Source organism: Streptomyces sp. NPDC045968 (assembly GCF_056430475.1).
Window position 1 is genome coordinate 110,748 of sequence record NZ_JBWKLF010000008.1, and the last position, 113,338, is coordinate 224,085.

Here is a 113,338-nt window from a genome sequence, read left to right on the forward strand (position 1 = left end):
GCCCCACGACGATCAGGTGATCGCCGCCCGTGTGGACGGCCTGGACGCGGCAGTCGACCCAGGCGGGCACGGCGTCCAGGAGCGGGGATCCGGTGGCGGGCGCCGCCCCGTACGCGACCCCGGCGAACTTGTCGGCCCCGCTCACCGCGAACCCCCGGCACAGGGCGCCCTGGTCCGCGCCCAGGATGTTGACGCAGAAGGCCCCGGCGCGGGCGATCCGCGGCCAGGTCGTCGACGTACGGGCCACCATGAACGCCACCAGTGGCGGGTCGAGGGAGAGCGACGCGAACGACTGGCAGGCGAAGCCCGCGGGGCCGTCCGGATCGTCGGGGCGGTGCGCGGTGACGACCGTGACCCCGCTGGCGAAGTGCCCCAGCACCCGCCGGAACTCAGCCGCCTCGACGGGCGGCCGCTCGTCGGCACCGACGGCTCTGAGGTCGGGGCGGGGCAGCGGTTCGACGGGCGCCGCCGGCCCTGCGACCGTGGCGGCGCCGACGGAGCGGAGGTAGCGGACGGCGGTTGCGGCCATGCCTGCGTGTCCCATCACCGTTCCATTGAAACTGACGGACCGTCAGTTGTGAAGGGGTATCGGGTTCGTGCCTCCGGTCGCCACGACGGCCGGCCCCTGACCTAACGCCCCAGGTACGTCGGCGGGCGGCGTTCCACGAAGCCGCGTACGCCCTCCTGCGCGTCGTGCGTGGTCATGTTGATCTCCTGGGCCATCGCCTCCGCGGCGAACGCCGTGGCCCGGTCGCTGTCCAGGGACGCGTTCACCAGCTGCTTCGTGCCGGCCAGGGCGCGGGTCGGTCCTTCGGCCAGGCGTTGTGCCCACTCCCGGGCCGTCGCCGTCAGTTCGGCGTCCGGGAGGACCCGGTTGACCAGGCCGAGGCGTTCCGCGTCCCGGGCCGGCAGCGCGTCGCCGAAGAAGAGGAGCTCCTTGGCCCGGTGGGGGCCGATCAGGCGGGGGAGCAGATAGGCGCCGCCGCCGTCCGGGACCAGGCCGCGGCGTACGAAGACCTCGATGAACCGCGCCGATTCGGCGGCCAGCACCAGATCGCAGGCGAACGCGAGATGGGCGCCGAGGCCGGCCGCCGTGCCGTTCACGGCGGCGATCACCGGCTTCTCGCAGTCCAGGACCGCCGAGATCAGCCGCTGCGCGCCGAGCCGGATCGTACGGGCGACATCGCCCGCGACCCGCTCCCCGCCGGTGGCCGGGCCGGAGCGCAGGTCCGCGCCCGCGCAGAAGCCGTGGCCGGTCGCGGTGAGGACGACGGCCCGCACCGCCGGGTCCGCGGAGGCTTCGGCGAGCAGGGAGATGACGCGTTCGCGCTGGTCCCAGGTGACGGCGTTCATCGCTTCGGGCCGGTTGAGCGTGATCCACGAGACCCCGTTGTCAGTGCGGTGGAGTACCCATGACTCCAGGGGGCCGGACAGCTGGTCCGCGTCGGGGGAGGGGGACGGCATGGAGGAGCTCCTTCGTGGGGTGACCGGCTGCTCAGCGGCAGAGGGCGAGTGCGTCCAGGGCCACCGCGCCCTGGCCGCGCCCGAGGACCACCAGGGGGTTGATGTCCAGTTCCACGAGGACGTCGCCCAGTTCCAGGGCCATCCGCTGGACCCGCAGGACCACTTCGACGAGCGCGTCGGTATCGAGGGGCGGCCCGCCGCGTACGCCGTCCAGGAGGGCCCGGCCGCGCAGCTCGCCGAGCATGGCCCGCGCCTGGTCCTCACCGAAGGGCGGCACGCGGACCGCCGTGTCGTGCAGGACTTCCACGAGCACGCCGCCGAGCCCGACCGTGACCGTCGGCCCGAACAGGGCGTCCTGGGTGACGCCGACCATCATCTCCACGCCCCGCTCGACCATCTGGCACACCAGGACCCCGTCCAGGTCGACCGACTCGAAGCGGGCGATGTCGGTGAGCTCGCGATAGGCGTCGCGGACCTGGCTGGCGGAGGTGAGCCCGACCTTGACCAGGCCGAGTTCGGTCTTGTGCGCGAGCCGGGTGCCGGACGCCTTCATCACGACCGGGTAGCCGACCAGCGCGGCCGCCCGGACCGCCGCCGCCGCACTGGTCACCAACTGCTCACGCGGTACGCGAATGCCGTACGCCCGAAGGAGCTGCTTCGCCGCGTGCTCGCTCAGCCGGTGACCGGGGCGCAACAGGGCCTGCGCCTTGCGGAACGAGGGCGACGGCGTGCGCGGCGCGTCGTCGAAGGGCGAGCGGTAGGACGCGGTGAAGCGGTGGTGGTCCAGGTACGCCTTCACGGCGCCGATGCAGTTGCGGAAGGTGCGGAAGGTGGCGACCCGGGACGAGCCGAGCAGGGTCGTGCGGTACGCCTCCTCCGTACCGACGGGCGAGCCCCACACCACACAGATCAGCTTGTCCGTGGTCTCCGCCGCGTCCACCAGGTCCTGGGCGAGCCGGTCGCTCATCGGGGGGAACGGGCCCGTGATCGGACAGATCAGTACGCCGACGTCCGGATCGGCGAGGATCGCGTCGATGATCTTCCGGCCGCGCCAGTCGCCGACCGGGTGGCCGCCGTTGTCGACCGGGTTCGCCACGTTCAGGTAGTCCGGTATCCAGGTGTGCAGCTCGCGCTGCTTCGCCTCGGACAGGGTGGGCAGCGAGAGCCCGGCGTCGGTCGCCAGGTCCGAGAAGTGCGCTCCCGTGCCGCCCGAGATCGAATACACGACGACACCCTCGGCGCGCGGCGGGCGCGCGCGGGCCAGCAGGGCCGCGGTGTCCTGGAGCTCGTCGAGCCCGTCCACCCGGATCACACCGAACTGCCGCATCGCCGCGTCCACCACCTGGTCGGTGCCGGTCAGCTTTCCGGTGTGTGAAGCGGCCGTCCTGGCCCCCCTCTCCGTACGCCCCACCTTGACCGCCACGACCGGCACACCGGCCCGCGCCGCCCGGTCGGCGGCGAGCAGGAAGGAGCGGCCGTCCTTGAGCCCCTCCACGTAGCAGGCGATGGCCCCGACCTCGGGGCGCCCGGCGAAGTACGAGATGAAGTCGGCGGTCTCCAGATCGGCCTCGTTGCCGGTGGGCGCCCAGTGGGAGAGCCGGATGCCCAGCTCCTGGAGCGTGTGGACGGGGCGGCCCTGGTGCCCGGACTGGGTGATCAGCGCGATGGCCGGGCCTTCCAGGTCCTCCCGGAACGACTCGAAGGCGTTGAGGTTGGTGTTCGGCCCCAGCAGGCGCAGCCCCGACCGCTCGACCGCGGCCGACAGCCGTGTCTGGGCGGCTGCCCCCTCCTCACCGGTCTCGGCGAAGCCGGAGGCGAAGGCGACGGCGAACCTCACCTTGGACGCGGCCAGTTCCTCGATCAGGGGCAGCGGGTCGGCGACCAGCAGTACGGCCAGATCGACCTGTTCCGGCAGCTCGGCGACGGAAGGGGAGCAGGGCAGCCCGAAGACGGACTCCCGCGTGGGATGCACCGGGTGCAGGCGCGCCCCGACCCGCTCGGCCCAGGCGACGAGCTGCCGGGTGATCCCGGTGTTCGGCCGCCCCTCGGTGTCGGACGCGCCGACGACGGCGACGGACTCGGGCCGGAAGAACCGGTCCAGATCGGGTACGGACGCGTGCAGCGGCCGTCCGCTGACGTCGAGAGCGCCCTCCGCCGTGGCTGTCGCCCTGCTGTGGACGGCGGCGTGCGGCTCCTCGCCGCAGGCGTCCACCCTGGCGCGGAAGTGTGTGGTGAGGGTGCCGTGAGTCGATCCAAGCATCGTTCCGCCCACTCCTGCTCGATGTGTCCGATCCTGCGCGGTGTGTCCGACCGGGACCCCCGGAGTCGTCCGAGCCCCCGCATTTCATAGCTGACGTTCTGTCAGGTTACTGAACTGACGGCCCGTCAGGAATGGGTGTGCAGGCAAAGCCTGCGAGAGAGGGGAGCCGCGTGGGCCCTCAATCGCCGGACGGGCTTGGTGCTGCACGGCGCGGACACGCCTCCAGGGCATCGCGCCCGGAGATCACACATGATCCGGTCCGCCTACAACCTCGCACCGTCCTGGCTGGTCCAACGGGGTGCCGGCTTCCGGCGCCGCCCGTCAGAGCACTACCCATGGGGGATCTCATGAGACCTGTCCCGACCCGACGCTCCGCCTACCTCGGCACCTGTGCCGCCGCGGCCGCCGCCCTCCTGGTGGGCGTCCTCGCCACCCCGGCCGCCGCCGGGAGCGACACGCTGTGGATCAACGCTCCGAGCGAGCTGAGCCTGCCCCTCGGAACGGCCGGCGGAGCACCGGCGGAGCGACAGCTCGACATCGGCCTCACGCACGACAACGAGAACTACGCCGTCACCGACGGCCGTCTCACGGTCGACATCGCGGGCATCGCCGGGATCGCCGAGGTGACCTGGCCCGAGAACTGCGCCCCGAGCGGCACCACCGCCGTGTGCGGCGTACCCGACGTCCCCGTCGGCTGGGGCGACTACACCCCGCAGGTGCACCTGACGGTCCGCGCGGCGGACGGCGCCGCCGCCGGAGCGCAGGGCCGGATCATCTACTCCGCCGTCGCCACCGGCCCGTCGGGCCAGATGCGGGCCCCGCTCGACTCGTTCGACACGACCCTGACGGTCGCGTCCGGCCCCGACCTCGCCCTCGGCGGACTCGCCCCGGTCATGGACACCCTCCCGGGCACCGTCCACGACGTCCCGCTGTCCGTGACGAACAACGGCAACGAACGCTCCGACGGCTTCTCCCTCCGGATGTCCGCCTCGTACGGTCTCGGCTTCGCCGCGCGGCACCCCGAGTGCGCCTACCGGGAAACGGAGGGCGAGAGCGCGCCCATGACCCACGTGGACTGCACGTTCGGCCAGGTCATCGAGCCGGGTGCGTCGTTCGCGCTCCCCGAAGGACTGAAGCTCGCGCTCGCCGCGCACGCGATGGACGAGCGGCTGGACATCAGCATCGAGCCCGGCGCCGGCGCCACGGACCTCTCGGGCGAGGACAACTACGGCATCGTCGCCTTCGAGGCGGCCAGTACGGCGGACTTCGCCGTACGTGGCGCACGCGTCGCGGGCGCCGCAGGTGACACCGTCGCCGCCACGCTCACCTTCCGTAACAAGGGACCGGCCTGGGTCGGCAACCTGGGCTCCGGCGACTCGGCCGCGGTCGTCGACTTCACCGTCCCGCGCGGCGTGACCGTCACCGGCGCACCCGAGGGCTGCGAGGCCAGGACCCTGTCGGGCGCGTACCACCCGCAGCACCTGGGTGCCCCGCGCTACTCCTGCGCGATGCCGTACTGGGTGTCGGAGAACGCCAAGCGCGCCTTCCCCTTCCAGCTGCGCGTCGACGAGGTGGTCCCGGACGCCAAGGGCCGCGTCTACCTGCGCCCGGAGAGCCCGGGCCTGCCCGCGTTCGCGTTCGACCCGAACACCCGCAACAACACGGCGAAGGTCGTGGTGAACCCGACGCCCAAGGCGTAGCACCCGCACGCGGCGGACGCCCGGACATCCCTCGCGGACGGTGGGACATGGGCACGGGCCGGTGCCCCGGTGCACGCTCGGATCATGACAAACGAATCCGTAGTGGTGATCGGCGGCACCGGCAAGACCGGGCGCCGCGTCGTGGCCCTGCTCCGCGCACAGGGGGTGGAGACGCGGGTGGCCTCGCGGTCCGGGGAGACCCCGTTCGACTGGGCGGACCGGTCCACATGGCGGCCCGCCCTCGCCGGGGCCACCGCCGCCTATGTCGTCCCGCTCGACACCTCGCCCTCCCCGACGCCCGCCCTGGTGGAAGAGGCCGTGGCGAGCGGGGTGCGGCGGCTGGTGCTGCTCTCCGCCCGAGGGGTGGACGTGCCCGGTTACTTCGGGGAGTCCTACGACGGCGACGGGCCGCACATGGAAGGCGAGCGCGCCGTACGCGCCTCCGGCGTGGACTGGACGGTCCTGCGGCCCGGCTGGTTCGCCCAGAACTTCAGCGAGGGCGTCTTCCTGGACGACGTGACCGCCGGTGAACTCTCGCTGCCCACCGCGGACGGCGCCGCCGCGTTCGTCGACGCCGACGACATCGCGGCGGTGGCCGTCGCCGCACTGACCGGGGAAGGCCATACGGGCCAGGTGTACGAACTGTCCGGCCCCCGGGCACTCACCGTCGACGAGGCACTCGCCGAGATCGCGAAGGCGACCGGCCGCCGGGCGGCCTATGTCCCCACCAGCGCGGACGCGTTCCGCTCGCGCCTGGTCGCCCAGGGGGTGCCCGAGGACGAGGCCGAACTCTGGACCCTCGCGCTGGAACCGTTGCGGACCGGCCGGGAGGCGGCAGTGACGGACGGCGTCCGGCGCGCACTCGGCCGCGCGCCCCGCGACTTCTCCGACTTCGTACGGGACGCGGCGGCGGGGGGCGCCTGGCAGGGCTGAAGGTACGTCGGCGGGGCCTCCCGACAGGGCGCCGGGGCGTGTACCCGCTGCTCATCCCGCCGGGGGCGCCCCCACGGCTCAGCCCGCCGGGGCCTCGCGCTCCCGGCGGGCCTCGGGCACGGCCCGGCGGTAGGCGCTGGGGCTCTCGCCCCGCAGCCGTTTGAACGCCGCGCTGAAGCCGAACGCGTCCGCGTAGCCCACGCGCCGCGCCACGGACGCCACCGTCAGTTCGGGGCGCGTCAGCAGATCGGCGGCGAGGGTCATCCGCCACTCCGTCAGATACGCCACCGGCCCCTCTCCGACCAGTTCCGTGAACCGCTTGGCCAGGGTCGTACGCGACACCCCCGCCCGGGCGGCCAGCTCCGCCGTCGTCCACGGGTGCGCCGGGTCCTCGTGCATCGCGCGCAGGGCGGGCCCCGCCACCTCGTCGCCGAGCGCCCGGTACCACTTGGGCGGGTCGGCCTCCGGCCGGTCGAACCAGTCGCGCAGGGTGCACACCAGCAACCAGTCGAGCAGCCGGTCGAGCACGATCTGCCGGCCCGGCCTGGCCCCGGTGATCTGCGCCTCCAGGTAGTCCCGCATCGGCGCGCAGTCGTCGCTGTCCGGTACGACGAGCGCCGGTGGCAGGACACGCAGCAGCCGTTGCGGAGCTTCGGCCTGTACGTCGTAGGCGGCCGCCAGCAGCACGGTGGGGCCGGTGATCTCATCGGCGGGGTCCTGCCCGCCGCCCGTACCGGACAACCAGCGCACGTCCCGTACCGGGGCCCGCGACCCCACCGCGTCCCCCGCCGGCTCCGGGTCGTCGGTGAAGACGAACGGCGCCGGCCCCCGTACGATCGCGGCCTCACCGAGCCGCACCCGCAGCGGCGCACCACCCTCCGGGACGATCCACCCGGCCCCGCGCAGCGGCACGCACAGGGTCAGATACGCGCCGTCGGTGAACCGCAGCGACCACGGCGGCCACAGCACCGAACGGCCGAACACCGCACCCCTGCCCCGGACGCCACCCAACAGCTCATCGAACACATCCATGGCGCAACGATAGGCAGACGTCCGGGCGTTACGGACGATCTCCTATGCACCGCGGACGGACGGCCATGGTTCCGGGCCCCGTCGCGCGATGGACTTCCACCATGACGACGAAGACACCGCGGAACACACGGCCCACCTCATCCGGCATCCTCGTCCTGGGCGCCACGGGCAAGACCGGCCGCCGGGTCGTCCGGCACCTGCGCGACACCGGCACGGCCCGGGTCCGGGCGGCCTCGCGCTCCGGGGAGGTGACCTTCGACTGGACGGTCCCGGCGACCTGGGAGCCCGCGCTGAACGGCGCCACGGCCGTCTACCTGGTGACGCCCGACGACCCGGCCCCCGTGGGAAAGTTCGTCGCGGCGGCCGTGGACGCGGGCGTACGCCGTTTCGTGGCACTGTCCGGCCACGGCATCGAGGCGACCGGAGACGATTTCGGGCAGGGCATGCTGGCGGGGGAGTCGGCCGTACGGGAATCCGGCGCCGAGTGGACGATTCTCAGGCCGAGCAACTTCTTCCAGAACTTCGACGAGGACCTGTGGCAGGCACCGTTGCGGGCGGGCCGCCTGGCCCTGCCGATCGGCGCGATGCCCGAGCCGTTCGTCGACGCCGGGGACGTGGCCGAGGTCGCGGCAGCCGTCCTCACCCACGACGGCCACGCGGGCCGGACCTACGAACTGACGGGCCCCCGCGCGCTGACCTTCGCCGAGGCCACGGAGACGATCGCCCGGGCGGCGGGCCGCCCGATCCGTTACGAGGAACTGACCCCGGACGCGTACCGCACCGAACTCCTCGGCCAGGGCTGGCCCGAGACCGCGGCCAACGCCCTGGGCGCCCTGTTCGCCCTGCACCGGGCGGGCGGTTCGGCGGCCCTGGGCGACGGGGTCCAACAGGTCCTGGGACGGGAACCGGCCGACCTGGCCCCGTGGGCCCGGCGTATCGCGGCGACGGGGGTCTGGTCGTAACCGGCCGGAGGTCAGGCGCTGTTCGCCAGCCGCTTGGCGATCTTGCGGGCGTCCAGGGCCATTTCGCGGAACATGCCGCTGATCGGGTTGGTGAACCCGGTGAAGTACAGCTCCGGCGCCTTCTGCGGCGCACGTCCCCCGTGGGCCACCGGCCGGCCCCGCGCGTCCAGGACGCCGAGGTGGCCGACCAGGCCCTCCAGGGCCCGCCGGTACCCGGTCGCGGCGATCACCGCGTCCGGGGTGATCCGGGTGCCGTCGGCGAGGACCACCGCGTCACCGTCGAAGGACTCCACTGTCGCCACAGGTACCACGCGGCCGGTCCTCACCGCGTCGATCAGGCCCACGTCCTGGACGGGGATCGCCCCGTCCTTGACGCGGGAGTACAGGCCCGTGGCGGGGCGTGGCAGCCCCTGGGCGGAGAGGTCCGGGACGGCGAGCTTCGCCATGACCCTGCCCGCCCGGTCCACGAGCCGCACCGGCAGCCGGCGTACGAGGATGCCGGTCGCCTGTGCGGGCCAGCCCGCCGTGGAGCGGCGCACGATGTGCGGAACGGTGCGTACCGCGATGCGCACCCGGGAAGCGCCGCCCTCCACCAGGTCCACGGCGATCTCCGCCCCCGTGTTGCCGATGCCGACGACGAGGACGTCCTTGCCGGCGTACGGGGCCGGGGCGCGGTACTCCGATGCGTGCAGCAGCTCGCCGGTGAACGTCTCGCGCCCGGGCCAGTCCGGTACGCGCGGCGTGTGGTTGTAGCCGGTGGCGACGACGACGGCCCGCCCGGTCAGTACCCGGCCGCCGGTGGCGGTCAGCTGCCAGCCGGTGCCGTCGGCGGCCCGGTCGATACGGGAGACCTCGACCCCGGTCACCACTTCGAGCTCATGGTGCTCGGCGTACTTCTCCAGATAGCGCACCACGTCCGCACGGGACACCCAGCGCCCGAACCGACGGGGCATCGCCAGTCCCGGCAGTGCGGACCAGCGCCGGGTGGTGTGCAGACGGAGCCGGTCGTAGTGGCGGCGCCAGGAGGCCCCGACGCTCCCGGACTTCTCCAGCACGACGGCCCGTACGCCGTGCTCGCGCAAGGCGGCCGCGACGGCGAGACCACCCGGCCCACCGCCGACGACATAGACGGGCCGCGGGTCGGTCAGTGCACGTTCGGACATGGTTATGGAGCGTAATCGCGCGCTCACTTGATGGGTCTCGGTCAAGGTGGGAATCGGTTGCGAATTGATCACGGCGCACACGTCTTGCGCGGGGAGGCCCGGATCAGGTGAACTGACGTATCGTCAGATTCCCTGGCCGTGACCGGAAGGAGCACCGATGCGGACGATCGTGCTCGGTGGGGCCGAGTGGCTCGCCGTCCTGCGCATAGGGCTCGGCCTGTGGTGGCTGGAGAGCTGGCGCCACAAGGACAGGAAGGGCTGGTTCGAGCGCGGCACGGGCATCGCCTGGGCGGCGGACGTCGCGCGGAAGCATCGCTGGCCGGTGGTCCGCACCGGCTTCAGGCGCGTGGTCGCTCCCCGCCCCCGACTGATGGCGTACGTCGTCGTCTACGCCGAACTCGCCCTGGGGCTGGGCCTGGTCCTCGGTCTCCTCACCCCGGTCGCGCTCGTCGCCGGGCTGCTCCTCAACCTCCTCTACCTGGTGCTGATGATCCACGACTGGGCCGAGCAGGGGCAGAACGCGATGATGGCGCTGATCTCGCTCGTCGCGCTGTTCGCCATGTCCTGGCAGGCGTGGTCGCTGGACAAGGCGATCGGACTCTTCCTGTGACTGCTGCGACTCCCAGGACTCCCAGGACTCCCGGGACTTCTGCGACGCCTGTCCCTCCTTCGCCTCCCGCGGTGGCCGCCGCGCGCTACGACCTCCCCGAGCCGGACGCCTTCACCCGTCCCTACTGGGACGCCGCGGCGGAGGGACACCTGCTGCTGCGCCGCTGCGGCGCGTGCGCCCGGGCCCACCACTACCCCCGGGAGTTCTGTCCCCGCTGCTGGAGCGAGGACGTCACCTGGGAACGCGCGAGCGGCCACGCCACGCTCTACACCTGGTCCGTCGTCCACCGGAACGACCTCCCGCCGTTCGGCTCCCGGGTTCCGTACACCGCGGCCGTCGTCGACCTCGCCGAGGGCCCGCGCATGATGACCGAACTCGTGGACTGCGACCCGTCGATCCTGACGATCGGCATGCCGCTCACGGTCACGTTCCGCCACGAGGAGGGCAGGGAATCGGTCCCGGTCTTCACCGCCGCCCGTCCTGACCGCCGCGGCTCAGGGCCAGAGGAGTTCCCGCACCCATGACCCGCCGTCCCGGCGGTAGCGCAGGCGTACGTGCTGCCGTCGGGCGTCGCCCTGGAAGAACTCGGCCTCCCGGGGCTCGACCACGTACCGGGTCCAGCTCCGTACCTCCGCGTCCGGGGCCGACCGGGCGTGCGCCCAGGCCGACTCCGAGGCCCGGACCAGCTCGTCCCTCGACTCCAGGACCTCGCTCTGGTGGCCCACCAGCGCCGACGCCAGCGCGCCCGTCGAGCGGGCGTGCAGATCGGCCAGGCTCCGGGCCGGGCTCGCGGCGGTGACGGGGCCGCGTACGCGTACCTGGCGCCCCCGCGCCGGCCAGTAGAAGCCGAGCGCGGCGTGCGGACGGGCGGCGAGCTGGTGGCCCTTCGTGCTCGTGGCGTGCGAGGCGAAGTGCCAGCCGTGCTCGTCCGCGTCGTGCAGCATCAGCGTCCGGACGTCGGGGCGGCCCTCCTCGTCGACGGTGGCGAGGGACATCGTGTGCGGCTCGGGCTGCCCGGCGGCCACCGCCTCGGCGAACCAGGTGTGGAAGAGGGTGACCGGATCACCCGGCGCGGTGGCCGGGTCGAAGGCCGGGAGGCCGATGTCCCACACGCGCTGGGCGTGGAGCAGGTCCAGGAAGGTGCTGTGTGCGTCGGGCATGCGGCCATTGTGCAGCGGGATCCGGCGGGAACGGCGTGCGGAGGGCGGCCCCGCAGGCCACTCACCCCCTTCCCAGCACCACCGTCCCCGAGGAGCAGAACCAGCCGCCCGTCCCCGAGGCCACCGCCAGTTCCGGCAGCCGGCCGCCCGCGCGGCGTACCTGGCGCTCACCCGCCTCGCCCCGCAGCTGCCGTACCGCCTCCACCAGCAGGAACAGGCCCCGCATCCCCGGATGGCAGGCCGAGAGCCCACCGCCGTCCGTGTTCACCGGGAGCTCTCCCGTCAGACCCGTCCGGCCCTTCTCCATGAACGCCCCGCCCTCGCCCTTCGCGCAGAAACCCAGATCCTCCAGCGTCACCAGCGTCATATAGGTGAACGCGTCGTAGATCTCGGCGAGGTCGATGTCGGCGGGACGCACCCCGGCCCGTTCGAAGGCCAGCCGGCCCGAGACCGCCGCGGGGGAGACCGTGAAGTCCTCCCACTCGGACATCGTGGAGTGCGAGGCGTACTCACCCGTACCGAGAATCCACACGGGGTCCTTCGCCGTGTCCGGTACGTACTCCTCGGCGGCCAGCAGGACAGCACATCCGCCGTCGCTGCGAATACAGCAGTGCAGTCTGGTGAACGGGTCCGCGACCATCGGCCCCGCCAGGACCTCGTCCACCGTGATCGGGTCCCGGAACATCGCGTCCGGATTGGCCGCCGCGTTCGCCCGCGCCTGGACCGCCACTTCGGCGAGCTGCTCCGGCGTCGTCCCGTACTCGTGCATGTGGCGGCGAGCCGCCATCGCGTACTTGGCGATCAGCGAGTGTCCGTACGGCACCTCGAACTGGAGCGGGCCGCGCGCCCCGAACGAGAGACTGGAGGTCCGGCGCCCCGCCCTGATGTCGGCGCGGGCCGTCGATCCGTACACCAGCAGGACGACATCGGCGTGACCGGCGGCGATGGCGTCCGCCGCGTGGGCCGCCATGACCTCCCAGGTCGCACCGCCGACCGCCGTGGAGTCCACCCAGGTGGGGGTGAGGCCGAGATACTCGGCGACCTCGACGGGTGCGAGCATCCCGAGCCCCGCGGAGGCGAAGCCGTCGATGACGGACCGGTCCAGGCCCGAGTCGGCGAGCGCCCGGCGGGCGGCCTGGGCGTGCAGGGCGTACGGGGTGGCCTCGTCGACGCGTCCGCAGTCCGCCAGCGCTATACCGACTGCGGCGACCCGGCGCGGGGTGATGGAGAGGGAGGAGGGCATGAATCTGACGGTACATCAGAAAGCGCGGGAGGGGAGGGGGTCGGTGAGTGCCGGGGGTGCGTCGCGGCTCTGGGCTTCTCGGGCCACCGCGCCTAGCATGACGGGCCGTCAGGTCGGGGCGCAGATCCCTGACCGAGGGGAAGGAGCCCGAGGATGGACGCCGCCTTCACCGCGGAACAGGACGAGATCCGCCGCACGCTGCGCGAGCTGCTGGCCAAACGCTGCGGCCCCGACGAGGTCAGGGCCGCCGTACGGACCGCCGAGGGGTACGACACGGACCTGTGGCGGCAGCTCGCCCGCGACCTCGGGCTGCCGGGGCTCGCGATCCCCGAGGCGTACGGCGGTGTCGGCTGCGGGACCGCCGAGCTCGCCCTCGCCTGCGAGGAGACCGGCCGGGCCCTGCTGCCCTCGCCGCTGCTCGCCACCGCCGCCCTCGCCGCCCCCCTGATCACCGCGCTCGGCACCGAGGCCCAGCGCACCGCCCTGCTGCCGGGCCTCGCCTCGGGGGAACTGACCGCCACCCTCGCCGTCCCCGGCACCGGCCTCTCCACGGCCCTCGGCCTCACCGGCGACGAGAGCCGCGACGAGGCCGGCGAGGAGGACGGCCACGGTGGCGGTAACGGAGGCGTCGGCGGCGACTGGGCGGGCGGCGGCCGGGCCGGCGGCGTACAGGCGAGGCGGGCCGGTGGCGGGGAGGGCTGGCGGCTGTACGGCGAGGCCGCGCAGGTCCTCGACGGCCACAGCGCCGGACTGCTCGTGGTCGCCGCGCACACGGGCGGTTTCCCGCGCAGCCGTACGCTCCTCTTCCTCGTGCGTACGGAGACGGCGACCGGGCTCGTCCGCACCCGGCAGACCTCGATGGACGAGACACGGCCGCTCGGGCGTATCGAACTGCGCGACACCGAGGCCGGACTCCTCGGTGCGGACAACCCCGTCGAGACGTCCGCGGCGCTGGCGGCGGCCGGGCGCACGGCCGCCGCGGTGCTCGCGGCGGAAGCGGCCGGGGCGGCGGCGAGCGCGCTGGACCGCACGGTCGAGTACGTGAAGGCGCGGGAACAGTTCGGCCGCGCGATCGGCTCCTTCCAGGCGGTGAAGCACCGCCTGGCGGACACGTACGTACGGGTGCAGGCGGCCCGCTCGGCGGCGTACTACGCGGCCTGGGACCCGGCGGCCGCCGGTCTGGCGCTCGCGCAGGCGCTGGAGGCGCTGCGGATCACCGCCGCCGAGGCGATACAGCTGCACGGCGGCATCGGGTTCACGTGGGAACACGAGGCGCACCTCTACTTCAAGCGGGCCACGGCCGACGCCCTGCTCTTCGGCCCCGTCCACCGGCTGCGCGACCGCGCGGCGCAGCAGGCCGGGCTGTTCCTGGCCGGGGGCGCCGGGGCGGAGGTGGCCGTCTGATGGCGCCCGGTGTCCGGCTGGTCCAGAAGATCTCCTCGACCCGCGCCTTCGCGAGGATCGCCCCGCACGTCATCCCCGTCATGGACCGTACGGTGCACCGCCTCACCCGGGGCAGGGTGATGCTCAGCGCGCGGATGCTGCCGGGTCTCGTCCTCACCGTGCGGGGTGCGAGGAGCGGGCGGCTCAGGACCGTGCCCCTGGCCTGCATGCCGCAGAAAGGGCCGCCGGAGAGCTGGATTCTGGTCGGCAGCAACTTCGGCCGGGCGGGGCATCCGGCCTGGACCGCCAATCTGCTCGGCTGCCCGGACGGGGCCGTCGTCAGCTGGAAGGGCCGGGACGTTCCGGTGCGCGCGCGACTGCTCCAGGGGGCGGAGCGGGCCGAGGTGTGGGAGGCGGCGCTGCGGTTCTGGCCGCCTTACGCGGCGTACCAGGCGAGGATCGAGCGGGAGATCCGGCTGTTCCGGCTGGAGCGCCGGGACTGAGCGCGGCCCGGCGATTCCGGGCCCGTCCGGCGGTCCAGGCGCCTTGGCCGGTTCAGGCCCTCCGGTGGTTCAGGGGCCGCAGGCGCCGACGGCGGACCACAGGTACAGCTGTGGTCCGCCGTCGGTGAGACAGGACGACGTGGGTGCCCGGGTTGCGGCTGAGCGCCCAGCGTGTGAGGGGTATCCGGCGCCGCGCCTACTTGACCGGCTTCTTGCCGGTGATGCCCAGATGCACCAACAGGGCCAGGTTGGGCCTGAGTTCGGCCTGCTTGACGCCCCAGGTGGTGAAGCCCTTCTGGTGCGAGGCCACGGCGGCCAGCATCGCGACCAGGGAACCCGCCATCGCCGCAGGACTGACGTCCTTGTCGACCTTGCCCTTGGCCTGGAGCTCCTTCACCGACTCCGTAAGGGAGTTGGTGACCGAGTTCAGGATCTTCATGCGGATCTTGTAGAACCGCTTGTCACCTTCGGCCGCGCCGAGGTCGACCACCCGGAGGATGGCGTCGTGACGGCGCCAGAAGTCGAGGAATCCCTCGACCAGTTCCTCGGAGGTCTGCCAGCCGGCCTTGCCGACCCAGGAGCGGCCGGCGACCAGTTGGGTCAGCCCGGCACCCTCCTTGGCCATTTCCTCGGCGATTTCGAGGACGGCGCCCTCGACGTCGGGGAAGTACTGATAGAAGGTCGCGGGTGAAGTCCCCGCCTTCCGGGCGACGTCGATGACTTTGACGTCCCGGTACGGCGAGGAGCTGAGCATCTCGCTGAGGCAGTCGAGCAGCTTCTGCCGCGTCGCCTGACCGCGTCGACCGGCCACGCGGCCGTCGACGGTGCGTACTTGTCCTGTCATGCCGTCAGCTTACCGAGGGGTGATCGGAGCGCGATTCGGCCGACTGCAAATGGGGAACGCCGCAGGACCGGCGGGGTGTGTGGTGGGTTTTCGGCCATGACGACGGCTCGGGTCGCCGCGCTGTCCCGCGCCCGGCGACCAGTGTTATCAACAGCCTGTGGACAACTTCGGTGGACAACTTTGTCCACGCCGGGCACAGGGTCTTCACGAGGGGGGCGAACGTTCTATATGGGTGCGCCAGGGCGCGCCGCGCCGCACCCGCCGTTACGTTGACTGTGACGGGCGTCACTGCTGAGCGCCACCGCTACGGAAGGACCCGGGCCCATGGCCGCATTCCCGCACTCCGTGCCGTGCTGGGTGGATGTGCAGCTCTCCGACCTCGAAGCGGGCAAGCGCTTCTACGGCGGGCTCTTCGGCTGGACCTTCCGCGCGGGCGACGGCCTGCCCTTCGCCGACGCCTTCAGCGACGGCAGGCTCGTCGCCGCGCTCGCCGCCAAACAGGACGGCCGGATGCCCACCGCGTGGGGCGTCTACTTCTCCACCGACGACATCACCGCCACGGTGGCGGGGATCAGGGAAGCGGGCGGCCAGGTGATCACGGACCCGGTGCGGGCGGGCCGGGCCGGGGTGCTGGCCCAGGCCGCCGACCCGGGTGGCGCGGTATTCGGGCTGTGGCAGGCGGGCGACCGGGCGGGCTTCGAGAAGCAGAACGAGCCGGGTGCCTTCTGCTGGACCGAGGTCTACACCCGGCGGCCGGAAGCGGTGGACGCCTTCTACGAGCGGGTCTTCGGCTTCCGGGGGACGGATCTGGACGAGCCCGCCGACGGCGTGACCGGCACGGCCGAGTCCGGCATCGACTTCCGGATGTGGTCGCCCGCGGGCACCGAACCGGGGCCCGACACGGCGGTCGGCGGCCGCAGCGTGATCACGGACGCCTTCCCGGCCGAGCTGCCCAGTTACTTCCTCACCTACTTCGCGGTCGCCGACTGCGACCGGGCCGCCGAGACCGTCGTCCACCTGGGCGGCCGGGTCACCGCACCGCCGTTCGACATCCCCTACGGGCGGATGGCGGTCGTCCAGGACGACCAGGGCGCCGCCTTCGCCGTGCTCCAGCCGACCGAGCTCCTGCCCTGACACGCCACCCGGTCGCGTCCGCGTCCCGCATCCCCGGTGTCCCGGTACGGGACGAAGTGACATGAGACACGCCCCGATCCGCCCCCGGGTTCGCAACCGGGGCCTCCGACAGGAAGAATCAGGGTGCGCACCGCCAGGTGGTGCCCAGGGGTGAGACGCTGCACATGGCGGGATTTCGCGGGCTTCTGTCACTGAGGTCCGTACGGGGAGGTGGCAGGCAAGTGGTGGAGCAGCTGACGCAACACGACCCGAGGCGGATCGGCCCGTTCGAGGTGCTGGGACGACTCGGGGCCGGCGGCATGGGGCTGGTCTATCTCGCGCGCTCGGCGTCGGGCCGGCGGGTGGCGATCAAGACGGTACGCACGGAGCTCGCCGAGGATCAGCTGTTCCGGGTCCGGTTCACGCGTGAGGTGGAGGCCGCCCGCGCGGTCAGCGGTTTCTACACGGCCGCCGTGGTGGACGCCGACCCCCGTGCGGCGGTGCCCTGGCTGGCCACCGCCTACGTACCGGCCCCCTCGCTCGAAGAGATAGTGAATGAGTGCGGGCCGATGCCGACCCAGGCGGTGCGGTGGCTGGCGGCCGGGATCGCCGAGGCGCTCCAGTCCATCCACGGTGCGGGCCTCGTCCACCGCGATCTGAAGCCGTCCAACGTGCTGGTCGTCGAGGACGGTCCGCGCGTGATCGACTTCGGGATCGCGTCCGGTGTCTCCAACACCCGGCTGACCATGACGAACGTGGCGGTCGGTACCCCCGCCTACATGTCTCCCGAGCAGGCGCGGGACTCGCGGAGCGTGACCGGGGCCAGCGATGTGTTCTCGCTCGGCTCGACGCTGGTGTTCGCGGCGACCGGGCATGCGCCGTTCCACGGTGCCAACCCCGTCGAGACGGTGTTCATGCTGCTCCGGGAGGGCCCCGACACGGAGGGCCTGCCCGACGACCTGCGGCCGCTCATCGAGTCCTGTATGCAGATGGACGCCACCCGGCGGCCCAGTCCCGCCGATCTTCAGTCCCAGCTCGCCCCGCACCTCTTCGCCTCCGGCAGTGACGACAGCGGTACGGCGTCGGCGTGGCTGCCGCACCGGGCCACCGCGATGATCGAGCAGCGGCGCGGCGGTGGCCGCACGGTCGCTCCGGCGGCGCCGGTCCCCGCGCATGCTCCGGCGCACGCCGCCGCGCCGGTGGCCGTGCCCCCGCCGCCGCCGAATCCGCCGCAGCCGCGGCAGGGCGCGGACTGGCGCAGCGGCGCGGATCTCCGTTCCCCGTCGCCCGGTCCTTCGCCCGACGGCGGGCCCGTACGGCTGGCCGGGGCGAAGGTGCCGATCGGACCCGGGCCGCGGCCCGGCGAGATCCGCGGGGCCGCGGCCGCGCACGCCGATCCGGCCACCGGCTGGGTGCGCCCGCCCGCAGGGGTGAACGGGGTCACCCCGCCGACCGCGCCGGTGCCCGCCCCCGCGCCGGCACCGGAGGCGCCGCCGGCCGCGCCGGACCGCTGGCGGCCCTGGCGTTTCCGCATGTCGAACGATGTCTGGGGCACGCCTGTCGTCGCGGGGAACCTGCTGTACGTGACGTCCTTCGAGGTCCACGCACTGGATGTGGGCAACGGAAGGCGCCAGTTCAAGACCCGGGACGTGGCCTGGGCGATGGCGGTCGACGGCGGCCGGATACACGGTTCGGACGGCCCCTCCCTGTACGCGCTCGACGCGGCGACCGGCGCTGAGCGGTGGCGTTTGCAGACGGACGCCTGGGTCTACGCGCTCAAGGCCGACCGCGGCACCGTGGTGACCGCGACGCGGGGCGGAGGCGTACAGGCGTGGGAGGCGTCCAGCGGCGAGAAGCTGTGGGAGACGTCGGGCGTCCAGACGGACTTCGAGACGCCGGAGGCCGGCCCCGCGATACACGACGGAACGGTCTATCTGTGGCAGGACGCCCGGCTGCGGGCCGTCGACGCCCGTACCGGTGGCGAGCGGTGGTCGTACCCGATCGGTGACGCGGCGTCCTGCGGCGGTGTGCCGGTACGGGTGGCGCCGGCGGCCGACGGCTGCGTCTACGTGTCCGCGGGGACCCGGGTGCTGGCCGTGGACTCGGTCTCCGGCCATGTGCGGTGGCACTTCGAGTCACCGGCCGTCTTCCTCTCCCCGCCCACGTTCGTGCCGGGGCCCGCGGTGACCGGGGGCGGGGTGTACCTCGCCGACTACCTCGGCACGGTGTACGCACTCGACGCCACGACCGGCAAGGACCGCTGGCGGATCGCCACGGAGGCCCGCCAGTCCATCGAGCCGGTGCTGGTGGCGGCGGGGAACGTCCATGTCGGCAGCGGCAGCGCGCTGTACACGCTCGACGCGGTGACGGGCACGCCGAAGTGGCGGTTCGCCGCGGGCGGCGAGGTGGTGGGCGCGCCGGTGGTGGCGGACGGACGGGTGCACTTCGGCTCCGCGGACCATGTGCTCTACACGCTGGACGCGGCGGGCGGCCAGCTCCGCTGGAAGCTCGCGACGGGCGGCGAGATCACGGGGTCGCCGGTGGCCCAGGCGGGTGTGGTGTACGCGTGCAGCAAGGACCGCTGCGTGTACGCGCTGGACGCGCTGAAGGGCACGGGCACGGGGAACCGGGCCCGCGCGTAGCGGGCGGGATTCCGGCCCGCCCGGCGTTCGAAGTCGCAGGCCCGCCCGGCGTTCGAGGCCGCGGCCTTGTCGGCGGGCGGGCGTCAGTCCCGTGGGGGACGGCGCCGGTCGTGGGGCTCGTCGGGACCGCGCCGGCCATGGGGCTCGTCCTGCGCCGGGTACGAGCGGGTCTCCTCGTTCTCGTGACGGCTCGGACCCACGTACGGGTCCGTCTCCCGCTCCGGCCAGGGAGACGTCTGCGCGGCGGGCCCCGGCTCCTGCGTGGGCGGCCACGTATCCGGATGCTCCGACCCCGGCGCCGCATACGGCTCCGGCCGCGTCCGGGCCGGCCGCCCCGACATCAACAGCGCTCCCAGCAGCAGCAACAGCCCGCCCACCCCCGCGATCGCCACCCCCTGCTGGAGCCCGGAACCCTCTCCGCCCACCGCCAGGCCGCCCGCCTGCTGGCCCTGGCGGATCATCCACAGCACGGTGAAGCCCAGTACCACCACGCCCGCGAGCGCCACCACGATCCGCGACCGGAGCAGCACCCCGGCCACGGCCATCACCGCGGCGACGAGGAACGGCAACAGGATCGAGAGCAGCACGGCGGACCCCGCGGCTGTGATGCCCTCGAACAGGTCCTGGACGCGGTAGTCGCGCCCGAGCCTCCCCTCGTACCAGTCACGGAAAGGGCTCACGACGGCGGCCGCCGCCCCCACGAGCGCGATGACGGAGCCAAGGACGTTGCGGATCATCAGCGGCCTCCCGCGGAGCGCGCGGCGCGCGCCGGCCGGCGTACGCACCTCTCCGGAAGTCCGACGCTACGCCGGGCCCAACACGCCCGCGACCGGAGCCGATCACCCTCCCAGGGGATCCGGCGGGCCTCCCCGGGGGCGGGCGGCGCGGACGATGACAAGACCGTGACAGGGTCATGACCGGGCTGACGGTCGTGGCCGGAATGCTGTGCGTTACGGTGTCGCGCGGTCCGCTCGACGGCCGAAGGACGTGTCACCAACGCAAGGGGGGCTGCATCGATGATGCGGCGACGTATGAGGTTCGCGGCGGTACTGGTCGTGGTGGTGCTCGCGCTCACCGGATTCTCGACCTCCAGCAGCGGAGGCAAGGGCGGTGGCAAGAGCCGCAGCGGCAAGAGCAGCGGCTCGGGCGGGGGCGGCTGCTCCAGCTCCAAGAAGAGCAACAGCGACTACGACTACGACGACGACGACTACGACGACTCGTCGAGCAGCTCCTCCGGCGGCACCGACTACGGCACGCCGACGCCGGTCTCCACGGCGACGGACGCCCCCGAGGTTCGCGTCATCCGCTGCGCCCAGGCCCGCAAGGGCAAGCGCAGGGCCGTCACCTCGTCCGTCGTCCAGATCAGGTCCACGGCGTCCGGCACGGCGAAGACGTACGACATCGAGGTGACCTTCCTGGACGCCCTCGGGAACACCGTCGACACCGGCGAGACCACCACCGAGCTGGCGTACGGCGACGTCAAGAGCCTCACCGTCCGCATGGACAGCCCCCGCAAGGTGTCCAAGGTGAAGAAGTGCCAGGTCACGGCGGAACCCCGCTACTGACCGGGGCCGCCAGCCCCCTCACCGCAGCCGGTACGTCCCGTCCGCGCCCCCGCCTCCGCCCCGCTTCACGAACAGTTCGGCCTGCCGCTCCGGCGCCAGATTCCCGAGCGCGATCAGCTGCGGGGCGTGGGCCAGTGCCTGCGTCCGCGCCGCCTCCTTCGCCGACCACACCGCCCGTACCGTGCCCTGGACCGCGGCCGACGGGTACGCGGCGATGACGGCCGCCGCCCGGAGCGCCGCGGCCACCGCGCCGCCGACCGGTGTGACCTCGCTGACCAGCCCCGTCTCGTACGCCCGCCGGGCCGTGACCCGTTCGGCGGTGCCCATCAGCGACATCCGGGCGACCTCACCGAACGGCATCCGCTGTGCCATCGAGATCGCCTCGTACGCGCTGACCATGCCGTACGTCGTGTGCGGGTCGAAGAAGGTCGCCTCCTCGGAGGCGATGACGAACTCCGCCTCACCCAGCAGATAGAACGCCCCGCCGCACGCCATCCCCTCCACCGCCACGATCACGGGCTTCCACAGATCGTTCGCCTTGGGCCCGATCGTGAGCAGGGGATCGTCGATGGAGTACGGGGAAGGGGGCTGCGGAACCTCCGCCCCCCGGTCGATCCCGGTACAGAAGGCACGCCCGCCCGCCCCGGTGAGGACGACGGCGCGCACGCTCTCGTCGTACCGGAACTCCCGCCACACCGCCGCGAGTCCGGCCGCCGTCGCCAGGTCGATCGCGTTGAGCTTCTCCGGCCGGTCGAGGGTGACGAGCGCGACCCCGGTCCCCTGATCCGTCTCCGTACGCAGCACCGCCGCTCACCGCTCCAGCAGCCAGCGGACCACGGTCACGCCGCGGGCGTCGGGAGCATCGGGACCGGCCGGGCAGAAGACCGCCTTCACCGCTGCCCCGATCCGCAGTCTCTCCGGATCGACGGAGTTCAGCGCCGCATCCGGGCCGCTCACCACATTCCCGACCAGCCGGATCTCCGGGGCCTCGGCCAGCTCCACGACGACGGCGTTGTACGGGGCCTGTTCGGCGTACGCGGGCAGCAGGGGCGGATGCGGCACGACGTACGACCAGATCCGCCCGCGCCCGCTCATCAGCCGCCACTCGCTGTCGAAGGACTGGCAGCGCGGGCAGCAGGGCCGGGGCGGGAATCGGAGCGCGCCGCAGCCGGGGGCGGCGCAGGACTGGACCCGGAGCTCGCCGCGGGCCGTGTACTCCCAGAAGGGCGCCCCGTCCTCGTCGGCGACGGGCACGAGCAGGGAACTCATCTCAGCTCCTCAGCAGGACGGCGGAGGTGGGGACGCCCTCCCCGGCGGTGACCAGGCAGGTCGCGGCGTCGGGGACCTGGGCGGTGGACGTGCCGCGCAGTTGCTTCACGCCTTCGGTGATGAGGTTGAAGCCGTGCACGTACGCCTCGCTGAGCCCGCCGCCGCCCGTGTTGATCGGCAGCCGGCCGCCGGTCTCCAGCGCGCCGCCCTCCGTGAACGCGGCTCCCTCGCCGCGCCCGCAGAATCCGTAGCCCTCCAGGGAGAGCGGGATGAGCGGGGTGAACGCGTCGTAGATCTGGGCGACGTCGACATCGGCGGGCCCGAAGTCGGCCTGCTTCCACAGCTGCCGGGCCGCCGTCCACGCCGGTCCCGTGAGCGGGTCCTCGTTCCAGTAGTTGACCATCCCGTGGTGCTGGGCGGGGAGGCCCTGGGCGACGGAGTGGATGTGGACGGGCTTCTGCCGGCAGTCGCGGGCGCGTTCGGCGGAGACGATGACGCAGGCGAGCGCCCCGTCCGTCTCCAGGCAGTTGTCGAAGAGGCAGAGCGGCTCACTGATCCAGCGGGAGGTCATGTACATCTCGCGGGTGAGGGGCCGTTCGTACATCACCGCGGCGGGGTTCTGGTTGGCGCGGTTGCGGCAGGCGAGGGCGACGTTGAAGAGGTGGTCGCGGGTGGCCCCGTACTCGTGCATGTAGCGCCGCGCCAGCATCCCGATCTCGTCCGCCGGCCGCAGCAGCCCGTACGGCCGGGTCCACTGGGCGGGAGTCGGCAGCTGGACGGCCGTGTTCTTCCAGGGCCGGGGCCCCGAGCCGCGCTTCCGTGACCGCCAGGCGACTCCCACGCTCGCCTGGCCCGTGGCGACGGCCGCCGCGAGGTGTGCGATCGTCGCGCACGAACCTCCGCCGCCGAAGCCGACCTTGCTGAAGAAGGTGACATCGCCCGCCCCGATGGCCTTGGCGATCTCGACCTCGTCGGTCTCCTCCATCGTGTACGAGGCGAAGGCGTCGACCTCCGAGGCCGCGATCCCGGCGTCGTCGAGGGCGGCGACGATGGCCCGGCAGGCCAGCGTCTTCTCGCTCTCGGGGAGTTGTTTCGCGAAGGCCGTCTGTCCTATGCCGGCTATCGCTGTCACGTCTTTGAGCGTCGCCACCGCCACCTCCGGGACCGTCATGACTGCTGACAGCGGCAGAGGCTACAGCTAATCTGACGGATAGTCAGCTACCTGCGTACAGGAGGGCCCGAGATGCGCGGCGACGAGGAATGGTCCACCATCCCGGAGCTCGTACGGGCGGCGGCCGAACGGTACGGGGAGCGCGAGGCGGTCGTCGAGGGCCGCACCCGCGTCTCGTACACGGAACTCGGCGAACGCGTCGAACGGGCCGCGGCGGCGTGCATGGCCTCCGGCGTGCGGCCGGGCGACCGGGTCGCGATCTGGGCGCCGAACACGCTGGACTGGATCGTCTCCGCACTCGGAGCGGTCACGGCGGGCGCGGTCCTCGTCCCCCTCAACACCCGCTTCAAGGGCACGGAGGCGGCGCACATCCTGCGACGGAGCCGGGCGAAGCTGCTGTTCGTCACCGGCACCTTCCTGGGTACGTCGTACGTGGCGTCCCTGCGCCGGTCCGAGGTCCGGCTGCCGGCCCTGGAACGGGTGGTGGTGCTGGCGGACAGCGCCCCGGACGACTATCTGACCTGGAAGGACTTCCTGGCCGCGGGGGAGGGGGTGTCCCCGGCCGCGGTACGGGAACGGGCGAACGCGATCACTCCCTCCGCCCCCTCCGACATCATCTACACCTCGGGCACGACGGGCCGCCCCAAGGGCGCGGTCATCACCCACGGCCAGACGCTGCGGTGCTACGCGATCTGGAGCGACCTGGCCGGCCTCCGCGAGGGCGACCGCTACCTCATCGTGAACCCGTTCTTCCACACCTTCGGCTACAAGGCGGGGATCATCGCCTGCCTCACGCGCGGCGCCACGATGGTCCCGCAGCCCGTCTTCAACGTGGACACGGTCCTCGCGAACATCGCCGCCGAACGCATCTCGGTCCTGCCGGGCCCGCCCACGCTCCACCAGTCCCTGCTGGACCACCCGTCCCGCACCGCCCACGACCTCTCGGCCCTCCGCCTGGTCGTCACCGGCGCCGCGGTGGTCCCCCTCCAGCTGGTCGAACGCCTGCGCTCGGAACTGGGCATCGCGACCGTCCTCACGGCGTACGGTCTCTCCGAGGCGAGCGGCATCGTCACGATGTGCCGCACCGGCGACCCGGCGGACGTCATCGCCTCCACCTCGGGCCGGGCGATCCCCGGCACGGAGGTACGCGTCCTGGCGCCCCCGGGCGCCCCCGGCGAGATCCTGGTCCGCGGTTTCCACGTCATGGCGGGCTACTTCGAGGACCCGGACGCGACGGCCGCGACGATCACCCCGGACGGCTGGCTCCGCACGGGCGACATCGGCGTCCTGGACGCCTCGGGCAACCTCCGCGTCACGGACCGCATCAAGGACATGTACATCGTCGGCGGCTTCAACGCGTATCCGGCGGAGATCGAACAGCTCCTGGGCCTGCACCCGGACATAGCCGACGTGGCGGTGATCGGAGTCCCGGACCCCAGGCTCGGCGAGGTCGGCAGGGCGTACGCGGTCCGCCGCCCGGGCAGCACCCTCACCGCGGACGACCTGATCGCCTGGTCGAGACGCGAGATGGCGAACTACAAGGTCCCGAGGACGGTGGAATTCGTGACCGAACTCCCGAGGAACGCGAGCGGCAAGGTGCTGAAGGGGGAGCTGCGGGGGAGGGGATAGACGGCGCCGCGCGCCAGGGCACCGGGACGCCGACGGGCACCCGCGGCGCGGGCCCGCACGCGGAAATGCAGCGGCCGCGACGGCTCCCCCTCCGCGCCGCCGCGGCCGCTCCCCGTGCGGGTCAGGTCTTTACGGGAGCGGCTTGAACGGCTCCGAGGTGGCGTGCTGGTCCAGAGTGGTCAGCTCATCGCCCGTGGCGTGCTGGTCCTGTGTGGTGATCGGAGTCTCCGGCTCACCCGTGGCGTGCTGGTCTGCCGGCTTGAGGATCGGGTCCTTCTTCACTGCGTCGGCCATGGTGGTGAACTCCGTCTCTGGTGCGGTAAGCGATGGGTTGGTGAGGCCCGTCCGGCTGTTCCCCCGTGGACTGCCGGACGGGCCTCTCGGGGCCGCTCACCTTAGTGGTGTGGCCGCCTGTCCCCCCGTCTGCCCCCCGACGCGACGGATTGACTAAGAGGAGAGTGGCGCGTGGCGATAAACGAACGATGAACGCGCCGTTCGTCAGGCGGCCGAGGCGGGAGCCAGGAGCGACCGCACGTCGTGCGCTTCCGGAGAACCGAGCTCCTCGTAGATGCCGAGCGCTTCGCGCCAGCACACCTGGGCGCGTCCGGTCTGTCCTATGCCGTCAAGTGCCCGGCCGAGCACGGTCAGTACGTTGCCGCGCCGCCACTCACCTCCGATGCCCCGGAGAACCGTGAGCGCCGACTCCGAGTACTGGGCGGCCTGCGCGGAGCGGCCGGAAGCGATGTCGACCTCCGCCAGGCGGAACAGCGTCATGCCCTCCCACAGCCGCTGGCGGCTGTCACGGAAGACTTCGAGAGCATCGTTGAGCTGGTCTGCCGCGGCTGAGAGCTGCATGCTCTGCGTGAGGGCGAGGCCCAGCGCGTATCGGCCGTTCGCGCCGCGCAGCGCATGGCCGAGCGAGTCGTAGATCTCGATCCCCGAGCGCGCCAGAGTGATCGCGCTCTTCGTCCGCCCGGTGGCGAGATGGATGCGCGACAGATTGCAGAGTGCGCTTGCCTCGCCCGGACGGTTCCCGTCGCTCCGGAACGCCTCGATGGCCTGCGTCAGGAAGTCTTCGCCGTCGTCGTGACGGTTCTGGTAGAGGGCGATGATGCCCCGGGCATTGGACGCCCAGCAGGCCGGCAGCGGATCGTCGACGATGCCGGCCAGCCGCAGGGCCTCCTGGGCCTCGCGATCGGCGTGGTCGAACCGACCCGCCAGCTGGTGCACGTTGGCCAGGGACATGACGGCCCGCCCCTCCGCCCTGGGGTCACCGCACCCCCGTGACGCCTCCCGGACCGTGAGCGCCGCCGCTTCGTACTGCTTGGAGTTGGCGCCCGACTCCCCCAGGTCGAGAGCGGCGTACAGGAGATCGACGGCGCGGCGCAGAGTGGCAGGCCGTGACGCCGCCTGGCCCACGCACGCGAGCAGATTGGTCGCCTCCGTGTAGAGCCAGTCCAGGGCCGCGTGCCGGTTCGCGAACGAGAGCCCCGGGTACGCCGTCGCCTCCAGGTGGTCCACGAGCCGGTCTCCTGGCCGCTCCAGCGCGTACACGCCCGCCGCCGTCGCCAGATAGAAGTCCAGCAGCCGCGACAACGCCAACTCCCGCTCCACCGGCGGCTGCTCGTCGCGTTCCGCGCATGCGCGCGCGTAGAGGCGGACCAGGTCGTGGTAGCGGTAGCGGCCCGGGGCCGCCGATTCCAGGAGGGACGTGTCGACCAGGGCCTCCAGGAGGTCCTCCGTCGTGTGGGGCTCCAGGTTCAGCAGGGCCGCGGCCGCCGCCAGGGAGATGTCCGGGCCGTCCGCGAGGCCCAGCAGGCGGAACGCGCGGGCCTGGGCCGGTTCCAGCTGGCCGTAGCCGAGTTCGAAGGTGGCCTTCACCGCGAGGTCGCCCGCCTGGAGCTCGTCCAGGCGGCGGCGCTCGTCGGCGAGTTTGGCTGCGAGCACCGAGACCGTCCAGGTGCGGCGTGCGGCCAGGCGGGAGGCGGCGATGCGGATGGCCAGAGGGAGGAACCCGCAGGCGGCGACCACGTCCAGGGCCGCGTCGCGCTCCGAGTTGACGCGTTCGTCGCCGACGATGCGGGTGAACAGCTGGAGGGCCTCCTCGGGGGACATGACGTCCAGGTCCACGAGGTGCGCGCCCGCCAGGTCGACCATGCGCACCCGGCTGGTGACCAGCGCCGCGCAGCCCGCCGTGCCGGGAAGCAGGGGACGGATCTGGGCCGCGTCGTGGGCGTTGTCCAGGAGGACCAGGATGCGGCGGCCGTCCAGGGTGGAGCGGTACAGCGCGGCCCGCTCGTCCAGGGAGTCCGGAATCGAGGAGTCCGGAGTGCCCAGGGCGCGCAGGAACGCGCCGAGAACCGTCTCCGGCTCGGCGGCCCGCCCACCGGCGCCCTGGAGGTCCACGTACAGCTGGCCGTCCGGGAAGTGCGGGCGCGCCTCATGGGCGACGTGCACGGCGAGCGTCGTCTTGCCGACGCCCCCGATGCCGGCCAGCGCGGAGACGGCCATGACGGAGGCCTCGGCGGTGGCGAGCCGGTCGCCCAGTTCCCGTACGAAGGAGGCGCGCCCCGTGAAGTCCGGCACCGTCGCCGGGAGCTGCGCCGGGCGGACCGCGGAGGGCGCCGGGGCCGGCTCGTCGGGCGGGCGGGCCAGCTCCTCGTCGGCCGTGAGGATGCGCTGCTGGAGCTGGGCCAGCTCGGGGCGCGGGTCGACGCCCAGCTCCTCGGCGAGCAGCCTGCGCGTGTCGGCGTACACCGCGAGCGCCTCGGCCTGCCGGCCGCTGCGGTACAGGGCGACCATCAGCAGTTCGCGCAGCCGCTCCCGCAGCGGATGCGCGGCGGTGAGCGCGGTCAGTTCGGAGACGGCCTCCGCGTGGCAGCCGACCTCCAGGTCCAGGTCGAGCCGCGTCTCGGTGAGCTGGAGGCGCCACTCCTCCAGACGGGTGCGCTGGTTCTCCGCGTACGGCCCGGGCACGGAAGCGAGCGCCTCGCCGTCCCACAGGCCCAGCAGCTTGTTGATCAGCGCACGGGCCCGGTGCCGGTCCCCGGCCACCCGGGCCTTCTCCGCCTCGGCGGCCAGATCCTGGGCGAGGGTGACGTCGAGGGCGTCGCGGCCGATCCGGATCGCGTACCCGCCGGACTCGCTGACCAGGGTGTCCTGGCCGAGGATCTTGCGGAGCCTGGAGGCGTAGGTCCGGATCGTGGCGAGCGCCTGGGACGGCGGGTCCTCGCCCCAGAACGCGTCGATGAGCTCCGCCGCCGTCGCCGTCCGGCCGTCGCGCAGGAGCAGCGCCGTCAGGAGGGCCCGTTGCTGGGGTGAACCGGAGGGCAGCGCCTCCCCGCCGCGCCAGGCGCGTACGGGTCCGAGCACGGCGAAACGCAGCGCGCCGCCGGAATCCCCGCTCTGCGGCGCACGCTGCTCCGGAACGCGCACGCGTGGCCCGTGGTCACGGTCCATTGATGCCCCCTGTCCTGCTCGCCCCGCCGGTCCTGCCCGTCACGCCTGTTCGGTATGCCCGCCTGTGTGGTGATGTACGGCGTGCACCCGGATCGCTCCTTACCACTGGTATCGCGGTCAACAGTCTGCCTTGCTTTGGGCCGAGTCGTCAGCAGTGGGTGACGCTCTGCACAACCCCTCGACAACGATTCGGAACCGGCGGCCCGCACAGATAGCTGACGGTTCGTCAGATCGGCGCTACCGTGGAACGCATGGAGACCTTCCCGAAGATCATCTCGGTGGACGACCACACGGTGGAGCCCCCTCATGTCTGGCGGGACCGGCTCCCGTCCAAGTACGCGGACTCCGGTCCGCGGATCGTCCGGGCACCGCTCAGGGAAATGACCTTCCTGGGCGGAAAGTTCGCGCCCGTCATGGGGGAGAAGGGCGACGACGGGCCGATCGGCGACTGGTGGGTGTACGAGGATCTGCGCCGCCCGCTCACCCGGCTGGACACCGCCGTCGGCTACGACCGCGACGAGATCAAGCTTGAGGTCATCACGTACGAACAGATGCGCCCCGGCTCGTTCTCGGTGCCCGAGCGGCTGGCCGACATGGACGTCAACCACGTCCAGTCCGCGCTCTGTTTCCCGACGTTTCCGCGCTTCTGCGGTCAGACCTTCACCGAGGCGAAGGACCGCGAACTGGGGCTGCTGGGCGTGCGCGCGTACAACGACTGGATGGTGGAGGAGTGGTGCGGCCCCGACGCGCGGGGCCGGCTCATCCCGCTGACCCTGGTGCCGCTCTGGGACGCCCAGCTCGCGGCGGAGGAGGTCCGGCGCAACGCCGCGCGGGGCGTGCGCGCGGTGGCGTTCTCCGAGATACCTCCCCACCTCGGGCTGCCGTCCATCCACACGGACGCGTGGGACCCGTTCCTCCGGGCCTGTGACGAGACGGGGACGGTGATCGCCATGCACATCGGCTCCTCGTCGAGGATGCCGTCCACCTCGGCGGACGCGCCGCCCGCGGTCGGGTCCACCATCACCTTCGCCAACTGCTGCTTCTCGATGGCCGACTGGCTGATGAGCGGCAAGTTCGAGCGCTTCCCCCACCTGCGGATCATGTACGCGGAGGGGCAGATCGGCTGGATTCCGTACATCCTGGAACGCGCCGACGTGGTCTGGGAGGAGAACCGGGCCTGGGGCGGAGTCGCCGACAAGGTGCACCGGCCGCCCTCCGAGCTGTTCGCGGAGCATGTCTTCGGCTGCTTCTTCGACGATCCCTTCGGGCTGAAGAACCTCGACGCGATCGGTGTCGGCAATGTGCTGTACGAGACGGACTACCCGCACTCCGACTCCACCTGGCCCCGCTCGCGCGAGGTGGGGGAGGCGCAGATGGGGCACCTGGACGCGGACGTCGTGGACCGGATCGTGCGCCGCAACGCGATCGACCTGCTCGGGCTCACCGACGACGGGCTGTGGGCGGGGGCGTGAACGCGGCGCCTCGCGGGGCGTGGACGCGGCCCGTGGGCGGGGGCGCGCACGCGACGACGGGGGCCACCGCGGGCGGTGACCCCCTTCGGGCGGGCGTCAGGCCTTCGTCACCGGCTCCTGGAGCTCCGTCACCCACGCGTCCCGGTCCGCGGGGCACTCCAGGTTGATCTCCCGGGTGTAGCCCAGCGGCCGGTACCCGTTGGCGTCCAGCCAGCGGGCCAGCGTCTGCTCGGTGGCGAGGACCCCGTCCATCGAACCGCGGTGAACGATGGTCGCCGCTTCGAACGCGGGCAGGTCGACCACCGTGACGCCGGTGTCACCGACCGGGCCGGCCGGTGCGGAGACCGTCACCCCCGCGTGCACGGTGATCGCGCCCTCGCCGGCCGGGGCGTCCTCGTACCGTGCGACACCCGGGCCCGTGGGGCTGATCCCGGCCGCCTCCAGCAGCGGGAACAGCCGGTCGTACAGCGGACCGATCACGGGGGTGATGGCCTGCGGCCGGTAGCTCGCCGCGGTCCCGGTCAGCTCCGCCACCCGTACGGCGGGCACGTGCTTGATGACGACATCGTCTGTGGACATGTGTCCCTCGCTCTCGATCGACCGGAGCCTCGCCTCGACCTGTGCCAGCCGGGCCGCGGCCTCGGACACCGCCGCCTCCAGCTCGGCGCGCCGCAGCCGCAGCATCCCGCGCAGTTCCTCCGGGCCGACCTGCTCGTCGAGGATGGCCCCCACCTGCTGGAGCGTGAAGCCGAGGTCCTTGAGCGCGATGACACGGTTGAGGCGGGCGAGCTGGGCGGCGCCGTAGAAGCGGTAGCCGGTGGCGGGGTCGGTGCGGTCGGGGCGCAGGAGCCCGATGGCGTCGTAATGGCGCAGCATCCGGGCCGACACCCGCCCGTACCTGGCGAAGTCTCCGATGGTGAACATGATGTCTCCGAGTGCACGGCCTCACACGGTGTCAAGGTCAAGGCCAAGGTCAACGTCAGGGACGAGCAGGTGGCCCCGTTCAGGAAAAAAGGCAGGAGCCCCGTTCCCCGCCGAGGCGGAGGAGCGGGGCTCCTTGGGTACTGCTATGCCGGCCGCGATCGACCGACCCGGGCAACTAGGCCGGGGTGACGTTCTCAGCCTGCGGACCCTTGGGTCCCTGAGTGACGTCGAAGTTCACGACCTGGTTCTCCTCGAGGGAGCGGAACCCGGACGCGTTGATCGCGGAGTAGTGAACGAAGACATCCGGGCCGCCGCCGTCCTGGGCGATGAAGCCGAAGCCCTTTTCAGCGTTGAACCACTTGACGGTTCCGGTAGCCATAAGCCCTCCTTGGGCCAAAGGGTTGCCCTGCTCCAGAACCTGCAAACAAGTCTGAAAACTACAAAAGCCTGCGGGTTACATGCTCCGCAGGCTCTGTACTGCAAGGGAAACCAAACTGCAACTTGCGGCGAGCCTAGCACGCACTCTGCGGGGAGCGGTAGGGGCAAAGATCACTTCACCTGGAAGTTTGATTAGAAGCCCGGACGGGGCGACGGAGAGGGGCTCCGGGAGAGAGCGGCGGGCGACCCGGGGAGGGGCGGGCGAGTGGCCCGGCGAAGGGTGGCGGGCGCGCCCGGGGGAGCGCCCGGGACGACCCGCTGATGCCGGTCGGCGGGTACGGGTCTAGCCTCGCGATGTGGACAATTCAACCGTCTCTCCCGTCGAAGGCGACGACCGTCGCAGCCGGCCGCGCGTCGGCCACATCCAGTTCCTGAACTGCCTCCCCCTGTACTGGGGACTGGCACGGACCGGGACCCTGCTCGACCTGGAGCTCTCGAAGGACACCCCGGAGAGACTCAGCGAGCAACTGATCAGGGGCGACCTCGACATCGGCCCCGTCACGCTGGTCGAGTTCCTCCGCAACGCCGACGACCTGGTCGCCTTCCCCGACATCGCGGTCGGCTGCGACGGCCCCGTCATGTCGTGCGTGATCGTGTCCCAGCTGCCGCTGGAGCAGCTCGACAGGGCCCGGGTGGCGCTCGGTTCGACCTCGCGGACCTCCGTACGGCTGGCGCAGCTGCTGCTCTCCGAGCGGTACGGCGTCGAGCCCGACTACTACACCTGCCCGCCCGACCTCGGTCTGATGATGCAGGAGGCGGACGCCGCCGTCCTCATCGGCGACGCGGCGCTCCGCGCCAACCTGCACGACGCGCCCCGCCTCGGCCTCCAGGTCCACGACCTCGGGCAGATGTGGAAGGAGTGGACCGGGCTGCCGTTCGTCTTCGCCGTCTGGGCGGCCCGCAAGGACTACCTGGCCGCGCACCCCGAGTACGTGACCAAGGTCCACGAGGCGTTCCTGGCCTCGCGGGACGTCTCCCTGGAGGAGGTCGCCAAGGTCGCGGAACAGGCGGCGCGCTGGGAGGCGTTCGACGCGGAGCTCCTGGAGCGGTACTTCACGACGCTGGACTTCCGCTTCGGCCCGGACCAGTTGAAGGGTGTGCGGGAGTTCGCCCGGCGCACCGGCGCGACGACCGGCTTCCCCGCCGACGTGAAGGTCGAACTGCTCGGCGGCTGACCGCGCGGCCCCGAACGGCGGTGCGGGGTAAGGGTCCGGGAATGGGGGAATCCCGGGCCCTCGGGATGTTTATCGCCTTACCGTCGGGGGCGGGCCGGGGCATTCCCTTCCGGTGAATGGAGCGAAAGGGATAGGCGTCCGTCCGGTGTACCGGGGCGTCGAATAGGCGACGGCATCCGGCGGGAGTCCCGCTCACGTCCCGGTATCGACCGGATCAACGACACATTCACGCCTTTCGCCGTGGCGAAAACCGCCGTTCGTTCCCTATAGGGGTGAAATCGGCAGAACGTTTCCCTGTGACCGGGTGACCCATGCGCCTAGGCTTCGGGTCGCAGGTCGGGACGGTCCACAGGGGGAGTCCATATGCAGCCGCTGGAAGCCGGCGAACCACACACCATCGGCGCCTACCGGCTCCTCGGCAGGCTCGGTGCGGGCGGAATGGGCCGGGTCTATCTGGGACGCAGCGCGGGCGGACGTACCGTCGCCGTCAAGGTCGTGCATCCGCACTTCGCGCTCGACGAGCAGTTCCGCGCCCGCTTCCGCCGCGAGGTCGAGGCGGCCCGACGGGTCGGCGCGCAGTGGACGGCCCCGGTCCTGGACGCCGACCCGGACGCCGCCGTGCCGTGGGTGGCCACCGGCTACGTGGCGGGGCCCCCGCTGTCCCAGGCGGTCACCACGCACGGGCCGCTGCCCGAGTACGCCGTGCGGACCCTGGGCGCAGGGCTCGCCGAAGCGCTGGCCGCCGTCCACGCCGAGGGCCTCATCCACCGGGACGTGAAGCCGTCCAACGTGCTGCTCGCCCTCGACGGCCCCCGGCTGATCGACTTCGGTATCGCCCGCGCCACCGGTGCCACCGTCTCGCTCACCTCCACCGGGGTCTCGGTCGGCTCGCCGGGCTACATGGCGCCGGAGCAGATCCGCGGTCTGGACATCTCCGGTGCGGCCGACGTCTTCTCGCTCGGCGCGGTCCTCGCGTACGCCGCGACCGGCAACGCCCCCTTTCCCGGGGACTCCTCCGCCGTGCTCCTCTACAAGGTGGTCCACGAGGAACCGGAGCTGGGCGACCTGGAGGGCGAACTGCGGGACGTGGTGGCCGGGTGTCTGGCGAAGGACCCCGCGGGCCGGCCCGATCCGTCGGACCTGGCCCGGCGGCTCGCGCCCGGTGGCGCGGCGGCGATGGTGTCGTCGGGCTGGCTGCCGAACCCGCTGGTGCGTGAGGTCAGCCGGGCGGCCGTGGCACTGCTGGACCTGGAACCGCAGGACGACCCGGAGCCGTCGGGGCCCGTGCCGTTCAGCAACGCGTCGCTGGGGAATCCGGTGCTGGGTGCGTTCGGCCCGCCGATCGCGGCCGCGCCGCCCCGGCCGACCGTCCCGCCGTCGGCCGGCGTACCGGGCGGCGGCCCTGGCGGCAGCGGCGTACCCGCGCCCCGCGCCTCCGACCCCCGGTTCTCCGTCACCGTCAACGCCGACTCGCGGCCCGGCGCCCGCCGTGGCCGGCGGGTGAGCTGCACCGTCGCACTGGCCGTGGCGGGCGCGCTCGCCGCCGTGACCGTGGGCAGCGGGGTGCTGTCCGACCTGCTGCCGGACAGCAACAGCACGAAGCGGAACGAGGGCGCGGCACCGTCCTCGCCCAGCCGCTCCGCCGCACCCTCGGCGGGCGCGACGCCCGGTCAGGTGGGCGCGCTCCCGAAGGCGTTCGCCGGCACCTGGAAGGGCCCCCTGACCGAACGGAGCGGCGCCCCGCACGGCACGCTGACCGCGGTGCTCACGCAGGGGCGCAAGGGCGCGGACGTGGCACGGATGAAGGTGTCGCTCACCGTTCTCGGCACCACCGTCACCTGCCACAGCATCGGAGCGCTCTCCTCCGCCACCGACCGGGTGGTGAAGATCCGCGAGCGTCCCGACCCGGACACCCCGAGCAGCACGGGCCTGTGCACCGGCGACGCCGCCGACCTCACCTTCACCCTGACACCGGAAGGCACCCTCGCCTACCGGTCGTACGAGGAGGGCGCCGGGACACCGCGCGGCACGCTCACCCGGTCCGGCGACTGACGCCGACAGGGGCTGGCGTAGGCTGGATCGGTCCGTGGATTCGTTGTAAAACCGCCGAAAGGTGACAGCCCGGTGACCGAGAAGGCCGACCTTCAGACCGTCCTCGACCGCGCCGCCGAGGGTGGGCGGATCTCCCCGGAGGAGGCGCTCGACCTCTACCGGTCGGCACCGCTGCACGCGCTGGGAGCTGCGGCCGACGCCGTACGCCGCCGCCGTTACGCGGGTACGGAGCACATCGCCACGTACATCATCGAGCGCAACATCAACTACACCAACGTGTGTGTCACCGCGTGCAAGTTCTGCGCGTTCTACGCGGCGCCCAAGGACACGGACAAGGGCTGGACCCGCGACCTCGACGACATCCTGCGCCGCTGCGCGGAGACCGTCGAACTGGGCGGTACCCAGATCATGTTCCAGGGCGGCCACCACCCGGACTACGGCGTCGAGTACTACGAGGCGCACTTCTCCGCGATCAAGAAGGCGTACCCGCAGCTGGTCATCCACTCCCTCGGCGCCTCCGAGATCGAGCACATGGCCCGGATCTCCAAGGTGTCGGCCGAGGAGGCCATCCAGCGCATCCACACCGCCGGTCTCGACTCCTTCGCGGGCGCGGGCGCCGAACTGCTGCCCGCCCGCCCGCGCACCGCGATCGCCCCGCTCAAGGAGTCCGGCGAGCGCTGGCTGGAGATCATGGAGATCGCGCACGGCCTCGGTGTCGAGTCGACCTCCACCATGCTGATGGGCACCGGCGAGACCAACGCCGAGCGCATCGAGCACCTGCGCATGATCCGCGACGTACAGGACCGCACGGGCGGCTTCCGCGCGTTCATCCCGTACACGTACCAGCCGGAGAACAACAAGCTGAAGGGACAGACGCAGGCCACGCTCTTCGAGTACCTGCGGATGATCGCCGTCGCCCGGCTCTTCCTCGACAACGTCGCCCACATCCAGGGCTCCTGGCTGACCACCGGCAAGGAGGTCGGCCAGCTCTCCCTGCACTACGGCGCGGACGACCTCGGCTCGATCATGCTGGAGGAGAACGTCGTCTCCTCCGCCGGTGCGAAGCACCGATCCAACCGCATGGAGATCATCGACCTGATCCGCAAGGCGGACCGGGTCCCGGCCCAGCGCGCCACGACGTACGAGCACCTCATCGTGCACGACGACCCGGCGAACGACCCGGTCGACGAGCGGGTCGCCTCGCACATCTCGTCCACCGCCATCGCGGGCGGCACGGCCCACCCGGAGCTGAAGCTCCTCAGCGCCAAGTAGCAGCGGTCCCGTGCTGACGATCCACGCCGCCGACGCGGTCCTCGGCGCCCCGGAAGGGGCGGACGCCGTGGCCGTGGACGGCGGTGTGGTCGTCGCCGTCGGCCCGTACGCGGAGCTGACCGCCGCCCGCCCGCAGGCCCGGGTGCGGCGCTGGTCAGGACTGCTCACCCCGGGCCTCGTGAACGTGACGGCCACCGCCCTGCTGGAGACGGCCTACCACCCGGACCCCCGCGAGGCGGACGCCCTCGGCACCGAACCGCTGACCGGGGACGCGGTCACCGCGCTCGGCATGGACGACGCCCGCTGGGGCGCCAGCGCCCGCCGCGGACTGCAACGGATGCTGCGCCACGGCACGACCGCCGTCGCCGGAACCTTCACCCGCCCCGCCGTGCGCACCGTGGTCGCCCGCTCGGGCCTGCGCCTCCACGCCCCGCGCCCGGCGGACGGAACGGGCCGCCTCTCGCTCGACCCGCTGGCGGGCGTACGGGAGGTGGCGGACGCGTTCGCCGGGGCGCCGGCCGTCGGCGCCCCCGCCGACCTGGCGGTCTTCGCGGTCCGGGACGCGGAGCAGCTCGCCGGGGCGGGGGCGGGCAGTTGCGTCGCCACGGTCCTCGGCGGGCGCCTGGTGTTCCGCGCCTCCTGACGTACAAGCCCAAAAGGTTGAAGCCGTCCGGCCGCTGCGGGGCGGGACGGGCCGGGCTGCTTGAATGGACGGGTGACCCGAGCCTCCCTGGAAAAGCAGCCGCACGAAGTCGCCTCGATGTTCGACGACGTGGCGGCCAAGTACGACCTCACCAACGATGTGCTCTCGCTCGGCCAGGCCCGGCTGTGGCGCAAGGAGGTCGCGAAGGCGGTGCACGCGCGGCCGGCCGAGAAGATCCTCGACCTCGCCGCAGGCACGGCGACGTCCTCGCTGCCGTTCGCCGCGACCGGTGCGTACGTCGTGCCGTGCGACTTCTCGATCGGCATGCTCCGGGAGGGCAAGAAGCGCAACTCCTGGCTGCCCTTCACCGCGGGCGACGCGACGAAACTGCCCTTCCGCGACGAGACCTTCGACGCGGTGACGATCTCCTTCGGGCTGCGCAACGTCCAGGCGACCGAGCAGGCGCTGCGGGAGCTGTACCGGGTGACCAAGCCGGGCGGACGCGTGGTGATCTGCGAGTTCTCCCAGCCGACATGGGCGCCGTTCCGCACGGTCTACACCGAGTACCTGATGCGCGCCCTGCCGCCGGTCGCCCGCGCGGTGTCCTCCAACCCCGACGCGTACGTCTACCTCGCCGAGTCGATCCGCGCCTGGCCCGACCAGGCGGGCCTCGCCGGCCTGCTGCGGAAGGCCGGCTGGTCCGACGTCGCCTGGCGCAACCTCACCGGTGGAGTGGTGGCGCTGCACCGGGGCGTACGCCGCTGACCCGGGGCCGGGGGGCCCGCACCCGCACCGCAGGCCCCCCGGCCCTCACAGCGCCAGCCTGAAGCAGTACGCCTCCTGCCCGGGAACCGGAGTCGTGAAGGTCTCGGCCTGCCGCATACCGAGCCGTCTGGCGACCGCGAGCGAGCGCGTGTTGCGCGAGTCGACCATCGCGACCACGTCCGTCACCCCCGCCGCCCGGACCCGCTCCAGCGTGGTGCGGGCGGCGGCGGTCGCGTAACCCCGGCCCCAGGCCGCCCGCCCCAGCCGCCAGCCGATCTCGATCTCGCCCACCGGGCCGTAGCCGGTGTGCGGCCACGGCTGCGCGCCGGTGAAGCCGAGCACCCCGTCCGCGTCGTCCAGCACGGTCCACAGACAGTGGCCGAGCTCCGCGTCGTGGCGGCGCTGGCGTGCGGTCAGCTCCTCGTACACGGAGAACTCGGCCGGCCCGCCGCCCAGGAACTTCATCACCTCGGGGTCGGCGAACACCCGGTGCCAGGCGACGGCATCCTCGTCGGTCGGGACACGCAGACGTACGGCGGGGGTCGGACCAGGCGCGATCGGCATCGGGGAGCCCTTCGGAAAGTTGACCGGCATGCCCCCATAGACTGCACGGGACCTGTGCCGAGCGGCACGCGATTTCGAGTCTTCGGGAGATCCGACCGTGACCGAGCCCCTCTCCGAACACAGCGCGGATGTGATCGTCGTCGGGGCGGGCCCAGCCGGCTCCACGACCGCGTACTACCTGGCCAAGGCCGGACTGGACGTACTCCTCCTGGAGAAGACGGCCTTCCCGCGCGAGAAGGTCTGCGGCGACGGCCTCACCCCCCGCGCCACCAAGCAGCTCGTCTCCATGGGCATCGACATCTCCGAAGAGGCCGGCTGGCTCCGCAACAAGGGCCTGCGCATCATCGGCGGTGGCGTCCGCCTCCAGCTGGACTGGCCGGATCTCGCCTCGTACCCGGACTACGGGCTGGTCCGTAAGCGTGACGACTTCGACGAGCAACTGGCCCGGCAGGCACAGAAGGCGGGCGCGCGGCTCTACGAGCGCTGCAACGTCGGCGCCCCGATCCTCGACGACCGCACCGGCCGCATCACCGGCGTCAACGCGAAACTCGGCGAGGAGAAGACCGAGGTCACCTTCCACGCCCCGCTCGTCGTCGCCGCCGACGGCAACTCCACCCGGCTCTCCCTGGCGATGGGCCTGCACCGGCGCGAGGACCGCCCGATGGGCGTCGCGGTGCGTACGTACTTCACCTCGCCCCGCCACGACGACGACTACCTGGAGTCCTGGCTGGAGCTGTGGGACCGCCGCGGCGCCGAGGACCGGCTGCTGCCGGGCTACGGCTGGATCTTCGGCATGGGCGACGGCACGTCCAACGTCGGTCTCGGCATCCTGAACTCCTCCTCCGCCTTCAAGGAGCTGGACTGGCGCGAGGTCCTCAAGGCATGGTGCGCGTCGATGCCGGAGGACTGGGGCTACACCCCGGAGAACATGACGATGCCGATCCGGGGCGCCGCGCTCCCGATGGCCTTCAACCGCCAGCCGCACTACACCAAGGGCCTGCTGCTCGTCGGTGACGCGGGCGGCATGGTCAACCCGTTCAACGGCGAAGGCATCGCGTACGCCATGGAGTCGGGGCAGATCGCGGCGGACGTCATCGTCCAGGCGCACGCCCGCTCGACCCCGGCCCAGCGCGAACTGGCCCTGAACAACTACCCGAAGGTCCTCAAGGAGACCTATGGCGGGTACTACACGATGGGCCGCGCCTTCGTGAAGCTCATCGGCAACCCGAAGGTCATGAAGATCGCGACGCAGCGCGGTCTGACCCACCCGGTCCTGATGAAGTTCACCCTGAAGATGCTCGCCAACCTGACCGACCCGACGGGCGGCGACGCGATGGACCGCATCATCAACGGCCTGTCGAAGGTGTCGCCGAAGTCCTGACGGCGGCCGGGCCGTCACATGTCGTGCACCGCTGTCTTCGCGGTGGCGACGAAGGTCAGGACCGACTTCCAGAACGGGTCGTAGCCGGCGTCGAACGCGCGGACGGCGTCGGTATCACCCGCGATCGACGCCTCGAGCGCCCTGAACGGCGGCTGCGTCGCGAGCCGCAACAGCTCCGCCGCCTCCGCGACGTGGTCGGGGCCTTCGAGCGCCACGACCCAGACGAAGTGGCGCAGTTTGCTGTACTCCTCGCGCAGGCGCAGCCGGACCTCCCGCAGTTCCGGGGCCCGGGCCTCCAGGGTTCCGGACGCGTGGATGTCCGACACCCGCCAGTACAGGTCGGCCATCCGGTGGGCCTGCTCGATGAGATTCACGTACGCGGCCCTGCGGGTCTCCCGGATGCGGACGGACCGCTGCGTGCTCGCGGCGGCGTCCGCCTGGGTCCTGGCGGCCTGAGCCGTACCCCGGCTGGTCACCCAGCTCGCGAGGACTGCGGTGCCCGCGGTGAGCGAGGCGATCCAGAGAGCGCTGTCGGCCATGCCCCACAGTTTGCCTGCTCATGCCAACCGTGGGTGCCCTCGTCGCCGACTGTGGCCTGATCCTTCCGTGGCCGAAAGCGGTGGAGGCCGGGGGCGCCGCACTGGTAGCGTCCGGTCCATGTCCACCCCCGAGTCGGACAGACGGTAGCCACCGGTCCGCCGGTGGCCGGACCTCTGCCGCACTGACCGAACCGACGGCCCGCACGGCCGCGGACTTCGGCGACGGCACCCCGCCCACGGCCGGACCCTCGCGGTGTGGGCCGCGCGTCTCCCTCTCTCCTCGCCATGCCGTCCGTACGCATGGCCGAGTCATGTCCGACCGCCCCGGCGGCCCGGGCATTCCTCCGCGTCGCCGCGGGCCGCCGACCACCGTCGGCTTCGCGGGCGCGGCCCACCCCCTCGTACACCGGTCGTTCCACCGACGGTTCCGTCCAAGGGGTCCTCTTCATGCCATTCGCTGTCCACGTGCTCGGGCTGGCGGTATTCGCCCAGGGCACCTCGGAGTTCATGCTGTCCGGACTCGTCTCCGGTATCGCCACCGACCTGGGGGTGTCCCTGCCCGCGGCAGGGCTGCTCACCTCCGCCTTCGCCGTCGGGATGGTGATCGGGGCGCCGCTCACCGCACTGCTCAGCCGCACCTGGCCGCCGCGCCGCGCGCTGTTGCTGTTCCTCTCCGTCTTCGTCGCCGTCCATGTGATCGGGGCGCTCACCCCGGGATACGGGGTGCTGCTCGCCACACGGGTCATCGGGGCGCTGGCGAATGCCGGGTTCTGGGCCGTCGCCCTGACGACCGCGATCGGGATGGTCGAGCCGCACGCCAGGGCGCGGGCCACCGCCGTCGTGGTCGGCGGGGTCACCGTCGCCTGCGTCGTGGGAGTCCCCGCCGGGGCGGCCCTCGGCTCCCTGTGGGGCTGGCGGTCGGCGTTCTGGGCGGTGGCGCTCGTCTCCGTACCGGCGCTCGTCGCCCTCGCCGGAGCCGTACCGGCGGGCCCGTCCGCCGGCGGGGCGACGGACGCGCGCGAGGAACTGCGGTCCCTGGGCCGCCCGCGGCTCCTGCTCACCCTGCTCGTCATGGCGCTCGTCCAAGGGGCGACGTTCTGCACGTTCTCGTATCTGGAGCCGCTGGTCACCCGCGTCACCGGGTTCGGCGCCGGGTGGGTGCCCGCGGTCCTCGCGCTCTTCGGCGTGGGCTCGTTCATCGGCGTCACCGTCGCGGGCCGCATCGCCGGAACCCGGCCCGCCGCGCTCATCGCCGCCGGTACGACCGCGCTCGCCCTCGGCTGGGCCGTCCTCGCGCTCACGGCGGGCAACCCGGTCGCGGCCCTCGCCCTGGTGCTCCTCCAGGGCGCACTGGCCTTCGCGACCGGGACGGTGCTCATCACCCGGGTCCTCCAGCTGGCGCCCGGCGCCCCGACGCTGGCCGGCGCGTTCGCCACCGCCGCGTTCAACGTGGGCGCCGCGCTGGGCCCGTGGCTGGGCGGCCTGGCCCTCGCGGCGGGCTTCGGCTTCCGCGCACCGGTCTGGGTCAGCGTGCTTCTGACGGGAGCGGCGGTTGCCCTGACAGCGGTGCTCACGCGTCGGCGCCCCGTCAGGGTGGCAGCCGGGTGAGACGGGCGGCCGGTGACCGCACGCGGAAGGGCCGTCACTCCCGAGCGGGGGAGTGACGGCCCTCAGCCGTTTTCAAGTGCGCGGACGCGCCGGTGAATCAGAGAACGCGGACCGCGCCGGTCGGCATGTCGTAGTCCAGCGAGCGCTGCACGGTGCCCGTGCCGGAGTTCTGCGCGCCGACGAACTGGCCGCCGCCCACGTAGACAGCGACGTGGTACGCGCTGCCCGCGCTGCCCCAGTACAGGATGTCGCCGGGCTGGAGGCTGCTCAGCGAGACCTGGGTGCCGGCCGTCGACTGGCTCTGCGAGACGCGCGGCAGGTCGATGCCCACCGAGGCGTACGCGGCCTGGACGAGCCCGGAGCAGTCCCACGAGTTGGGGCCGGTGCCGCCGGGCACGTACGCGTCGCCGACCTGGGCCTTGGCGAAGGCCACGATGGCGCCCGCGGAGCCCGTGGCGCTCGACGAGGAGTACGAGGGCGCGGAGGAGGCGGAAGAGCCCGTGGAGGCGCTGAGCGTCGTGCGCTCGGCGGTACGGGAGGCGCGGTCGGCGGCCTCTTCGGCCGCCTTGGCCCTCGCCTTGGCGGCGGCCTCCGCCTTCTTCTCCGCCTCGGCCTTGCGTACGGCCTCCGCCTTGGCCTTCTTGGCCTTCTTGGCGGCGGTCTCCGCTGCGGCGTCCTCGTAGGCCTGCGTCTCCAGGTCGAGGGCGACCTGCTGCGTGGCCTCGGCGGACGCCGCGACGGCGGGGGAGAGCCCGGAGGTGATGGTGGGCATCTCGATGGTCTGCGTCACCGGCTCGGCCTGAGCCGGGCCGGCGGCACCGGCGACCGCGATGGTGCTGAGGACGCCACCGGCAACCCCGGCTCGCAGTGCCGATTTCGAGGCACTCTGGCGGGGCTTCCGGTGGCTGGGTATGTGAGCGGTGTGGGACATGAGAACTAGCGCTATCAGGGCATCAGGGGTCCCTTCAAGAAACGTGTGTTGCGACACAGTTACGTCCGGAACCTGTGAATCCGCTTCCTGTGGGCCTTTATTGACGCCGTAACGGGCAAATCGGGCATGCGTCATCCGTGCTGTGATCACGGACTTTCAGCAATACGCCCGAATTGCCCGGCGCTTACCACCCGTTCACACCGATGGCCAAGCCCGCTTTAGTTGAAGCCTACGTGGAGTGATGCAGGTCACAGCGTGAGTCCACCGTGACGGGCAACCGCGCGACCCGGCGACGCGTGCCGCGGCCGGAGCGCGCCGTGCGGACTGACGGTGGGTCAGGGCGGGGCGGGCCGGGGCGGCGTCGAGGGGTCGCCGGGGAGCGGCTCGGGGCGGTGTCGAGGAGGGGCTCGGGAGGGGCTCGGAGGGTGGGGGTTCGCTCGGGCGACGCGTCAGGGTGTGCGTCGCTCGCGCGTCCGGAAGTTCGTGAATGGATGCACATGTCCACATCGCACCCCGCGGGCCCCTCTTCCGGGTGAGCACGAGATGCCGCCGATCCCTTTATCACCCCGCGTCGTCCATCTCCAATTTGCCTGAGCGCCCGCCCGATTGATACTGCGGCACCCCTTTGACCAGCGGTAACCGCATCAGATGTCACGTCTCGTGATCACTCGGCCGCTTCGCGTACGAAGATCACTGCTCATCCGGCTTCATGATCCTTCGTCAGGTGGTGGAGATCACAAAGACGTTGTCGCACCCCGTGTCGCAGATCACAGGACGGCAGGCATAGGATGCGGGGCAGTCGGGCTTGTGAACTGCCTCACATGTGCACGATCTTGGTGAGGTGGCGAGCCGGTCGCCCGATGCGGTCCAACGGTCAAGGACGACTGGAAGGAGCGAGGAGCGTGAATGCCTACGCGCCCATCCTCGTGCTCGGCGCCCTCGGGGCAGGGTTTGCGATCTTCTCCGTGGTCATGGCCACGCTTATCGGCCCCAAGCGCTACAACCGGGCAAAGCTCGAAGCGTACGAGTGCGGTATCGAACCCACCCCCACTCCGGCCGGAGGCGGCCGCTTCCCCATCAAGTACTACCTGACGGCGATGCTTTTCATCGTCTTCGACATCGAGATCGTCTTCCTCTATCCCTGGGCGGTCACCTTCGACGCCCTGGGGATCTTCGGGCTCGTCGAGATGCTGCTCTTCGTGCTCACCGTCTTCGTCGCCTACGCGTATGTGTGGCGCCGCGGCGGCCTGGAATGGGACTGAGGGGCTAGGGGCACCATGGGACTCGAAGAGAAACTGCCAAGCGGCTTTGTGCTGACGACGGTGGAAGAGGCCGCCGGCTGGGTACGGAAGTCCTCCGTCTTCCCCGCCACCTTCGGCCTCGCCTGCTGCGCCATCGAGATGATGACGACCGGAGCCGGGCGCTACGACCTGGCCCGCTTCGGCATGGAGGTCTTCCGCGGCTCGCCGCGGCAGGCGGATCTGATGATCGTCGCGGGACGGGTCAGCCAGAAGATGGCGCCCGTCCTGCGGCAGGTCTATGACCAGATGCCGAACCCCAAGTGGGTCATCTCCATGGGGGTTTGCGCATCATCAGGCGGAATGTTCAACAACTACGCCATTGTGCAGGGTGTTGATCATATTGTGCCGGTTGATATCTATTTGCCGGGATGCCCTCCGCGTCCCGAGATGCTGATCGACGCCATCCTCAAACTCCACCAGAAGATCCAGGGCACCAAGCTCGGGGTCAACGCGGAGGAGGCCGCCCGCGAGGCGGAGGAGGCGGCCCTCAAGGCACTCCCCCTCATCGAGATGAAGGGGCTGCTGCGATGAGCGACGAGCTGAACACCAACAGCGGTCAGGTGCCCGCCCCGCGCGACGACACCGGCGAGGTCATCGGCGTACGGAAGGGGATGTTCGGCGCCAACAACGGCGGCGACACCTCCGGCTACGGCGGCCTCGTCCGTACCGTGACCCTCCCGGGCCCCACGGCCCGCCCGTACGGCGGCTGGTTCGACGAAGTGGCCGACGAGCTCGAAGGGGCCCTGGAGGAACAGGACCTGCTTCCCGCCAACGCCATCGAGAAGACCGTCGTCGACCGGGGTGAACTCACCTTCCACATCGCCCGGGAACACCTCGTCCAGGTCGCCAGGACCCTGCGCGACGACCCGGCCCTGCGCTTCGAGCTCTGCACCGGCGTCAGCGGCGTCCACTTCCTCGGGGACGCGGGCCGCGAGCTGCACGCCGTCTACCACCTGCGCTCGCTCACCCACGGCCGGCTGATCCGCCTGGAGGTGTCGGCCCCGGACAGCGATCCGCACATCCCGTCCCTCGTCGCGGTCTACCCGACCAACGACTGGCACGAGCGCGAGACGTACGACTTCTTCGGGCTCGTCTTCGACGGGCATCCGGCCCTGACCCGGATCATGATGCCGGACGACTGGCAGGGCTTCCCGCAGCGCAAGGACTACCCCCTCGGCGGCATCCCCGTCGAGTACAAGGGCGCCCAGATCCCTGCTCCGGACCAGCGGAGGTCGTACTCCTGATGACCACTCCCCACGCGACTCCCCACGCCACTCCCCGGGCCACGACCGAGGGGACTGTATATACAGTCACCGGCGGCGACTGGGACGAGGTCGTCGAGTCGGCGCTCAAGGCCGACGACGAGCGCATCATCGTCAACATGGGTCCCCAGCACCCGTCCACACACGGCGTGCTGAGGCTGATCCTGGAGATCGACGGCGAGACCGTCACCGAAGCCCGCTGCGGCATCGGCTACCTCCACACCGGCATCGAGAAGAACCTCGAATTCCGGAACTGGACGCAGGGCACCACCTTCGTCACGCGCATGGACTACCTGACGCCGTTCTTCAACGAGGCGGCGTACTGCCTCGGCGTCGAGAAGCTGCTCGGCATCGAGGACCAGATCCCCGACCGGGCCACCGTCCTGCGCGTCCTGCTGATGGAGCTCAACCGGATCTCCTCCCACCTGGTGTGCATCGCCACCGGCGGCATGGAGCTCGGCGCGACCACGATCATGATCTACGGCTTCCGCGATCGTGAACTCGTTCTCGACCTCTTCGAGCTGATCACCGGCCTCCGGATGAACCACGCGTTCATCCGGCCCGGCGGACTCGCCCAGGACCTGCCCCCTGGCGCGGTCGACCAGCTGCGCGAGTTCGTCAGGACCATGAAGAAGAACCTGCCGGAGTACGACAAGCTCGCCACCGGCAACCCCATCTTCAAGGCCCGTATGCAGGACGTCGGCTATCTCGACCTGACCGGCTGCGTGGCGCTCGGCGCCACCGGTCCCGTCCTGCGCTCCGCCGGACTCCCGCACGACCTGCGCAAGAGCGACCCGTACTGCGGCTACGAGACCTACGAGTTCGACGTGCCCACCGCGGACACCTGCGACTCCTACGGCCGCTTCCTCATCCGCCTGGAAGAGATGCGCCAGTCGCTGCGGATCATCGAGCAGTGCCTGGACCGGCTCGCGCCGGGACCGGTCATGGTCGCCGACAAGAAGATCGCCTGGCCCGCGCAGCTCGCGCTCGGCCCGGACGGCCTCGGCAACTCGCTCGACCACATCAGGAAGATCATGGGCACCTCCATGGAGGCCCTGATCCACCACTTCAAGCTGGTGACCGAGGGCTTCCGGGTCCCGGCCGGACAGACGTACACCGCGATCGAGTCGCCCAAGGGCGAGCTCGGCGTGCACGTCGTCTCGGACGGCGGAACCCGCCCCTACCGGGTCCACTTCCGTGACCCGTCCTTCACCAACCTCCAGGCCATGGCGGCGATGTGCGAGGGCGGCCAGGTCGCCGACGTCATCGTCGCCGTCGCGTCCATCGACCCCGTGATGGGAGGCGTCGACCGGTGACCGGAATCAATCAAGAGGTCAGTCTGGGGATGCCGCAGCTCCCCGCCCCCGGCTACCCGGCCGAGGTGCGCGCCCGGCTCGAAGCGGACGCGAAGGAGGTGATCGCCCGCTACCCCGGCAGCCGCTCCGCGCTGCTGCCGCTGCTCCACCTCGTGCAGTCCGAGGAGGGGTACGTCTCCCGTACGGGCATGGCCTTCTGCGCCGAACTGCTCGACCTCACCACCGCCGAGGTGAACGCGGTCGCGACCTTCTACACGATGTACCGCCGCCGGCCGAGCGGCGACTACCAGGTCGGTGTCTGCACCAACACCCTGTGCGCGGTCATGGGCGGCGACGCCATCTTCGACCGGCTCAAGGACCACCTGGGCGTCGGCAACGACGAGACCACCGAAGACGGCAAGGTCACGCTCGAACACATCGAGTGCAACGCGGCCTGCGACTTCGCCCCCGTCGTGATGGTGAACTGGGAGTTCTTCGACAACCAGACGCCCGAGAGCGCGACGCGACTCGTCGACGACCTCATCGCGGGCCGGACCGTCGAGCCCACCCGCGGCGCTCCGCTGTGCACCTACAAGGACACGGCCCGCATCCTGGCCGGCTTCCCCGACGAGCGCCCCGGCGCCGTCGCGGCCACCGGCGGGGCGGGCCCCGCCTCGCTGATCGGGCTGAAGCTCGCCAAGGGCGAGGCCCCGCACGCGCGCGTGGTCGGACCGCGCGGAGAGTTCCCCCGGGACGAACCGCACAAGGGCGCCGAGCACCTCAGCTCCCACGACGCGCCACAGCAGACCTCGGCATCCGACCCGGACCACCCGGCCGGTCCCGCCGCCGAGGAGGGGGAGTGATGACGTTGGCCGCCGAAATCGACAAGAACGGGACCAGTCCCGAGAAGCTTCTGGCGCCGGTCCTGTCCGCCTTCTGGGACCAGCCGGACTCCTGGACCCTGGAGACCTACCGGCGTCACGACGGATACGAGGGACTGCGCAAGGCCCTCGCCATGTCGCCCGACGACCTCATCGCGTACGTCAAGGACTCCGGTCTGCGCGGACGCGGCGGCGCCGGCTTCCCCACCGGGATGAAGTGGCAGTTCATCCCGCAGGGCGACGGCAAGCCGCACTACCTCGTCGTCAACGCCGACGAGTCGGAGCCCGGGACCTGCAAGGACATCCCGCTCCTCTTCGCCAACCCGCACAGCCTCATCGAGGGCATGGTGATCGCCTGTTACGCGATCCGCTCGTCCCACGCCTTCATCTATCTGCGCGGCGAAGTCGTCCCCGTACTGCGGCGCCTGCACGAGGCGGTCCGCGAGGCCTACGAGGCCGGCTACCTCGGGAAGAACATCCTGGGCTCCGGGCTCGATCTGGAACTCACCGTGCACGCCGGCGCCGGCGCGTACATCTGTGGTGAGGAAACCGCCCTGCTCGACTCGCTCGAAGGACGGCGCGGCCAGCCCCGGCTGCGCCCGCCCTTCCCCGCGGTCGCCGGTCTGTACGCCTGCCCCACCGTGGTGAACAACGTCGAGTCCATCGCGTCCGTTCCCGCGATCCTGAACCGGGGCAAGGACTGGTTCAAGTCGATGGGCAGCGAGAAGTCCCCGGGCTTCACGCTGTACTCGCTCAGCGGGCACGTCACCAGCCCCGGCCAGTACGAGGCCCCGCTCGGCATCACCCTGCGCCAGCTCCTGGACATGAGCGGCGGCATCCGGGCCGGACACCGCCTGAAGTTCTGGACCCCCGGCGGATCGTCCACCCCGATGTTCACCGAGGAGCACCTCGACGTCCCGCTCGACTACGAGGGCGTCGGCGCCGCCGGTTCCATGCTCGGCACCAAGGCGCTCCAGTGCTTCGACGAGACCACCTGTGTGGTCAGGGCCGTCACCCGCTGGACCGAGTTCTACGCCCACGAGTCCTGCGGCAAGTGCACACCCTGCCGCGAAGGCACCTACTGGCTGGTCCAGTTGCTCCGCGACATCGAAGCGGGCAAGGGCCGGATGTCGGACCTGGACAAGCTCAACGACATCGCCGACAACATCAACGGCAAGTCCTTCTGCGCCCTCGGCGACGGGGCCGCCTCGCCGATCTTCTCCTCGCTGAAGTACTTCCGCGCGGAGTACGAGCAGCACATCACGGGCAAGGGCTGCCCCTTCGATCCCGCCAAGTCGACCGTCTGGGCCGACGACAAGAACGCTCACCGGGGGGTGAACGCATGACAGTCACCACGAGTGCGCCCTCCGGGGGCGGCGAGGCGGCGGTTCCTCCCGAGGACCTTGTCACGCTGACCATCGACGGCATCGAGATCAGCGTGCCCAAGGGCACCCTCGTCATCCGGGCCGCCGAGCTCCTCGGCATCGAGATCCCGCGCTTCTGCGACCATCCGCTCCTCGACCCCGCGGGCGCCTGCCGCCAGTGCATCGTCGAGGTCGAGGGCCAGCGCAAGCCGATGGCGTCCTGCACCATCACGTGCACGGACGGCATGGTCGTGAGGTCGCAGCTCACGTCGTCCGTCGCGGAGAAGGCCCAGAAGGGTGTGATGGAGCTCCTGCTCATCAACCACCCGCTGGACTGCCCCGTCTGCGACAAGGGCGGTGAGTGCCCCCTGCAGAACCAGGCGATGTCGCACGGCGACACCGACTCCCGGTTCGACGGCAGGAAGCGCACGTTCGAGAAGCCCGTTCCGATCTCCACCCAGGTGCTGCTGGACCGTGAGCGGTGCGTGCTCTGCGCGCGCTGCACCCGGTTCTCCAACCAGGTGGCGGGCGACCCGATGATCGAGCTGATCGAGCGCGGTGCGCTCCAGCAGGTGGGTACGGGACAGGGCGACCCCTTCGAGTCGTACTTCTCCGGCAACACCATCCAGATCTGCCCGGTCGGGGCGCTGACCTCGGCGGCGTACCGGTTCCGCTCCCGGCCCTTCGACCTGGTGTCGACGCCCTCGGTGTGCGAGCACTGCGCGGGCGGCTGCGCCACCCGTACCGACCACCGGCGCGGCAAGGTCATGCGGCGCCTGGCGTCCAACGACCCCGAGGTCAACGAGGAGTGGCTCTGCGACAAGGGCCGCTTCGGATTCCGTTACGCCCAGCAGCGCGACCGGCTCACCACGCCGCTCGTACGCAACGCGGACGGCGTGCTCGAACCCGCGAGCTGGCCCGAGGCACTGGAGACGGCGGCCCGCGGGCTCGCCGCGGCCCGGGGCCGTACCGGCGTCCTCACCGGCGGCCGGCTGACCGTCGAGGACGCGTACGCGTACAGCAAGTTCGCGCGGGTCGCCCTCGACACGAACGACATCGACTTCCGGGCCCGGGTCCACAGCAGCGAGGAGGCCGACTTCCTGGCCGCCCGCGTGGCCGGGCGCGGCCGTGACCTGGACGGCAGCGGTGTCACGTACACCTCGCTCGAGAAGGCTCCGGCCGTCCTGCTCGTCGGCTTCGAGTCCGAGGAGGAGGCGCCCGGCGTCTTCCTCCGGCTGCGCAAGGCCCATCGGAAGCACGGTCAGCGGACCTTCGCCCTCGCCACGCACGCCACGCGCGGTCTCACGAAGGCGGGCGGCACGCTGCTTCCCGCCGCCCCCGGCACCGAAACCGAGTGGCTCGACGCGCTCGCGGGCGGTGTCGGCCTGGACGGCGACGGAGCCGCGGCTGCCGAGGCGCTGCGCGGCACCGGCTCGGTGATCATCGTCGGTGAGCGGCTGGCCGGAGTACCGGGCGCGCTGAGCTCCGTCGTACGGACCGCCGCCGCCACCGGCGCCACGCTCGTGTGGATTCCGCGGCGGGCCGGCGAACGGGGCGCGGTGGAGGCGGGCGCACTGCCGTCGCTGCTGCCCGGCGGACGCCCGGCGACCGACCCGCGGGCCAGGGACGAGGTGGCGTCCGTCTGGGGCGTCGCCGAACTCCCCTCCCGTTACGGCCGCGACACCGGTCAGATCGTGGAGGCCGCGGCCACCGGCGAACTGGCCGCGCTGCTCGTCGCCGGTGTGGAGACCGTGGACCTGCCGGACCCGGCCCGCGCGCTGGAGGCACTGGACCAGGTCGGCTTCCTGGTCTCGCTGGAGCTGCGGCCCAGCGAGGTCACCGAGCGCGCCGATGTGGTCTTCCCCGTCGCCGCGGTCGCCGAGAAGCCCGGCACCTTCCTCAACTGGGAGGGCAGGGCCCGCATGTTCGAGGCGGCGCTGAAGCCCGAGCAGATGACGCGGGCGCTCGCGCCGAGCGACGCGCGGGTGCTGCACATGCTGGCCGACGCGCTCGACGTACCTCTCGCACTGCCGGATCTGCGGGCGGCCCGGCGCGAACTGGACCGGCTCGGTGGCCGTCAGGGCGATCACGCGGACGACCCGCACGGCCCTTCCCTTTCGGCGAGCAGCCGGCCGCTGCCCAGGCCCGGCGACGGCGAGGCGGTCCTCGCGGGCCACCGGATGCTGCTCGACCTGGGCCGGCTCCAGGAGGGTGACACGGCGCTGGCCGGGACCCGGCACGCGGCCGTCGCCCGGCTGTCGGCGGCCACCGCGGCGGAGACCGGAGTGAAGGACGGCGACCTGCTGGCCGTCACCGGCCCCACCGGCACCGTCGCCTTCCCGCTCGCCGTCACCGTCATGCCGGACCGGGTGGTCTGGGTGCCGCTGAACTCCGCCGGCAGGGGTGTCCCCGCCGACACGGGCGCCCGGCCCGGCGGACTGGTCCGGATCGGCCCGGCCGCCGGAGCCCCCGCAGACTCACCGGAGGTGCGAGCGTGACTGGCCTCGCTCAACTCGCCGCGGCACCGCACAGCGCGGTGCTCGCCGCCGAGGATCTCTCGATGTTCGGCACCGACCCCTGGTGGCTGGTGGCCGTCAAGGCGGTCTTCTGCTTCGCGTTCCTGATGGTGACCGTGCTCTTCTCCATCGTGTGGGAGCGCAAGGTCGTCGCCTGGATGCAGCTGCGCATCGGACCGAACCGGCACGGACCCTGGGGCATGCTCCAGTCCCTCGCCGACGGCATCAAGCTGATGCTGAAGGAAGACGTCATCGTCAAGCGGGCGGACAAGGTCGTCTACGTCCTGGCGCCGATCATCGCCGCCATCCCGGCGTTCATGGCGATCGCGGTGATCCCGTTCGGCCCCGCGGGCAACGAGGTGTCGATCTTCGGGCACCGTACGGCGATGCAGCTGACCGACCTGCCGATCGCGATGCTCTACATCCTCGCGGTCGCCTCGGTCGGCATCTACGGCATCGTGCTGGCGGGCTGGTCCTCCGGATCGACGTACCCGCTGCTCGGCGGATTGCGTTCCTGTGCCCAGATGATCAGCTACGAGATCGCGATGGGCGCCGCGTTCGCCTCGGTCTTCCTCTACTCCGGGTCGATGTCGACCTCGAAGATCGTGGAGGCGCAGGAGGACCGCTGGTTCATCATCCTGCTGCCGGTCTCCTTCATCATCTACATCGTCACGATGGTCGGTGAGACCAACCGGGCCCCGTTCGACATGCCGGAGTCCGAGGGCGACCTCGTCGGTGGCTTCAACACCGAGTACTCGTCGATCAAGTTCGCGATGTTCATGCTCGCCGAGTACGTCAACATGGTCACCGTCTCCGCGGTCTCCGTGACCCTGTTCCTGGGCGGCTGGCGGGCTCCGTACCCGGTCAGCACCTTCTGGGAGGGCGCGAACCACGGCTGGTGGCCGCTGCTCTGGTTCGTCATCAAGGTCCAGCTGCTGCTGTTCTTCTTCATCTGGCTGCGCGGAACGCTGCCCCGCGTGCGCTACGACCAGCTGATGAAGCTCGGCTGGAAGGTCCTGATCCCGGTCTCGGTGGTCTGGCTGATGCTGGTCGCCACCGTCCGGGCGCTGCGCAACGAGGGCTACGACTTCTCGAAGATCGTCCTGTACGTCGCCGGAGCCGTGATCGCGATCCTGCTGATCTCCTTCGTCGTCGACATCTTCCGCGACCGCAAGGCCAAGGAGGCGGACGCGGCGGCGGAACCGGAGCCGGCGTTCGACCCGATGGCGGGCGGGTTCCCGGTGCCGCCACTGCCCGGACAGACCCTGCCGCCGGTGCCGCGGCGCAGATCGCGACGTGAGCGCGAGCTCGTTGTCAGTGGTGGGTCGGATACTCACAGTGACGAGAATTCGAGTGACGGAAAGGAGGCTGACGGTGTCTGAGTCATCAGAGCCCTCAGGGGAGAAGTTCCAGAATCCTGTGGCCGGCTTCGGCGTGACCTTCAAGGCCATGTTCAAGAAGCGGCTGACGGAGCAGTATCCGGAGACGCAGAAGGTGACGGCGCCGCGCTTCCACGGCCGGCATCAGCTGAACCGTCATCCGGACGGCCTGGAGAAGTGCGTCGGCTGCGAGCTGTGCGCCTGGGCGTGTCCGGCCGACGCGATCTACGTGGAGGGCGCGGACAACACCGAGGAGGAGCGCTACTCCCCGGGTGAGCGCTACGGCCGCGTCTACCAGATCAACTACGCGCGCTGCATCCTGTGCGGACTGTGCATCGAGGCGTGCCCCACCCGGGCACTGACGATGACGAACGAGTTCGAGCTCGCCAACACCACCCGCGAGAGCCTCATCTACACCAAGGACGAGCTGCTCGCCGGGCTGGAGGAAGGCATGGTCGACAGCCCGCACGCGATCTTCCCCGGCATGGACGAACAGGACTACTACCGGGGCCTGGTGACCGGGGCGGCGCCGGGTACGGAGCGCCAGGCCGCGGTCTCCAAGGGCGAGGACGAGAAGGCCACCGCGGACGAGGAGGTGGACGCATGACCGGCCTGGCCGCTGCGGCCTCCACCTCGACCGGCGAGGCCTTCCAGTTCTGGATCCTCGGCACGGTCGCCGTGATCGGCGCCCTCTCCACCGTCCTGATGAAGAAGGCCGTGCACAGCGCGCTGTCGCTCGCCGGGACGATGATCATCCTGGCGGTCTTCTACCTCGCCAACGGGGCGTACTTCCTCGGGGTCGTCCAGATCGTCGTCTACACCGGCGCGATCATGATGCTGTTCCTCTTCGTGGTCATGCTCGTCGGTGTCACGGCGGCGGACTCGCTGAAGGAGACGCTCAAGGGCCAGCGCTGGCTGGCCGTCGGGTGCGGGCTCGGCTTCGGCATCCTGCTGTGCGCCGGCATCGGCAACGCCTCGCTGAACAACTTCAACGGGCTCGGCGCCGCCAACGCCGCACACGGCGGGAACGTCGAGGGGCTCGCCAACCTCATCTTCACCAAGTACGTCTTCGCCTTCGAGATCACCGGCGCCCTGCTGATCACGGCGACGGTCGGCGCGATGGTGCTCACGCACCGCGAGCGCACCGAACGCGCCAAGACGCAGCGGGAGATGTCGGAGGACCGCGTGCGCAGCAGCCACCTCCCGCCGCTGCCCGCGCCGGGCGTCTACGCCCGGCACAACGCGGTGGACATCGCGGGTCTGCTCCCGGACGGCACCCCGTCCGAACTCACCGTCATGCAGACGCTGCGCAAGCGCGGCCAGATGCGTGACGTGTCGAACGAGGCACTCGCCGACCTCAAGGCGCTGGAACAGCGCTCGGGGGCGCGGCTGGGCCGTGACAACGACGAAGAGGAGGTCGCCAAGTGAACCCGGTCAACTACCTCTACCTCGCGGCCCTTTTGTTCACCATCGGCGCCTCCGGGGTGCTGATCAGGCGGAACGCGATCGTGGTGTTCATGTGCGTGGAGCTGATGCTCAACGCGTGCAACCTCGCGCTCGTCACGTTCTCCCGCATGCACGGCAACCTCGACGGCCAGATCATCGCCTTCTTCACGATGGTCGTCGCCGCCGCGGAGGTCGTGGTCGGGCTCGCGATCATCGTGTCGCTGTTCCGCTCCCGCCACTCGGCCTCGGTCGACGACGCCAGCCTGATGAAGCTGTAAGGGGTCGGAATCGTGGAGAATCTGATTGCGCTGCTGGTCGCGGCGCCTCTGCTCGGAGCGGCGGTGCTGCTGTGCGGCGGCCGTCGGCTCGACCGGGCCGGCCACTGGATCGGCACCCTGCTGGCCGCCGCCTCGTTCGCCGTGGGTGTCGTGCTCTTCAGCGCCATGCTGGGGTACGAGACCGAGGCACGGACGATGCGCCAGCATCTGTTCAGCTGGATTCCGGTCGAGGGCTTCCAGGCCGATGTCGCCTTCCAGCTCGACCAGCTGTCGATGACGTTCGTCCTGCTGATCACCGGTGTGGGCACGCTGATCCACATCTACTCGATCGGCTACATGGAGCACGACGAACGACGTCGCCGCTTCTTCGGCTATCTGAATCTGTTCCTCGCCGCGATGCTCCTGCTCGTCGTGGCCGACAACTACCTTCTGCTGTACGTCGGGTGGGAGGGCGTCGGTCTGGCGTCGTACCTGCTCATCGGCTTCTGGCAGCACAAGCCCAGCGCGGCGACCGCCGCCAAGAAGGCGTTCCTGGTCAACCGCGTCGGCGACATGGGTCTGTCGATCGCGATCATGCTGATGTTCACCACCTTCGGCACCTTCGCCTTCGGTCCGGTGCTCGCGGCGACCGGCGAGACGAGCGAGGGCAAGCTGACGGCGATCGGCCTGATGCTCCTCCTGGCGGCCTGCGGCAAGTCGGCCCAGGTACCGCTGCAGTCCTGGCTCGGTGACGCGATGGAGGGCCCGACCCCGGTCTCGGCCCTCATCCACGCCGCGACCATGGTGACCGCGGGGGTCTACCTGATCGTCAGGTCCGGCGCGATCTTCAACGCCGCTCCCGACGCCCAGCTGGCCGTGGTCGTCGTCGGCGCGGTCACGCTCCTGTTCGGTGCGATCGTCGGTTGCGCCAAGGACGACATCAAGAAGGCCCTCGCCGGGTCGACGATGTCGCAGATCGGCTACATGATCCTGGCCGCGGGCCTCGGCCCCATCGGCTACGTCTTCGCGATCATGCACCTGGTGACGCACGGCTTCTTCAAGGCCGGGCTCTTCCTCGGCGCCGGTTCGGTCATGCACGGCATGAACGACGAGGTCGACATGCGGAAGTACGGCGGCCTGCGCAAGCACATGCCCATCACCTTCGTCACCTTCGGCCTCGGCTATCTCGCGATCATCGGTTTCCCCGGCCTGTCCGGCTTCTTCTCCAAGGACAAGATCATCGAGGCCGCCTTCGCCAAGGGCGGCACCGAGGGCTGGATTCTCGGCTCCGTGGCCCTGCTGGGCGCCGCGATCACCGCGTTCTACATGACGCGCGTGATGCTGATGACGTTCTTCGGCGAGAAGCGCTGGCAGCCCGACGCCGAGGGCCACGAGCCGCACCCGCACGAGTCCCCGAAGTCGATGACGATCCCCATGATCGTGCTGGCCTTCGGCTCGGTGTTCGCGGGCGGGTTCTTCTCCATCGGAGACCGGTTCATGCACTGGCTGGAGCCCGTCACCCAGTACGACCACGGGCACGCCCCGGTCAGCGCGGCCACCGTCACCGGCGCCACCATGGTGGTGCTCCTCATCGGTGTCGCCGTCGCCTGGGTGATGTACGGACGCAGGCCGGTCCCGGTCGTCGCCCCGCGCGGTTCGCTGCTCACCCGGGCCGCCCGCCGCGATCTCCTCCAGGACGACTTCAACCACGTGGTCCTGGTCCGTGGCGGTGAGCACCTCACCCGCTCGCTGGTCTACGTCGACCACAGCCTGGTCGACGGCGTCGTCAACGGTACGGCCGCCTCGGTCGGCGGGCTCTCCGGCCGGCTGCGCAAGCTGCAGAACGGCTACGCCCGCACCTACGCGGTCTCGATGTTCGGCGGTACGGCAGTTGTCATTGCCGCGACCCTGCTGATGAGGGCGGTCTGATCACCATGTCCTTTCCCCTCCTGACAGCGACGGCGGCGCTTCCGGCGATCGGAGCGATCGCCACCGCCGCCGTCCCGGCCGCGCGGCGCACCGCCGCCAAATGGCTGGCCCTGCTGTTCTCGCTCGGCACCCTCGTCCTGGCGGGCCTCGTGTTCGCCCGCTTCGAGCCCGGCGGCGACCGGTACCAACTGACCGAGTCCCACGCCTGGATCGCGGACTTCGGTGTGCGGTACGAGCTGGGTGTGGACGGCATCGGGGTGGCGCTCCTCGCGCTCACCGCGCTGCTGATCCCGTTCGTCATCCTGGCCGGCTGGCACGACGCCGACCCCCTGGAGACGAAGTCCTCCCGCTGGCGTCCCACCCAGGGCTTCTTCGCCCTGATCCTGATGGTCGAGGCGATGGTGATCCTCTCCTTCGAGGCCACCGACGTCTTCCTCTTCTACATCCTGTTCGAAGCCATGCTCATCCCGATGTACTTCCTCATCGGCGGCTTCGGGGACCGGGCGCACTCCGGCAGCGACGAGAACGCCGCGGCGCAACGCTCGTACGCAGCCGTGAAGTTCCTCCTCTACAACCTGGTCGGCGGGCTCATCATGCTGGCCGCGGTCATCGGTCTGTACGTGGTCGCGGGGAGCTTCTCGCTCTCCGAGATCGCCGAGGCCCGGGCCAACGGCTCGCTGGAGATGGCGACCAGCACCGAACGGTGGCTGTTCCTCGGGTTCTTCTTCGCCTTCGCGGTGAAGGCCCCGCTGTGGCCGCTGCACACCTGGCTGCCCAACGCCATGGGCGAGGCCACGGCGCCGGTCGCCGTGCTCATCACCGCGATCGTCGACAAGGTCGGCACCTTCGCGATGCTCCGCTTCTGCCTCCAGCTGTTCCCGGAGGCCAGCAAGTGGGCGACCCCGGTGATCATCGTGCTCGCGCTGATCTCCATCGTGTACGGGGCACTGCTCGCGGTCGGCCAGCGCGACATCAAGAGGCTGATCGCGTACGCCTCGATCTCGCACTTCGGCTTCATCATCCTCGGGATCTTCGCGATGACGAGCCAGGGCCAGTCCGGCGCCACGCTCTACATGGTCAACCACGGGATCTCGACGGCCGCGCTGATGCTGGTCGCCGGATTCCTGATCACACGGCGCGGCTCCCGGCTCATCGCCGACTACGGCGGGGTGCAGAAGGTCGCGCCCGTCCTGGCCGGGACCTTCCTGATCGGTGGTCTGGCCACGCTCTCCCTGCCGGGTCTCGCACCGTTCGTCAGTGAGTTCCTGGTCCTGGTCGGCACGTTCAGCGCGTATCCGGCGGCGGGCATCATCGCCACCTCCGGCATCGTGCTGGCCGCGCTCTACGTCCTCGTCCTCTACCAGCGGACGATGACCGGGCCGGTCAAGGCCGAGGTCCAGGGCATGCCCGACCTCAAGGTCCGGGAGCTGGCGGTCGCCCTTCCGCTGATCGCCGTGCTGATCTTCCTCGGCGTCTTCCCGAAGCCGCTGACCGAGGTCGTCAACCCCGCGGTCCAGCACACCATGCAGGACGTACAGAAGCAGGACCCCCAGCCCGAGGTGGAGGCCGCCAAGTGAGCAGCGCAACAGCTGTCCACAGCCTGTGGACAACGGTGGGCGGGGTGACCTCGGCCGCTCCGGACGAGAAGTTCACGGCGCCGACCATCGAGTACGCCCAACTGGCGCCCGTCCTGATCGTCGTCGGCGCCGCCGTCCTCGGCATCCTGGCGGAGGCGTTCGTCCCGCGCAGGGGCCGGTACCACACGCAGGTGTTCCTGACCGTCGTCGCACTCGCCGCCGCCTTCGCCGCCGTCATCGGCCTGGCGGCCGGCGGGTACGGCACGACGAAGGCCCACATCGCGGCGATGGGCGCCATCGCCGTGGACGGCCCCGCGCTGTTCCTGCAAGGCACCATTCTCCTGGTCTCCATGGTCGCCGTGTTCACCTTCGCGGAACGGCGCCTGGACCCCGAGACGCACGGCAACCGCGTCGACTCCTTCGCCGCACAGGCCGGCTCCGTGCCCGGCAGCGACAGCGAGAAGGCCGCGGTCCGGGCCGGATTCACCACGACCGAGGTCTTCCCGCTGGTCCTCTTCGCCATCGCGGGCATGCTGGTCTTCCCGGCAGCCAACGATCTGCTGACGCTCTTCATCGCGCTGGAAGTCTTCTCCCTCCCGCTCTACCTCCTGTGCGCCGTCGCCCGCCGCAAGCGGCTGATGTCGCAGGAGGCCGCGGTGAAGTACTTCCTGCTCGGTGCCTTCTCCTCGGCGTTCCTGCTCTTCGGGATCGCGCTGCTCTACGGGTACGCGGGCTCCGTCTCGTACGCCACCATCGCCACCGTGGTGGACGGCTCCGTCCAGGGCATCGACCCGGCGCTCGCCGACACCATGGGCAACGACGCGCTGCTGCTCATCGGCGGCGCGATGATCGTGACGGGTCTGCTCTTCAAGGTCGGTGCCGTCCCGTTCCACATGTGGACGCCGGACGTCTACCAGGGCGCCCCGACCCCGGTCACCGGGTTCATGGCCGCGGCCACGAAGGTCGCCGCGTTCGGTGCGCTGCTGCGTCTGCTGTACGTGGTGCTGCCGGGCCTCGCCTGGGACTGGCGGCCGGTCATGTGGGCGGTCGCCATCGTGACGATGCTGGGCGGCGCGATCGTCGCGATCACCCAGACCGACATCAAGCGGCTCCTCGCGTACTCCTCCATCGCGCACGCGGGCTTCATCCTCGCGGGTGTGATCGCCACCACGCCTCAGGGCATCTCCTCGGTCCTCTTCTACCTGGTCGCGTACTCCTTCGTGACGGTCGGCGCCTTCGCCGTGGTCACCCTGGTGCGCGACGCGGGCGGCGAGGCGACGCACCTGTCGAAGTGGGCCGGGCTCGGCCGTCGCTCGCCCCTGGTCGCCGCGGTCTTCGCGGTGTTCCTGCTGGCCTTCGCCGGCATTCCGCTCACCTCCGGCTTCTCCGGCAAGTTCGCCGTGTTCAAGGCGGCGGCGGAGGGCGGTGCGGGCGGTCTGGTCGTGGTCGGTGTGATCTCCTCGGCCATCGCCGCGTTCTTCTACATCCGGGTCATCGTCCTGATGTTCTTCAGCGAGCCGAAGGCGGACGGCCCCACGGTCGCCGTCCCGTCCCCGCTGACGATGACGACGATCGCGGTCGGCGTGGCCGTGACGCTGGTGCTGGGCCTGGCCCCGCAGTACTTCCTGGACCTGGCGAGCCAGGCCGGTGTGTTCGTGCGGTAGCCGCGGAGGCACTCACTGTCCCCGACGCCGGACGGGCTCGTCTTCGAGCCCGTCCGGCGTTGTCGTAGGCGCCACCTATCGTGGTGGGGGACGGGACCAGGCCGGACAGGGCGGACCACGGGGGACAGAGCAGATGAGCGGGACGGGCGGGACCATGAGTGTGACCGAGAGCGAAGCGCAGCAGACGCTTCACCGGGTGTTCGGGTACGAGGCGTTCCGCGGCGAGCAGGGCGCCGTCATCGACCATGTGGTGGCGGGCGGCGACGCCGTCGTGCTCATGCCGACCGGCGGCGGCAAGTCCCTCTGCTACCAGATCCCGGCCCTGGTCAGGCCCGGCACCGGCATCGTGATCTCCCCGCTCATCGCCCTCATGCAGGACCAGGTCGACGCCCTGCGGGCGCTCGGCGTGAGGGCCGGGTTCGTCAACTCCACGCAGGACTTCGACGAGCGCCGCTCGATGGAGTCCCAGTTCCTCGCGGGCGAGCTCGACCTGCTCTACCTCGCCCCCGAGCGGCTGCGTCTGGACTCCACCCTCGCGCTGCTCGCCCGCGGCGAGATCTCCGTCTTCGCCATCGACGAGGCGCACTGCGTGGCCCAGTGGGGCCACGACTTCCGCCCCGACTACCTGGCCCTCTCCGTGCTGGGCGAGCGCTGGCCCGACGTACCGCGCATCGCGCTGACGGCGACCGCGACGGACGCCACGCACCAGGAGATCACCCAGCGCCTGGGGATGCCGGCCGCCAAGCACTTCGTGGCCAGCTTCGACCGGCCCAACATCCAGTACCGCATCGTGCCGAAGGCCGACCCGAAGAAGCAGCTGCTGACCTTCCTCCAGGAAGAACACGCGGGGGACGCGGGCATCGTCTACTGCCTCTCACGCAACTCGACCGAGAAGACCGCCGAATACCTCTGCCGCAACGGCATCGAGGCCGTGCCGTACCACGCGGGCCTGGACGCCGGGACGCGCGCGCTGCACCAGTCGCGCTTCCTGCGCGAGGAGGGCCTGGTCGTCGTCGCGACCATCGCCTTCGGCATGGGCATCGACAAGCCCGACGTCCGCTTCGTCGCCCACCTCGACCTGCCCAAGTCGGTCGAGGGGTACTACCAGGAGACCGGCCGCGCCGGCCGTGACGGCGCGCCCTCCACGGCCTGGATGGCGTACGGGCTCCAGGACGTCGTCCAGCAGCGCAAGCTGATCCAGGGCGGCGAGGGGGACGAGGCGTTCCGGCGCCGCGCGGGCTCCCACCTGGACTCGATGCTGGCCCTGTGCGAGACGGTGCAGTGCCGTCGCGCCCAGCTCCTGACGTACTTCGGCCAGGAGCCCGGAGCGTCGGCCTGCGGCAACTGCGACACCTGTCTCACCCCGCCCGAGACCTGGGACGGCACGGTGGTCTCCCAGAAACTGCTCTCCACGGTGGTGCGGCTGAAGCGGGAGCGCGGCCAGAAGTTCGGCGCGGGCCAGATCATCGACATCCTGCTCGGCCGGAAGACCGCGAAGACCATCCAGTTCGATCACGACCAGCTGTCGGTGTTCGGCATCGGCGAGGAGCTGGCCGAGGCCGAATGGCGGGGCGTGGTGCGTCAGCTGCTGGCCCAGGGCCTCCTGGCCGTCGAGGGCGAGTACGGCACGCTGGTGCTGACCGACGACAGCGCCGCCGTCCTCGGCCGTGAGCGGGAGGTGCTGCTCCGCAAGGAGCCGAAGAAGCCCACGTCCCGGTCCTCGTCCTCCTCGAAGGGCGAGCGCAGGGGGAAGGCGGCAGCCGCCGTCGCGGAGCTCCCGGAGTCGGCCGTCCCGGTCTTCGAGGCGCTGCGCGCATGGCGCGGAGCCCAGGCGAAGGAGCTGGGGCTCCCGGCGTACGTCATCTTCCACGACGCCACCCTGCGGGAGATCGCCGCACTGCGTCCTGGCTCACCGGCCGAGCTGGGCGGGATCAGCGGCCTGGGCGAGAAGAAGCTCGCCACGTACGGCGAAGGAGTGCTGGAGGTCCTCGCGACGTTCGGCCCGGCGGAAGCACCCGCGGACGAGCCCGCGCCCGAGCGGGCCGCGGTCGCGGCCGGGGCCCCATCGCCGGCCCAGGCCCAGGCCCCGACCCCGGTCCAAGCCCCGGCCCAGGCCGCGTCTCCCGATCCGGCCCCGGACCCGGAGTTCGGCTGGGACGAGGAACCGCCCGAGTACGAGTGAGCCGTGACCGCGGCCGGCGCCGGCGCGAGGAGCGCCGGCGTGGCCGTCGGCCGGGGGGCTACGAGGGAACGATCCGCCCGGTCACCTCTCCGAGACCCACCCGCGTCCCGTGCGGGCCCGGGGCCCACGCGGTCAGGGTGACCGTGTCGCCGTCCTCCAGGAAGGTCCGCTTGCCGTCGGGGAGGTCCAGCGGGTCGCGGCCGTTCCAGGTGAGCTCCAGGAGGGAGCCGCGCTGGGACGGTTCGGCGCCGCTGACCGTGCCGGAGCCGTACAGATCGCCGGTACGCAGCGAGGCGCCGTTCACCGTCATCTGCGCGAGCTGCTGGGCCGCGGTCCAGTACATGGACGCGAACGGCGGCTCGGAGACGAGGTGGCCGTTGATCGCGACCGAGATCCGCAGGTCGATGCCGCCGTGCTCCTCCTCGTCCGCGTCGTCGAGGTAGGGAAGCAGCGGGAAGTCACGGGCGGGCGGCGGGGTACGGGCCGCGTCCAGTGCCTCCAGCGGTGTCACCCACGCCGAGACGGACGTGGCGAAGGACTTGCCGAGGAACGGGCCGAGCGGCACGTACTCCCACGCCTGGATGTCCCGCGCCGACCAGTCGTTGAGCAGGCAGAGCCCGAAGACGTGCTCGCGGAAGTCACCGAGGGGTACCGCGGTGCCCTGCTCCGAGGGCACGCCCACGACGAAGCCGACCTCGGCCTCGATGTCCAGTTTCACGGACGGGCCGAAGACCGGTGCCGGGTCCGAAGGCGCCTTGCGCTGGCCCGAGGGACGCACCACGTCCGTGCCGGAGACCACGACCGTGCCGGCCCGCCCGTGGTAACCGATGGGCAGGTGCTTCCAGTTGGGGGTCAGCGCGTCACCGTCGGGCCGGAAGATCCTGCCGACGTTGGTGGCGTGGTGCTCGCTGGCGTAGAAGTCGACGTAGTCCGCGACCTCGTACGGCAGATGGAGCGTCACGGAATCGACCGGGTGCAGCAGCGGCTCGATGTCCGCACGGTGCGCCGGGACCGTCACCCAGGCCGTCAGCGCGCGCCGCACATCGCGCCAGGCGGTGCGGCCGGCCGCGAGCAGCGGCATCAGGCTGGGCTGGGCGAGCAGTTGTGCGTAGGGGGAGCCGAGCGCGTGAGCCGCGGCACCGGCGTCCAGTACGTGGTTGCCGATGCGGACACCGACCCTGCGGTGGCCGGAGTGGTCGGGGGTGGAGAACACGCCGTACGGAAGGTTGTGCGGACCGAAGGGGTCGCCCTCGGCCAGATCGAGCGGGCTGCTCTGCTCGGGCATGTGTTGCTGCCTCGCTTTCCAGGTCACTTGAAGGACACGTTACGTCGGTGTTGCTACCCCGCGGGAGTGTCTCAACTATGCGTAATGCCCGGAAAGTTCCGTGGGGTCCCCGGTTTCCCGGGGACCCCACGGCCGAACATGTCCGGATCAGCCCGCCGTGCGCGGAATGCGCTTCTCCCAGGTCCGGTGGAAGACGACTTCCCCGCTGTCCTTGCAGATCACTTCGTTGGAGGTGATGAAGTCCTCCGCGTCCGCGCCGATCTCGGAGCGGGTCTCGATCTCCACGTCCCAGGCCATCTCGGGACGGTGCAGGCGGATCGTCCAGTCCGAGCGGGTGCGGGCGGAGAGCGGGTCGTGCTCCTGGATCGTGTACGTCTCCACCGCGTCCTCGGTGAATTCGAGCCCGTCCGGGTAGACGCGGGTGCCGCCGTAGCGCGGGTCGACCTCCATGCGCCACTCGCCCTTGGCGACGTCCCGGACCACCAGGCGCTCCGGGCGCTGTTCGTCGAGTGTCGCCGGGTACACGACGCCGAGCGGCTCGGACTGCTCCGGTTCGCCGAACGAGATGCCGTTGTCCTCGGTGTGGCGGCGCACCGGGAGTTCGACGAAGCTGCCCACGGCGTCCAGGGTGAAGCCCGCCGAACCGGCCTGCGGCCAGATCCACGGCCAGTACGAGGACGAGACCGCGAGCCTGATCCGGTGGCCGCGGGGGAAGGTGTGCCCGATGCCGTTCAGCTCGAAGGTCACGTCCTCCGTCTCCCCGGCCGGCCAGTCGTCGCACCGGTCGCGCCCGTGCCGCGCGGAGAGGTTGAGGACGCCGCGGGTGACCAGGGTGGAGGAGCCGTCGGGTGCCACGTCGCAGAGCCGGGCGATGACCTGGCCGCGCGGCACGTCCATCCGGATGTGGAGCTTCACCTTCGGACGGCCCAGGATCTCGATGGGGGCGTCCTCGACGGGGAATTCGAACGAGACGGACTTGGCGTCCTCGTCGCGCTGGTCGGGCGGCAGATCGCCGTCGTTGCCGAAGGGGAAGAAGCGGCCGGCGTCCACCCCGGTCTGCTGCGGCGACAGGACGATCTGCGGGCCGCCCTGGAGGGCGTACACGACGGGCACGACGTTCTCCGACGGCCAGCTCGCGTCGCCGACCCAGCGCCCGGGCAGGGTCCGGTAGACCGTGGCGGGCGGATGCGAACCGCTGATCCAGGACCGCAGCAGGGGCTCGTTCATCACCCCGTTGTCCGCGCCCTTGAGGTGGTGGTCCCACCAGCGCAGCGTCTCCTGGAGGAAGCCGATGCCGGGCCCCGGGGGCAGCCCGCGGTCCGGGTACTGGTGCGACCACGGGCCGATCAGCCCGCGCACCTGCGCGGGGTCCAGATGCTCGACCAGCCGCAGCACGGTGTCGCGGTACGGATCGTGCCAGCCGCCCACCGCGAGCACGGGCGCCTTGATGGCGCCGTAGTCCTCGCAGACGCTGCCGTGCTTCCAGTACGCGTCGCGGGTCTGGTGTTCCAGCCAGGTGTGGATGAACGGTTCGACCGCCTCCAGCCGGTTCAGCCACATCTCCTTCCATACGTCGCCGACCTGCGCGGGGTCCGGCGGCCGGGAGACGAACGCCAGCATGGTGGCCGCCCAGGCGTGCATGTCCACGGCGAGCACCGAGCCGCCCATGTAGTGGACGTCGTTGTCGTAGCGGTCGTCCGTCGAGCAGACCGTGACGATCGCCTTCAGCGGCTCGGGGGCGAGCGCGGCGAGCTGGAGCGAGTTGAAGCCGCCCCAGGAGATGCCGAACATGCCCACGCTGCCCGAGCACCACTCCTGCTGGGCGAGCCAGTGGATGACGGCGACCCCGTCGGCCAGCTCCGTCGCGTCGTACTCGTCGCCCGGCATCCCCTCGCTGTTGCCGTGCCCGCGCACGTCCACCCGCACGGAGGCGTATCCGTGCCCCGCGTACCAGGGATGGCGCTGCCAGTCCCGCGGAGCCGTCCAGTCGCTCAGCCGGTAGGGGAGGTACTCCAGCAGGGCCGGCACGGGTTCGTCGGTGACCGGCCGCCAGACGCGGGCGTACAGCCGCGTGCCGTCCGGCAGCGGGATGTACAGGTCCTCGCGGGTCGTCTCGTACGGGAATTCGGTGCGGATGTGCATGGCGTACCTCAGTGGACGGGGTGCATGGTGCGCTTGAGCCAGGGTCCGGCGGCCATGACGGCCAGCCCGGCGACCACCGCGATCGCGCCATTGACACCGAAGTAGGCGGGGTTGGAGACCTCGCCGTACAGCTTCACGATCTGGGCCTGGATGCCGTTGGCGAGAGCCAGGGACAGGAACCACAGCGCCATCGTCTGGCTGGCGAACGCCCTGGGGGCGAGCTTGGTGGTGGCGGACATGCCGGAGGTCTCCAGCAGGACGTCACCGAGTCCGAGCAGGAGGTATGAGCCGACGATCCACCAGGCGGCCATCTCGTACGTGGCGTCGGCGTGCCCGGAGGTCGGCAGGACCATCAGGAGGAAGGACAGACCGCCGAGTACGACCCCGATCGCGATCTTGTTGGAGGCGTGCGGCTGGCGCGGGCCCATCCGGGCCCAGACGGCGGCCACGACGGGCGCGAGCGCCACCTCGAAGGCACCGAGCGCGGAGGCGTACCAGCTCGCCGGGAAGTGGAAGCCGAAGATCTCCGTACGGGCGTTGGTCGACGCGAGCAGCATCATCGTCGAGTACGCCTGGAACAGGATGAAGTTGAAGGCGACCGAGGCCAGGAAGAGCACGACGTACGGGCGCAGCCGCCCGCGTTCCTCGGTGGTCACCCGGGGGCTGCGGAACATCACCACGAAGTAGACCACCGGCGCGATCACCGAGATCAGGGTGAGCAGGTCGACGAAACGGTCCATCGTCAGCCAGCCCGCCAGGGCCAGCGCGGTGGCGATCAGGGCGAACACGACGACGCCGACGACGATGAGCCACAGGGCGCGCCGCATCGGCTCAGGGGCGAGGGCGAACTCGGCCGCGTGCTTACGTCCGGCCAGGTGACGCCGGCCGGCCACGTACTGGATGAGGCCGAACGTCATACCGATCGCGGCCGCCGAGAAGCCCCAGTGCCAGCCGGCGTGCTCACCGAGCCAGCCGGTGATCAGCGGTCCGGCGAAGGCACCGATGTTGATGCCCATGTAGTAGAGGGCGAATCCGGCGTCGCGCCGGTCGTCGTCGGTGCGGTAGAGCTTGCCGACCATCGAGGCGACATTGGGCTTGAGGAGGCCCGTCCCCGCGCTGATCAGCCCCAGGCCGACCCAGGTCATGGTGTCCGTCGGCACGGCCATCGAGTAGTGGCCGCAGGCGATCAGGATGCCGCCGTACAGGACGGCGCGGTACGAGCCGAGAATCCGGTCGGCCAGCCAGCCGCCCGCGACGGAGACCAGGTAGACCAGGGTGCCGTAGGCGGCGGAGACCGAGGCGGCCGTCCCCGCGTCCATGCCCATGCCGCCGTTGGACACCGTGTCGGCGAAGAAGAGGACGAGGATCGCCTGCATACCCAGGAACGAGAAGCGTTCCCAGACCTCCAGACCGGACAGGGTCATCAGACCCCTCGGCTGACCGAAGAAGGCGCGGTCGTCCTCCGGCGGCGGCTGGGCCGGCTCGATGGCGCTGGCGGTGTGGGACAAAGCGACAACTCCTGATCGTATGAGCTGATCCCGAACATACCGGCGGTCGCGGGAAGGCGCCCACGGTGATCCAAAGGGGACCGGATACGCTGACTTGAGTGAAGACAGCGACACATCGACATTCCGTGTGATCGTCAGCAGACAGGAGACCCCCTCGTGACCGTCGTCGGGCCGTTCGGACTGCGCGTGTGGGACCAGGCTCTTGAGGCCGATGTCCAGGCCGGTTTGTCCGCCGTCGAGGCGGGGCTGCTGAAAGCCACCAAGAGTGAGGTGCCCTTCATCACGGAGGCCGCCCAGCACCTGGTCCGCGCAGGAGGCAAGCGGTTCCGCCCGCTGCTGGTGATGCTGGCCGCCCAGTTCGGTGACCCCGACGCACCGGGGATCGTGCCCTCGGCCGTGGTCGTCGAACTGACCCACCTGGCGACGCTGTACCACGACGACGTGATGGACGAGGCGGACGTGCGCCGCGGGGTCGACAGCGCCAACACCCGCTGGGGCAACTCGGTCGCCGTCCTGACCGGCGACTTCCTCTTCGCCCGCGCCTCGCACATCCTGGCCGACCTGGGCCCGGAGGCCGTGCGTATCCAGGCCGAGGCGTTCGAGCGCCTGGTCACCGGTCAGATCCTGGAGACCGCGGGCCCGCGCGACGGCCGCGACCCGGTCGGCCACTACCTCGACGTCATCGCCGGCAAGACCAGCTCGCTGATCGCCGTGTCCGGACGGTTCGGCGCGATGATGTCCGGCGCCGACGACGCGGTCGTCGACATCCTCACCCAGTACGGCGAGCGGCTCGGCGTCGCCTTCCAGCTCGCCGACGACGTACTCGACATCGCCTCCGACTCGCACGAGTCCGGCAAGACTCCCGGCACCGACCTGCGTGAGGGCATCCCGACCCTGCCCGTCCTGCTGCTGCGGGCACAGGCCGCGGCCGACGGCAAGCCGGACGACCTGGAGCTCGTGGAGCTCCTGGACGGCGACCTGAGCGACGACGCCCAGCTGGCGGAGGCGCTGCGCAGGCTGCGCGCCCACCCGGCGCTGGACCAGGCGCGACGGGACACCATCCGTTACGCGCAGGAGGCGCGGGCCGCGCTGGCACCGCTGCCCGAGTGCCACGCCAAGGCCGCGCTCGAAGAGCTCTGCGACGCCGTGGTGCACCGCGCGGGCTGACACCCGCTCGTCCGGGTTTCGGCCCGGGCCCCGCACGGCAACCCTTACTGGAAGGGTGACCCCGGGCGGCTCGGTGTCATACCGGAGCAGTACGCGGAGTTGATCCCGCGGGCTGACGCTTGTCGCCGCCCGATTTGGTCAGATGGAGAACAACCACTCCTGACCACATCGGGTGAGCAGGGCGGCAGGGAGTGGCCCAGTGCGGATGGAAGCCGCCGACCACGGAGGTAGGGCACACATGGCACCGAACGACAGCGCGGAGACCACCGGCGGGACCACGGGCACGGTCGTGGGCCGCCGCAAGGCAGCGCGCTACATCGTCCCCGTCGCGGTCGCGGGGGTGGCCGCCGCGACGATCGGGCTCGTCCCGGCGCTGGCGGATTCCGGGGACCCGGAGCTGCCGAAGATCACCGCGCAGGAACTCGTCGAGAAGATCGCCGCCTCGGACCAGCAGCAGCTGTCCGGCACGATGAAGGTCACCGCCGACCTCGGCCTGCCGTCGTTCGGCGGGCTCGCCGGCTCCTTCGCCCCGGGCGGCGGCGCGGGCAAGGGGGACGGCGGTTCCGCCGACCCGCAGGCCAAACTGATGGAGCTCACTTCCGGTACGCACACGCTGCGGCTGGCGGCCGACGGCCCCGACAAGCAGCGGCTGTCGATCCTCGGGGACGCCGCCGAGTACAGCCTGATCCACAACAAGGGCGAGGTCTGGGCGTACGACAGCAAGTCCGACGAGGTGTACCACGCCAAGGGCGACACCTCGAAGGCCGAGGAGCACAAGGCGCCGAAGGGCGTGCCGACCACGCCCAAGGAGCTGGCCGAGGAAGCGCTCACGGCCGCCGGTGACACCACGTCGGTCACGGTCGACGGCACGGCGCAGGTGGCCGGACGCGATGCGTACCAGCTGCTGATCAAGCCGAAGCAGTCCGGTTCGACGATCGGCTCGGTCACGATCGCGGTCGACGCGGAGAACGGCGTACCGCTGAAGTTCACCCTGGCCCCGTCCGGCGGCGGCAAGGCCGTGATCGACGCCGGTTTCACCAAGGTGGACTTCGGGAAGCCGGACGCGTCCTCCTTCACCTTCACCCCGCCCAAGGGTGCGAAGGTGACCGAGGCCGAGGACCTGGAGGCCGAGGCGGAGAAGAACGGCAAGGCGGACAGGGCGCCCGAGGAACTCGGCGCGCTGGAGGGCTTCCAGGGGCTCAACGTGATCGGCGAGGGCTGGGCCTCCGTCGCCCAGATCGAGATGCCGGGCGGCGCCGGGCTGCCCACGAAGGGCGCCGAAGGCGTCCCGGCCGAGGCGCAGCAGTTCCTGGACGCGCTGGGCGACCGGGTCACCGGCACGTTCGGCTCGGGCACGGTCTTCAAGACCCGCCTGGTGAACGCGCTGATGACGGACGACGGCAAGGTCTACGTCGGCGCGGTCACGAAGGACGCGCTGGTGCGCGCGGCGGACACCGCCAAGTAGTCACCGCTGCGCGAACCGCCCCGCCGTACGCTCCGTACGGCGGGGCGGCTCCGTACGGTGGGGCCATCCGCGCGTCCCGGCGGACGGGCGGCCGGGACGGTTACTGGGAGTGTGTATGACCGACGCAGGGGACGGGGAAGCGACCGTCATCGAGACCCGGGGTCTCACCAAGCGGTACCGAGGCGGTCAGCTCGCCGTCGACGGGCTCGACCTGCGGGTCCCCGCGGGGAGCGTCTTCGGCTTCCTCGGGCCCAACGGTTCGGGCAAGACCACCACGATCCGGATGCTCATGGGCCTCATCGACCCGACCTCCGGCACCGCGCATGTCCTCGGCAGGCCGATGCCCGCCGGGGCCCGTACCGTCCTCCCGCAGGTCGGCGCGCTGATCGAGGGGCCCGCGCTGTACGGCTTCCTGACGGGCCGGGACAATCTGGCGCGGTTCGACTCCGCCGACCCGACCGCCGATCCGCGCACCCGGCGCACCCGGGTCCAGGACGCCCTGGACCGCGTCGGGCTCGCGGCGGCGGCCGGCAAGAGGGCCAAGGCGTACTCGCTGGGCATGAAGCAGCGCCTCGGACTCGCCGCCGCGCTCCTGCGGCCGCGCCGCCTCCTCGTACTCGACGAGCCGACCAACGGCCTGGACCCGCAGGGCATGCGCGAGATCCGTTCCCTGATCCGGGAGCTGGCGGCGGAGGGCACCACCGTCTTCCTCTCCTCCCACCTCCTCGACGAGATCGAGCAGGTCTGTACGCACGCCGCCGTCATGGCGCGCGGCCGGCTCATCACCCAGGGCCCGGTCGCCGAACTCGCCGCGGGGTCCCGGGCCCGCCTGGCCGTCACCACCCCGGACCCGGGCGACGCCGCCCGCATCCTGAAGGAGCACGGGGTCACCGGCCTGGTGGCCGACGGGCAGCGGGTCACCGCCGACGCCCCGCAGCTCGGCAGGGACCCGGCCGAGCTGAACGCGGCACTGGTACGGGGCGGGGTCCGCGTACGGTCCTTCGGGGTCGAACGGGCCTCGCTGGAGGACGCCTTCCTCGCACTCACCGGAGAGGGATTCGATGTCGCGGGCTGAACTCACCGGCGTCACCACGCGCCGCAACCCCCTGTGGACGTTCGGAATCCTTCGTTCCGAACTGGCCACGACCCTGCGCCGCCGACGTACGTTCGCCCTGCTCGGCGTGCTCGCCGCGGTGCCCGTACTGATCGGCATCGCGGTGCGGATCGAGACGGGCGGGGGCGGTGGCCATCCGGGCGGCCCCGACGGCGGCGCGGGACCGGCGTTCCTCGCCCAGGTCACCAACAACGGCCTCTTCCTGGTCTTCGCCTCGCTGGCCGCCACACTTCCGGTCTTCCTGCCGATGGCGGTGGGTGTCGTCGCGGGCGACTCGGTCGCGGGCGAGGCCGGCGGAGGCACGCTGCGCTATCTGCTGGTCGCCCCGGCGGGCAGGACCCGGCTGCTGCTCGCGAAGTACGCGTCCGTGCTGGCCTTCTGCCTGGTCGCCACGCTGGTCGTGGCGGCGTCGGCGCTGGCCGTGGGGGTGCTGCTGTTCCCGGTCGGCGACGTCACGACGATCTCGGGGACCCGGATCGGCTTCGGGGAAGGGCTGGTGCGCGCCGGGCTGATCGCTGTCGCGGTGGCGGCGTCACTGATCGGATTCGCGGCGCTCGGCCTGTTCGTCTCGACGCTGACCAACAGCGGCGTCGCGGCGATGGCCGCCACCGTCGGGGTGCTGATCACCGCGCAGATCGTGGACACGATCCCGCAGCTCGACGGAGTCCATCCGTATCTCTTCCCGCACTACTGGCTGTCCTTCGCGGACCTCTTGCGCGAGCCGGTCCACTGGGACGGGCTGATCAGGAACTTCACGCTGCAGGGGCTGTACGCGGCGGTGTTCGGGTCGGCCGCCTGGGCACGCTTCACGGCGAAGGACATCACCACATGAGCGCGCGGGGAAGGGTCGCCCGTGCCGTCGGCCGGTCGAGCCGTCCCCCGATCGGCTCGCCGCGGCACGACGGCACGAACGGTGCGAACAGCAGGAACGTGGCGACACGGCACGTTCCGTTTCCGCGTGGTTATTGTTCGACTTCTGACGACACGCTGTCAACAAGGAATGGCTCGAATCCACCTATGCTCACCGAATGATCACATCGCCGAGTTCCCAGCGCAGGAGCGAGCGATCACGCAAGGCCACGCTTCAGGCCGCACTCGACCTGTGTGCGGAGAAGGGTTATGCCCGCGTCACCGTCGAGGCCATCGCCGCCCGCGCGGGCGTGAGCAAGAAGACGATCTACCGCTGGTGGCCGTCGAAGGGCGCGGTGATGCTGGAGGCCTTCACCGAGGGTCTCGTCGACGCCACCCCGTTCGTCGACACCGGCGACATCGCCGCCGACCTGCGTACACACATCTGCGCCGCGGTGAGACTCCTGTCCACCTCGCCGTTCGGCCCGGCCTACGCGGGGATCCTCTCCGAGGTCCACCACGACGACGCCCTCGCGAAGGCCGTCAGGGAAGACCTGGTCGAACCGCGCTTCGCACGCGCTGTGGCGCGTTTGCGCCAGGCCCAGGAGCAGGGGCAGATCCCCGCGGACGCGGACCTGCCGCTCGCGGTGGAGATGCTCTACGGACCCGTCTACTACCGCCATGTGCTGCGCAAACCGCCGCAGGACGACGCCACCGTCGCCGCGCTCGTCGACCACGTGCTGCGTTCGCTGCGGGCACCGGAGGCCTGACCCCGCCGCCGTGATCCGGTGGCGGAGCGGGCGGGGTGGCTCGATGCTGGTCTGAAGCAGGCCGGGGCGCGAGGTGCGCCGAGCCATCGACGTGGGGTGAATCCGTGGCGGACGCAGGTACGGGAGGGCCGGGGCCCCGGGTGTGGGGCGAGGCCCCCGAGGGCCTGGGAGCGGCGCTCCTGAACACCCTCTTCGACCAGTCCTCGGTCGGCCTGCACGTGCTCGACACCGAGCTCCGGCTCGTGCGGGTCAACCTCCTCACCGACATGGGACCGGTCGACCGGCTGCTCGGCCGCCGCTTCGACGAGGTCTACCGCATCGACGAGCCGCAGGAGACGGCGGAGCTGCTGCGGGAGGTGCTGCGCACCGGAGTCCCCGTGCTGGGACGGCTGCTCCGCGGACGGTTCACGGGCGCGGAGGGCCCCCTGCGCAGCCTGTCGGTGTCCGTGTACCGGCTGGACGACGAGGCGGGCCTGCCCATCGGTCTGCTGGCAGCCGTCGTGGACGTCACCGACCGGGAGAGGGTGCAGGCGCGGGAGAGGTGTCTGACCGCGATCCGGGAACGGGTGGGCAGTTCCCTGGACGTGGCGGCCACCTGCCAGGCGTTCGTCGACGCCGTGGTGCCGGAGTTCGTCGACTTCGCGGTCATCGAGGTGGTCGACGACGTGCTGCGCGGCGCCGATCCGCCGCTGGGGCCGCTGGGCCCCGACGTCACGCTGAGGCGGGCGGCCGGTACGGGGTTCCGGGGCTTCGGGGCCGAGGAGGGAGACGTGGGCGAGGAGGACCCGTCGGGCGACGAGGGCTCAGAGGCCGGCAGGGCCGGTGGGGGCGGGGCGATGCGGGTCCCGGAGATGCGGCGGCTGGCCCCCCGGACCCCGTACGCCCTGGCCGCCTCGGACCTCACGGTCCGTGTCGTCCGGCTCGACGAGAACACCCCGTGGCTGGAGGCCGACCCCGACGCGGCCCGGCTGATCGAGGGGACCTGCGCCCGCTCGCTGATGGTCGTCCCGCTGACGCTGCGCGGCACGGTCCTCGGGCTGCTGAGCCTCTACCGGTGCGAGGGGGCGGAACCCTTCGACGAGGAGGACGAGAGCCTAGCGCGGGCCGCGGGCGCCCGGGTCGCGCTGAGCATCGACAACGCCCGCCGCTACGAGCGCGACCATGTGATCGCCTCGACGGTCCAGCGCCGGCTGCTCCCGCAGGACCAGGGCCCCCGGACCGCCGTGGAGACGGCGCACGTCCTGCTGGCCGGGCGCAACAGCGGCTCCTGGTTCGACACCATCGCGCTGTCCGGGGCGCGCACCGCCCTGGTCATCGGCACGGTCGCCGGACGCGGCCTCCAGACGGCCATCGCCATGGGCCAGTTGCGCACGGTCATCCAGGCGCTGGCCGGTCTCGACCTGGAACCCGACGAGGTGCTGGCCCGGCTCAAGGACACCGCCGACCGTCTCGCCCAGGAACGGGCCGCGCTGCCGCCCGGCGACTCCCTGCAGAAGGAGACGCTGACCGCGACCTGCATGTACGGCGTCTACGACCCGTTCGCCCGCACCTGCACCATCGCCCGGGCCGGTCACCCGGAACCCGTGGTCGTCGGCCCCGACGGCACCCCGCTGGAGACCGACGTCCCCGAGGGCCCCGGCCTCTTCTCGGACGACGCCGCGCCCTTCGCGCCCACCTCCCTCACCCTCGAAGAGGGCAGTGTCCTCGCCTTCTTCACCGGTGCGTTCCTGACCGGCACCGGCTCGGCCACACGTATCCAGGAGGCGCTCGCCCACCCGGATACGCGGCTCCAGGAGCTGTGCGACCGCGTCGTCTACACCCTGCCCGCCGACTCCCACCCGGACGGCGCGGCGCTCCTGCTGGCGCGCACCGGCACGGTTCCCGCCGAGCACGTCGCGACCTGGCAGCTGGCGCACGACCGTACGACCCCGAGCGTGGCGCGCGGGCTGGTGCGCGAACAGCTCGAAGCCTGGGGGCTCGACGAGGAGTCGGTCTACGCGACCGAACTCATCGTCAGCGAACTGATCACCAACGCCGTCCGGTACGGCACTCCGCCGCTCCAGCTGCGGCTTCTGCTGGACCGCACGCTCACCTGCGAGGTCCATGACAGCAGTTCGGTGGCGCCGCATCTGCGGCATGCCCGCACCGTCGACGAGGGCGGACGCGGGCTGTTCATCGTCTCGCAGCTGGCCACCCACTGGGGTACGAGGTTCAGCCGCGACGGCAAGGCGCTGTGGACCGAGCAGGACGTGAAACCGGCCGAGGACGCGGACACGGCCGCTTCCTGAACACCTGCTCCGTGCCCTGCCCCGTCCCTGGCCCCGCCCCGGCCTCGGTGCCCTCAGCCTCGGCCGAACACCCGCTCCAGGACCTCGGCCACTCCGTCCTCCTCGTTCGACGACGTCACCTCGTCCGCCGCCGCCTTCAGCTCGGGATGTGCGTTGGCCATCGCCACCCCGTGCCCGGACCGCCTGAACATCGGCAGGTCGTTGGGCATGTCACCGAAGGCGATCGCACCGGCCGGGTCCAGGCCGAGCGCTTCGGCCGCGAGAGCGAGTCCGGTGCCCTTGTCGACGCCGTACGGTGCCAGTTCGACCGTGCCGGGGCCCGCCATGGTGACGGTGGCCAGATCGCCCACGACCGCGCGGGCGGCGGACGCCAGGGCGTCGTCCGAGAGCTCGGGGTGGCGCACCAGCACCTTGATGATGGGGCTCGCCCACAGGGCGGCACGGTGGGGTGTCCGTGCGGCGGGCAGGGTCGGGTGGGGCATCAGATAGCCCGGCTCGATCAGCGTCCGGCCCTCGACACCGTCCTGGTCCACCGCCGCGAAGACCGCGCCGACCTCCGCCTCGATCTTGCCCAGCGCGGTCGCGGCCAGCTCCCGGTCGAGCGTCACGGAACGCAGCAGGCGGCCGGTCCCGGCGTCGTACAGCTGGGTTCCCTGCCCGCAGACGACCGGGCCGTCGGAGCCCAGTACCGCGAGCAGCCCGCGTATGCCGGGCACGGGGCGGCCCGTGACCACCAGATGCCGGGCGCCGGCCGATGCGGCGAGGGCGAGCGCGGCGCGGGAGCGGGGGCTGACGAGGTCGCCGGGGCGCAGCAGCGTGCCGTCCAGATCTGTGGCGACCAGAGTGAATGAAGGTGCGGGTGGGGTGGGCATGAGGGCCACCCTATGGAGTGAACGGAGCCCCGGTACGACCGCTGTCGCGGTGCGTACCGGGGCTCGCGGTCTGCCGGGAGGCGGCGGGTCAGCTGAAGACCACGGAGCGGACCTTGAGCCGCTCCGACGCGTGCCCGCCGTTCGCGCGGAGGTGGAAGAAGGGGCCTTCGCAGTCGGCGCCGGCGAAGACCGTGGCGACCGAGTCCGTGTGGTTCAGCGGGGTGTGGGCCGGCGGCGTCCACTCGGGGGCGGCCTCAAGAAGCGTGATGCACACGCCGCTACTGCACGCAGAATTCGTTGCCTTCCGGATCGGCGAGCACCACCCAGGTCCCGCCCTGTTCCTCGACGGTGCGCAGGACGCTCGCACCCAGCTCCACCAGCCGGGCCGCCTCCGCCTCCCGGCGCTCGGGGCCGGCGTGCAGGTCCAGGTGGACCCGGTTCTTCACCGTCTTGGGCTCCGCTACGCGCTGGAACAGCAGTCGGCGCCCGAGACCCGTACCGGACTTCTCCTCGTACGGATCGTCCGGGTGCCGCGCCGCGTCGAGGTCACGCCAGGCGCGACGGCCGTGTGCCTCGGTGGTCGCCGCCTCGGGCACGGCCCCGAGGCCGAGCAGCTCCTCGATCAGGGGGCTGTGGTCCTCGACCACGTACCCCAGGGCCTCGGCCCAGAAGTCGGCCTGGGCGTGCGGGTCGGCGGCGTCGATGACGACTTTCCAGTCCAGAGTCATGGAAACCGTTTATAGTGGTTACATGGACGAGGTGGCAACAGACACGCCGGGGCTGCTGCTCCGTCCGCGGGAGGGGCGCCCGTTCCGCTTCGATCCGGGCACCCTGTGCCTGGAGTTGCTGCCCACCGGCGGAATCGGGCCCTACGCGGTGTACGAGGTGCTGCACGAGCCCGGCGATCTGGTCCGGTGGGCGGGGGAGAGCAGGCTGCCCGCAGGTCTCGCGCTCTCGGTGAGTACGGCGGAGCTGGAGCGCGCGCGGGAACTGCGCTCGTCTCTCTGGAGGCTGGCCGGGAGCCGTGCGGAGGGGCGGGAGCCCGGCCCCGAGGATCTGGACGTGGTAAACGCCGTGGCCGCCGCGCCGCCCCTGGTGGCCCGGATCGGCGCCGACGGATGCCGCGCGTGGGCGCCGGGTGCGACCGGCACCGCGTTGCTGTCGACGGTCGCCCGCGACGCGGTGGACCTCTTCACCGGTCCGTTCGCCGAGCGGGTGCGCGTCTGCGGGTCCCACGACTGCGCGCTGCTCTTCGTGGACACCTCGCGCCCCGGCAGGCGGCGCTGGTGCGCGATGGAGCGCTGCGGAAACCGCCACAAGGTGCGGGCCCACCGGGCGCGTACGGCGGCCGCCGAAGGGGACGCGTGACACGACAGCGGGCCCCGGATCGTCCGGGGCCCGCTGTCGGGTGCTGAGCGCTGACGGCGCGAGGTCAGGAGGTCATGTCCGCCTGGAACTCGTCCAGGATCTTGTCCGCGGCCGTGTACCCGATGCCCGCGATCCACAGACGGTCGTCGACCTCGACGACCTTGCCGTCCTTGGACGCCTTCAGGCCCTTCCACAGACCGCTGTTCATCGTCTCGGTCGTCCTGGCCTTCGCCGGGTCGCCGTACGTGGACGTGAAGATGACGTCGGCGTCCGCGAGGTCGATCTTCTCGGGGCTCACGTCGTAGGAGAAGCCGTCCTTGGCCTTGTCGGTGATCGCGGGGCGGCCCACACCGATGTCGGCGAAGAGCGTGCCGATGTAGTTCTGCTTGCCGTAGATACGGATGTCGGCGCCCTCGACGAAGCGGACGAAGTTGACCTCGGTGGCCGCCGCCTTCTCCTTGCCGCCGATCGCCTCCCGTACCTTCGCCACGTGCGCGTCGTAGGCGGCGACGACCTTCTCGGCCTCGGCCTTCTTGTTGAGCACGTCCGCGTGCAGCTGGAAGTTCTCCTTCCAGGCGGTGCCGGTGGACTCCGTCATCACGGTCGGGGCGATGGCGCTGAGCTGCTCGTAACGAGCGCCGTCACGGACCTTGCTCGTCAGGATCAGGTCCGGCTGGAGGGATGCGACCGTCTCCAGGTTGGGGTTGGCGATCTCGCCGACCACCTTGATGTCCGCCACCTCGTCCTTCGGCAGGTACGAGGGGAAGCCGTCCTCGGTCGCCGCGTGCGTCGCGCCGACCGGCCGCACACCGAGGGAGAGCGCGGAGTCCAGCTCGCCGGTGTCCAGGACCACGACCCGTTCGGGGTTCGTGGGCACCTTCACGTCGCCCATCACCGTCTCGACCGTGCGGGTCTTCGCCGGAGCGGCGGTGGGGCCGCCGTCCGGGTCCGACGAGCCGCAGGCCGACAGGGCCAGCGCGCCGGTCAGGGCCAGCGCGCCCGCGGTGAGGGCGCGGCGAGAGGTGCGGGACATGAGGTGCCTTTCGGGTGGGGCGGTTCGGGTCGGCGCCGAACGCTCACCGGTTCTAGGTTTGGTAAGGCTTGGCTAAGTCGACATCGTACGCCCCGGCGGAACGGCTTCCACAGGGGGCGTGAGGGGAACCGAACCGCCCGCCGCCGCCCCGGCCAGCCGTACCGCCTGCGCCCTCGTCCGTCGCGCCGTCCGCAGGGCGTCCCAGGTCAGCAGCGTCAACGCCAGCCACACCAGCGAGAATCCGGCCCAGCGCTCGGGCGGCATCGCCTCGTGGAAGTAGAGGATGCCGAGCATGAACTGGAAGACCGGCGCCAGATACTGCAACAGCCCCAGCGTGGACAGCGGTACGCGGATCGCCGCCGCGCCGAAGCAGACCAGCGGGGCGGCCGTGACGATGCCCGTGGCGGCGAGCAGCACCCCGTGCCAGGCGCCTCCGGCGGTGAACGTCGCCTCGCCGGTCGCCCCCAGCCACAGCAGGAATCCGAGCGCGGGCAGGAACAGCACCGCGGTCTCGGCGGCCAGCGACTCCAGGCCGCCCATGTTGACCTTCTTCTTCACCAGACCGTACGTGGCGAAGGAGAACGCCAGCGTCAGCGAGATCCAGGGCGGACGCCCGTACCCGATCGCCAGTACCAGCACCGCCGCGCATCCGGTCCCGACCGCCACCCACTGCGCGGGCCGCAGCCGTTCACCGAGGAGCAGGACGCCCATGGCGATGGTGACGAGCGGGTTGATGAAGTAGCCGAGCGAGGCCTCGACGACCTGGCCGTTGTTGACGGCCCAGATGTAGAGCCCCCAGTTGACCGTGATGACGGCCGCCGCTATCGCGATCAGCCCCAGCTTCCGGGGCTGCCTGACCAGTTCGCCGACCCAGGCCCAACGGCGTACGAGGAGAAGGGCGATGCCGACCACGCCCAGCGACCAGACCATCCGGTGGGCGAGGATCTCGACCGCCCCGGACGGCTTCATCAGCGGCCAGAAGAGGGGGACGATGCCCCACATCCCGTAGGCGCCGATTCCGTACAGCAGTCCCGCCCGCTGTTCGTTCTTCCCCGTCACGGGCCCTCCCTGTGTCCGCGTCGACGGAACGGCCGACCTGACGACGGTAGCGCCGCCGGGGGTGCCGTGTCATGGCCGTCTCAGGGAAACGGTCGTGACACCCGCGACACCCCTCTAGGCTCTCCGGCCATGGAGCTGAGCACCGAGAACGAGATGGTCGCCGTACCGGCGGGACGGGTGACGCTGTCCGACCGGCGTACGCAGCGCAGTTGGCCGGTGGAGCTCGCGCCCTACCGGCTCGCCGCGTGTCCGGTGACCCAGGGCCGGTACGCGGAGGTCACCGGTCTGCGGCCCGGCACGGCGACGGGTGACCAGGTGCCCGTCGAGGGCGTTTCGTGGCTGGACGCCGTCGGCTTCTGCAACGCCCTGTCGCGGCAGGAGGGGTACACGCCCGCGTACGCCGTCGAGCCGGGTCGGCCCGAGACCGTCGCATGGGACACGGCGGCCGACGGGTACCGGCTGCCGACCGAGGCCGAGTGGGAGCACGCGTGCCGCGCCGGCACGGACGGGGCGAGGTACGGGCAGCTCGACGCCATCGCCTGGCACCGCGGCAACGCGGGGGAGCGCATCCACGACGTGGGCGGCAGGGAGCCCAACTCCTGGGGCCTGTACGACATGCTCGGCAACGTCTGGGAGTGGTGCTGGGACGTCTACGACGCCGAGGTCTACGGCACCTACCGGGTGCTGCGGGGCGGCGGCTGGTTCGACGAGCCCTGGAGCTGCCGGGCCTCGGTGCGGCGACGCAGCCACCCGACCTTCCGGATCGACGACGTGGGCTTCCGCGTGGCCCGGTCCGTCCGGCCCTGAGCGCCGCCCCGGCCCCGGCGGGGCGGGTCAGACGCCCGCGACCGCTGCCTTCACCGAGTCCGCGAGCGGCGTCGTCGGACGGCCGATCAGACGGGACAGGTCGCCGTTGGTCCCCGCGAGCAGCCCCCGCCCGATCGCCTCGTCGACATCGACCAGGATCGCCGCGAAGCCCTCGGGCAGCCCCGCGCCGACCAGGATCTCCTGGTGCGCGGCGGCCGGGACGTTCTGGTACGCGATCTCCTTGCCCGTCGCCTCGGCGACCACCGACGCGTACTCCGCGAACGACCAGGCGACGTCGCCGCTCAGCTCGTACGCGGCGCCCAGGTGGCCCTCGCCCGTGAGCACGGCCGCGGCGGCCGCCGCGTAGTCGGCGCGCGCGGCGGAGGCGACGCGGCCTTCGCCCGCGCTGGCGACCACGGCGCCGTGCTCCAGGACCGGTGCCAGATTCCCCGTGTAGTTCTCCGTGTACCAGCCGTTGCGCAGGAAGGTGTACGGCAGCCCCGAGTCGAGGATCAGCTGCTCGGTGACCTGGTGCTCGGCGGCCAGCTGGAAGTCGGCGTCGGGCCCGCCGAGCACTCCGGTGTACGCGAGCTGGGCGACGCCCGCCGCCTTCGCCGCGTCGATCACGGCGGTGTGCTGCGGTATCCGCCGGCCCACCTCGTTGCCGGAGACGAGCAGCACCCGGTCACCGGCCCGGAAGGCCTCGGCCAGCGTCTCCGGGCGGTCGTAGTCGGCGATGCGCAGCTCGACTCCGCGCGCGGCCAGGCCGGCGGCCTTCTCCTTGTCGCGGACGACGGCGGCGACCGACCCGGCGGGGACGGTGGCGAGCAGCTGGTCGATGACGAGGCGGCCGAGCGCTCCGGTGGCTCCGGTGACGACGATGCTCATGGGGGCTGCTCCTTCGGTGGTTCTTCGGGCCGTTGTCCGGCTTTCCGTCGCTCACTGTACGGGGGGTACTAACCTAGAGAAAGTACCCACTTTGAAGTAAGGTACTGGCATGACCGTTAGTGCAAGCGACAAAGTCCCCGACGTCAACCAGGCGATGTGCCCCTCCCGCCTGGTGCTGGAACACGTCACGAGCCGCTGGGGCGTTCTGGTGCTCGCCGCGCTGCTGGAGCGCTCGTACCGCTTCAGCGAACTGCGCCGCACGGTCGGCGGGGTCAGCGAGAAGATGCTCGCCCAGACCCTCCAGACCCTGGAGCGCGACGGCTTCGTCGACCGGGACGCCAAGCCGGTGATCCCGCCGCGGGTGGACTACTCCCTCACCCCGCTCGGCCGGGAGGCCGCCGAACAGGTGTGGGCGCTGGCGCGCTGGACCGAGCGGCAGGTCCCGGTCGTCCAGGCCGCGCGCGAGGCATACGACGAGGCCCGGAGCTGACCGTTCGGGGTCGGCTCCGGGCCTCGGTGGTGCGTATGGGGGTGGCGGCCGGTCAGCCGACCACCGTCCAGGTGTCGCTGCCCGTGAGCAGCGCGCTCAGGTCACCCTTGCCGTCCCGCTCGATGGCGGTGTCCAGCTGGTCGGACATCAGGGTGTCGTAGACCGGCCTGACGACACTGCGCAGCACCCCGATGGGGGTGTGGTGCAGGGTGTCCGGGTCGGCGAGCCGGGAGAGGGCGAAGGCCGTGGCCGGTGACGCGGCGTGCGCGTCGTGGACCAGGATCTGCGACCGGTTCTCCTCGGTGACCGCGACCACTTCCAGATCGCCGGTGACGCTGTTCCGTACGACGCCCTTGGAGCCTTCGGCGCCGAACAGGATCGGCTCGCCGTGCTCCAGCCGGATCACCGCCTCCTGCGCCTGCTCCTTGTCCTTCAGGACCTCGAAGGCACCGTCGTTGAAGATGTTGCAGTTCTGGTAGATCTCCACCAGGGCCGTGCCCGGGTGGTCGGCCGCCGCGCGCAGCACGCTCGTGAGGTGCTTGCGGTCGGAGTCGACGGTACGGGCGACGAAGGTCGCCTCCGCGCCGATCGCCAGCGACACCGGGTTGAAGGGCGCGTCCAGCGAGCCCATCGGCGTCGACTTGGTGATCTTGCCGACCTCGGACGTGGGGCTGTACTGGCCCTTCGTCAGCCCGTAGATCCGGTTGTTGAACAGCAGGATCTTCAGGTTGACGTTGCGCCGCAGCGCGTGGATCAGGTGGTTGCCGCCGATGGACAGCGCGTCGCCGTCACCGGTGACGACCCAGACCGACAGGTCGCGGCGCGAGGTGGCGAGCCCGGTCGCGATGGAGGGGGCGCGGCCGTGGATGGAGTGCATCCCGTACGTGTTCATGTAGTACGGGAAACGGGAGGAGCAGCCGATGCCGGAGACGAAGGTGATGTTCTCCTTCGCCAGGCCCATCTCGGGCATGAAGCCCTGGACGGCGGCGAGGACCGCGTAGTCACCGCACCCCGGGCACCAGCGCACTTCCTGGTCGGACTTGAAGTCCTTCATGGACTGCTTCGCCTCGGCCTTGGGCACCAGCTGAAGAAGCTCGTTGGTGTCAGGCATCGATGGCCTCCTTGAGAGCTGTGGCGAGCTGCTCGGCCTTGAACGGCATTCCGTTGACCTGGTTGTAACTGTGGGCGTCCACCAGGTACTTCGCCCGGAGCAGCATCGCCAGCTGACCGAGGTTCATCTCCGGGACGACCACCTTGTCGTAACGCTTCAGCACCTCACCGAGATTCCTCGGGAAGGGGTTGAGGTGGCGCAGGTGGGCCTGGGCGATGGGCTCTCCGGCCGCCCGCAGCCGGCGGACGGCCGCGGTGATCGGCCCGTACGTCGAACCCCAGCCGAGCACCAGGGTCCTGGCGCCCGCGGGGTCGTCGACCTCCAGGTCGGGGACCTCGATGCCGTCGACCTTGGCCTGGCGGGTGCGGACCATGAAGTCGTGGTTGGCCGGGTCGTACGAGATGTTGCCCGTGCCGTCCTGCTTCTCGATGCCGCCGATGCGGTGTTCGAGGCCGGGGGTGCCGGGCACGGCCCAGGGGCGGGCCAGGGTCTGCGGGTCGCGCTTGTACGGCCAGAACACCTCGGTGCCGTCGGCCAGTTCGTGGTTGGGCCCGATGGCGAACTGCACCCGCAGGTCGGGGAGCTGGTCGACCTCGGGGATGCGCCACGGCTCGGAACCGTTGGCCAGGTAGCCGTCGGAGAGCAGGAACACCGGGGTGCGGTAGCGCAGGGCGATGCGCGCCGCGTCGATCGCGGCGTCGAAGCAGTCGGCCGGGGTCCGCGGCGCCACGATCGGCACCGGGGCCTCGCCGTTGCGCCCGAACATGGCCTGGAGCAGGTCGGCCTGTTCGGTCTTGGTGGGCAGCCCCGTGGAGGGGCCGCCGCGCTGGATGTCGACGATGAGCAGCGGAAGTTCGAGCGAGACCGCGAGCCCGATGGCCTCCGACTTGAGCGCCACACCGGGACCGGACGTGGTCGTCACCGCGAGCGAACCGCCGAACGCGGCACCGATCGCGGCACCGATGCCCGCGATCTCGTCCTCGGCCTGGAAGGTCCGCACGCCGAAGTTCTTGTGCCTGCTGAGCTCGTGCAGGATGTCCGAGGCCGGCGTGATCGGGTACGACCCCAGATACAGCGGCAGATCAGCCTGCTGACCTGCGGCGATCAGTCCGTAGGAGAGGGCGAGGTTGCCGGAGATGTTGCGGTACGTGCCCGTGGGGAACGCCTGCGAGGCGGGCGCCACCTCGTAGCTCACCGCGAAGTCCTCGGTGGTCTCGCCGAAGTTCCAGCCGGCCCGGAAGGCCGCCACGTTCGCCTCGGCGATCTGCGGCTTCTTGGCGAACTTCTGCCGCAGGAACGTCTCGGTTCCCTCGGTCGGGCGGTGGTACATCCACGACAGCAGCCCGAGCGCGAACATGTTCTTCGAGCGCTCGGCCTCCTTGCGGGAGAGCCCGTACTCCTTCAGCGCCTCGACGGTCAGCGTGGTGAGCGGCACCGGATGGACGTTGTACGCCTCCAGTGACCCGTCCTCCAGCGGACTCGTCTCGTAACCGACCTTCGCCATCGGGCGCTTGGTGAACTCATCGGTGTTCACGATGATTTCGGCGCCGCGCGGCACGTCCTCGATGTTGGCCTTGAGCGCGGCCGGGTTCATCGCGACCAGCACGTTCGGCGCGTCACCCGGCGTGAGGATGTCGTGGTCGGCGAAGTGGAGCTGGAAGGAGGAGACGCCCGGCAGGGTGCCTGCGGGGGCCCGGATCTCGGCGGGGAAGTTGGGCAGCGTCGAGAGGTCGTTCCCGAAGGACGCGGTCTCGGAGGTGAAGCGGTCGCCGGTGAGCTGCATACCGTCACCGGAGTCACCCGCGAACCGGATGATCACCCGGTCCAGGCGGCGGATCTCCTTCTCGCCTGCGCCGCCCGCACTGCCGGACACGGGGGCTCGTTGTTCCCCCACGACAGCCTCGCTGGCCTCGTCGGCCTTTTCGGCTGGGCTACTGACCTGGGTCACTGAACTGGACCTCCCTCGGGGCGGCGGCTCGGGACCGGCCGGCCCACCGGCGGTCCCGCAACCCACCCTACTTCGGTAAGGGTCGCCTTCCCTGGACCGATCATATGGTGGACGTCATTTTGAGACGCGCGTTTGTCCTGGTTCGTCATAGTTAACAGGCCCCCCGGCCGTTCGTCGAAGACGCCGTGCGCTCATTCTTCGGATCCAGGTCTTCCCGGCCTCTTCCCCGTCTCCGCCGACGCCTGACGGAATATCAGCTTTTTACGATTTCAGGTAGGTCAGGACCGCGAGAACGCGCCGGTGATCCCCGTCACTGGGCGACAGGCCCAGCTTCAGGAAGATGTTGCTGACGTGCTTCTCCACGGCCCCGTCGCTGACCACCAGCTGCTTGGCCACCGCCGAGTTCGTCCGGCCCTCCGCCATCAGGCCGAGGACCTCCCGCTCGCGCGGCGTCAGCCCCGCCAGGACGTCCTGCTTACGGCTCCGCCCCAGCAGCTGCGCCACGACCTCGGGGTCCAGCGCCGTACCGCCCTGCGCCACCCGGACCACGGCGTCCACGAACTCCCGGACCTCGGCGACCCGGTCCTTCAGCAGATAACCCACGCCCCGGGTGCTGCCGGCCAGCAGCTCGGTGGCGTACTGCTCCTCGACGTACTGCGAGAGGACCAGCACCCCGATCTCCGGGTAGTCCTTGCGCAGCCGTACGGCGGCCCGCACCCCTTCGTCCGTGTGGGTCGGAGGCATCCGTACATCGGCGACCACCACATCGGGCAGCGTCTCCTGCGCGGCGAGGTCCGCCACGGTCTTGATCAGTGCCTCGGCGTCTCCCACCCCCGCGACGACGTCGTGCCCGAGATCGGTCAGAAGCCGGGTGAGTCCTTCCCTGAGCAGCACCGAATCCTCGGCGATGACCACCCGCACCCTGTCCTCCACGACGCTGTGTCCCCCCACTGTTGCTGTGCGCGCGACCTGTTGATGTGTACGCGCTGATATGCGTCCGCTGACGCGTGTCCTGGCCCATGTCCTGGCCCTTGCGGGTCCAGCATCCCAGGATCGGCGCCCCCGTGGGCGGGGCCGGGACACTTTCGGGCCGTGCACACAGGGGGCCGGAGGGGTACGCGGGGAAAATGGCCGGTTCAGCCACGCCAGGGCAGCTCGGCCGTGATCTTCGTGGGGCCGCCGGCCGGGGAGTCGACGACCAGAATGCCGTCCACCGCGTCCAGCCGCTCGGTCAGACCGGCCAGTCCGCTGCCGGCCGCCGCGTCGGCGCCGCCCCGGCCGTCGTCGGTGACCTGGAGCATCAGCCGGTTCGACGCGCGCCAGACGTCCACCGAGGCGCGGGTCGCGGACGCGTGCTTGCTCACGTTCTGCAGCAGCTCCGACACGGTGAAGTAGGCGATGCCCTCGATCGCCTGAGCGGGCCGGGAGTCCAGGTCCACATCGACGGTGACGGGGACGGTGCAGCGGGAGGCGATGGCGGAGAGTGCGGCGTCGAGGCCGCGGTCGGTGAGGACGGCGGGGTGGATGCCCCGGGCGAGGTCGCGCAGTTCCTGGAGGGCGACTTTCACCTCGCCGTGGGCTTCGTCGACCATGCGGGCGGCGGCCTCGGGGTCGTCGGTCAGTTTCTCCTTCGCCAGGCCGAGTCCCATGGCGAGGGCGACCAGGCGTGCCTGGGCCCCGTCGTGGAGATCGCGTTCGATGCGGCGCAGGTCGGCGGCGGCCGTGTCCACGACGACACCCCGGTCCGACTCCAGCTCGGTCACCCGGGTCGCCAGCCTGGACGGGCCCAGCAGGCCGAGCACCATCACACGGTCCACGGTCGTCAGCCCGCGGATGATCCACGGTGTGATCATGACGAGGAACAGACCCACGGCGCTGGTCACCGCGAGCTCGAAGGGGGAGTCGAGGTAGACCTGATGGCCCCTGTCCCCGTACAGCTGGATGCCGTCGACCCCCGCGTACACCGGGAAGACCCAGCGCCACAGCGGATAGGTGAGCGCACTCCACCCGTACGCCCAGAACGTCAGCGAGACGCAGAAGGCGAACACCGCCCACGGGAAGTGCAACACCGCGTAGACCAGATGCCGCCAGGACACGCCGCTCTTCAGGACCGCGCCGACCCAGGACATCAGGCCGCCCGTCCTGCCGCGCGCCGGCGCCGGATCCGCCACGTCCAGGTTCAGCAGCGCGCGCGCCCGGGTGCGCTCCAGTGCGCCGAAGCCCCGGCACAGGGCGAGACCGGCGGCGAGTATCGGAATCCCGAGGAAGGTGATCAGCATGCCGACGCCCAGTGAGGTCATGGCGATCGCGAAGCTGAACAGCACCGCGCTGATCGGCAGGCTCAGCATCAGATAGCCGAACTCGCGCCAGGTCCGCCCCTCGAAGGGCGCGCGCAGTGCCGCCGGAAAGAAGTGCTTCGTCGGGGGGTGGTCCCCGGAACCGGACCCGTACCTCTGGTGGTCCCGGGTATCCGGTCCGTATGCCGTGGCCATGGGCGCCGTCCGTTCCTTCTCATTCTTCTCAGCGGGCTCTGTGCGTCTCACCGGGCTGTTCGTTCCCAAGAATGCTGTGCGGCGGCGCCCCGCACCATGAGGCCGGTCGCCGTATCCGGGCGGGGGTTTTCCCCACCCCGGGGGCCTGCCGCACCGCTGCTCCTACGGCTACTGCTCCTGTTTCTGCTTCTGCGCCACGCCCACGCGGTCCCGCCACGGCAGCTCCGCCGTGACCGTCGTCGGACCACCCTCCGGCGAGTCGAGGACGAACACCCCGTCGACCGCCCCGAGCCGCTCCGCGAGCCCGGCCATGCCCGTACCGCCGTCCATCCGCGCGCCGCCGGTCCCGTCGTCCCGCACCCGGATCATCAACCGGTCGCCGGTCCGCCACACGTCGACGGACGCCGACCGGGCACCGCTGTGCTTGCTGACGTTCTGCAGCAGCTCCGACACCGTGAAGTACGCGATGCCCTCGATCGCCTCCGCCGGCCGCTCCGGCAGTCCGACCCCCACGGTGACGGGGACGGTGCAGCGGGAGGCGATGGCGGAGAGTGCGGCGTCGAGGCCGCGGTCGGTGAGGACGGCGGGGTGGATGCCCCGGGCGAGGTCGCGCAGTTCCTGGAGGGCGACTTTCACCTCGCCGTGGGCTTCGTCGACCATGCGGGCGGCGGCCTCGGGGTCGTCGGTCAGTTTCTCTTTCGCCAGGCCGAGTCCCATGGCGAGGGCGACGAGGCGTGCCTGGGCTCCGTCGTGGAGATCGCGTTCGATGCGGCGCAGGTCGGCGGCGGCCGTGTCCACGACGACACCCCGGTCCGACTCCAGCTCGGCGATCCTGCGCTCCAGTTCGTCGGAGGGGGAGAGCAGCCCCCGCGCCATGGCCCGGTCGGCATTGGTCAGGCCACGGGCGATGAAGGGGAGCACCGGCCACAGGACGAACAGGCTCACCAGCGCGACCGCGAACGTCAGTACGCCCCAGGGCAGCCGGATGAACGCGTACAGCAGGCAACGCCACCCCACCGGGTCCTTCAGCCCCGCCCACAGCCAGGAGAAGAACCCCGTCTCGCGACGGCCGCGCGTCATGGCGCTCGGCTCATCGATCCGCACCCCGAGCATCGCCCGCGCCCGGCCGCGCTCCATCCGGCCGATCCAGCGGGCGCCCTGGAGACCGGCCACCAGCACCGGCAGACCGATGACGGTGACCGAAAGCCCCACGCCGACACCGATCATGAACACTGTGTAAACAAAACCGGCAATCGCCATCGGGAGATTGGCCAGCAGGTAAGCGATCTCTTTCCACGCCCACGGGCCCAGGGCGAAGCGGGCGGGCGGCGGCCGGTCGTTGTCCGGCACAGAAGGGCTCATGGTCATACGGTCCAGCCTGCCGGGCGCGACCGGCGCACGCCATGGGGTACGTGGGTGGGGTGAAGTAGGGATAACCCCACCGTTGTCCGACGCGGCTGCTTACCGTCCCATTAGCAGGGCCTAGACTCCCGTGCGTACAGATCGTCGAACAGGTTCGAGGGAGCGAGGGGCGGACGTGGCGGACGTGCGGAGCGTGCCGGAATCGACCGTTCTCGCGTCGGAGTACTTCGAGAGCTATTCAGTGGTCGGACTGCTCGCCGTCATCGGCGTGCTGTTCGTTGCCGTCGCCTTCGGGGCCGGCCGACTGCTCAGGCCCGTCGTCCCGACGCCGGAGAAACTCCTCACCTATGAGTGCGGTGTCGACCCTGTGGGAGAGGGCTGGGCGCACACTCAAGTCCGTTATTACGTCTACGCCTTCCTGTACGTGATCTTCGCCGTCGATTCGATCTTCCTTTTCCCGTGGGCGACGGTATTCGCCGCACCCGGATATGGGGCGACGACGCTGGTGGAAATGTTCATCTTCCTCGGCTTCCTGGCCGTAGGACTGCTCTACGCATGGAAGAAGGGCGTCCTCGAATGGGCGTGACGAGCGAACCGCAGCCCGGACCCGTCGCGCTGCCGGACCCGACGCTGCTGGAGCCCAAGAAGCTCGGTGTGCTGTCCCGGCTCGCACCCGAACCCATGAAGGTGGTCCTGAACTGGGGCCGGCGCTACAGCCTCTGGGTCTTCAACTTCGGGCTCGCCTGCTGCGCCATCGAGTTCATCGCCGCGTCCATGGCACGGCACGACTTCATGCGGCTCGGCGTGATCCCGTTCGCTCCTGGCCCTCGCCAGGCCGACCTCATGGTCGTGTCCGGCACGGTGACGGACAAGATGGCCCCGGCCGTGAAGCGGCTGTACGAGCAGATGCCCGAACCGAAGTACGTCATCTCCTTCGGGGCCTGCTCCAACTGCGGCGGCCCCTACTGGGACTCGTACTCCGTGACGAAGGGCGTCGACCAGATCATCCCGGTCGATGTGTACGTACCGGGCTGCCCGCCCCGGCCGGAGGCCCTGCTCCAGGGCATCATCAAGCTCCAGGAGAAGATCGCCCGCGAGTCGCTCGCCGAGCGGTACGGCACGGCCGACGCGGGCCGCCCCTCCGCCGCCGCACTCCGCAGCGGCCTGATCGAGGCACCGGCGGTCCCCACGGGACCGACGGCATCCGGGGAGAAGCAGGCATGACCGCGAACACCTCCGACGCCTCCGACGCCGCGATCCCCTCCGGCGCCGCGAACCCCGCCGCCTCGGACGCCTCCGACACGTACGACCGGCTCCCCGACGCCGTCACCGAGATCTTCGGTGAGGGGGCCACGGGCGAGTCCGCCTACGACCTGCTGACCGTCGACGTCCCGGCGGCCTCCTGGACCGCCGCCCTCGAAACGGCCCGGGACGAGCTGGGCCTCAGCTACTTCGACTGGCTCAGCGCGGTCGACGAAGCGGACACGGGCTTCCGGGTCTGCGCCCATGTCGCGGCCCCCGGTGCGGGCCGGGTGCGGCGCCTGCTGCTCCGTACGACCGTCCCGCACGACGCGCCCTCCCTTCCCACCGCCCGCGGCGTATACGCGGGTGCCGACTGGCACGAGCGCGAGACGCACGAGATGTTCGGCATCGCCTTCGAGGGCCACCCGCATCTGGTCCCGTTGCTGCTGCCCGAGAACTTCGAGGGCCACCCGCTGCGCAAGGACTTCGTCCTGGCCGCCCGGGTCGCCAAGGCCTGGCCCGGCGCGAAGGAGCCGGGCGAGTCCGAACACGGCGGCCCCAAGCGGCGCACCATGCTGCCGCCGGGCGTCCCCGACCCGAACGAGTGGGGCCCCCTGAAGGGCCAGCTCCCCCCTGCCCCGGCCCGCCCGGCCCGAGCGGCCCGCCCAGCAGGCGACCGCCCGGCCCGCCGGACCGCCCCCACGCCGGAGGGCGAAGCGACGACGCCCCCGGCCGCCCCCGCGCGCCGCAGCCGCAGCGTGTCCCAGGGCTCGGCAAGCCAGAACCCGCCGCGTAGCCCGGACGCCCCCTGGCACGACGCACCGGAGACCGAGACGAAGACACCGAGAAGGGGCGAGGGGGAGGGCCCGGCCACCACCCCGGACTCCACCGAGGCCAGTGCGTCCACCGAGGCCACCGACCCCAACGCGTCCACCGAGGCCGCCGACCCCAACGCGTCCACCGAGGCCGCCGCGCCCACCGGCACACAGCCCAGCACCCCCGACCCCGGCCCCGAGCCCGACACCACCCCCGACCCCCACCACCCCACCGGAGGCGACCCCGCGTGAACGACGTACTCGACGTCGCCCTCCGGCTCCTCATCGTCTTCGCGGTCTTCATGCTCGCCCCCCTCATCGTGGGCCAGACCGAACACAAGGTGATGGCCCACATGCAGGGCCGCCTCGGCCCCATGTACGCGGGCGGCTTCCACGGCTGGGCCCAGCTCGCCGCCGACGGCGTGAAGTTCGTACAGAAGGAGGACATCGTCCCGGCGGAAGCCGACCGGCGCGTCTTCCAGCTCGCCCCCGCCGTCGCCCTCCTCCCGTACCTCCTCGTGCTCGTCGCCATCCCCATCGGCCCCAGCGAGGGCGCGGTCGGTCAGGTCGTCGACGCGGGCATCTTCTTCGTGCTCGCCGTGATGGGCGTCGGCGTGCTTGGCGCCCTCATGGCGGGCTGGGCCTCGGCCAACAAGTTCTCCCTCCTCGGCGGACTGCGGACCGCCGCGCAACTGCTCGCGTACGAGCTGCCGATGCTGCTCGCCGCCGCCTCCGTGGCCATGGCGGCGGGCACGGTCTCCCTTCCCGGCATCCTCAACGCCTTCGAGTGGTGGTGGCTGCCCTGGCAGATCGTCGGAGCCCTGGTCTTCTTCGTGGCCGGCCTCGCCGAACTGCAACGCCCCCCGTTCGACATGCCGGTGGCCGACTCGGAGATCATCTTCGGCGCCTACACCGAGTACACCGGTCTGCGTTTCGCGCTGTTCCTCCTCGCCGAGTACGCGGGCATCGTCGTTCTGTGCGGACTCACCACCGTCCTCTTCCTCGGCGGCTGGCACGGCCCGCTCGGCGCCGACGGACTCGGCTGGGTCTGGACGCTCCTCAAGACCGCCGTCCTGGCCTTCGTCGTCATCTGGCTGCGCGTCAGCTACCCCCGGCTCCGCGAGGACCAGTTGCAGAAGCTCGCCTGGACCACGCTCATCCCGCTCGCCCTCGCGCAGATCGCGCTCACCGGCATCGTGAAGGTGGCGATCAACTAATGGCTCCGATCCCCGGCTCCGGCCTGGCCAAAGGTCTCGCCGTCACGCTGCGGACCATGACGAAGCGCACGGTCACCGCGCAGTACCCCGACGTCCAGCCCGAACTGCCGCCCCGCAGCCGGGGCGTCATCGGACTGTTCGAGGAGAACTGCACGGTCTGCATGCTCTGCGCCCGTGAGTGCCCCGACTGGTGCATCTACATCGACTCCCACAAGGAGACGGTGCCCGCCGCCGCACCGGGCGGCCGCGAGCGCAGCCGTAACGTCCTCGACCGCTTCGCCATCGACTTCGCCCTCTGCATGTACTGCGGTATCTGCATCGAGGTGTGTCCTTTCGACGCGCTGTTCTGGTCGCCGGAGTTCGAGTACGCGGAAACCGACATCCTCGAACTCACCCATGAGCGCGACAAGCTCCGCGAGTGGATGTGGACCGTGCCGGAACCGCCGGCGCTCGACCCGGGCGCCGAGGAGCCGAAGGAACTCGCCGCCGCCCGCAAGACGGCGGAAAAGCTGAAGACCCAGCAGGCCCAAGAGGCCCAGGAATCCCAGCAGGCGCAAGAAGCCCCACAGCCCCAGCAGCCCCAGGAACCCGGACAGGAGGGCCAGCAGTGACCCTCGCAGCCGCAGCACCCGCCGCAGCCGCCGCGTCCGCCGCCTCCCACCCCGGATTCCTCTCCCCGACCGGCGTGGAGATCGCCTTCCTCCTGGTCGGCCTCGCCACCTTCGGCGCAGCCGTCATCACCGTCACGACCAAGCAGCTCGTGCACGCCGCACTCTGGCTCGTCGTGGCGCTCGGCGGCATCGCCGTCGAGTACCTCCTGCTCACCGCCGAGTTCATCGCCTGGGTGCAGGTACTGATCTACGTCGGTTCCGTCGTCGTCCTCCTCCTCTTCGGGCTGATGCTCACCAAGGCCCCCATCGGCCGCTCCCCGGACGCCGACTCGGGCAACCGGTGGGCCGCCCTGGCCGTGGCCGCCGCCGCTGCCGCCGCCCTCGTCTGGGTGGTCGTGGACGCCTTCCGTACCACCTGGATCGACCTCGAAGGACCGGCACAGGGCTCCACCGACGCCACCGGAGAGTTCCTCTTCCGGCACTGGGTGCTGCCCTTCGAAGCGCTCTCCGTCCTGCTGCTCGCCGCCCTCATCGGCGCGATCGTCCTGTCCCGCAAGGACCGAGAGGGCAAGAGCCACCGAGAGGACAAGAGCTGATGCACCTCGCCTATCCCGCCGTGCTCGCCGCCCTCCTCTTCTGCACCGGGCTGTACGGAGTCCTCGCCCGCCGCAACGCGATCCTGGTCCTGATGTCCGTCGAGCTGATGCTCAACGCCGTCAACCTCAACCTGGTCGCCTTCGACGTGTGGCTGCGCGACGCGCTCCACTCCGGCCAGGCCCTCACGCTCTTCACCATCGCCATCGCCGCGGCCGAGATCGGCATCGGCATGGCGATCGTCCTCGCCGTCCACCGCAACCGCGGCACCTCCGACGTCGACCGCCTCCGCGACACCGCCGAGACCGACGCGGCCGAGACGCTCCCCGGTGACGAGGACATCCACGGCACCGAAGACCAGGCCACTGCTCCGGCAGGGAAGGCAAAGAAGGCTGAGGCCACCGCGTGACCACCACGACCCTCGCCGCTCTCGTCCCCCTCCTGCCGTTCCTCGGTGCCGCGACGGGCCTGCTCCTCGGACGCTCGGCCCCCGGGTTCGTGCGCCCCCTCGCCGTACTGCCCACGCTCGCCGCCGCCGTGCTCGCCGTCGTCGTCGCCGCACGTCAGGGCGGTGGCCGGGCCATCGACGCCGCCACCCAGCTGACACCCACCGGCTCCGTCCCGATCGATCTCGCCCTGCACCTCGACGGCTTCGCGGTCCTCGTGGCCGTGCTCGTCGGACTCGTCGCCACATGCGTGCAGATCTACTCGACCGCCTACCTGCGCGACGACCCCCGCTACCCCTCGTACGCGGCCCTCGTCTCCCTCTTCACCTCCGCGATGCTGCTCGTCGTCTACTCCGGCGACCTGATGGTGCTCCTGGTCGGCTGGGAGATCATGGGCATCTGCTCGTACTTCCTCGTCGGCCACTACTGGGAGACCCCGGAAGCCCGGGCCGCCTCCCTCAAGGCCTTCCTGGTCACCAAGCTCGGCGACGTCCCCTTCCTCATCGGGCTCTTCGCGCTCGCCGCCGACACCGGCACCTTCCGCATCACCGGCATCCTCGGCGCCGTCGCGAACGGCGGCCTCGACCACCCCACCCTCATCGCCCTGCTGCTCCTCGCGGGCGTCGCGGGCAAGTCCGCGCAGTTCCCCCTGCACACCTGGCTGCCCGACGCGATGGCCGGTCCCACCCCCGTCTCCGCGCTCATCCACGCGGCGACGATGGTCGCCGCCGGTATCTACTTCGTGGCCCGGCTCCTCCCCGTCTTCGCCGCATCCGGCGCGGCCCTGGTCGTCCTCGCCGTGATGGCCGCCGTCACGATGATCGGCTCCGGACTCGCCGCCCTCGCGCAGGACGACATCAAGCGCGTCCTCGCCTACTCGACCATCGGCCAGCTCGGCTACATGGCGGGCGCCCTGGCCGTCGCCGACCGCGGTGCCGCCGTCTTCCACCTCATCTCGCACGGTGCGTTCAAGGCCGTCCTCTTCCTCGCCGCGGGCGTCGTCATCCACGCCGCCGGGACCAACTCGCTGGCCGCCATGTCCCGTATGGGCGGCCTGGCCAAGCGCATCCCGGACGCCTACTGGACGATGACCGTGGCCCTCCTCGCGCTGGCCGCCATCCCGCCGTTCGCCGGCTTCTTCTCCAAGGAAGCCGTCCTCGTCGCCGCCGAGCACACCGCACTCGGCGACCGTGACGTCGCCCCGGCCGCCGCGGGCTGGACGATCCTCGTCGCCGGACTGCTCGCCGCGGTCCTCACCGCCGCGTACGCCACCCGCCTCTGGCTCCTCGCCTTCAAGGGGCGTGGCCCCGAGGTCCCCGACCACGGCAGGCAGCCCGCCGCGATGACCTCCGTCCTCTGGCTCCTCGCCGTCCCCACCATCGGCTTCGGACTGACCGTCGGCGTGATCACCGACTGGTTCGACGGCCACAGCCTCACCCCCTCCGTCACCACCGCCGTCCTCTCCACGGGCGTCGGACTCGTCGGCGGCCTCGTCACCTACGGCGCCTGGCGGCACACCACCGCCCTCGCCGCCCGCACGCCGGCCGGCATGGTCGTCGCCCACCCCGACGCCGAACCCGCGCTTGTCGAGATCGAGGCACTGACCGCGCACAGGGCCGCCTACGGTGCCGCAGGTGACGCCCCCGACCCCGCGGACCCCGGCCGGCTGCTGCTCGGACCGCTCCACCACCACGCCGCCGCCGGCTTCCACCTCGACGCGCTGTACGCGACGCTGTTCGTCCGGCCCGTCGAGGCCGCCGCCCGCCTCGTCCGCTTCCTGGACCGCGAGGTGGTCGACACCTACGTACGCGGTTCCGGCACCGGCGCACGCTGGCTCGGCACCGCCGTCCGCCGCGCCCAGACCGGCAACGTGCAGACCTACCTCAGCGCTCTGCTGGCCGGTTCCCTTGTCCTGGCGATCGCCGCCGTCGTTTTTGCCAACGTCAACGCCGGGTCGTGACCGTGATCGATATCAGCGAATCCGTGATGCAGTTCCTTCTCGCGTTCATCGTCGTCGGCCCGCTCCTCGGCGCCGCCGCGGCCCTGCTCCCCGCCCCGCCCGGACTGAAGGGCAGGAACCCCGGCCAGGCCGTGCTCCGCCACGGGGTGACCGTCACCGGCGTCGTCCTGCTCGCGTCGATCGTCCTGGCCATCGGCTTCGACCACGACCAGCCGTCGAAGATGCAGGCCACCACGGACATCAGCTGGATTCCGGCACTCGACGTCCGCATCCACCTCGGTGTGGACGGCATCTCGCTCCCCCTTCTCGTACTGACCGCGCTGCTGACCTTCCTCTGCGCGCTGTACAGCTACTTCAAAATGCCGAAGGGCCCGTCCCCGAAGGCATTCGTCGCACTGGTCCTCGTCCTGGAGTCCGGCACCCTCGCGACCTTCGCCGTCCTCGATCTGCTGCTGTTCTTCCTGGCGTTCGAGATGGTGCTCATCCCGATGTACTTCCTCATCGCCCGCTGGGGCGGCGAGAGGAAGCAGGCCGCCGCCTGGAAGTTCATCCTCTACACCCTGCTCGGCTCAGTGGTCATGCTGCTGGGCCTGCTCCTCATCGGTCTGAAGAGCGGCACCTTCGACATGGTGGCACTCGCCACTGACAACGGCCGGGGACTCACCTCGTCCGTGCAGGTCATCGCGGTCCTGGCCATCGGGATCGGCCTCGCCGTGAAGACCCCGATGTGGCCGCTGCACAGCTGGCTCCCGGACGCCCACACCGCCGCCCCGACCGTCGGCTCCGTCCTGCTCGCCGGGGTGCTGCTGAAGATGGGCACGTACGGGTTCGTACGCATCCTGCTCCCCGTCGCCCCCGACGGGATGCGCACCTTCGCGCCCTACCTCGCCGCGTTCGCGGTCGTCGGCATCATCTACGGATCGCTCGCCTGCCTCGCCCTCGTCCGCCCCGGCGCCAAGGGCGATCTCAAGCGCCTGATCGCGTACTCCTCCGTCGGCCACATGGGCTTCGTGCTGCTCGGCATCGCGACCATGACCCCCACCGGGGTCAACGGCGCGCTGTTCGCCAACATCGCCCACGGCCTCATCACCGGCCTGCTGTTCTTCCTGGTCGGTGCGGTCAAGGACCGGTACGGCACCGCCGATCTCGACACCCTCGCCGGTGCGACCGGAGCCGCGCTCTACGGCCGGGCCCCCCGCCTCGGCGGCCTTCTCGCCTTCGGTGCGGTCGCCTCGCTCGGACTCCCCGGCCTCGCCGGATTCTGGGGCGAGATGCTCACCCTGTTCGGCGCGTTCGACCCCGCCGACGGACTCAGCCGTCCCGCCTTCCGCACCTTCATGGCGATCGGCGCACTCGGCACCCTGCTCACCGCCGCGTACATGCTGCTCGTCGTACGCCGGGTGTGCATGGGTGAACCCGCCAAGCAGCAGCCGCACACCATCGCCGACATCCAGACCTACGAATTCGCCGCCTGGACCCCGCTCGTCGCCCTCACCGTCCTCGCCGGACTCTGGCCCGCCGTCCTCCTCGGCCTCACCGACCCGGCCGTGCAGAAGCTCCTCGCAGGAGGCAAGTCGTGACCGCAGCCGTCGTCACCACCGCGGCCGAGAGCACCACGAGCCTCGTCCAGTCCGTCGACTGGCTCGCGATCGCGCCCCCCGTCATCGCCGCCGCGATGGCCCTCGGCGTGCTCGTCGCCGACCTCTTCATCAGCGAACGGCACAAGCCGCTCCTCGGCTACGTCTCCATCGCGGGACTCGTCGCCGCCCTCGCCTTCCTCGTACCGATCCGCGCCGGCGACCGTTCGACGTTCTGCGTCGCGGGCCCCGCCGACGCGTGCAGCTACACCGCCGACCACTTCGCCCTGGTCATCCAGGCCCTCGTACTCGGCGGCGCCCTGCTCACCGCCCTGCTCTCCCTCGACGACACCCGCAAGCTCCCCGCGGGCGAGTACTGGTTCCTGCTGCTCTCCTCCGCGGCCGGCGCCGCCCTCCTGCCCGCCGCCCGCGACCTCGCCACGCTCGTCGTCGCCCTCGAAGTCGCCTCGCTCCCCGCGTTCGCGCTCGTCGGCATCAAGCGCGGCGACCGGCGCTCGTCCGAAGCGGCGCTGAAGTTCTTCCTGTCCTCCGTCGTCGCCACCGCCGTCATGCTCCTGGGCGTCGGCTTCGTGTACGCGACGACCGGCACCATGCACCTCACCGAGATCGCGGCCCGCCTCGACGACGTACCGGGCCAGTTCGACACCCTCGTCAAGGCGGGTGTCGTCCTCACCCTCGTCGGATTCGCGTTCAAGACGGCCGCCGCCCCGTTCCACTTCTGGGTCCCCGACACCTACGTGGGCGCGCCGCTGCCCATCGCCGCGTATCTCTCCGTCGTCGGCAAGGCGGTCGGCTTCTCCGGCCTCATCCTCGTCACCGTGATCGCGTTCCCGTCGTACGCCGACGTCTGGGGACCGGCCGTCGCCGTCCTCGCCGCGCTCACCATGACCATCGGCAACGTCGCCGCACTCCGCCAGAGCGCCACCCGCGCCCGCAGCGCCGTACGCCTGCTCGCCTGGTCGTCCGTCGGCCAGGCCGGCTACCTCCTGGTCCCGATCGCGGCCGCCGCGTACTCCAGCGACGAACAGATCGGCTCGACCGTCGCGTACGCCCTGATGTACGCCGTCGTGAACCTCGGCGCCTTCGCGGTGGCCGCCCTGGTGGCCCGTACGCACCCGGGCAACCGGATCTCCGATTACCGGGGCCTGTACGCCACCCGCCCCCTCGCCGCGTTCGCGATGGGCTTCTTCCTGCTGTGCCTGGCCGGTCTGCCGCCCGGCATCATCGGCCTCTTCGCCAAGGTCACCGTGTTCTCGGCGGCCGTGGACGCGGGGCTCGGGTGGCTCGCGGTCGTGATGGCCGTCAACGTGGTGATCGCTCTGTACTACTACCTTCACTGGACCGCGACGCTCTTCCGGGCGCCGGAGGCCACCGAAGGCGCCACCGAGGCCCCCGCCGCGCCACGGCTGCGGATCCCGGCCCCTCTCACCACCGCGATCGTCCTCACCACCGTCGCCGGCATCGTCCTCTCCGGCGCCCCGCAGCTGGTTCTCCGGTTCGCCGCCGTCAACCTCTTCTGACCTCCAGCCGCCCAAGATCGGTTTGCCCGGAGCAGTCGGCACACGGCATGGTCTTGCCTGCTACGTCACGTATTGAGCAAGAGGAGCAACAGCGGTGCTGAACGGTTTCAAGGACTTCATCCTGCGCGGGAACGTCATCTCGATGGCCATCGGCCTGGCCGTCGGAGCGGCGTTCACGGCCGTCGTCACCGGCTTCAGCAACGCGTTCATCGTCCCGCTGATCGGCCTCTTCACCCGCGGCACCGGAGACTTCAGCAAGGCCACGTTCACCGTCGACGGCGTGACGTTCCCGTACGGCATCTTCATCAGCGCCGCCATCGCCTTCGTCATCACCGCCGCGGTCCTCTACTTCCTCGTCGTCGTCCCCATGGCCAAGGTGCAGAACCGCTTCACCACCAAGGAAGAGGAAGCGAAGGCCGACATCAAGGCCGCCCTGCGCGACTGCCCCCGCTGCTTCTCGGAGATCCCGGCCGTCGCCTCCCGCTGCGGTCACTGCACCAGCGAGGTCGAGCCGGACCACGAGGCCCTGACGCTCGCGGATCTTCCCGCCCAGCGCTGAGACAGTCGCGACGACGCCCTCCGAACACGGCACAGGCACCGGCCCGCCACCCGGACGGCCTACGCCCGCCCCCGCGCGCACAAGGGAACTAGCTCTCCTCGCCTGGCGTTGACCAGTACGGGAGGCTCCACTGAGGAGTGGAGCACCACCAAGCAAAGGGTTCCCCTGCCGCACCATCTGGAGGGCGTACCGTGCACCGCCGGCACAACGGGCTGAAAACCGCCGTACTCCTCGGGGGCCTGTCAGCACTCATCATCGTCATCGGCAGCTTCTTCGGGCGTACGGGTCTGATCGTGGCCCTCGTCGTCGCGATCGGCACCAACGCCTACGCGTACTGGAACAGCGACAAGCTCGCCCTTCGCGCCATGCGGGCCAGGCCCGTCAGCGAGTTCGAGGCACCACAGCTCTACCGCATCGTCCGTGAGCTCTCGACCGCCGCCCGACAGCCCATGCCGAGGCTCTACATCTCCCCGACCCAGGCACCCAACGCGTTCGCGACGGGCCGCAACCCGCGCAACGCGGCGGTGTGCTGCACCGAGGGCATCCTCCAGATCCTCGACGAACGGGAGCTGCGGGGGGTTCTGGGACATGAGCTCAGCCATGTCTACAACCGCGACATCCTGATCTCGTCCGTCGCGGGGGCGCTCGCCTCCGTCATCATGTTCCTGGTGAACTTCGCCTGGCTGATTCCGATCGGCCGGTCCAACGACGACGAGGGCCCCGGACTCTTCGGCATGCTGCTGATCATGATCCTCGGCCCGCTCGCGGCCTCGGTGATCCAGCTCGCCGTCAGCCGCTCCCGGGAGTACGAGGCGGACGCCTCGGGAGCCCAGCTCACCGGAGACCCGCTGGCCCTGGCCAGCGCCCTGCGCAAGCTCGACGCCGGTACGAAACAGCTTCCGCTGCCGCCGGAGCCGAAGATCGAGAGCGCGAGTCACATGATGATCGCGAATCCGTTCCGTCCCGGCCCCGGCATGTCCAGGATGTTCTCGACCCACCCGCCGATGGCCGAACGTATTGCCCGACTCGAGCAGATGGCAGGTCACCGCCCATGAAGACAATTCTGAACGTCATATGGCTGATCCTCTGCGGCTTCTGGATGTTCCTCGGCTATCTGGCCGCGGGGCTCCTGCTCTGCATCACGATCATCGGCATCCCGTTCGGGCTGGCGGCGTTCCGGATCGGCGTCTACGCCCTCTGGCCCTTCGGCTACACGGTCGTGGACCGCCGGGACGCGGGCGGCCCCTCCTGTGTCGGAAACGTCCTCTGGCTGGTTCTCGCCGGCTGGTGGCTCGCCCTCGGCCACATCGTCACGGGCATCGCCCTCTGCGTCACGATCATCGGCATCCCGCTGGGCGTCGCGAACTTCAAGCTCATCCCCGTCTCCCTGATGCCGTTCGGCAAGGAGATCGTCCGGACGGACCAGCCGTTCGCCGCCCGGTAGCAGCACCCGTCGGGATCGTCGGGCGACCCGCCGCGGACCTACAACCCGGTCTCGCGCAGGGTCAGATTGAGCCGGCCGCCACGCATGCCGCTCGCGGGCTCGGCCGTCCCGGCATACACCTTGGGCACCCCGTGGAACGCGAAACGCGACGGGCCTCCGAACACGAACAGATCGCCCGAGGCCAACTCCACGTCCGAGTACGGCCGTCCGCGGTCCTCGGTGTTCCCGAAGCGGAACACACAGCGGTCACCGATGCTCAGCGACACCACGGGAGCCCCGGAGCGCTCCTCCTTGTCCTGATGCATGCCCATCCGCGCGGCCCCGTCATAGAAGTTGACCAGCGCGGTGTCCGGCGCGTACGCCCCGGCCGCGTCCTCGTCCCCGTACGCCTCGGCCACCGCCGCCCGGCCCAAGTCGCCGAGCCAGCCGGGGAACGGGGCCACCCGTGCACCGTTCACATCATCGGCGGTACGCGCGTAGCGGTACGGCTGCCAGTGCCACCCCAGGCACACCGTCCGGACCGACATCACCCCGCCACCCGGCAGCACCGTGTGCCGCAGCGGCACGGGCCCCCGCGCCCACTCCCGGCACGCCTCGACCAACTCCCGCTGCTGCTCCACGGAGAGCCACTCGGGCACATGGACCGCACCCGGAGCGACGACGGTCCGGGGCCGGGGAAAGAGACCTGACACCGGGACACCACCCTTCACCCGTGCGGAAGCACCGCCCCGCACACCCTGCTCACCGCCCGGCCACCGGAGCACCCTCTAGCCCCAGCAGCCGCTGCTTGCGCTCCAGTCCGCCCGCGTAGCCCCGCAGGGCCCCGTCCGCGCCGATGACCCGGTGACACGGCCGCACGATCAGCAGCGGATTGCGCCCGATCGCCGTCCCCACGGCCCGGACCCCCGGCCCCGGGGACCCGACCTGCTCGGCCACGTGGCCGTACGACACCGTCGCGCCGTACGGAATCGAGTCCAGCGCCTTCCAGACACGCCGCTGGAAGTCCGTGCCCACCCCGTCGGCGTACGCGATGTCGAAGCGGGTCAGCCGCCCGTCGAAATACGCCGCCAGCTGACCGGCGATCCCGGCGAACGCCTCCGGGGCGTGCAGCCACCCCTCCTGGACCGCCGCACCGCCCTTCTGGCCCGGGAGGGACAGTGACACCAGAGCGACTCCGGGCGAGTCATCTGCCGCGCCCCCCGGCCGCTCCCCGACGAGCAGCAGCTCGCCCAGCGGACTGCCGACCTTCGCGTACATCGTCATGACCGTCACACTCCTTGCCCGTACCGCTTCCTGCCCTGCCCTGCCGAGTCTGCGACCCGCACCGCCTCACGACCGGCGGTATTCGGACATCACGTCCGGCGCCCAAACCGACCGGACACGCATACGGGGCGACCGCACCGACCGGCACGCCCGCCCCGTCCGTGACTGCCGCGCGGCAGTCACCGCACTACCGGTAGTTCGCGAACTGCACGGCGAAGTCGAGGTCCTTCTCCTTCAGGAGCGCCTGAACGGCCTGCAGGTCGTCCCGGCTCTTCGAGCTGACCCGCAGCTCGTCGCCCTGGACGAGCGCCTTGACGCCCTTGGGGCCCTCGTCGCGGATGATCTTCGCCACCTTCTTGGCGTTCTCCTGGGAGATGCCCTCCTCGATCGTGGCGAAGATCTTGTACTCCTTGCCGGAGAGCTGCGGCTCTCCCGCGTCCAGCGACTTCAGCGAGATACCGCGCTTGATCAGCTTGGACTGGAAGATGTCGAGGATGGCCTTGACCCGCTCCTCGCCGTTCGCCTCCATCAGAATCTTCTCGCCGGACCAGGAGATCGTGGCGCCCGTGCCCTTGAAGTCGTAGCGCTGGGAGATCTCCTTGGCGGCCTGGTTGAGGGCGTTGTCGACCTCCTGCCGCTCGACCTTCGAGACGATGTCGAAACTGGAGTCGGCCATGACGTGTGGCTCCTTGCGTCGGATGTGTTCGGGTACGCCCAAAGCCTAGCCATCCCAGCCCGTCGAACGAGCTGATCAATTGGGTAGCGGAGCACCCCCAGTCATCAGGTATCGTTTACGTCGTCGCCAAGGGGGTCCTCACGGACTGCCAAGGCGCTGTTCGAGGCGGTGTGCCCGAGTGGCCAAAGGGAGCAGACTGTAAATCTGCCGGCTCAGCCTACCCAGGTTCGAACCCTGGCGCCGCCACACGAACGAGAGGGCCCGTGGTCAGCAGAGATGCTGACCACGGGCTCTTTTGCGTTGCCGCTACTCGCCGATGAGCTTGAGCCGGTATCTGTCGGTCAGTTCGGCGATCCATTCGTCCGAGAACTCGAGTCCGTACTGTGTGGCCAGCTCGGCGCGCCGTTGCACGAACTCCTCGGGACCGGCCGCCGTCTCGGCGATCGTGCCCATCTCGTCGAAGAACCGCTCGAAGCCCGAGGGGGAAAGGATCTCCAGGATCCTCGCGGGTTCGGGTCCGGCGTTCCAGAAGGTGTGCAGGATCCCTCGCGGCTTGAGGATGTACGAGCCCGGCCCCGCTGTGGCCTCCTGGTCTCCCACCCGTGCACCGACCCGGCCCTGCAGGACATAGGAGAACTCGTCTTCACGGCTGTGCACATGCGGTGGAACGAGACGGCCCGGCTCGATCGGGTGCTCGACGACCGAGAACTGGTTGCCGGTCTCCTCGGCCCGGATCTTGAAATCGACCCCGATGCCTCCGAGCCAGACCGACTTGCCCTCGTCCGGTTCGATCACAAAGCGGAGAGCCTCCACGGCGACCTCCAGATGTCGGCCTTCTCCCCTTCCCGAGTTTAGTCCGGTCTCACGTTTCAGGCATGGGCACCGTGTCCGGGCGGCCACAGCGCCGCTGGACGGCCTCCAGCGGCGCTGCCCGCAACGCACCTCGCGAGCCCGTCAGTTGCCCGCGATGTCCTTCACCGCGACCGTCACCGGCACGCTTCCGGAGATGAGTTCCAGGGTGAGGCCGGCGCTGGCCGGAGTGTCCAGCAGTTCCAGGATCGAGGCCGCCACGTCGTCGCGCGGGACGGGGCCGCGGCCGGTCGAGGCCGCCAGCAGGATCTGGCCGGTGCCCGCGTCGTTCGTGAGCATGCCGGGACGCAGGATCGTCCAGTCCAGCGAAGGCCGCGAGCGTACGTAGTCGTCGGCCGCCCCCTTGGCGCGCAGATAGAGGTCGAACACCTCGTCACCCCGGTGACCGGCGTCGGCGCCCATGGAGGAAACCACCACATAGCGCCGTACGCCCGCCCGTTCGGCGGCGTCGGCGAAGAGCACCGCCGCTCCCCGGTCGACCGTGTCCTTGCGGGCGGTTCCGCTGTCCGGGCCCGCCCCGGCGGCGAAGACCACGGCGTCCGCGCCACGCAGCACCTCCGCGGTTTCCTCGACGGAAGCCGATTCCAGATCGAGGACGACCGGCTCGGCGCCCGCTTCCCGGAGGTCGTCGGCCTGTTTGGGATTGCGGATGACTCCGACCGCCTCGTCTCCGCGCGCAGCGAGCAACCGCTCCAGCCGCAGCGCGATCTGACCATGTCCACCTGCGATGACAATGCGCATGCTCTCGACCGTACGCCGCACTGGACGGCCGTGCGCACGAGCCTCGTCAGGGACCCTTGTCCGGCCCGGCGTCCGGTGGGCGGGCACCACCCGAAGGAGGGCCCTTCTCGGCGCGGCCCTGGCGGGGGAGGCCGAGCGCGACGGCCGCCTCCGAGTCGCAGTACTCGCGCACGGCGCTGGTCCGCGCGACCACCCGGCCCCGGTGGACCACGACCCTGCTGTACGCGAGGGAGAGCGCCCCGGAGAGCCCATCCCCGCGCACCGCGAGCAGCTCGGCGGGGAAGCCGGCCTCGACGCGTACCTCGGGCAGCCCCATGGCGGCCCTGGCCGCCGCGGAGACCGCCTCGTAGGCGTGCTCGGCCCGCATGCCCTGCTGGGAGGCCAGCAGGTAGGCGGCTTCGAGCGGGTCGCCGCGGCCCACGGGGTTGGCGACGTCCCGCAGTGCCCCGCTGCCCGCCGCGACCCGGACCCCGGCGGCCCGCAGCAGCCGTACGGGCGCGGCGCACCGGCGCTCGGCCCCGGAACAGCCGCCCTGGGGAAGGCAGATGACGGTCACTCCGGCGGCCGCCAGCTGGTCGGCGGCCCGGACGGCGGCGTCGGCCGGCAGCCGGGACAGGCCCCCGCAGGGGCCGACGGAGACGCCGGGCCGCAGCCCGCCGGCCATGGCCGCGAGCCGGGCCAGCCGCGCCGGATCGTCACTGTCCGTGTGCAGATCGACGGGGCAGCCGTGCTCCGCGGCGATCTCCAGGACCGCTTCCGCGTAACCGGCCGGGTCGGGATCGAGGTCGGGGCAGCCGCCGACCACGCCCGCGCCCATCTTCACCGCGTCGCGCAGCATGGCGAGGCCGTCGGCGCCCGCGATGCCGGTGAGCAGGCGGGGCACGGCGACCGCGGTGAGGTCGACGAGGCCGCGCAGCGCACGCCGGGCCTGGAGGACGGCTTCGAGCGGGGCGAGTCCCTGGACGTCCCCGATGCGTACGTGGGAGCGCAGCGCGGTCGCACCGTGGCCGACCTGGAGCAGGGCCGCCTCGGTGGCGCGGCGCTGGATGTCCTCGGCCAGTTGAGACGCGGGGCCCGTGCTGTCCGGCCCGGCGCCGTCGGCGGTCAGTGCCGTGTCGCTGTGCGCGTGGGGTTCGGCGGGCGCCGGGAGCAGAAGATGGCCACGCAGGTCCACACGCGCGCCCCGGGCGGTCAGGCTGCCCGCGGTGCCCACGGCTTCGATACGGCCGCCACTGAGCCGTACGTCCACGGCGCGCCCGTCGGTGAGCCTGGCGCCGCAGAGCACGAGCGCCGCGTCGGGGCCGCTCGTGGGGCCGGCCGGGCCGGTTCCGTCGGCCGCGCTGTCGTCGGGCCGGCGCGGCTGGCTGTCGGGCATCGCGCTCCTGTGAAGAGGGGGCAAGGTCACACAGAGTGAGTCGAGCCTAGGGGGGCGTCCAGCGCGCTTCGATGAGGAGCGAAATAGTCGTACCGGTGTGGCCTGGTGAGGCGCACGGGACCGTGGTGAGCGGCAGGGTGCGGAGTGGCCCGGGAGCCGGTCGGGCCGAGGCCCGGCTCCGTGGTCCGGGCCGTGTGCGACTTCCCGATCAAGAGCCCGTGCGGGAGTCTGTTCAAGGCCCTGGTCAGAGCCCTGATCAAAGGGCCGGACGCGCATCCGATCGGCGCCGGGAAGAGGGCCGTGGAAACGGATTTGGGCGACGGCGACAGACCGTGTAATGTCTTCATCGCTCGCCCCAATAGCTCAGTCGGTAGAGCGTCTCCATGGTAAGGAGAAGGTCTGCGGTTCGATTCCGCATTGGGGCTCTGGTGATCGGGAAACCCCGCTTCGGCGGGGGGACTCGTCATCAAAGCGGTGTAGCTCAGTCGGTAGAGCAAGCGGCTCATAATCGCTGTGTCACCGGTTCAAGTCCGGTCACCGCTACTTACGGTAGCCGATTGTGGGGTCGGTCCTTCGATCGGCTACTCTTTTTTGCGTTCATCCGTCCATCCGTCCGTCCAAGGAGCACTCACGTGGCTGCCACCGACGTCCGCCCGAAGATCACGCTGGCCTGCGTGGAGTGCAAGGAGCGGAACTACATCACCAAGAAGAACCGGCGTAACAACCCGGACCGTCTTGAGATGAAGAAGCACTGCCCGCGCTGCAACTCGCACACCGCGCACCGCGAAACCCGCTAAACAGGCTCGTACACGAGGCCGTCCCCATTGGGGGCGGCCTCGTGTCGTTTGTGAGGGCTGCACTCCGGCCCATTCGTCTTTACTTCAGGAGGGAACGAGCCCATGGCGCTCGACCAGTCCTTCGTGGGACGGACCTATCCGCCCACCGCGCCGTACGAGGTCGGCCGGGAGAAGATCCGTGAGTTCGCCGAGGCGGTGGGCGACGCCAATCCCGCGTACACCGATCCGCAGGCCGCGGCCGCTCTCGGTCACGCCGATGTGATCGCCCCGCCCACATTCGTCTTCTCCATCACGTTCAAGGCCGCGGGAGATGTCGTCAGGGACCCCCAGCTGGGTCTGGACTACAGCCGCGTGGTGCACGGGGACCAGAAGTTCGCGTACGTGCGTCCGGTGCGGGCGGGGGACCGGTTGACGGTCACCTCGACGATCGAGGGCATCAAGTCCCTCGCGGGCAACGACATCGTGGACGTCCGCGGTGAGGTGCACGACGAGGCGGGCGAGCACGTGGTGACCGCCTGGACGAAGCTGGTGGCCCGCGCCGCCGAGGAGGCGTGATGACGGCGAAGGTCTCTTACGAGTCGGTCGAGGTCGGTACGGAGCTGCCGGCGCAGTCCTTCCCGGTCACCCGCGCGACGCTGGTGCAGTACGCGGGCGCCTCCGGCGACTTCAACCCGATCCACTGGAACGAGAAGTTCGCGCGTGAGGTCGGGCTGCCCGACGTGATCGCGCACGGCATGTTCACCATGGCCGAGGCGATCCGTGTGGTCACGGACTGGGTCGGTGACCCCGGAGCGGTCGTCGAGTACGGGGTGCGCTTCACCAAGCCGGTCGTCGTCCCGAACGACGACAAGGGTGCGCTGGTCGAGGTCAGTGGCAAGGTGGCTGCCCTGCTGGACGACAACCAGGTGCGGGTGGACCTGACCGCCATGAGCGACGGCAAGAAGGTGCTGGGCATGTCCCGCGCCGTGGTCCGGCTCGCCTGAGTCCGGTGGCTGTGAGGCTGTGAGTAAGGGGCGCCCCTCCTGGAGGGGCGCCCCTTACTGCGTTCCGCGGGTCCGGCCTGCGTTCCGCGGGGCCGCGGACCGTACTCTTGTCCCCGTGCAGGAACTCCACGACGCCCCCCTCGCCCCCCTGACCACCTTCCGGCTCGGCGGGCCCGCGACCCGCCTCCTCACGGCCACCACCGATGCCGAGGTGGTCGCCGCCGTGCGCGAGGCCGACGAGACGTCCACCCCGCTCCTGGTGATCGGCGGCGGCTCCAACCTGGTCATCGGTGACAAGGGCTTCGAGGGCACCGCGCTGCGTATCGCGTCCAAGGGCTTCAGCCTGTCCGGCACGACGCTGGAACTGGCCGCCGGCGAGGTCTGGACCGACGCCGTGGCCCGCACGGTCGAAGCCGGCCTCGCAGGCATCGAGTGCCTCGCCGGAATCCCGGGCTCCGCGGGCGCGACACCGATCCAGAACGTCGGTGCGTACGGCCAGGAGGTGTCCTCCACCATCTCGGAGGTCGTCGCCTACGACCGCCGCACCCGCGAAACGGTCACCATCCCGAACGCCGAGTGCGCCTTCTCGTACCGGCACAGTCGCTTCAAGGCCCAACCCGACCGTTACGTGGTGCTCCGTGTCCGCTTCGAGCTGGAGGACGCGGGCGGCCTGTCCGCGCCCCTGCGGTACGCCGAGACGGCCCGGGCCATGGGCGTGGAGCAGGGCGAGCGCGTTCCCGCGACGGATGCCCGGGAAACGGTCCTCCGGCTCCGCGCGGGCAAGGGCATGGTCCTCGACCCCGAGGACCACGACACCTGGTCGGCGGGGTCCTTCTTCACCAACCCCGTCCTCGGCCCGGAGCAGTACGAGGCGTTCCTCGCCCGCGCCAAGGACCGCCTGGGCGACGCGGTGACGCCCCCCGCCTTCCCCGCGGCCGACGGCGGCACCAAGACCTCCGCGGCCTGGCTGATCGACAAGGCCGGCTTCACCAAGGGGTACGGCACGGGCCCGGCCCGTATCTCCACCAAGCACACGCTCGCGCTCACCAACCGGGGCGACGCCAGTACCGAGGACCTCCTGGCCCTCGCGCGCGAGGTCGTGGCCGGCGTCCACGAGGCGTTCGGCGTCACGCTCGTCAACGAGCCCGTGACGGTCGGCGTCAGCCTGTAGGACGGGCTCGCTCAGTAGGCCACGCCCACGCCCCGCTTCAGCGCCGCCGGATCGTCGATCAGGGCCAGCATCGCGTGTGCCACATCGGCCCGTGAGATGGACCGGCCGCTGCGGGGCGTACCGCCCACGACGGTCCGGTACGTCCCCGTGAGCGGTCCGTCGGTCAGCTTCGGCGGACGTACGGACGTCCAGTCCGTCGCACTGCGCGCCAGCGCGGCCTCCATCAGCCGCAGATCGGCGTACACCTCCTTGAGGACCGCCCCGATCGCCTTGCGCATGGCCCGGTCCAGCAGGGGTTCGTCCGCCGCCTCCGGGCCGACCGGCGCCGCGCTCACCACCAGCAGCCGCCCTACGCCCTCGGCCTCCATCGCCCGCAGCACCTGCCCGGTCAGCCGCTCCGCGACCCCGTCGGCCCTCCGGCCGCGCGAGCCCAGGCCGGAGAGCACCGCGTCCCGTCCGGCCACCGCCCCGCGCACCGCCTCCGCGTCGTCGAGCCGGACGACCGCCCGGAGGTCCGCCGCCCTCAGCCCCTCCGGCAGCCGGGCGGGGTCACGGACCACGGCCGTCACCTCGTGACCCGCCTTCGACGCCTGCCGTACGAGCTGCCGGCCGATGGCTCCCGTGGCCCCGAACACTGTGAGTCTCATGGCACGCCCTCCAGGGGGTGGGTAAGTATTCACTCACCCCTAGAGTGAGTGGACACTCACCGCTCGTCAAGGTTGGTTGGAGCACGCATGGAGCAGAAGCCGGCCCGCGTCCGCATCATCGAGGCCGCCCATGAACTCATGCTCGGCATCGGCCTCGCGCGGGCGACAACCAAGGAGATCGCCAAGGCGGCGGGCTGCTCCGAGGCCGCGCTGTACAAGTACTTCAGCAGCAAGGAAGAGCTCTTCGTGACCGTGCTCGTCGAGCGGCTGCCCAGGCTCGGCACCCTCCTGAGCCGGCTCACCGCCGAGCCCGGCGAGGGCACCGTCGAGGAGAACCTGACCGAGATCGCCCGCCGGGCCGCGCTCTTCTACGAGCAGACGTTCCCGATGGCCGCGTCGCTGTACGCCGAGCCCCGGCTCAAGCGTCGGCACGAAGCCGCCATGCGCGAGATGGGAACCGGCCCGCACAAGCCCATTCAGGGCGTCGACGCCTACCTCCGCGCCGAGCAGCGCGCGGGCCGCGTCCACGCCGGGGCCGACACCTACGCCGCCGCGTCCCTGCTCCTCGGCGCCTGCTCCCAGCGCGCCTTCGCCTACGACATGTCCCCCGGCGGCACGCCACCGCAGCCGCTGGACGAATTCGCCGCCTCGCTCGCCCGTACCCTGCTGCGCGGAATCAGCTGAGCCAGTCGTCGATCCCGCCGAGCAGCTTCTCCCGTACGTCCGCCGGTGCCGCCGACCCCCGTACGGACTGCCGCGCCAGCTCGGCCAGCTCCTCGTCGGTGAAGGCGTGGTGGCGCCGTACGAGGTCGTACTGGGCGGCCAGCCGGGAGCCGAAGAGCAGCGGATCGTCCGCGCCGAGTGCCATCGGCACGCCCGCTTCGAACAGGGTGCGAATGGGGACGTCCGTCGGCTTCTCGTAGACCCCGAGCGCCACGTTGGAGGCCGGGCAGACCTCGCAGGTCACCCCGCTCTCCGCCAGCTTCCGCAGCAGCCGCGGGTCCTCGGCGGCCCGGACGCCGTGCCCGATCCGGGACGCGTCGAGGTCGTCCAGGCAGTCCCGCACGCTCGAAGGACCGGAGAGCTCGCCACCGTGCGGGGCCGCGAGCAGCCCGCCCTCGCGGGCGATGGCGAAGGCCCGGTCGAAGTCACGGGCCATCCCGCGGCGCTCGTCGTTGGAGAGCCCGAAGCCGACGACACCGCGGTCCGCGTACCGCACGGCCAGCCGTGCCAGCGTGCGCGCGTCCAGGGGGTGCTTCATCCGGTTGGCCGCGATCACGACCCGGATGCCGAGCCCGGTGTCCCGGGCCGCGGAGTCCACGGCGTCGAGGATGATCTCGATCGCCGGAATCAGCCCGCCGAGCAGCGGGGCGTACGAGGTGGGGTCGACCTGGATCTCCAGCCACCCCGAGCCGTCCGCGACGTCCTCCTGGGCGGTCTCGCGCACGAGCCGCTGGATGTCCTCCGGCGACCGCAGGCAGGACCGGGCGATGTCGTAGAGGCGCTGGAAACGGAACCAGCCCCGCTCGTCCGTCGCCCGCAGACTCGGCGGCTCGCCGCCGGTCAGCGCCTCGGGCAGCCGCACGCCGTACTTGTCGGCCAGTTCGAGCAGCGTCGTGGGCCGCATCGACCCGGTGAAATGCAGGTGCAGGTGGGCCTTGGGCAACAGCCGTACATCGCGCTCCATCCCAAGATCCTGCCGTACGGGCGGGCCGTCGCGGTAGCCGCTTTCCCTCTTGAGCCGGTTCTCGAACAAAAAAGCAGACCCCCGGACGGATCCGGGGGTCTGCCTGTTCGACGGGTGAGCGGTCAGTCCTTGGCCTCGCCCAGCAGCTTCTGGAGGCGCGAGACGCCCTCGGCGAGGTCCGCGTCACCGAGCGCGTACGACAGCCGGAGGTAGCCCGGCGTACCGAACGCCTCGCCCGGTACGACGGCGACCTCGGCCTCGTCCAGGATGAGCGCCGCGAGCTCGACCGAGGTGGCCGGACGCTTGCCGCGGATCTCCTTGCCGAGCAGCGCCTTCACCGAGGGGTACACGTAGAACGCGCCCTCCGGCTCCGGGCACACGACGCCGTCGATCTCGTTGAGCATCCGCACGATGGTCTGCCGGCGGCGGTCGAAGGCGGTACGCATCTCGTCGACCGCGTCCAGGTTCCCGGAAACGGCTGCCAGCGCGGCGGCCTGGGCGACGTTGGAGACGTTGGAGGTGGCGTGCGACTGGAGGTTGGTCGCGGCCTTCACGACGTCCTTGGGGCCGATGATCCACCCGACGCGCCAGCCGGTCATCGCGTACGTCTTGGCGACACCGTTGACCACGATGCACTTGTCGCGCAGCTCGGGCAGGATCGCCGGGAGCGAGGTGAACGCGGCGTCGCCGTAGACGAGGTGCTCGTAGATCTCGTCGGTCAGCACCCACAGGCCGTGCTCGACGGCCCAGCGGCCGATCGCCTCGGCGTCGGCCTCGCTGTAGACGGCGCCGGTCGGGTTGGACGGCGAGACGAAGAGGACGACCTTCGTACGCTCGGTGCGCGCCGCTTCGAGCTGCTCGACGGAGACCCGGTAGCCGGTGGTCTCATCGGCCACGACATCGACGGGGACACCGCCGGCGAGACGGATGGACTCCGGGTAGGTGGTCCAGTAGGGGGCCGGGACGATGACCTCGTCGCCCGGGTCGAGAATCGCGGCGAACGCCTGGTAGATGGCCTGCTTGCCGCCGTTGGTCACCAGGACCTGGGAGGCGTCGACCTCGTATCCGGAGTCGCGCAGTGTCTTCTCCGCGATGGCGGCCTTGAGCTCCGGGAGCCCGCCTGCCGGGGTGTAGCGGTGGTACTTCGGGTTGCGGCATGCCTCGACCGCCGCTTCGACGATGTAGTCGGGGGTCGGGAAGTCCGGCTCACCGGCGCCGAAGCCGATCACCGGACGGCCTGCGGCCTTGAGGGCCTTGGCCTTGGCGTCGACGGCGAGGGTCGCGGACTCGGAAATCGCACCGATGCGGGCGGAGACCCGACGCTCGGAGGGAGAAGTTGCAGCGCTCATGGCGCCCATGCTCCCAGACCGGAAAAGCCGTCGGCACACGGGTTTCAGGGACCGGACAGCACTCGGACAGCATGCGGACAGGACCGGTCGGTTCCTATCTGTTCGACGCGGCGGCCCTGAGCACGTACACTCACCTGTCGTTGGCCTTCACCGGTCACACCGTTTTCGCACCCGGTCCATCCGGGGGGATGCGGTAGGTTGGTGGAAACCACAAAGGGTCGTAGCTCAATTGGTAGAGCACTGGTCTCCAAAACCAGCGGTTGGGGGTTCAAGTCCCTCCGGCCCTGCTACACACATCTTCGCCAGGATGTGTGCGCATGTACGTACTTCATTGCACAGTCGTGCGGCTCCCCCGGGCGCGGCACGGCCACGACCCGGAATCAGGTGAGTAGCGTGACGGACGCCGTGGGCTCCATCGACATGCCTGATGCCGAGGATGAAGTCCCTGAGTCGAAGAAGAAGACTCGGAAGGGCGGCAAGCGCGGTAAGAAGGGCCCCCTGGGCCGTCTCGCGCTGTTCTACCGCCAGATCGTCGCCGAGTTGCGCAAGGTCGTCTGGCCGACTCGCAACCAGCTGACGACGTACACATCCGTGGTGATTGTGTTCGTGGTCGTCATGATCGGTCTTGTTACCGTGATTGACTTCGGATTCGCGCGGGTCATCAAGTACGTCTTCGGCTGATCCCGCGGAGGGCGCCTCACAGGCGCCCCTTTCGCATGTTCCACCCATTTGTATCCAGGAAGAAGCAGCCATCGTGTCTGACCCGAACCTGAACGACGCCGCCGAACCTACGGTGGACGCCGTCGAGTCCGCCGAGGACGAGCTCGACATCGTTGAGGCGGCGGACTCCGTGGAGCCCGACCAGGCCGAAGCTGCCGACGAAGCCGCGGGTGAGCCCTCCGAGGAGGCCGCCCTGCACGTCGAGTCCGACGCTGACGAGTCCGCGGACGAGGAGTCCGACGAAGAGCTCGCCGACGAAGCCGACGAAGCCGACGAAGAGGTGGCCGAGGCCGCCGACGACGAGAGCGCCGACGAGGAAGAGGCCGAGCCGGCCGCCCCCGTCGACCCCGTCGCCGCCCTGCGCGAGGAGCTCCGCACTCTCCCGGGCGAGTGGTACGTCATCCACACGTACGCCGGTTACGAGAAGCGCGTGAAGGCGAACCTCGAACAGCGCGCCGTCTCGCTCAACGTCGAGGAGTTCGTCTACCAGGCGGAAGTCCCCGAGGAAGAGATCGTTCAGATCAAGAACGGTGAGCGGAAGAACGTCCGTCAGAACAAGCTCCCGGGTTACGTCCTGGTGCGCATGGACCTGACGAACGAGTCCTGGGGCGTTGTCCGCAACACCCCCGGCGTCACCGGCTTCGTGGGCAACGCCTACGACCCGTACCCGCTGACCCTCGACGAGATCGTCAAGATGCTCGCCCCCGAGGCCGAGGAGAAGGCAGCCCGCGAGGCTGCCGAGGCCGAGGGCAAGCCGGCTCCGTCCCGCAAGGTCGAGGTCCAGGTGCTGGACTTCGAGGTGGGCGACTCGGTCACCGTCACCGACGGCCCCTTCGCGACGCTCCAGGCGACGATCAACGAGATCAACGCCGACTCGAAGAAGGTCAAGGGCCTCGTCGAGATCTTCGGTCGCGAGACCCCGGTCGAGCTCAGCTTCGACCAGATCCAGAAGAACTAGCAGCTTCCGCAGGTTTCTGGACACATGCCTACCGAGCAGGTCAGACAGGCTCTCGCAGCCGTCTGACCTGCTCGGTTTTTGGTCGCGCAGCTATACCCGTTATCGTTGTGCGGTATGCCTGCATCCGGATGACCGGATGTCGGCGAAAAACTCTCACTAGGACCCGGAGAGAGCAATGCCTCCCAAGAAGAAGAAGGTCACGGGGCTTATCAAGCTCCAGATCAACGCCGGTGCGGCCAACCCGGCTCCGCCGGTCGGCCCCGCACTGGGCCAGCACGGCGTCAACATCATGGAGTTCTGCAAGGCCTACAACGCCGCGACCGAGTCGCAGCGTGGCATGGTCGTGCCGGTGGAGATCACGGTCTACGAAGACCGCTCCTTCACCTTCATCACGAAGACTCCGCCGGCCGCCAAGCTGATCCTCAAGGCCGCGGGTGTGGACAAGGGCTCCGGCGAGCCGCACAAGACCAAGGTCGCCAAGCTGACGGCTGCCCAGGTCCGCGAGATCGCCACGACGAAGCTCCCCGACCTGAACGCCAACGACCTCGACGCCGCGTCGAAGATCATCGCTGGCACCGCCCGTTCCATGGGCATCACGGTCGAAGGCTGATCCAGCCCTTCAAGCCCTCAGTGGTAGGACCAAGCGCTGGTCCGCACCACGACTCCACACTCTGAAACCACAGGAGTAGAAGTGAAGCGCAGCAAGAACCTCCGCGCTGCGGACGCCAAGATCGACCGGGAGCGCACCTACGCCCCGCTCGAGGCCGTCCGTATCGCCAAGGACACCGCCGCCACCAAGTTCGACGGCACCGTCGAGGTCGCGTTCTGCCTGGGTGTTGACCCTCGCAAGGCCGACCAGATGGTCCGTGGCACCGTGAACCTCCCGCACGGCACCGGCAAGACCGCCCGGGTCCTGGTCTTCGCGACCGGTGACCGTGCTGCGGCCGCGGAAGCCGCGGGCGCCGACATCGTCGGCGCCGACGAGCTCATCGACGAGGTGGCGAAGGGCCGTCTGGACTTCGACGCCGTCGTCGCCACTCCGGACCTCATGGGCAAGGTCGGCCGCCTGGGCCGCGTGCTCGGTCCGCGTGGTCTGATGCCGAACCCGAAGACCGGCACCGTCACCCCCGATGTCGTCAAGGCTGTCAACGACAT

At 70.9% G+C, this 113,338-nt stretch carries 107 protein-coding genes and 4 tRNA genes (2 of these 111 only partly in view); 69 read left to right on the forward strand and 42 right to left on the reverse strand.

The window, feature by feature from the left end:
- The 3 genes from AC07FA_RS23270 to AC07FA_RS23280 form a co-directional block, all read right to left on the reverse strand.
- On the reverse strand, positions 1–529 hold the 5' portion of the coding sequence (locus tag AC07FA_RS23270; RefSeq protein WP_479077932.1) for a flavin reductase family protein. Its footprint begins 83 nt before the window's first position; 529 of the gene's 612 nt are visible here — the first part of the coding sequence; it begins with the start codon at positions 527–529; the stop codon falls past the left edge of the window.
- A 101-nt stretch (positions 530–630) separates the two neighbouring features.
- Entirely contained in the window at positions 631–1,464 is an 834-nt protein-coding gene (locus tag AC07FA_RS23275) for an enoyl-CoA hydratase/isomerase family protein (protein ID WP_479077933.1), read from the reverse strand.
- A 31-nt stretch (positions 1,465–1,495) separates the two neighbouring features.
- Positions 1,496–3,724 carry an acetate--CoA ligase family protein gene (locus AC07FA_RS23280; RefSeq protein WP_479077934.1) on the reverse strand — a complete coding sequence of 743 codons (2,229 nt, stop codon included), beginning with the start codon at positions 3,722–3,724 and terminating at the stop codon, positions 1,496–1,498.
- A gap of 347 nt (positions 3,725–4,071) precedes the next feature.
- Between AC07FA_RS23280 and AC07FA_RS23285 the strand changes: the two genes are divergently transcribed.
- Entirely contained in the window at positions 4,072–5,424 is a 1,353-nt protein-coding gene (locus AC07FA_RS23285) for a COG1361 family protein (RefSeq protein ID WP_479077935.1), read from the forward strand.
- 84 nt (positions 5,425–5,508) lie between these two features.
- On the forward strand, positions 5,509–6,357 hold the full coding sequence (locus AC07FA_RS23290; RefSeq protein ID WP_479077937.1) for an NAD(P)H-binding protein: 849 nt from the start codon (positions 5,509–5,511) through the stop codon (positions 6,355–6,357).
- Between the two features lie 78 nt (positions 6,358–6,435).
- Here the strand turns inward: AC07FA_RS23290 and AC07FA_RS23295 are convergent, their stop codons facing one another.
- Positions 6,436–7,389, reverse strand: coding sequence for an AraC family transcriptional regulator (locus AC07FA_RS23295; RefSeq protein ID WP_479077938.1), 954 nt, complete (start codon positions 7,387–7,389; stop codon positions 6,436–6,438).
- 101 nt (positions 7,390–7,490) lie between these two features.
- Between AC07FA_RS23295 and AC07FA_RS23300 the strand changes: the two genes are divergently transcribed.
- Positions 7,491–8,351, forward strand: a complete 861-nt coding sequence (locus AC07FA_RS23300; RefSeq protein ID WP_479077939.1) for an NmrA family NAD(P)-binding protein — start codon at positions 7,491–7,493, stop codon at positions 8,349–8,351.
- A gap of 11 nt (positions 8,352–8,362) precedes the next feature.
- On the opposite strand, the gene AC07FA_RS23305 is transcribed toward AC07FA_RS23300, so the two are convergent.
- Complete coding sequence (locus AC07FA_RS23305; protein ID WP_479077940.1) at positions 8,363–9,514, reverse strand: flavin-containing monooxygenase; 1,152 nt, start codon at positions 9,512–9,514, stop codon at positions 8,363–8,365.
- Between the two features lie 157 nt (positions 9,515–9,671).
- Here AC07FA_RS23305 and AC07FA_RS23310 point away from each other — a divergent pair, with 157 nt between their 5' ends.
- Together AC07FA_RS23310 and AC07FA_RS23315 are read left to right on the forward strand one after the other, a co-directional pair.
- Positions 9,672–10,124: a DoxX family protein gene (locus AC07FA_RS23310; protein ID WP_479077941.1), complete on the forward strand. Its 453-nt coding sequence runs from the start codon at positions 9,672–9,674 to the stop codon at positions 10,122–10,124.
- A gap of 71 nt (positions 10,125–10,195) precedes the next feature.
- On the forward strand, positions 10,196–10,648 hold the full coding sequence (locus tag AC07FA_RS23315; protein WP_479077943.1) for a Zn-ribbon domain-containing OB-fold protein: 453 nt from the start codon (positions 10,196–10,198) through the stop codon (positions 10,646–10,648).
- On the opposite strand, the gene AC07FA_RS23320 is transcribed toward AC07FA_RS23315, so the two are convergent.
- Together AC07FA_RS23320 and AC07FA_RS23325 are read right to left on the reverse strand one after the other, a co-directional pair.
- Positions 10,619–11,284: a pyridoxine/pyridoxamine 5'-phosphate oxidase gene (locus AC07FA_RS23320; RefSeq protein WP_479077944.1), complete on the reverse strand. Its 666-nt coding sequence runs from the start codon at positions 11,282–11,284 to the stop codon at positions 10,619–10,621. The two genes, AC07FA_RS23315 and AC07FA_RS23320, sit on opposite strands and share 30 nt — an antisense overlap.
- Before the next feature lie 61 nt (positions 11,285–11,345).
- A complete protein-coding gene (locus AC07FA_RS23325; RefSeq protein WP_479077946.1) occupies positions 11,346–12,527 on the reverse strand; it encodes a thiolase C-terminal domain-containing protein in 1,182 nt (393 codons plus the stop codon).
- Between the two features lie 153 nt (positions 12,528–12,680).
- Between AC07FA_RS23325 and AC07FA_RS23330 the strand changes: the two genes are divergently transcribed.
- Positions 12,681–13,931 (forward strand): acyl-CoA dehydrogenase family protein, encoded by a 1,251-nt coding sequence (locus AC07FA_RS23330; RefSeq protein ID WP_479077948.1) that lies wholly within the window; start codon positions 12,681–12,683, stop codon positions 13,929–13,931.
- Positions 13,931–14,413: a nitroreductase family deazaflavin-dependent oxidoreductase gene (locus AC07FA_RS23335; RefSeq protein ID WP_479077950.1), complete on the forward strand. Its 483-nt coding sequence runs from the start codon at positions 13,931–13,933 to the stop codon at positions 14,411–14,413. The genes AC07FA_RS23330 and AC07FA_RS23335 overlap by 1 nt, the downstream gene beginning before the upstream one ends.
- A gap of 196 nt (positions 14,414–14,609) precedes the next feature.
- Here the strand turns inward: AC07FA_RS23335 and AC07FA_RS23340 are convergent, their stop codons facing one another.
- Positions 14,610–15,257 (reverse strand): TetR family transcriptional regulator, encoded by a 648-nt coding sequence (locus AC07FA_RS23340; protein WP_479077952.1) that lies wholly within the window; start codon positions 15,255–15,257, stop codon positions 14,610–14,612.
- Positions 15,258–15,581: 324 nt separating this feature from the next.
- Here AC07FA_RS23340 and AC07FA_RS23345 point away from each other — a divergent pair, with 324 nt between their 5' ends.
- Together AC07FA_RS23345 and afsK are read left to right on the forward strand one after the other, a co-directional pair.
- Positions 15,582–16,391 (forward strand): VOC family protein, encoded by an 810-nt coding sequence (locus tag AC07FA_RS23345; RefSeq protein WP_479077954.1) that lies wholly within the window; start codon positions 15,582–15,584, stop codon positions 16,389–16,391.
- Positions 16,392–16,612: 221 nt separating this feature from the next.
- The gene (afsK, locus tag AC07FA_RS23350; RefSeq protein ID WP_479077955.1) at positions 16,613–19,012 is read left to right on the forward strand and encodes a protein serine/threonine kinase AfsK; all 2,400 of its coding nucleotides are present in this window, start codon (positions 16,613–16,615) and stop codon (positions 19,010–19,012) included.
- A gap of 83 nt (positions 19,013–19,095) precedes the next feature.
- On the opposite strand, the gene AC07FA_RS23355 is transcribed toward afsK, so the two are convergent.
- A complete protein-coding gene (locus tag AC07FA_RS23355) occupies positions 19,096–19,749 on the reverse strand; it encodes a hypothetical protein (protein WP_479077956.1) in 654 nt (217 codons plus the stop codon).
- 279 nt (positions 19,750–20,028) lie between these two features.
- On the opposite strand from AC07FA_RS23355, the gene AC07FA_RS23360 reads away from it, so the two are divergent.
- Entirely contained in the window at positions 20,029–20,577 is a 549-nt protein-coding gene (locus AC07FA_RS23360; RefSeq protein WP_479077957.1) for a hypothetical protein, read from the forward strand.
- Positions 20,578–20,595: 18 nt separating this feature from the next.
- Here the strand turns inward: AC07FA_RS23360 and AC07FA_RS23365 are convergent, their stop codons facing one another.
- Genes AC07FA_RS23365 through AC07FA_RS23375 form a run of 3 tightly spaced genes read right to left on the reverse strand, consistent with a single transcriptional unit; the run spans position 20,596 to position 22,996 of the window.
- Positions 20,596–21,381, reverse strand: coding sequence for an enoyl-CoA hydratase/isomerase family protein (locus AC07FA_RS23365; protein ID WP_479077958.1), 786 nt, complete (start codon positions 21,379–21,381; stop codon positions 20,596–20,598).
- Between the two features lie 6 nt (positions 21,382–21,387).
- Positions 21,388–21,846: a Zn-ribbon domain-containing OB-fold protein gene (locus AC07FA_RS23370; protein ID WP_479077959.1), complete on the reverse strand. Its 459-nt coding sequence runs from the start codon at positions 21,844–21,846 to the stop codon at positions 21,388–21,390.
- A 1-nt stretch (position 21,847) separates the two neighbouring features.
- Positions 21,848–22,996, reverse strand: coding sequence for a lipid-transfer protein (locus AC07FA_RS23375; protein ID WP_479077960.1), 1,149 nt, complete (start codon positions 22,994–22,996; stop codon positions 21,848–21,850).
- Between the two features lie 93 nt (positions 22,997–23,089).
- On the opposite strand from AC07FA_RS23375, the gene AC07FA_RS23380 reads away from it, so the two are divergent.
- Positions 23,090–24,646 (forward strand): FadD3 family acyl-CoA ligase, encoded by a 1,557-nt coding sequence (locus AC07FA_RS23380; RefSeq protein WP_479077962.1) that lies wholly within the window; start codon positions 23,090–23,092, stop codon positions 24,644–24,646.
- 129 nt (positions 24,647–24,775) lie between these two features.
- On the opposite strand, the gene AC07FA_RS23385 is transcribed toward AC07FA_RS23380, so the two are convergent.
- Together AC07FA_RS23385 and afsR are read right to left on the reverse strand one after the other, a co-directional pair.
- Positions 24,776–24,940: a hypothetical protein gene (locus AC07FA_RS23385; protein WP_479077963.1), complete on the reverse strand. Its 165-nt coding sequence runs from the start codon at positions 24,938–24,940 to the stop codon at positions 24,776–24,778.
- A gap of 204 nt (positions 24,941–25,144) precedes the next feature.
- The gene (afsR, locus tag AC07FA_RS23390) at positions 25,145–28,105 is read right to left on the reverse strand and encodes an SARP-family global regulator AfsR (protein WP_479077964.1); all 2,961 of its coding nucleotides are present in this window, start codon (positions 28,103–28,105) and stop codon (positions 25,145–25,147) included.
- Positions 28,106–28,356: 251 nt separating this feature from the next.
- On the opposite strand from afsR, the gene AC07FA_RS23395 reads away from it, so the two are divergent.
- Positions 28,357–29,577: an amidohydrolase family protein gene (locus AC07FA_RS23395; RefSeq protein WP_479077966.1), complete on the forward strand. Its 1,221-nt coding sequence runs from the start codon at positions 28,357–28,359 to the stop codon at positions 29,575–29,577.
- 96 nt (positions 29,578–29,673) lie between these two features.
- On the opposite strand, the gene AC07FA_RS23400 is transcribed toward AC07FA_RS23395, so the two are convergent.
- Positions 29,674–30,501, reverse strand: coding sequence for a MerR family transcriptional regulator (locus AC07FA_RS23400; RefSeq protein ID WP_479077967.1), 828 nt, complete (start codon positions 30,499–30,501; stop codon positions 29,674–29,676).
- A gap of 175 nt (positions 30,502–30,676) precedes the next feature.
- Positions 30,677–30,880: a cold-shock protein gene (locus AC07FA_RS23405; protein ID WP_003967102.1), complete on the reverse strand. Its 204-nt coding sequence runs from the start codon at positions 30,878–30,880 to the stop codon at positions 30,677–30,679.
- Positions 30,881–31,235: 355 nt separating this feature from the next.
- On the opposite strand from AC07FA_RS23405, the gene AC07FA_RS23410 reads away from it, so the two are divergent.
- From AC07FA_RS23410 to AC07FA_RS23430, 5 genes are all read left to right on the forward strand, one after another.
- Complete coding sequence (locus AC07FA_RS23410) at positions 31,236–32,114, forward strand: menaquinone biosynthetic enzyme MqnA/MqnD family protein (protein WP_479077968.1); 879 nt, start codon at positions 31,236–31,238, stop codon at positions 32,112–32,114.
- Between the two features lie 363 nt (positions 32,115–32,477).
- Positions 32,478–34,166 carry a serine/threonine-protein kinase gene (locus tag AC07FA_RS23415; protein ID WP_479077970.1) on the forward strand — a complete coding sequence of 563 codons (1,689 nt, stop codon included), beginning with the start codon at positions 32,478–32,480 and terminating at the stop codon, positions 34,164–34,166.
- 72 nt (positions 34,167–34,238) lie between these two features.
- Complete coding sequence (mqnC, locus tag AC07FA_RS23420) at positions 34,239–35,438, forward strand: cyclic dehypoxanthinyl futalosine synthase (RefSeq protein WP_479077972.1); 1,200 nt, start codon at positions 34,239–34,241, stop codon at positions 35,436–35,438.
- Positions 35,439–35,448: 10 nt separating this feature from the next.
- Positions 35,449–36,081, forward strand: a complete 633-nt coding sequence (locus AC07FA_RS23425; RefSeq protein WP_479077973.1) for an imidazolonepropionase-like domain-containing protein — start codon at positions 35,449–35,451, stop codon at positions 36,079–36,081.
- Between the two features lie 72 nt (positions 36,082–36,153).
- The gene (locus tag AC07FA_RS23430; RefSeq protein ID WP_479077974.1) at positions 36,154–36,846 is read left to right on the forward strand and encodes a demethylmenaquinone methyltransferase; all 693 of its coding nucleotides are present in this window, start codon (positions 36,154–36,156) and stop codon (positions 36,844–36,846) included.
- Between the two features lie 45 nt (positions 36,847–36,891).
- Here the strand turns inward: AC07FA_RS23430 and AC07FA_RS23435 are convergent, their stop codons facing one another.
- Entirely contained in the window at positions 36,892–37,410 is a 519-nt protein-coding gene (locus AC07FA_RS23435; RefSeq protein ID WP_479077976.1) for a GNAT family N-acetyltransferase, read from the reverse strand.
- Positions 37,411–37,507: 97 nt separating this feature from the next.
- Here AC07FA_RS23435 and AC07FA_RS23440 point away from each other — a divergent pair, with 97 nt between their 5' ends.
- Positions 37,508–38,791: a geranylgeranyl reductase family protein gene (locus AC07FA_RS23440; protein WP_479077978.1), complete on the forward strand. Its 1,284-nt coding sequence runs from the start codon at positions 37,508–37,510 to the stop codon at positions 38,789–38,791.
- A gap of 14 nt (positions 38,792–38,805) precedes the next feature.
- Here the strand turns inward: AC07FA_RS23440 and AC07FA_RS23445 are convergent, their stop codons facing one another.
- The gene (locus AC07FA_RS23445; RefSeq protein WP_479077980.1) at positions 38,806–39,330 is read right to left on the reverse strand and encodes a hypothetical protein; all 525 of its coding nucleotides are present in this window, start codon (positions 39,328–39,330) and stop codon (positions 38,806–38,808) included.
- 447 nt (positions 39,331–39,777) lie between these two features.
- Between AC07FA_RS23445 and AC07FA_RS23450 the strand changes: the two genes are divergently transcribed.
- A complete protein-coding gene (locus tag AC07FA_RS23450) occupies positions 39,778–40,938 on the forward strand; it encodes a Cmx/CmrA family chloramphenicol efflux MFS transporter (RefSeq protein ID WP_479077982.1) in 1,161 nt (386 codons plus the stop codon).
- A gap of 97 nt (positions 40,939–41,035) precedes the next feature.
- On the opposite strand, the gene AC07FA_RS23455 is transcribed toward AC07FA_RS23450, so the two are convergent.
- Positions 41,036–41,869, reverse strand: a complete 834-nt coding sequence (locus AC07FA_RS23455) for a C40 family peptidase (protein ID WP_479077983.1) — start codon at positions 41,867–41,869, stop codon at positions 41,036–41,038.
- A gap of 902 nt (positions 41,870–42,771) precedes the next feature.
- On the opposite strand from AC07FA_RS23455, the gene AC07FA_RS23460 reads away from it, so the two are divergent.
- From AC07FA_RS23460 to recQ, 15 genes are all read left to right on the forward strand, one after another.
- Positions 42,772–43,131, forward strand: coding sequence for an NADH-quinone oxidoreductase subunit A (locus AC07FA_RS23460; protein WP_003992243.1), 360 nt, complete (start codon positions 42,772–42,774; stop codon positions 43,129–43,131).
- A 15-nt stretch (positions 43,132–43,146) separates the two neighbouring features.
- Complete coding sequence (locus AC07FA_RS23465; protein WP_185299164.1) at positions 43,147–43,701, forward strand: NuoB/complex I 20 kDa subunit family protein; 555 nt, start codon at positions 43,147–43,149, stop codon at positions 43,699–43,701.
- Positions 43,698–44,414, forward strand: a complete 717-nt coding sequence (locus tag AC07FA_RS23470) for an NADH-quinone oxidoreductase subunit C (protein WP_479077986.1) — start codon at positions 43,698–43,700, stop codon at positions 44,412–44,414. Before AC07FA_RS23465 ends, AC07FA_RS23470 begins: the two co-directional genes overlap by 4 nt.
- A complete protein-coding gene (locus AC07FA_RS23475) occupies positions 44,414–45,748 on the forward strand; it encodes an NADH-quinone oxidoreductase subunit D (protein WP_479077988.1) in 1,335 nt (444 codons plus the stop codon). The genes AC07FA_RS23470 and AC07FA_RS23475 overlap by 1 nt, the downstream gene beginning before the upstream one ends.
- A gap of 29 nt (positions 45,749–45,777) precedes the next feature.
- Complete coding sequence (nuoE, locus tag AC07FA_RS23480) at positions 45,778–46,590, forward strand: NADH-quinone oxidoreductase subunit NuoE (protein ID WP_479078266.1); 813 nt, start codon at positions 45,778–45,780, stop codon at positions 46,588–46,590.
- A complete protein-coding gene (gene nuoF / locus AC07FA_RS23485) occupies positions 46,590–47,954 on the forward strand; it encodes an NADH-quinone oxidoreductase subunit NuoF (protein ID WP_479077990.1) in 1,365 nt (454 codons plus the stop codon). The genes nuoE and nuoF overlap by 1 nt, the downstream gene beginning before the upstream one ends.
- Positions 47,951–50,470: an NADH-quinone oxidoreductase subunit G gene (locus AC07FA_RS23490; RefSeq protein WP_479077991.1), complete on the forward strand. Its 2,520-nt coding sequence runs from the start codon at positions 47,951–47,953 to the stop codon at positions 50,468–50,470. Before nuoF ends, AC07FA_RS23490 begins: the two co-directional genes overlap by 4 nt.
- A complete protein-coding gene (gene nuoH / locus AC07FA_RS23495) occupies positions 50,467–51,870 on the forward strand; it encodes an NADH-quinone oxidoreductase subunit NuoH (RefSeq protein ID WP_479077993.1) in 1,404 nt (467 codons plus the stop codon). The genes AC07FA_RS23490 and nuoH overlap by 4 nt, the downstream gene beginning before the upstream one ends.
- A complete protein-coding gene (nuoI, locus tag AC07FA_RS23500) occupies positions 51,863–52,474 on the forward strand; it encodes an NADH-quinone oxidoreductase subunit NuoI (protein ID WP_479077994.1) in 612 nt (203 codons plus the stop codon). The genes nuoH and nuoI overlap by 8 nt, the downstream gene beginning before the upstream one ends.
- Entirely contained in the window at positions 52,471–53,295 is an 825-nt protein-coding gene (locus AC07FA_RS23505; protein ID WP_479077995.1) for an NADH-quinone oxidoreductase subunit J, read from the forward strand. Before nuoI ends, AC07FA_RS23505 begins: the two co-directional genes overlap by 4 nt.
- Positions 53,292–53,591 carry an NADH-quinone oxidoreductase subunit NuoK gene (gene nuoK / locus AC07FA_RS23510; RefSeq protein WP_185299156.1) on the forward strand — a complete coding sequence of 100 codons (300 nt, stop codon included), beginning with the start codon at positions 53,292–53,294 and terminating at the stop codon, positions 53,589–53,591. Before AC07FA_RS23505 ends, nuoK (AC07FA_RS23510) begins: the two co-directional genes overlap by 4 nt.
- 12 nt (positions 53,592–53,603) lie before the next feature.
- Positions 53,604–55,499, forward strand: a complete 1,896-nt coding sequence (gene nuoL / locus AC07FA_RS23515) for an NADH-quinone oxidoreductase subunit L (RefSeq protein ID WP_479077996.1) — start codon at positions 53,604–53,606, stop codon at positions 55,497–55,499.
- A 5-nt stretch (positions 55,500–55,504) separates the two neighbouring features.
- Positions 55,505–57,076 carry an NADH-quinone oxidoreductase subunit M gene (locus AC07FA_RS23520; protein WP_479077998.1) on the forward strand — a complete coding sequence of 524 codons (1,572 nt, stop codon included), beginning with the start codon at positions 55,505–55,507 and terminating at the stop codon, positions 57,074–57,076.
- On the forward strand, positions 57,073–58,740 hold the full coding sequence (nuoN, locus tag AC07FA_RS23525; RefSeq protein WP_479077999.1) for an NADH-quinone oxidoreductase subunit NuoN: 1,668 nt from the start codon (positions 57,073–57,075) through the stop codon (positions 58,738–58,740). Before AC07FA_RS23520 ends, nuoN begins: the two co-directional genes overlap by 4 nt.
- Before the next feature lie 154 nt (positions 58,741–58,894).
- Positions 58,895–60,922 (forward strand): DNA helicase RecQ, encoded by a 2,028-nt coding sequence (gene recQ, locus AC07FA_RS23530; RefSeq protein WP_479078001.1) that lies wholly within the window; start codon positions 58,895–58,897, stop codon positions 60,920–60,922.
- Between the two features lie 58 nt (positions 60,923–60,980).
- Here recQ and fahA read toward each other — a convergent pair whose 3' ends face one another.
- From fahA to AC07FA_RS23545, 3 genes are all read right to left on the reverse strand, one after another.
- Complete coding sequence (fahA, locus tag AC07FA_RS23535; RefSeq protein WP_479078002.1) at positions 60,981–62,207, reverse strand: fumarylacetoacetase; 1,227 nt, start codon at positions 62,205–62,207, stop codon at positions 60,981–60,983.
- Positions 62,208–62,354: 147 nt separating this feature from the next.
- Positions 62,355–64,349, reverse strand: a complete 1,995-nt coding sequence (locus AC07FA_RS23540) for a CocE/NonD family hydrolase (RefSeq protein WP_479078003.1) — start codon at positions 64,347–64,349, stop codon at positions 62,355–62,357.
- 8 nt (positions 64,350–64,357) lie between these two features.
- The gene (locus AC07FA_RS23545) at positions 64,358–65,857 is read right to left on the reverse strand and encodes a peptide MFS transporter (RefSeq protein ID WP_479078004.1); all 1,500 of its coding nucleotides are present in this window, start codon (positions 65,855–65,857) and stop codon (positions 64,358–64,360) included.
- 156 nt (positions 65,858–66,013) lie between these two features.
- Between AC07FA_RS23545 and AC07FA_RS23550 the strand changes: the two genes are divergently transcribed.
- From AC07FA_RS23550 to AC07FA_RS23575, 6 genes are all read left to right on the forward strand, one after another.
- Complete coding sequence (locus tag AC07FA_RS23550; RefSeq protein WP_479078005.1) at positions 66,014–67,024, forward strand: polyprenyl synthetase family protein; 1,011 nt, start codon at positions 66,014–66,016, stop codon at positions 67,022–67,024.
- A 238-nt stretch (positions 67,025–67,262) separates the two neighbouring features.
- Positions 67,263–68,489: a LolA family protein gene (locus tag AC07FA_RS23555; protein WP_479078006.1), complete on the forward strand. Its 1,227-nt coding sequence runs from the start codon at positions 67,263–67,265 to the stop codon at positions 68,487–68,489.
- Between the two features lie 115 nt (positions 68,490–68,604).
- Complete coding sequence (locus tag AC07FA_RS23560; RefSeq protein WP_479078007.1) at positions 68,605–69,564, forward strand: ABC transporter ATP-binding protein; 960 nt, start codon at positions 68,605–68,607, stop codon at positions 69,562–69,564.
- Positions 69,551–70,435: an ABC transporter permease gene (locus AC07FA_RS23565; protein WP_479078008.1), complete on the forward strand. Its 885-nt coding sequence runs from the start codon at positions 69,551–69,553 to the stop codon at positions 70,433–70,435. The genes AC07FA_RS23560 and AC07FA_RS23565 overlap by 14 nt, the downstream gene beginning before the upstream one ends.
- A 196-nt stretch (positions 70,436–70,631) precedes the next feature.
- On the forward strand, positions 70,632–71,222 hold the full coding sequence (locus AC07FA_RS23570; RefSeq protein WP_479078010.1) for a TetR/AcrR family transcriptional regulator: 591 nt from the start codon (positions 70,632–70,634) through the stop codon (positions 71,220–71,222).
- A gap of 104 nt (positions 71,223–71,326) precedes the next feature.
- The gene (locus tag AC07FA_RS23575; RefSeq protein WP_479078011.1) at positions 71,327–73,510 is read left to right on the forward strand and encodes a SpoIIE family protein phosphatase; all 2,184 of its coding nucleotides are present in this window, start codon (positions 71,327–71,329) and stop codon (positions 73,508–73,510) included.
- A 53-nt stretch (positions 73,511–73,563) separates the two neighbouring features.
- Here AC07FA_RS23575 and AC07FA_RS23580 read toward each other — a convergent pair whose 3' ends face one another.
- From AC07FA_RS23580 to AC07FA_RS23590, 3 genes are all read right to left on the reverse strand, one after another.
- Positions 73,564–74,382 (reverse strand): HAD-IIB family hydrolase, encoded by an 819-nt coding sequence (locus tag AC07FA_RS23580; protein ID WP_479078013.1) that lies wholly within the window; start codon positions 74,380–74,382, stop codon positions 73,564–73,566.
- Between the two features lie 88 nt (positions 74,383–74,470).
- A complete protein-coding gene (locus tag AC07FA_RS23585; RefSeq protein ID WP_479078014.1) occupies positions 74,471–74,656 on the reverse strand; it encodes a hypothetical protein in 186 nt (61 codons plus the stop codon).
- Between the two features lie 4 nt (positions 74,657–74,660).
- Positions 74,661–75,110: a VOC family protein gene (locus tag AC07FA_RS23590; protein ID WP_479078016.1), complete on the reverse strand. Its 450-nt coding sequence runs from the start codon at positions 75,108–75,110 to the stop codon at positions 74,661–74,663.
- A gap of 22 nt (positions 75,111–75,132) precedes the next feature.
- Here AC07FA_RS23590 and AC07FA_RS23595 point away from each other — a divergent pair, with 22 nt between their 5' ends.
- The gene (locus AC07FA_RS23595; protein ID WP_479078018.1) at positions 75,133–75,750 is read left to right on the forward strand and encodes a CGNR zinc finger domain-containing protein; all 618 of its coding nucleotides are present in this window, start codon (positions 75,133–75,135) and stop codon (positions 75,748–75,750) included.
- Between the two features lie 64 nt (positions 75,751–75,814).
- On the opposite strand, the gene AC07FA_RS23600 is transcribed toward AC07FA_RS23595, so the two are convergent.
- Both AC07FA_RS23600 and rarD read right to left on the reverse strand, forming a co-directional pair.
- Positions 75,815–76,783: an ABC transporter substrate-binding protein gene (locus AC07FA_RS23600; protein WP_479078020.1), complete on the reverse strand. Its 969-nt coding sequence runs from the start codon at positions 76,781–76,783 to the stop codon at positions 75,815–75,817.
- Between the two features lie 72 nt (positions 76,784–76,855).
- Positions 76,856–77,842 (reverse strand): EamA family transporter RarD, encoded by a 987-nt coding sequence (gene rarD, locus AC07FA_RS23605; RefSeq protein ID WP_479078021.1) that lies wholly within the window; start codon positions 77,840–77,842, stop codon positions 76,856–76,858.
- 129 nt (positions 77,843–77,971) lie between these two features.
- Here rarD and AC07FA_RS23610 point away from each other — a divergent pair, with 129 nt between their 5' ends.
- Positions 77,972–78,649: a formylglycine-generating enzyme family protein gene (locus AC07FA_RS23610; RefSeq protein WP_479078023.1), complete on the forward strand. Its 678-nt coding sequence runs from the start codon at positions 77,972–77,974 to the stop codon at positions 78,647–78,649.
- Between the two features lie 27 nt (positions 78,650–78,676).
- Here AC07FA_RS23610 and AC07FA_RS23615 read toward each other — a convergent pair whose 3' ends face one another.
- Entirely contained in the window at positions 78,677–79,537 is an 861-nt protein-coding gene (locus AC07FA_RS23615; protein WP_479078025.1) for an SDR family oxidoreductase, read from the reverse strand.
- Positions 79,538–79,646: 109 nt separating this feature from the next.
- Between AC07FA_RS23615 and AC07FA_RS23620 the strand changes: the two genes are divergently transcribed.
- Positions 79,647–80,027, forward strand: a complete 381-nt coding sequence (locus tag AC07FA_RS23620) for a winged helix-turn-helix transcriptional regulator (protein WP_479078026.1) — start codon at positions 79,647–79,649, stop codon at positions 80,025–80,027.
- 52 nt (positions 80,028–80,079) lie between these two features.
- On the opposite strand, the gene AC07FA_RS23625 is transcribed toward AC07FA_RS23620, so the two are convergent.
- The 5 genes from AC07FA_RS23625 to AC07FA_RS23645 form a co-directional block, all read right to left on the reverse strand.
- Positions 80,080–81,138: a 2-oxoacid:ferredoxin oxidoreductase subunit beta gene (locus AC07FA_RS23625; protein WP_479078028.1), complete on the reverse strand. Its 1,059-nt coding sequence runs from the start codon at positions 81,136–81,138 to the stop codon at positions 80,080–80,082.
- Positions 81,131–83,086, reverse strand: a complete 1,956-nt coding sequence (locus AC07FA_RS23630; RefSeq protein ID WP_479078029.1) for a 2-oxoacid:acceptor oxidoreductase subunit alpha — start codon at positions 83,084–83,086, stop codon at positions 81,131–81,133. Before AC07FA_RS23630 ends, AC07FA_RS23625 begins: the two co-directional genes overlap by 8 nt.
- 261 nt (positions 83,087–83,347) lie before the next feature.
- Entirely contained in the window at positions 83,348–84,007 is a 660-nt protein-coding gene (locus AC07FA_RS23635; RefSeq protein ID WP_479078267.1) for a response regulator, read from the reverse strand.
- Between the two features lie 215 nt (positions 84,008–84,222).
- Positions 84,223–85,578 carry a sensor histidine kinase gene (locus AC07FA_RS23640; RefSeq protein WP_479078030.1) on the reverse strand — a complete coding sequence of 452 codons (1,356 nt, stop codon included), beginning with the start codon at positions 85,576–85,578 and terminating at the stop codon, positions 84,223–84,225.
- Between the two features lie 168 nt (positions 85,579–85,746).
- Positions 85,747–86,946 (reverse strand): sensor histidine kinase, encoded by a 1,200-nt coding sequence (locus AC07FA_RS23645; RefSeq protein WP_479078032.1) that lies wholly within the window; start codon positions 86,944–86,946, stop codon positions 85,747–85,749.
- Between the two features lie 178 nt (positions 86,947–87,124).
- On the opposite strand from AC07FA_RS23645, the gene AC07FA_RS23650 reads away from it, so the two are divergent.
- From AC07FA_RS23650 to AC07FA_RS23710, 13 genes are all read left to right on the forward strand, one after another.
- Positions 87,125–87,526, forward strand: coding sequence for an NADH-quinone oxidoreductase subunit A (locus AC07FA_RS23650; protein WP_479078269.1), 402 nt, complete (start codon positions 87,125–87,127; stop codon positions 87,524–87,526).
- A complete protein-coding gene (locus tag AC07FA_RS23655) occupies positions 87,517–88,164 on the forward strand; it encodes an NADH-quinone oxidoreductase subunit B (protein ID WP_479078033.1) in 648 nt (215 codons plus the stop codon). Before AC07FA_RS23650 ends, AC07FA_RS23655 begins: the two co-directional genes overlap by 10 nt.
- Positions 88,161–89,249, forward strand: coding sequence for an NADH-quinone oxidoreductase subunit C (locus tag AC07FA_RS23660; protein WP_479078035.1), 1,089 nt, complete (start codon positions 88,161–88,163; stop codon positions 89,247–89,249). The genes AC07FA_RS23655 and AC07FA_RS23660 overlap by 4 nt, the downstream gene beginning before the upstream one ends.
- Entirely contained in the window at positions 89,246–90,214 is a 969-nt protein-coding gene (locus AC07FA_RS23665) for a complex I subunit 1/NuoH family protein (RefSeq protein ID WP_479078037.1), read from the forward strand. Before AC07FA_RS23660 ends, AC07FA_RS23665 begins: the two co-directional genes overlap by 4 nt.
- The gene (locus AC07FA_RS23670; protein WP_479078039.1) at positions 90,214–90,825 is read left to right on the forward strand and encodes a NuoI/complex I 23 kDa subunit family protein; all 612 of its coding nucleotides are present in this window, start codon (positions 90,214–90,216) and stop codon (positions 90,823–90,825) included. The genes AC07FA_RS23665 and AC07FA_RS23670 overlap by 1 nt, the downstream gene beginning before the upstream one ends.
- A complete protein-coding gene (locus AC07FA_RS23675) occupies positions 90,822–91,421 on the forward strand; it encodes an NADH-quinone oxidoreductase subunit J family protein (RefSeq protein ID WP_479078041.1) in 600 nt (199 codons plus the stop codon). The genes AC07FA_RS23670 and AC07FA_RS23675 overlap by 4 nt, the downstream gene beginning before the upstream one ends.
- Positions 91,421–91,828, forward strand: coding sequence for an NADH-quinone oxidoreductase subunit NuoK (nuoK, locus tag AC07FA_RS23680; protein WP_479078042.1), 408 nt, complete (start codon positions 91,421–91,423; stop codon positions 91,826–91,828). Before AC07FA_RS23675 ends, nuoK (AC07FA_RS23680) begins: the two co-directional genes overlap by 1 nt.
- On the forward strand, positions 91,825–93,825 hold the full coding sequence (locus AC07FA_RS23685) for an NADH-quinone oxidoreductase subunit 5 family protein (RefSeq protein WP_479078044.1): 2,001 nt from the start codon (positions 91,825–91,827) through the stop codon (positions 93,823–93,825). The genes nuoK (AC07FA_RS23680) and AC07FA_RS23685 overlap by 4 nt, the downstream gene beginning before the upstream one ends.
- A 26-nt stretch (positions 93,826–93,851) precedes the next feature.
- Positions 93,852–95,405 (forward strand): NADH-quinone oxidoreductase subunit M, encoded by a 1,554-nt coding sequence (locus AC07FA_RS23690; protein ID WP_479078271.1) that lies wholly within the window; start codon positions 93,852–93,854, stop codon positions 95,403–95,405.
- Entirely contained in the window at positions 95,402–96,943 is a 1,542-nt protein-coding gene (locus AC07FA_RS23695) for an NADH-quinone oxidoreductase subunit N (protein WP_479078045.1), read from the forward strand. The genes AC07FA_RS23690 and AC07FA_RS23695 overlap by 4 nt, the downstream gene beginning before the upstream one ends.
- A 94-nt stretch (positions 96,944–97,037) precedes the next feature.
- Positions 97,038–97,502 (forward strand): large conductance mechanosensitive channel protein MscL, encoded by a 465-nt coding sequence (gene mscL, locus AC07FA_RS23700; protein ID WP_479078047.1) that lies wholly within the window; start codon positions 97,038–97,040, stop codon positions 97,500–97,502.
- Between the two features lie 191 nt (positions 97,503–97,693).
- The gene (htpX, locus tag AC07FA_RS23705) at positions 97,694–98,557 is read left to right on the forward strand and encodes a zinc metalloprotease HtpX (RefSeq protein ID WP_479078048.1); all 864 of its coding nucleotides are present in this window, start codon (positions 97,694–97,696) and stop codon (positions 98,555–98,557) included.
- Positions 98,554–98,946, forward strand: coding sequence for a YccF domain-containing protein (locus tag AC07FA_RS23710; RefSeq protein ID WP_479078049.1), 393 nt, complete (start codon positions 98,554–98,556; stop codon positions 98,944–98,946). The genes htpX and AC07FA_RS23710 overlap by 4 nt, the downstream gene beginning before the upstream one ends.
- A 38-nt stretch (positions 98,947–98,984) precedes the next feature.
- On the opposite strand, the gene AC07FA_RS23715 is transcribed toward AC07FA_RS23710, so the two are convergent.
- From AC07FA_RS23715 to AC07FA_RS23725, 3 genes are all read right to left on the reverse strand, one after another.
- Complete coding sequence (locus AC07FA_RS23715; RefSeq protein ID WP_479078050.1) at positions 98,985–99,638, reverse strand: alpha-ketoglutarate-dependent dioxygenase AlkB family protein; 654 nt, start codon at positions 99,636–99,638, stop codon at positions 98,985–98,987.
- Positions 99,639–99,687: 49 nt separating this feature from the next.
- A complete protein-coding gene (locus tag AC07FA_RS23720) occupies positions 99,688–100,209 on the reverse strand; it encodes a methylated-DNA--[protein]-cysteine S-methyltransferase (protein ID WP_479078051.1) in 522 nt (173 codons plus the stop codon).
- A 187-nt stretch (positions 100,210–100,396) separates the two neighbouring features.
- The gene (locus tag AC07FA_RS23725; RefSeq protein WP_479078052.1) at positions 100,397–100,885 is read right to left on the reverse strand and encodes a YajQ family cyclic di-GMP-binding protein; all 489 of its coding nucleotides are present in this window, start codon (positions 100,883–100,885) and stop codon (positions 100,397–100,399) included.
- Between the two features lie 164 nt (positions 100,886–101,049).
- Between AC07FA_RS23725 and AC07FA_RS23730 the strand changes: the two genes are divergently transcribed.
- Positions 101,050–101,131: transfer RNA gene (locus tag AC07FA_RS23730), tRNA-Tyr, on the forward strand.
- 60 nt (positions 101,132–101,191) lie between these two features.
- Here AC07FA_RS23730 and AC07FA_RS23735 read toward each other — a convergent pair.
- The 3 genes from AC07FA_RS23735 to AC07FA_RS23745 form a co-directional block, all read right to left on the reverse strand.
- Complete coding sequence (locus AC07FA_RS23735) at positions 101,192–101,698, reverse strand: cupin domain-containing protein (protein ID WP_479078053.1); 507 nt, start codon at positions 101,696–101,698, stop codon at positions 101,192–101,194.
- Between the two features lie 141 nt (positions 101,699–101,839).
- Positions 101,840–102,496 (reverse strand): SDR family oxidoreductase, encoded by a 657-nt coding sequence (locus AC07FA_RS23740; RefSeq protein ID WP_479078054.1) that lies wholly within the window; start codon positions 102,494–102,496, stop codon positions 101,840–101,842.
- A 46-nt stretch (positions 102,497–102,542) separates the two neighbouring features.
- Entirely contained in the window at positions 102,543–103,871 is a 1,329-nt protein-coding gene (locus AC07FA_RS23745) for an amidohydrolase family protein (protein WP_479078055.1), read from the reverse strand.
- Between the two features lie 352 nt (positions 103,872–104,223).
- Here AC07FA_RS23745 and AC07FA_RS23750 point away from each other — a divergent pair.
- The 6 genes from AC07FA_RS23750 to AC07FA_RS23775 all read left to right on the forward strand — a co-directional run bounded on the left by AC07FA_RS23750 (position 104,224) and on the right by AC07FA_RS23775 (position 106,822).
- Positions 104,224–104,296, forward strand: a tRNA-Thr gene (locus tag AC07FA_RS23750).
- 45 nt (positions 104,297–104,341) lie between these two features.
- Positions 104,342–104,414 (forward strand) — tRNA-Met (locus AC07FA_RS23755).
- Positions 104,415–104,503: 89 nt separating this feature from the next.
- Positions 104,504–104,668: a 50S ribosomal protein L33 gene (gene rpmG, locus AC07FA_RS23760; protein ID WP_003956487.1), complete on the forward strand. Its 165-nt coding sequence runs from the start codon at positions 104,504–104,506 to the stop codon at positions 104,666–104,668.
- A gap of 102 nt (positions 104,669–104,770) precedes the next feature.
- Positions 104,771–105,223 carry an FAS1-like dehydratase domain-containing protein gene (locus AC07FA_RS23765; protein WP_479078057.1) on the forward strand — a complete coding sequence of 151 codons (453 nt, stop codon included), beginning with the start codon at positions 104,771–104,773 and terminating at the stop codon, positions 105,221–105,223.
- A complete protein-coding gene (locus AC07FA_RS23770) occupies positions 105,223–105,651 on the forward strand; it encodes a MaoC family dehydratase (protein ID WP_479078058.1) in 429 nt (142 codons plus the stop codon). The genes AC07FA_RS23765 and AC07FA_RS23770 overlap by 1 nt, the downstream gene beginning before the upstream one ends.
- A gap of 115 nt (positions 105,652–105,766) precedes the next feature.
- The gene (locus AC07FA_RS23775; protein ID WP_479078060.1) at positions 105,767–106,822 is read left to right on the forward strand and encodes a UDP-N-acetylmuramate dehydrogenase; all 1,056 of its coding nucleotides are present in this window, start codon (positions 105,767–105,769) and stop codon (positions 106,820–106,822) included.
- Positions 106,823–106,833: 11 nt separating this feature from the next.
- Here the strand turns inward: AC07FA_RS23775 and AC07FA_RS23780 are convergent, their stop codons facing one another.
- Positions 106,834–107,469, reverse strand: coding sequence for an NAD(P)-dependent oxidoreductase (locus AC07FA_RS23780; RefSeq protein WP_479078061.1), 636 nt, complete (start codon positions 107,467–107,469; stop codon positions 106,834–106,836).
- A gap of 87 nt (positions 107,470–107,556) precedes the next feature.
- Here AC07FA_RS23780 and AC07FA_RS23785 point away from each other — a divergent pair, with 87 nt between their 5' ends.
- Positions 107,557–108,153: a TetR/AcrR family transcriptional regulator gene (locus tag AC07FA_RS23785; RefSeq protein ID WP_479078062.1), complete on the forward strand. Its 597-nt coding sequence runs from the start codon at positions 107,557–107,559 to the stop codon at positions 108,151–108,153.
- Here the strand turns inward: AC07FA_RS23785 and AC07FA_RS23790 are convergent.
- On the reverse strand, positions 108,146–109,156 hold the full coding sequence (locus AC07FA_RS23790) for an adenosine deaminase (RefSeq protein WP_479078063.1): 1,011 nt from the start codon (positions 109,154–109,156) through the stop codon (positions 108,146–108,148). The genes AC07FA_RS23785 and AC07FA_RS23790 overlap by 8 nt on opposite strands.
- Positions 109,157–109,278: 122 nt before the next feature.
- On the reverse strand, positions 109,279–110,505 hold the full coding sequence (locus AC07FA_RS23795) for a pyridoxal phosphate-dependent aminotransferase (RefSeq protein ID WP_479078064.1): 1,227 nt from the start codon (positions 110,503–110,505) through the stop codon (positions 109,279–109,281).
- Between the two features lie 214 nt (positions 110,506–110,719).
- On the opposite strand from AC07FA_RS23795, the gene AC07FA_RS23800 reads away from it, so the two are divergent.
- The 5 genes from AC07FA_RS23800 to rplA all read left to right on the forward strand — a co-directional run.
- Positions 110,720–110,792: transfer RNA gene (locus AC07FA_RS23800), tRNA-Trp, on the forward strand.
- A 106-nt stretch (positions 110,793–110,898) separates the two neighbouring features.
- Positions 110,899–111,186 (forward strand): preprotein translocase subunit SecE, encoded by a 288-nt coding sequence (gene secE, locus AC07FA_RS23805; protein ID WP_328905311.1) that lies wholly within the window; start codon positions 110,899–110,901, stop codon positions 111,184–111,186.
- 73 nt (positions 111,187–111,259) lie between these two features.
- A complete protein-coding gene (gene nusG, locus AC07FA_RS23810) occupies positions 111,260–112,183 on the forward strand; it encodes a transcription termination/antitermination protein NusG (RefSeq protein ID WP_479078065.1) in 924 nt (307 codons plus the stop codon).
- Between the two features lie 175 nt (positions 112,184–112,358).
- Positions 112,359–112,793, forward strand: coding sequence for a 50S ribosomal protein L11 (rplK, locus tag AC07FA_RS23815; protein WP_010058817.1), 435 nt, complete (start codon positions 112,359–112,361; stop codon positions 112,791–112,793).
- 81 nt (positions 112,794–112,874) lie between these two features.
- Positions 112,875–113,338: the 5' portion of a 50S ribosomal protein L1 gene (rplA, locus tag AC07FA_RS23820; protein ID WP_361890020.1), read on the forward strand. Its footprint extends 259 nt past the window's final position; 464 of the gene's 723 nt are visible here — the first part of the coding sequence; the start codon lies at positions 112,875–112,877; the stop codon falls past the right edge of the window.

Coding starts and splice junctions, on each gene's coding strand:
- AC07FA_RS23275 (WP_479077933.1), bottom strand. CDS start 1,464: ATGCCGTCCCCCTCCCCCGACGCGGACCAGCTGTCCGGCCCCCTGGAG.
- AC07FA_RS23280 (WP_479077934.1), bottom strand. CDS start 3,724: ATGCTTGGATCGACTCACGGCACCCTCACCACACACTTCCGCGCCAGG.
- AC07FA_RS23285 (WP_479077935.1), top strand. CDS start 4,072: ATGAGACCTGTCCCGACCCGACGCTCCGCCTACCTCGGCACCTGTGCC.
- AC07FA_RS23290 (WP_479077937.1), top strand. CDS start 5,509: ATGACAAACGAATCCGTAGTGGTGATCGGCGGCACCGGCAAGACCGGG.
- AC07FA_RS23295 (WP_479077938.1), bottom strand. CDS start 7,389: ATGGATGTGTTCGATGAGCTGTTGGGTGGCGTCCGGGGCAGGGGTGCG.
- AC07FA_RS23300 (WP_479077939.1), top strand. CDS start 7,491: ATGACGACGAAGACACCGCGGAACACACGGCCCACCTCATCCGGCATC.
- AC07FA_RS23305 (WP_479077940.1), bottom strand. CDS start 9,514: ATGTCCGAACGTGCACTGACCGACCCGCGGCCCGTCTATGTCGTCGGC.
- AC07FA_RS23310 (WP_479077941.1), top strand. CDS start 9,672: ATGCGGACGATCGTGCTCGGTGGGGCCGAGTGGCTCGCCGTCCTGCGC.
- AC07FA_RS23320 (WP_479077944.1), bottom strand. CDS start 11,284: ATGCCCGACGCACACAGCACCTTCCTGGACCTGCTCCACGCCCAGCGC.
- AC07FA_RS23325 (WP_479077946.1), bottom strand. CDS start 12,527: ATGCCCTCCTCCCTCTCCATCACCCCGCGCCGGGTCGCCGCAGTCGGT.
- AC07FA_RS23330 (WP_479077948.1), top strand. CDS start 12,681: ATGGACGCCGCCTTCACCGCGGAACAGGACGAGATCCGCCGCACGCTG.
- AC07FA_RS23335 (WP_479077950.1), top strand. CDS start 13,931: ATGGCGCCCGGTGTCCGGCTGGTCCAGAAGATCTCCTCGACCCGCGCC.
- AC07FA_RS23340 (WP_479077952.1), bottom strand. CDS start 15,257: ATGACAGGACAAGTACGCACCGTCGACGGCCGCGTGGCCGGTCGACGC.
- AC07FA_RS23345 (WP_479077954.1), top strand. CDS start 15,582: ATGGCCGCATTCCCGCACTCCGTGCCGTGCTGGGTGGATGTGCAGCTC.
- AC07FA_RS23355 (WP_479077956.1), bottom strand. CDS start 19,749: ATGATCCGCAACGTCCTTGGCTCCGTCATCGCGCTCGTGGGGGCGGCG.
- AC07FA_RS23360 (WP_479077957.1), top strand. CDS start 20,029: ATGATGCGGCGACGTATGAGGTTCGCGGCGGTACTGGTCGTGGTGGTG.
- AC07FA_RS23370 (WP_479077959.1), bottom strand. CDS start 21,846: ATGAGTTCCCTGCTCGTGCCCGTCGCCGACGAGGACGGGGCGCCCTTC.
- AC07FA_RS23380 (WP_479077962.1), top strand. CDS start 23,090: ATGCGCGGCGACGAGGAATGGTCCACCATCCCGGAGCTCGTACGGGCG.
- AC07FA_RS23385 (WP_479077963.1), bottom strand. CDS start 24,940: ATGGCCGACGCAGTGAAGAAGGACCCGATCCTCAAGCCGGCAGACCAG.
- afsR (WP_479077964.1), bottom strand. CDS start 28,105: ATGGACCGTGACCACGGGCCACGCGTGCGCGTTCCGGAGCAGCGTGCG.
- AC07FA_RS23395 (WP_479077966.1), top strand. CDS start 28,357: ATGGAGACCTTCCCGAAGATCATCTCGGTGGACGACCACACGGTGGAG.
- AC07FA_RS23400 (WP_479077967.1), bottom strand. CDS start 30,501: ATGTTCACCATCGGAGACTTCGCCAGGTACGGGCGGGTGTCGGCCCGG.
- AC07FA_RS23405 (WP_003967102.1), bottom strand. CDS start 30,880: ATGGCTACCGGAACCGTCAAGTGGTTCAACGCTGAAAAGGGCTTCGGC.
- AC07FA_RS23415 (WP_479077970.1), top strand. CDS start 32,478: ATGCAGCCGCTGGAAGCCGGCGAACCACACACCATCGGCGCCTACCGG.
- AC07FA_RS23435 (WP_479077976.1), bottom strand. CDS start 37,410: ATGCCGATCGCGCCTGGTCCGACCCCCGCCGTACGTCTGCGTGTCCCG.
- AC07FA_RS23445 (WP_479077980.1), bottom strand. CDS start 39,330: ATGGCCGACAGCGCTCTCTGGATCGCCTCGCTCACCGCGGGCACCGCA.
- AC07FA_RS23450 (WP_479077982.1), top strand. CDS start 39,778: ATGCCATTCGCTGTCCACGTGCTCGGGCTGGCGGTATTCGCCCAGGGC.
- AC07FA_RS23455 (WP_479077983.1), bottom strand. CDS start 41,869: ATGTCCCACACCGCTCACATACCCAGCCACCGGAAGCCCCGCCAGAGT.
- AC07FA_RS23465 (WP_185299164.1), top strand. CDS start 43,147: ATGGGACTCGAAGAGAAACTGCCAAGCGGCTTTGTGCTGACGACGGTG.
- AC07FA_RS23470 (WP_479077986.1), top strand. CDS start 43,698: ATGAGCGACGAGCTGAACACCAACAGCGGTCAGGTGCCCGCCCCGCGC.
- AC07FA_RS23475 (WP_479077988.1), top strand. CDS start 44,414: ATGACCACTCCCCACGCGACTCCCCACGCCACTCCCCGGGCCACGACC.
- nuoE (WP_479078266.1), top strand. CDS start 45,778: ATGCCGCAGCTCCCCGCCCCCGGCTACCCGGCCGAGGTGCGCGCCCGG.
- nuoF (WP_479077990.1), top strand. CDS start 46,590: ATGACGTTGGCCGCCGAAATCGACAAGAACGGGACCAGTCCCGAGAAG.
- AC07FA_RS23490 (WP_479077991.1), top strand. CDS start 47,951: ATGACAGTCACCACGAGTGCGCCCTCCGGGGGCGGCGAGGCGGCGGTT.
- AC07FA_RS23505 (WP_479077995.1), top strand. CDS start 52,471: ATGACCGGCCTGGCCGCTGCGGCCTCCACCTCGACCGGCGAGGCCTTC.
- AC07FA_RS23520 (WP_479077998.1), top strand. CDS start 55,505: ATGTCCTTTCCCCTCCTGACAGCGACGGCGGCGCTTCCGGCGATCGGA.
- recQ (WP_479078001.1), top strand. CDS start 58,895: ATGAGTGTGACCGAGAGCGAAGCGCAGCAGACGCTTCACCGGGTGTTC.
- fahA (WP_479078002.1), bottom strand. CDS start 62,207: ATGCCCGAGCAGAGCAGCCCGCTCGATCTGGCCGAGGGCGACCCCTTC.
- AC07FA_RS23540 (WP_479078003.1), bottom strand. CDS start 64,349: ATGCACATCCGCACCGAATTCCCGTACGAGACGACCCGCGAGGACCTG.
- AC07FA_RS23555 (WP_479078006.1), top strand. CDS start 67,263: ATGGCACCGAACGACAGCGCGGAGACCACCGGCGGGACCACGGGCACG.
- AC07FA_RS23560 (WP_479078007.1), top strand. CDS start 68,605: ATGACCGACGCAGGGGACGGGGAAGCGACCGTCATCGAGACCCGGGGT.
- AC07FA_RS23565 (WP_479078008.1), top strand. CDS start 69,551: ATGTCGCGGGCTGAACTCACCGGCGTCACCACGCGCCGCAACCCCCTG.
- AC07FA_RS23570 (WP_479078010.1), top strand. CDS start 70,632: ATGATCACATCGCCGAGTTCCCAGCGCAGGAGCGAGCGATCACGCAAG.
- AC07FA_RS23580 (WP_479078013.1), bottom strand. CDS start 74,382: ATGCCCACCCCACCCGCACCTTCATTCACTCTGGTCGCCACAGATCTG.
- AC07FA_RS23590 (WP_479078016.1), bottom strand. CDS start 75,110: ATGACTCTGGACTGGAAAGTCGTCATCGACGCCGCCGACCCGCACGCC.
- AC07FA_RS23595 (WP_479078018.1), top strand. CDS start 75,133: ATGGACGAGGTGGCAACAGACACGCCGGGGCTGCTGCTCCGTCCGCGG.
- AC07FA_RS23600 (WP_479078020.1), bottom strand. CDS start 76,783: ATGTCCCGCACCTCTCGCCGCGCCCTCACCGCGGGCGCGCTGGCCCTG.
- AC07FA_RS23610 (WP_479078023.1), top strand. CDS start 77,972: ATGGAGCTGAGCACCGAGAACGAGATGGTCGCCGTACCGGCGGGACGG.
- AC07FA_RS23615 (WP_479078025.1), bottom strand. CDS start 79,537: ATGAGCATCGTCGTCACCGGAGCCACCGGAGCGCTCGGCCGCCTCGTC.
- AC07FA_RS23620 (WP_479078026.1), top strand. CDS start 79,647: ATGACCGTTAGTGCAAGCGACAAAGTCCCCGACGTCAACCAGGCGATG.
- AC07FA_RS23625 (WP_479078028.1), bottom strand. CDS start 81,138: ATGCCTGACACCAACGAGCTTCTTCAGCTGGTGCCCAAGGCCGAGGCG.
- AC07FA_RS23640 (WP_479078030.1), bottom strand. CDS start 85,578: ATGGCCACGGCATACGGACCGGATACCCGGGACCACCAGAGGTACGGG.
- AC07FA_RS23645 (WP_479078032.1), bottom strand. CDS start 86,946: ATGACCATGAGCCCTTCTGTGCCGGACAACGACCGGCCGCCGCCCGCC.
- AC07FA_RS23655 (WP_479078033.1), top strand. CDS start 87,517: ATGGGCGTGACGAGCGAACCGCAGCCCGGACCCGTCGCGCTGCCGGAC.
- AC07FA_RS23660 (WP_479078035.1), top strand. CDS start 88,161: ATGACCGCGAACACCTCCGACGCCTCCGACGCCGCGATCCCCTCCGGC.
- AC07FA_RS23670 (WP_479078039.1), top strand. CDS start 90,214: ATGGCTCCGATCCCCGGCTCCGGCCTGGCCAAAGGTCTCGCCGTCACG.
- nuoK (WP_479078042.1), top strand. CDS start 91,421: ATGCACCTCGCCTATCCCGCCGTGCTCGCCGCCCTCCTCTTCTGCACC.
- AC07FA_RS23690 (WP_479078271.1), top strand. CDS start 93,852: ATGCAGTTCCTTCTCGCGTTCATCGTCGTCGGCCCGCTCCTCGGCGCC.
- AC07FA_RS23710 (WP_479078049.1), top strand. CDS start 98,554: ATGAAGACAATTCTGAACGTCATATGGCTGATCCTCTGCGGCTTCTGG.
- AC07FA_RS23720 (WP_479078051.1), bottom strand. CDS start 100,209: ATGACGATGTACGCGAAGGTCGGCAGTCCGCTGGGCGAGCTGCTGCTC.
- AC07FA_RS23725 (WP_479078052.1), bottom strand. CDS start 100,885: ATGGCCGACTCCAGTTTCGACATCGTCTCGAAGGTCGAGCGGCAGGAG.
- AC07FA_RS23740 (WP_479078054.1), bottom strand. CDS start 102,496: ATGCGCATTGTCATCGCAGGTGGACATGGTCAGATCGCGCTGCGGCTG.
- AC07FA_RS23745 (WP_479078055.1), bottom strand. CDS start 103,871: ATGCCCGACAGCCAGCCGCGCCGGCCCGACGACAGCGCGGCCGACGGA.
- AC07FA_RS23765 (WP_479078057.1), top strand. CDS start 104,771: ATGGCGCTCGACCAGTCCTTCGTGGGACGGACCTATCCGCCCACCGCG.
- AC07FA_RS23770 (WP_479078058.1), top strand. CDS start 105,223: ATGACGGCGAAGGTCTCTTACGAGTCGGTCGAGGTCGGTACGGAGCTG.
- AC07FA_RS23780 (WP_479078061.1), bottom strand. CDS start 107,469: ATGAGACTCACAGTGTTCGGGGCCACGGGAGCCATCGGCCGGCAGCTC.
- AC07FA_RS23785 (WP_479078062.1), top strand. CDS start 107,557: ATGGAGCAGAAGCCGGCCCGCGTCCGCATCATCGAGGCCGCCCATGAA.
- AC07FA_RS23790 (WP_479078063.1), bottom strand. CDS start 109,156: ATGGAGCGCGATGTACGGCTGTTGCCCAAGGCCCACCTGCACCTGCAT.
- AC07FA_RS23795 (WP_479078064.1), bottom strand. CDS start 110,505: ATGAGCGCTGCAACTTCTCCCTCCGAGCGTCGGGTCTCCGCCCGCATC.
- rplK (WP_010058817.1), top strand. CDS start 112,359: ATGCCTCCCAAGAAGAAGAAGGTCACGGGGCTTATCAAGCTCCAGATC.